We start from the raw sequence: 115343 nt of genomic DNA on the forward strand, positions 1-115343 counted from the left end.
CACCTGCATGTAGCGGGCCAGGACCACAAGGTCCGCGTCGTACTCCTCCACGAGTTCCAGCAGCCGTGCCTCGGCCTCGGGCTTGGTTGCGGCGGTCACCGGGACGTGGATGAAGGTCAGTCCTGCAGCCTCGGCCATGGGACGAAGGGTTTCGTGGTTGGAAACGACGACGGCGATTTCCGCACCCAGGCTGCCGGCCTGCCACCGGAAGATCAGGTCGTTGAGGCAGTGGCCGAACTTCGAGACCATCACCAGCAGCCGCTGGGGCCTGCCGTCATGAATGGTGAAGTTCATCCCGAAGTCCTCGCCGATGGGCTGGAACGCTTCCGTCAGGACCTCCACGGTGTCCTCGACGTCGGACTCTGCCGGCGTTCCCGCTGTGAAGGCGGTGCGGAGGTAGAGGTTACCGCTGACGTTGTCGTCGAACTGCTGGTGCTCCACGATGTCAAAGCCGCGGTCGGCCAGGAACGTGGTCACGGCCCTGACGATGCCCGGCTTATCCGGGCAGGACAGGGTCAGGACGAACTGGGCATTGCGGGTTGCGGCAGTTGCGGATGCGGTGCCCGCTGCGGCAGTGGCACTGCCGGGCGGGACGCTCTCAAGAAGAATAGTCACGGTGTGCTCCTAAGGTGCAGGTGTGGTTTTCGTGGCGTGGGAAGTTGAATCGGTGGACGTGGGAGTGGCCGTGGCGGAACCACCCGGGCAAGGGCTGTCCTCTGAACAGCGGTCACCACATTCGTGTTTGGTCACCAGGTCGAACTGCGCCCCGCCGTGCTGGTCCACACCAGCGCGGATGGCCCGTTCAACAACAGAGGTGGCCAACCGCCGACGCAGGGACAGCGGGTCCCGGCGCAGGTCCTTGACCAGTGCGAAGCACAGCAGCAGCATGACCAGGACAAATGGCAGTGCCGCCACGATGGTGATGCGCTGCAGGCCTGCCAATGCTTCCGAGGGTTTATCGCCCCCGGCCAGCAGCAGGACAGCTGCGACCGCGCCGGTGAGGAGACCCCAGAAGATCACCAGGCCGCGCTTTGGATCTGACGAACCGTTGGAGCTCAGTGATGACATCACCAAGGAGGCCGAATCCGCACCGGTGACGAAGAAAATCGCCACCAGGACCATGGCCAGGACGATGACCGCTGCGGTGAGCCAGTCCGGCATGGACAGGTTCTTGACGAGGTCAAAAAGCGCGCCGTCGAAGTCGATGCTCGGGCTGCCGTCCGTCATGGTCACCAGTCCAGGCCGGCCTGCAGCGTCCGCTTCCTCCTGAACCTTGAAGGCGGATCCGCCGAAGATCCCGAACCAGAGCACACTGACGATGCTGGGCACCAGCAGGACGCCGGTAACGAACTGGCGGATGGTGCGGCCGCGGCTGATCCGGGCGATGAACATTCCCACGAACGGAGTCCAGGAGACCCACCAGGCCCAGTAGAAGATGGTCCAGCCTGACAGCCATGCCCGCAGTGACTCGTCGCCGACAGCCTCGGTGCGGGACGACATCTCTGCAACGTCACGTGCGTAGTCACCGACGGCCGCAGGGATGAGGTTGAGGATGAACAGGGTGGGCCCGGCAATAAAGACGATGAGCGCAAGGACCACCGCCAGGACCATGTTGATATTGGACAACCACTGGATGCCGCGGCTGATGCCGGACACTGCGGAGGCCACGAAACAGGCCGTCAGGATGGCGACGATGGCCACCAGGACCGGGGTGCCCAGCTGGCCCACCCAGCCGTTGGAGGTGAGTCCGCTGCCAATCTGGAGGGCGCCGAGGCCAAGGGAGGCTGCCGTTCCGAACAGGGTGGCAAAGATGGCGAGGATGTTGATGAACTTACCTACCGGCCCTTCCACTGTCCTGATGCCGAAGAGGGACGTGAAGGCGGCGGAGATCAGCTGCTTGCGGCCCAGGCGGTACGTACCGTAAGCCATGGCGATACCGACAACGGCGTACATGGCCCAGGGGTGCAGCGTCCAGTGGAAGATAGAGGTGGCCATAGCCGTCTGGATGGCCTGTGGCGTTTGGCCGTCCACGGTTCCCGGCGGCGGCGAGATGTAGTGGTACAGCGGCTCGGCCACACCGTAGAACATCAGCCCGATGCCCATGCCGGCGGCGAACATCATGGAAACCCAGGAGATGGTCCGGAATTCGGGCTTCTCACCGTCTTTGCCAAGGGGAATGTTGCCGAACTTGCCCAAGGCCAGCCAGAGGACAAAGATGACGAACAACGAGGCCAGAACCATAAAGAGCCAGCCGGTGTACTCCATCACCCAGTCGAGGGCCAGAGTTGAGGTGGCAGAAAGGCTGTCCCTGCCCAGGAAGCCCCAGGCCACGAATGCCAGCGCCAGAACGCCGGTGATCCCGAAGGTGGCCTTGTCGAGGGTGAGCCTGCGGTTGCGCCGCTCAGAGACGGCCTGCTCGGCCCGGCCCTGGCGCAGTTCCTGCATAATCTGCTCGGTGTCCTCTGCATCCGCCTCCGGTCCGTGGGAGCCGGTCTGGGCGTCGGGTTGAACGTGTACGTCCTCGCCCGGACGGGTGTCACTGTTTAATGCCATGTCAATTCCTTAGTTCGGATTCATGGGCTGGTGCTGTTGAGGGGATCCGGCGCGCCTTGACGGTGGCCGGAACGTGGGTCAGGCATCGATCATCAGGTCCGTCTGCGGGGTGGAGCAGCAGGGCAGGAACTTGCCGGCAGAGATTTCCCGTGCCCGGATCCCGCCCTGGTGGTTCATCTCGACCTCCCCGGAAAGCTTGACGACCTTACAGGAGCCGCACATGCCTTCCTTGCAGTTCGCGCCAATCCTGACGCCTGCCCGTTGGGCAACCTCGAGGATGCGCTCGGTGGGATCGATCCGCACATTGATGCCGGTACGCATGAAGGACATGGTGAGGCTGCCTGTTCCCACAGTGTCGAAGCTCGAGGCATCAGGAGTTCCGGCTTCCGGCTCTCCGCCCGGGCTGTTGACGGAGGGCTCGGAGCCGGGTGTGTCCGGTTGGCTGATTTCCAGCGGCAGCCCCGAGGCCTGCAGAGTTCCGTCGGCGTCGTAGCCAGGCTCGTAGAGCCCGAACGCGGCGGGTTGGCTTTCGAAGTAGTCCTCGGCAGATTCGGCGATCTCCTCGGCGATCTCCTCGGCCACGTCGGCTGCAAGTGCCACCTCTGCCTGGTATTCAAGAAGCGTCTGGCGGTCTCCCGAGAAAAACTCCATGTGTATGGAAGTGTCGTCGACACCGACTTTTTGCAGTAGTTCGGTGGCGGTGTTCAGGTAACCCTCAGGACCACAGGCGTACACCTGCCGGCCGTTGGCGTCGGGGGCCACCTCCTCGAGCATGGCCGCCGTCAGCCTTCCGCTGAGCCCTTCCCACCCCTCCGGTACGCTACGGCTGCCCAGGGAGTAGTAAACCTTGATGCGTGAGTCCACGGAGGCGATGTAGGCCAATTCCCGGTGGAAGGCAAAGCCTCCGGCATCGGAGCCGTGGTAAAGCATCACAACGTCGGCGCGTCCGGGCAGGGAGTGGATGGTCCGCACCATGGACATGATGGGAGTGATGCCAGCGCCGGCAGCGAGCAGGAGGTACCGTGCCCGCCGGTCGACGTCGGGCAGGTGGAATGCTCCCACCGGTCCCAGCATCTCAAGAACAGCGCCGGGTTTGACGTTCTCATGCACCCAGGGCGAGACCAATCCGGTGGGGTCGCATTTGACGGTGATGTTGAAGGTCCACGGCTCCGTGGGCGAGCTGGACAGCGAGTAACTGCGGTCCACCGGTTCCCGGTCCGCGCCATTCACCGGGAAGGCGACGTTCACGTACTGGCCGGCACGGAACGCCAGCGGCGCACCATCACAGCGGCGGAACACGCAGGTCATCATGCCGCCGGCCTCGGGAACGGTTTCGACGCACTCGGCCATGAACTCCTGCGGACGCCACGGGCCCAACGCACGGGCTGCCCGGGCAGGTGTCTCGGTGCTTCCCATCACCCTGTTCCACGGCATCTCCAGACCACGAATACGCTGTGGTTCCTGGATTGCCGTTTCAGCAAGGAGCTCAATCATGCCAAGTGCTCCTGCACGCGCTGCACGTACCAGTTGATGAATGCCTCCACCTGGTATTCGCTCTTCATGTAGGGACCGGGCTCGTACGCGGGGCTGCCGGCGCCCTGCTGGCACAGCTCCACGAACGCCTTGTCCTGCAGGTTGGTCTGCTTCCAGGTGTAGGTAAGCTTCTCCAGGTCGTAGTCGACACCTTCCACGGCGTCGTCGGCCACCAGCCAGGTGGTGCGCACGAGGCTCTGGTGTTCGTTGATGGGGAAGACACCGAACGTGATGACGTGGTCGCCGAGGAAATGGAACCAGCTGTTGGGCTGCAGGTGCATTGAGCAGCGGCCAAGGCGGAAGTCGGGCAAGTCGCCGAGCAGCTTCTTGGACAGCCTGCGCCCGTCGGCGGAGAACGATTCGCCCTCTCCATCGAGTGATTCCCGTGAGATGCGGATTCCCGCGATGCGCGTGTCGAGCTGCTCGACCACTTCGTAGGGAAGGCCATAGCGGCGGCAGCGCTCCTCGAGGGAGGACTGGGCCTCTTTGTTCCGGTCCCACACTTCCTCAAGATGGGTCGGGACCAGGCCCTCGGTCAGGCCCCAGGTGGGGAAGAGGGAGCAGGCGAGCTCAGGGTGGCCGTCGCAGTGGTAGCACTCACGGTTGTTCTCCATGACGAGCTTCCAGTTGCCCTCCTCGATGATGTTTTGCTGGTAGGCGATTTTCGTCGTCGCCAGATCGTGGGGTGCCAGGTAGGGTTCGAAGATTTTGGCGGTCTCGTCGAAGTCCGTCGGCGGTTCATCCGCAATGCAGACGAAGATGAGTCCGGCGACCTCGCGGCCGTGGGCGCGCTTGAGGGCGAAGCAGTTTTTGTCGAACTTCGTTTCCCCTGGGGAGGAGGCGTGGATCAGGTTGCCTTCCGGAGAGTAGGTCCAGGAGTGGTAGCCGCACACCAGGTTTCCGGTGGATCCGGCAGCTTCGGTCAGGACGCGGGCGCCGCGGTGGCGGCATACGTTGTGCAGGACGTTCACGCCGCCGTCGTCGTTGCGCAGCACAATCAGCGAGTAGGGCCCGTAGTCGACGGTGACGTAGTCGCCCGGCTCCGGCAGTTCGGCGGTGCTGGCGGCAAAGATCCAGTGCTGGCCGAAGATGGCCTCCATGTCGATGGTGAAGATCGAACGATCCGTGTAGAAGGGGGCATCGAGGGAGTAGCCGGCGCGCCGGAACTCAAACAGCGCGGTGATTTCTGCCAGCTGCTCGGCAGGCAAAGATGCAGTGAGTTTTCCGCGTGAATTGAGGGGCACGTTCACTGAAGCAGTCATGGGTTTCCTCCCGGGAGGCAGGGTAAGTGGGTGTTGCGTGTCAACCACGGGGCGGCGGTGGGACCGGCACGGTGAAAGAACTAGTAATGATGAGATTAGAGTCACAATAGCCGCAAGAAAAGCGCAAGTTATTGAGCATAATCATGCAGAATAGGTGCATGATCGATGCGAGGCTCATCACTCTTCGCGTGTTTGCCCGGTGCGGTACCATCGGCGCGACTGCGGAACTCACGGGATATTCCGCCTCTGCCGTCTCCGCGCAACTGCGGGAGCTCCAGCGCGTGCTTGGCATGGAGCTGCTGACGAAAGACGGCCGGGGGGTGCGGCTTACCGCCACGGGCCGCTTCATTGTGGCTGGCCTGGATCCCCTCATAGACCAATGGGAAAGCCTGCGCGCGGCAGCTATGGAGGCCGGGGACCAGGTGCAGCCCCGTTTTGGTCTCGGCGGATTCTCCACGGCAGCCGCCCAGTTGCTCGCGCCGCTGGCGGCCACCCTGCGCTCAACACGCCCCCTCCTTGAGGTGCAGGTTCTTGAGGCCGATCCGGCCCGCTGCTTCGACTTGTTGATCGCGGAACGAATTGACCTTGCGGTGATTGTTGCCATGCAGTCCGACTCGTATGGCGAGGATGATCCGCGCTTCGAGCAGACAGTTCTACTCGATGATCCGCTGGACGTAATCATTCCCGGTGACCATCCGCTGGCATCACGGGGAACAGCGACGCTTGAAGAGCTGGCATCGGAACCGTGGATCACGGAGGCCGCTGGTTCCACCTACCACTCGCTCTTCGCCGCGGCCTTCACAGCAGTCGGGGTGACACCCCGGATCGCCCACGAGGCCGTTGAATGGGAAACCCAGATCGCGTTCGTGGGTGCGGGGCTGGGCGTCGGCCTGCTGCCCCGGTTGGCGCCTCTGCATGGCGCCGAGAACGTGGTCCGGCTTCGTATCACCGGAAAGGCTAAACCCACGCGGCGCATTGTCGCCGCGGTGCGCAGGGGCAGCATCTCCTCTCCCCTGATTCAGGAGTCGCTCCGCATCCTGCACTTCAACGCCAATCGGATTCTCACGGCCCGCCTCGAGGAAGAAGACCTCTGAGCTGCCGGCGCGGGGTGTCCCGGTGTTCGGCAGCCTCCTTATCTCCAGATGGACGCTGGCATATCAGTGCCGGGCGTAGCCCAGCCGCTCGCTGATTTTCAGCCCGGCTTCCTTCAGTCCGCTGAGGAGCCCGGGTTCGTTTTCCGGATCGAAGCGGAAGGCGGGTCCGGAGATGCTGACGGCCCCTATTACGGCGCCCATGTGGTTGTGGACCGGCACCGAGATCGAGTTGAGCCCGATCTCGAATTCCTCCCGCACTACGGCGTAACCCTGGCGGGCGACGTCAAGTAACTGGGTTTCGAGTTCTTTCCTGTTCGTGATGGTGCGCGGCGTGCGGGCCGGCAGCCCGGTGTCCTTCAGGATTCGTGCACGGTCGTCCGCCGGCAGCCCCGCAAGCAGGATCTTGCCGCTGCTGGTCGCATGCAACGGCGTCAAACTGCCCACCCAGTCATAGGTGGCGAGGGTGGAAGGGCCCATGGCCTGGTCCACGTTCACGGCAAAGTTGGATCGTAGCACCGCCAGGTTGACGGTTTCCTTAAACTCCTCCGCCAAGGCCTCGAGCACCGGCCGTGCTTCCCGCACCAGGCTGAGCCTGCCGGGGATGGAACTGGCCAGGCGCAGGACCCCGAAGCCCAACTGGTACTTGCCGCGGTCACTGTTCTGATGGACCATCTCCCTGTTCACCAGCGATCCCAGGAGCCGCGACACCGTGGACTTGTGAATGCCCATCTCCTCGGCGATTTCACTCACTCCGGCATGGCCGTCCCGGGCCAGGATCTCAAGGACCGTCAGTGCCCGGTCCACAGACTGGACACCGCCGGGCTGGCCGGACTCTGCATCGACCTCGGATTCACGATCATTAGTTGTTGCCATGACTAATACTCTCAAGTCGTCAGTGGCGGGTGAAAATCAGTACAGGCCCTTGCTGGGCGAGCGCAGTCGCTTCCGTCCGCGACGATGCGCCGATCTTCCGGGTAACTTTTCCACCATTGAGGCTACCCTGCGCGCCGGCGAAGAGGTCACCGTCGTCGGCGGAGCCATCTACAGCGCCGGAACCCCCAGGAGTGGAGGTTTCTTGTGATCAATGACGGGCGGTTTCTAGCCAAAATCAGTGCCCGCTTACTGCGGCAGCCGACGGTCTTCAAGGCATTCAGTTGAAGCGCGACATCCGTGGACCCTATCGAAAACCCGGGCGTAGTTCAGCCGCAGGCGCCGCCCTGGACTTCAGCGATCCTGGTGCAGGTCCTCCTTTAACCATAGTGTGGCCCTCGACTCGATCGAGCTCATCCGACACAACGTAGGCGTGGCCTGCCAGCAAACCGGATTTGTTTCGGATTTCAAAGCTGTCGTGTGGGAGCTGATGCCTTCCAGGCCTGACCCAACAAGATGGTGAGTTCATCGCCGAAGAGCTCGTAGTGCAAGTCTTTACCCAGGCTGAGGGTTAAAACACCTCCTACTCTTGCTTCCTGGTCCGCTCACGAAAAACCCGTGAGAAGGACGGCCACGCCTACTGCATTGCCTAGGATGGCTTCTTCTGCCCCCAAAACTGCGGGGAAGCTCGAGTGAAAGAAAGCCCCGTCAGGGTTTCCTGACGGGGCTTTCTTTCACTCGCCGTTGCTGGTTATGGGCGGCTGCCTGCGCTGTCTGTGACGCTGAAGCCGAAGCTGCTGCACGTATCCCACAGTGATGACCCCGGTCAGCCAGATCTGCCACAAGGGACCAGAACCAAGGTCACTCCATGGGATCGTGCCCAGGCACAGGCCTGTGACCAAGCCCAGGCCGAGCCACAGAACCGCTTGGACGGCCTTTGTGTTGGTTTGAAGTGCCGGTGCTGCGGCAGCGCCGGCCAACATGAGGCCGCACGCCGCCCAGCCGATCAAAAACACTCTTAACTGCTGTTCTGCCGGCACACTGCCGCTGGGCCACAGGATCAGTGTGACCGCAACCGTGGCCAAAACGAAGGCCGCACCGAGAACGACATCGTTGCGCTTGGCCGGCTGTGTTGCCTGTTGGGCTGACAGTGACATGATCACTCCTTAGTAGGGGCCGCACCTGACGATCGGGTAGCAGGAAGAACGGTTGCAGCAGTTCAGGCTGACACACCACGGGCAACCCACTGTTGCACAGGCAATGCAGGTAGCTAGAAGGCCGCAAGCGAATGCACACCCGTAGCAGCACGATTGAACACATCCCCAGTTCTGCTCATCACACCTCCGGTACATGCAGTCGGGGCACCCGTTAGTCTCATGCGTGAATCTTTCACTGTTCCCCCAATTCACTGTCAGGACCGCGCCAGTGCGGACCTGTTTTCAACACCATTTCGAATTATTACTAACTTGTCAAACGTCTTGACTGCCGACGCCTATTAGATGCCAATCTGACACCGGGCCGTAGACAGGCGGCGCGATCATCTGAGGCTCCACCCGGTGATTGAGCCTGTCGAAACCAGCCCGAAGGGATCTCGACAAGCTCGATCACCGGGGTTTCCGGCTGCCTACAGCACCGTGCGGATCGTTTCCTCGAACCCCGTGACGTGGTGCAGGGCCAGCTCACCGGCTTTATCGGCGTCGCCGGCCGCAACCGCCCGAAGCAAGTCCACGTGCTCGGTGATGTGGCCGGTAACCGAAGGGACTTTATCCAGGACGAGGCACCAGATGCGCGTAGCCAGGTTGTCGTACCGGATCAGGGTGTCTTCAAGGTGCGGATTGGCGGCGGCCTTGTAGATCAGCCGGTGCACCATGAGGTCGTAACGCATAAGCTCCCGCGACTCCCCCGCGCCGGGATCCAGCGCAGCAATGGCATCTGCCACCTGCAGCAGCTCCTGGCGGATGGCGTCACTTGCCCGGGTGGCGGCCCGGCGGGCAGCCAGCGGTTCCAGCAATTCCCGGATTTCCGAAACGTCAGCCAGTTCCGTGAAGTCAACATTGGTGGCAAAGGTTCCACGGCGTGGATAAGAGATCACCAGGTGGTCCACCTCGAGCCGCTTGATCGCTTCCCGCACGGGTGTCCTGCCGAAGCCGAACTCCGCAGCCAGCTGACCGTCGTTGATGGGCTCACCCGGCCGGATGTCCAGCATGATCAGCTTGTCCCGAAGCTGCCGGTAGGCGGCCTCGGCCTGGGACGGGGCAGGGGCTGCCTGCTCCGCTTGGGGCAGGGCAAGAAGTGCATTCACGGCGCGGCTCCGTTCTTTGCTACACCTTCCGGCCCACAACCGAGAGCCGGGTAGCAGTTTCACATATCTATTGACTCCATGTGATCTCAATCATAGCATTGACTCCACACTGATATATCAGTCATAGAACAAGTGGTATTTCAAAAGGAGCATCCGTGGTTGAGCAGCTGAACGAGCAACTTTCCGTCGTCGATCCCGAGGTCAAGCAAGCCATAGCCCGGGAACTCGGCCGCCAGCAGTCCACGCTGGAAATGATCGCCTCGGAAAACTTCGCTCCGTCGGCCGTGATGGAGGCCCAGGGATCCGTGCTGACCAACAAGTACGCGGAGGGTTACCCGGGAAAGCGCTACTACGGCGGTTGTGAACACGTTGACGTCGTCGAGCAGCTCGCTATCGACCGCGTCAAGGCCCTGTTCGGTGCAGAGTTCGCCAACGTCCAGCCGCACTCCGGTGCCCAGGCCAACGCCGCCGCCATGTTCGCCCTGCTGAACCCGGGCGACACCATCATGGGCCTGGACTTGGCTCACGGCGGTCACCTCACCCACGGCATGCGCATCAACTTCTCCGGAAAGCTCTACAACGTCATTCCGTACCATGTGCGTGAATCCGACCTCCGGGTGGACATGGCCGAGGTCGAGGCTTTAGCCCTGGAGCACCGTCCCAAACTGATCGTGGCCGGCTGGTCCGCCTATTCGCGGCAGCTGGACTTCGCCGAATTCCGCCGTATCGCCGACCTGGTGGATGCCTACCTCATGGTGGACATGGCACACTTCGCCGGCCTGGTGGCTGCCGGGCTGCACCCCAACCCGGTGCCGTACGCGGACGTCGTCACCACCACCACGCACAAGACCCTAGGCGGCCCGCGCGGCGGTGTGATCCTCGCCAAGGAACAGTACGGCAAGAAGATCAACAGCGCCGTGTTCCCCGGCCAGCAGGGCGGACCGTTGGAACACGTCATTGCGGCCAAGGCTGTGGCGTTCAAGCTCGCCGCCACCCCGGAATTCAAGGAGCGCCAGCAACGCGTCCTCGAAGGATCGAAGCTTCTGGCCGAACGCCTCCTCCGGGAGGACGTGGCCGCCGCCGGCATCTCCGTGGTCAACGGCGGCACGGACGTCCACCTGGTCCTGGTGGACCTGCGCAACTCTGAACTGGACGGGCAGCAGGCCGAAGACGCCCTGCACCGGATCGGCATCACCGTGAACCGCAACGCCGTCCCCTTCGATCCCCGCCCGCCCATGGTTTCTTCCGGCCTTCGCATCGGCACCCCCGCCCTTGCCACCCGCGGGTTCGGCGCCGCCGACTTCGCAGAGGTCGCAGACATCATCGCGACGGCGTTGATCGCTGCCGCTGGCAGTGGCACCGCAGACGGCGCCAACAACAGCAGTGCCACCAACGGCACCGGCTCCCTCGACGGCGACACCGCCGTCGAACTCCGGGCCCGGGTCACCGCCCTGGCTGACCGGTTCCCCCTGTACTCCCACCTCTCCCGGGACCTCGACGACGATGATGACGTTGCCGCCTTCGGGGACCTCAACGACGCAATGATCGGAGCAGCCCAGTGAGCACCGAACAGCTTCCGGAGCACCCGGACTTCCTCTGGCGCAACCCGGAGCCCAAGTCCTCCTACGACGCCGTGATCGTCGGCGGCGGCGGGCACGGCCTGGCCACCGCCTACTTCCTGGCCAAGAACCACGGGATGACCAACATCGCGGTCCTGGAAAAAGGCTGGCTGGCCGGCGGCAACATGGCCCGGAACACCACCATCATCCGCTCCAACTACCTCTGGGACGAGAGCGCCGCAATATACGAGCACGCCCTCAAGCTCTGGGAAATCCTGCCCGAGGAACTCGAATACGACTTCCTGTTCAGCCAGCGCGGCGTGATGAACCTGGCCCACACCCTGGGCGACGTCCGCGAAAGCATGCGGCGGGTAGGCGCCAACAAGCTCAACGGCGTGGACGCGGAATGGCTGGACCCCCAGCAGGTCAAGGAACTCTGCCCCATCCTGAACATCAGCGACAACATCCGCTACCCCGTGATGGGGGCGACGTACCAGCCTCGCGCGGGAATCGCCAAGCACGACCACGTGGCCTGGGCCTTCGCCCGCAAGTGCGACGAACTGGGCGTGGACATCATCCAGAACTGCGAAGTCACCGGCTTCGTCAAGGACGGCAACAAGGTGGTGGGCGTCAAGACCAACCAGGGCACCATCAACACCGAGAAGGTGGGCCTTTGCGCCGCCGGGCACAGCTCGGTACTGGCTGAAATGGCCGGTTTCCGGCTTCCCATCCAGTCCCACCCGCTCCAGGCCCTGGTTTCAGAACTCCACGAACCCGTGCACCCAACTGTGGTGATGTCCAACCACGTGCACGTCTACGTTTCCCAGGCCCATAAAGGGGAACTGGTGATGGGCGCCGGCGTGGATTCCTACAACGGCTACGGCCAGCGCGGGTCTTTCCACGTCATCGAGCACCAGATGGCCGCCGCCGTCGAACTTTTCCCGATCTTTGCCAGGGCGCACGTGCTCCGGACCTGGGGCGGGATCGTGGACACCACCCTGGATGCCAGCCCCATTGTGGGCACCACCCCGGTGGAAAACATGTTCGTCAACTGCGGCTGGGGCACCGGCGGCTTCAAGGGCACCCCGGCAGCCGGCCTTACCTTCGCCCACACGATCGCCACCGGCGCCCCGCACAAGCTGAACGCGCCCTTCGCGCTGGAACGGTTCGAAACCGGCGCCCTGATCGACGAACACGGCGCCGCCGCTGTGGCCCACTGACGGCCTGCGCAAGATACAGAAAGAAGACGGACATGCTGCTCATTTCCTGCCCCAACTGCGGCTCGCGCGACGAGACCGAATTCCATTACGGCGGCCAGGCCCACGTCCCGTACCCGGAAAACCCGAACGAACTGAACGACGCCGAATGGGCCCAGTACCTGTTCTACCGGGACAACACCAAGGGTGCCTTCGCTGAACGATGGTTGCACAGCACCGGCTGCCGGCAGTGGTTCAACATGCTCCGCGACACCGTCACCTACGACATCCAGGCGGTCTACCCGATGGGCGCCCCCCGCCCGGACGCCGCAGGGACTGTCACTGCCGAATCCGGTACCGCCAGCACCGCCCCGGACAGCACCACCACCGGCACCGCCGCGCCCAGCGTTTCGGGTACGAGCATCTCCGCAACCAGCACCAGCGCCAGCGCCACTGCCCCGGAAGGAGCAACCAAGTGACTTCCCAGAACGCCCGCCTCGCCGCCGGCGGCCGCATCGACCGCACCATCTCGTGGCGGTTCACCGTGGACGGCCAGGAGTTCACCGGCCACCCGGGCGACACCCTCGCCTCGGCCCTGCTGGCCAACGGCAGCATCGCCGCAGGAAATTCGCTCTACGAGGACCGCCCGCGTGGCATCATGTCCGCCGGTGTGGAGGAAGCCAACGCCCTGGTCCGGGTGGAGCCCCGGTTCCCCGGACACGTGGCCGAATCCATGCTCCCCGCCACAACTGTCACCTTGGTGGACGGCCTCAAGGCAGAGTGGCTCAACGGCCTGGGCCGCCTTGACCCGGAAGATGACAGGGCTGAGTACGACAAGAAGTACGTCCACACCGACGTCCTGGTCATCGGTGGCGGCCCGGCCGGCCTGGCTGCCGCCCGCGAAGCCGTCCGCACCGGAGCCCGCGTCATGCTGCTGGACGACCAGCCCGAACTGGGCGGTTCGCTGCTGTCCGGATCTACGGCCCCGGATCTGGCAGAGCAGATCGAAGGCAAGCCTGCCCTGGAATGGGTAGCCGATGTGGAAGCTGAACTGGTCTCCGGAGCAGAGTCCGCCGTCCTGAACCGGACCACGGCCTTCGGTGCCTACGACGCCAATTACGTCATCGCCGTCCAGAACCGCACCGACCACCTCTCCTCCCCCGCTGCCCCGGGAGTATCCCGCCAGCGCATCTGGCACATCCGGGCCAACCAGGTGGTCCTGGCACCCGGCGCCCACGAACGCCCACTGGTGTTCGAGAACAACGACCGTCCGGGCATCATGCTCGCGTCCGCCGTCCGCAGCTACCTCAACCGGTACGCCGTGGCGGCGGGCCGGCGCGTCGTCATCGCCACCACCAACGATAGTGCCTACGCGGTGGCCGCAGACCTGAGGTCCGCGGGAGTCAAGGTCGCCGCCGTCGTGGACGCCCGGCCGCAGCTCACCGCTGCAGCTGCTGCCGCCGTCGAATATGGAATCCGGGTACTGATCGGCAGTGCCGTGGCCAACACGTCAGCTAGCTCGGCCGGAACAAGCACAGGCCGGCTGGACGGCGTGACCGTCCGCAGTATTAACGACGCCGGCGAACTCACCTCCGGCATCGAGGACATCGCCTGCGACCTGCTGGCGGTCTCCGGGGGCTGGAGCCCGCTGGTTCACCTGCACTCCCAGCGGCAGGGCAAGCTGCGCTGGGATGACGAGCTGGCCGCATTTGTACCCAGCACCGTGGTGCCAAACCAGCAGATTGTGGGTTCCGGCCGCGGAAGCTTCGAGCTCCAGGACTGCCTCGCCGAAGGTACCTCTGCCGGGGCCCGGGCAGCCATCGCCGCCGGGTTCGACTGCGGCACGCAACCGACCCCGCTGGATGCGCCTAAAGCCTCTGCCCCGACCCGCCAGCTCTGGCTGGTCCCGGGTGAGTCCGGCACGCCCGATGACTGGCATCACCACTTCGTGGACTTCCAGCGCGACCAGTCCGTGGCGGACGTCCTGAGGTCCACCGGTGCCGGCATGCGCTCCGTGGAACACATCAAGCGCTACACCTCCATCAGCACGGCCAATGACCAGGGCAAGACCTCCGGCGTCAACGCAATCGGCGTCATCGCCGCTGCACTGCGCCAGGCCGGTGAAGCCTCCCGCGGCATCGGCGAGATCGGCACCACCACCTACCGCGCACCGTTCACCCCGGTGGCTTTCGCGGCACTGGCCGGACGCCAGCGCGGCGAACTGTTCGACCCCGCCCGCGTCACATCGATCCACCCCTGGCACGTTGCCAAGGGCGCCCTGTTCGAGGACGTCGGGCAGTGGAAGCGGCCCTGGTACTACCCGCAAAACGGGGAGGACATGGATGCAGCCGTACTCCGGGAATGCGCCGCGGTGCGCGAATCCGTGGGCTTCATGGACGCCACCACCCTGGGCAAGATCGAAATCCGGGGCAAGGACGCCGGCGAGTTCCTCAACCGGATCTACACCAACGCCTTCAAGAAGCTCGCCCCGGGTTCCGCGCGCTACGGCGTGATGTGCACCCCTGACGGCATGATTTTCGACGACGGCGTGACCCTGCGCCTGGACGAGGACCGCTTCTTCATGACCACCACCACGGGCGGCGCCGCCAAGGTGCTGGACTGGCTGGAGGAGTGGCTGCAGACCGAGTGGCCGGACCTTGACGTTCACTGCACCTCGGTGACCGAGCAGTGGACCACCATCGCCGTCGTCGGGCCGAAGTCCCGTGACGTCGTCGCGAAAGTGGCGCCGGAACTGGCAGCGGACGGCGGGCTGGATCCCGAGGTCTTCCCGTTCATGACCTTCCGCGAAACCACGCTGGCCTCCGGAGTCCGGGCCCGGGTCTGCCGGATCTCCTTTTCCGGCGAGCTGGCGTACGAAATCAACGTGCCGGCCTGGTACGGGCTGAACACCTGGGAAGCGGTGGCCGCAGCGGGCGCAGAGTTCAACATCACCCCTTACGGCACCGAGACCATGCATGTGCTCCGCGCCGAAAAGGGTTACCCGATTGTGGGCCAGGATACCGACGGTACCGTCACCCCGCAGGACGCCGGCATGGAATGGGTGGTTTCCAAGGCCAAGGAGTTCATCGGCAAGCGCTCCTACGCACGGGCCGACGCCCGGCGCGAGGACCGCAAGCATCTGGTGAGCGTGCTGCCGGTGGACCGCACCATGCGGTTGCCGGAAGGCACCCAGCTGGTGGAAAAGGGCCGCTCCACCAACCCTGCTTACGGACCGGTGCCCATGGAAGGCTTCGTGACCTCCAGCTACCACAGCGCAGCCATGGGCAGGTCGTTCGGCCTGGCGCTGATCAAGAACGGCAGAAACCGCATCGGTGAGACCCTGGTGGCCGCTGCCGGAAACCAGCTGGTGGATGTGGTTGTCGGAGAAACCGTACTTCTTGACCCCGAAGGGACCCGCAAAGATGGCTGAAACAGCAGCTCCAGCAACCACCTATGACAAGAACCTCCTGCTTCGTACCAGTCCGGCGGCAGCCTTGAAGGACGCTTTTCACACCGGCTCAGTCAGGGACGTCGTGGAACTGTCCGAGGTCCCGTACCTGACCATGGTGGGCATCCGGGTAGGGGCCGGCACCGAGGCCGGACAGCGCGTAGCGTCCGTCACGGGAGGGCTTCCTTCCCGGTGCGGCGGCGTAGCCGGGACCGGCGAAGTGTCCGTGCTGTGGCTGGGGCCGGAGGAATTCCTCGTGGTGGCACCCATGGAAGCCCACGAGTCCCTTGGCGGGGACCTCATTCAGGCCCTTATCGAAGCACTCGGGGACGGCGCGGGCCAGGTGGTGGATCTCTCCGCCAACCGGACCACGTTTGAACTGACCGGACCAAAATCTGTTGCAGTGCTGGAAAAGGGCTGCTCGCTGGACCTGCACCCGAGGAGTTTCGCCACGGGAACGGCACTGTCCACGGAGGTCGGAAACATCCCGGTGATGCTGTGGAAGACCGGCGACGCAAGCTTCCGGCTCTTCCCCCGCGCGTCGTTCGCCGATTTCCTGGGCCGCTGGCTCCTGGATGCCATGCGTGAGTACGCCTCCCCGGAAGTCCCCTAAATGGCACTCAGTGTCCTGGATCTGTTTTCCGTGGGCATCGGGCCGTCGTCATCACACACCGTGGGACCCATGCGGGCAGCCAAGCTGTTCGTTGACGGGCTCAAAGGCGACGGCCTCCTGAGTTCCACCAGGCGGGTCCAGGCCGAGCTGTTCGGTTCACTGGGCGCCACCGGGCGCGGGCATGGCTCAGACAAGGCCGTGGTGCTTGGCTTTACCGGCCTGGATCCCGAAACGGTGAACACCTTTTCCGCCGACGACCAGGTGGCTGCGGCCGCCCTCGACGCTGAACTGTGGCTGGGCGGGGATCACAGGGTTGACTTCAACTGGGACGAAGACGTGGTGCTGCACCGCCGCAAGTCCCTGCCGGCCCACCCTAACGGCATGACTTTCCGGGCTCTGGATTACGGCGGGGCGGTGCTGAGCGAACGAAGCTTTTATTCCATTGGGGGCGGCTTCGTTGTGGACGGGGACGCCGACGCCGAGGACCGGATCGTGGCCGATTCCACCGTCCTTCCCTACCCCTTCACAACTGCGGACCAGCTCCTGGAGATCTGCCGAACGGAGGGGATGTCCATCTCCGACGTCATGCTGGCTAACGAACTTTCCTGGCGAAGCGAAGCCGAGCTCAGGGAGAAGCTTCTGGCGCTGTGGGCGGTGATGCAAAAATGCGTGGACAACGGCTGCGCGGCGGAAGGAATCCTTCCCGGCGGGCTCAACGTCAGGCGCCGGGCGCCGTCGTTGTTCCAGACCCTGACCGCGGACACCGGCATCACCGATCCACTGCGGGCCATGGAGTGGGTCAACCTTTTCGCGCTGGCAGTCAACGAGGAAAACGCTGCCGGCGGGCGCATCGTCACGGCGCCTACCAACGGCGCCGCAGGGATCGTTCCTGCCGTCCTGCATTACTACGTGAAGTTCGTCCCGGGTGCCAACGACGACGGGGTGGTCCGCTTCCTGCTGGCCGCTGCCGCCGTCGGGATTCTGTTCAAGATCAACGCCTCGATCTCCGGTGCCGAGGTGGGCTGCCAGGGTGAAGTGGGCTCCGCGTGCTCCATGGCTGCCGCCGGGCTGTGCGAGGTCCTGGGTGGAACGCCCGCCCAGGTGGAAAATGCGGCCGAAGTGGGCATTGAACACAACCTCGGCCTGACCTGCGATCCCGTGGGCGGGCTGGTGCAGATTCCCTGCATTGAACGCAACGCCATCGCCAGCGTCAAGGCAATTAATGCTGCCCGGCTCGCCCTGCACGGGGACGGCAGCCACAAGGTGTCCCTGGACAAGGCCATCAAAACGATGCGCGAGACAGGCGCGGACATGAAGACCAAGTACAAGGAAACCTCCCGTGGAGGCCTGGCTGTCAACGTCATCGAGTGTTGACACCGGAGGGCATTTCCTAATAAGCGATGAACTGACTGTTGTCCGTGGGCGGGCAACAGTCAGTTCTTCGCGTTAAGTAACAAGTCCTGCAGCGGAGTCCGCAGCCAGCCCCAACCCCGCGCCCTGGACGGCGTAGATTTCGGGATCGTCCTGCAGCAAGTTCCCGGTAGCCCAGCGAGTCCAGCACGGGTGGTGGGCGGATTAGTGAGGTCGGTGGTGAGCGGAGCAGCCAGGTCATGGTTGACGCTTCCGGGGAAAGAAGAAACTGCTCCCCGGCAGCCGGCTGATTGTCTCAGTCCAACTTCCTGGGAGCAGTCTCTTCGCGCGTGCGGGAGGCGGCCAAACCGTTTTCCTTACCGGCTGGGGGCTTTCCCCGGAACGGCACCGTGGGCCGCCAGTGCATCGGGAGTCCCACTGTGCGCTTTGGCGGCAGGCGCGCCGGCCATCGCGTGTGCAGGGAGCGGAGCGCCGCTAACTACAGCCGGTGATGCCCCCTGCTCGCCGGACGCAGCCGGCGCTGGATGGCCGGATGCCGCCGTCGGCTGTGCGGGAGACGCCACGGCATGCGTGGCGAGCACGCCTGTCTGGTGCCGGAGCTTCAGCCGGTACAGCAGGGCACCTCCTGCCGTTACGGCGCCCACGAAGAGGACGCCGCCCCACTGGAGGTACCACTCGAACGGCGGCACGGAGTTGTAGATTTCCGGCCGTGGCCAGATGAGGTTCACCGTCATGGCGCCGCCCCACAACACGGCAACGATGTTCACGGGCAGTCCCCACTTGCCCAGGCTGAAGCCCGGTTCTGAGCCGTCGTCGGCAAGCGGCCACTTCTTCTGGAGCCGCCTGCGCAGCAGCGGAACGGTGACCAGCAGGTAGGACAGGTAGATCAGGACGATGCTGATGCTGGAAAGGATGGTGAAAATGGCCGGCTGCATGACGTTGACCAGCAGCGGAACCACGGCCAGGACGCCGATGACGATCGCGGCAACTGTGGGAGTCTTGCGGACCGGGTCCACTTTGCTGAGGTGGTTGCTGAAGGGCAGGTTGTTGTCCCTGGCCATGGCGAACATCATCCGGATGGCGGCCGCGTGAACCGCCAGGGTGCACACCATCACGGCTACGACGATGCAGGCCAGGAAGGCTTTGCCGAAGGGGCCGCCGAGCACGGACAGGACCAGGTACTGCAGACCGCCATCAGCGGATCCCAGCTTGGGGTCGCTGAGGTCCGGTGCGGCGAGGAGGGCGAAGAGCAGGATCAGGCCCCCCAGTACGAAGGACGCCGTGATGGCACGGATGATCGCCCGCGGCGCCGTCCGCTTGGGATCCTTGGTCTCTTCCCCCAGTGAGCTTGCGGTGTCGAAGCCGTACATGACGTAACCGGAGGCCATCGCGCCGATCAGGAACACTCCGAAGAAGCCCAAGGGGTGTTCTGTCCCGAACCCGGCGGTCTCAAGGAGGACCCCGGGGCCACGGACGATATGCCAGCCCAGTGCGAGGATAAGCAGCACGGCCGCAAGCAGCTCCACGAAGACGCCTACGCTGTTGATCCTGGTCATCAGCTTTACGCCATAGGCGTTGATGAGGGTGGAAATGGCGATCATGATGCTGGCCAGCAGGACACCGTTAAGGGCGAAGTCGTAGGTGCCCGTGCCATCACCGATGATCTGGAAGCCGGACCACAGCTGGGGCAGGGTGAGCTGCAGTGCCAGGGCAACGGCGCCGAGCGCCACCATGGAGGAGATCAGCAGCAGCCAGCCCGCCAGCCAGGAGAATGTTCCGGAGGTGAGCCGCTTGGCCCAGTTGTACACCGAACCGGCCACGGGGTAACGCCCGGCGAGTTCAGCGAAACACAGCGCCACCATCAACTGGCCGGCGAAAACGAGGGGCCAGGACCACGCGTAGGCAGGGCCGGCCATGGAAAAACCAAAGTAGAAGAGCTGAAATACGCCTGTGAGGATGGAGATGTAGCTGACCCCTGCCGCGAAGCTGGCAAACTTGCCGATGCTGCGGTCAAGGGTCTGAGCATAGCCGAATTGGTCCATGCCGCTTGCGTCAGCACGTTGTGTGGGTTCTAACATCCGAGCTCCTAGATTGAATAGCACGATGCGAAGCCTGGGCAAAAGGTGCACAGGCGTATCCGTGGCCGGGCGCGCTGGGCGCTGCCCGGCCGGTTCCCCTGGTGATGCGGAAGTACTTTGTGGGTCTCCTAGCCGGCGCTGGAAGGGCCAAACCAGCCACTGGGTGCGGGCCGGGTGTTTTGCCAGATGTGCTTGGTTTCGCGGTACTCGGCCAAGCCCAGCACGCCCAGTTCACGGCCGTTGCCGGACTGGCCGAAGCCGCCCCACTCGGCCTGCGGCACGTAGGGGTGGTAGTCATTGATCCAGATCGTCCCGTGCCGGAGGGCTTGTGCCACCCGCTGCGCCTTGGAACCGTCGCCGGTCCAGACCGCCCCGGCAAGCCCATACACGGTGTCGTTGGCGAGGCGGATGGCCTCCTCCTCGGTGCGGAAGGTTTCCACCGTCAGCACCGGGCCGAAGGACTCCTCCTGCACTACAGCCATGGCGCTGTTGCACCCGTCCAGGATGGTGGGCGGATAGTAGAAGCCCTCAGCCAGGCTGGGACTGGAGGGGATCGCTCCGCCGCAGACCAGTTCCGCGCCCTCGGCTATGCCCGCCTGCACGTAGGCGTGGACCTTTTCCCGGTGGGCGTGCGAGATGAGGGGTCCCGTTTCGGCGTCCTGGTCAAAAGGCCCGCCCATGCGGATCTGTTCCGCCCTGGCAGCCACGGCTGCCACGAACTCATCATGGATGGATTCCTCCACAATCAGCCGGGCTCCGGCCGAGCAGACCTGTCCTGAATGGAGGAACACGGCAGTGAGGGCAAAGTCGACGGCGGCCTCCCGGTCGGCGTCAGCGAAGACGATGTTGGGGTTCTTTCCGCCGAGTTCGAGGGCAACGCGTTTCACGGTGGCGGCGCCGGCTTCCATGATGCGCTTGCCGGTAGCCAGACCGCCGGTAAAGGAAACCATGTCCACTTTGGGGTCCGTGGACAGCACGGCACCCACCTCGGGCCCGGTACCTGTCACCAGGTTCGCGACGCCGGCGGGCACTCCGGCCTCAGCCAGGGTCTCCATGAGCAGGATTGCCGTGGAGGGTGTCAGCTCGCTGGGTTTCAGGACGAACGTATTGCCTGCCAGCAACGCCGGCGCCACCTTCCAGGACACCTGCAACAAGGGGTAGTTCCACGGGGTGATGAGTCCGCACACGCCCACCGGCAGGTGCACCACGCGGCTGATTGCATCCGGGTTCCCGGTGTCGATCACGCGCCCGGCGTCCGTACCGGCGATGCCCGCGTAGTAGCGGAAGCACGAGATCACGTCGTCGATGTCGTACTCGGCTTCGACCAGGCGCTTACCGGTGTCCAGCGCCTCAGCCCGTGCGTACCCGGCCTTGTCGCGTTCCAGGAGGTCCGCGACCTGCTGCAAAACCCTTCCGCGGTCACGTTCGGGCGTCCGCGGCCAGTCGCCGTCGTCGAAAGCCCGGCGGGCGCCGGCCACTGCGGCTTCGGCGTCGGCGGCTGAACCCTCGACGACGACCGCAACCTCCCTGCCATCGGCCGGACAGCTGATGGTGCGGGTGCGCCCCTCTATGGAAGGCACCCACCCGCCGTCGATGTACAAGCCCGGGACTGTCCCCGTTCCGGCATCCGTGGCGGGGGCTTCTGAAGTCATTGCATTGGTTGTCATTTGGTGCGCTCCTAACCCTTGCTGGCCAGGGACTCGGGGAGCTTGCCGTTCCGCTCCAGCGGGCTGACGCCGTGGCGGTAGAACTCCGCATGCACAGGAGCAAGGGGGGCCTTCCCGGCGATGAGGTCAGCGGCCTTCTCGGCAAGCATCATGACCGGTGCATAGATGTTTCCGTTAGTCACGTACGGCATGGCGGAAGCGTCGACAACCCTCAGCCCCTGAACCCCGTGCACTGACATGTCGAGCGGGTTTACTACTGCCATCGGATCGGACTGCGGCCCCATCTTGGCGGTGCACGAGGGGTGCAGTGCGGTTTCGGCGTCCCTGGCCACCCAATCCAGTATCTCGGCGTCGGTACGCACGCCCTGTCCCGGTGAAAGCTCCCCGCCGTTGAAGGGGGACATGGCGGACTGGCCCAGGATGTCACGGGCTACGTGGACCGCCTCGACCCACTCGCGCCGGTCCTGCTCCGTGGAGAGGTAGTTGAAGACCATGGACGGGTGGACGGAGGGGTCGGTGGACTTGATCTTGAGGGAACCGCGGGCATCGGAATACATCGGGCCGATGTGCACCTGGTATCCGTGTTTTGCGTCCGCCTTCTGCCCGTCGTAGCGCACTGCCACGGGCAGGAAGTGGAACATCAGGTTCGGGTAGGCGACGTCGTCGTTGGAGCGGACGAAACCGCCTCCTTCGAAGTGGTTGGTGGCTGCGGGTCCCTTGCGTCCAAGCAGCCACTGCAGGCCGATCAGGGGGTAGCGCCACAGATCCAGGTTTGGCTGCATGGACACGGGCTGGGTGCACGCGTGCTGAATGTAGACCTCAAGGTGGTCCTGCAGGTTTTCCCCTACGCCCGGCAGATTGACCACCGGCTTGATACCCAGTGAGGCCAGATGCGCGGCCTCACCCACGCCGGAGAGTTGCAGGAGCTGCGGGGTGTTGATGGCACCGCCGGACAGGATCACCTCGCCGGCGTTCACAACGTGCGTCTGGCCGTTACGGCGGTAGGTGACGCCAGTGGCCATCGTGCCCTTGAAGTTCACCTTGGTGACCATCGCCCGGGTCAGGACGGTGAGGTTGGTACGGCCTGCGTTGGGGCGGATATGGGCCCGCGAGGCAGAGAGGCGCTGGCCTTTATGGACGTTGCGGTCAAAGGCGGCGAAGCCCTCCTGGCGGTAACCGTTCACGTCGTCCGTACGGGGATAGCCGGCTTCCTGGGCCGCCTTGAAGAATGCCTGGAAGAGCGGGTTGGTGGCAGGCCCGCGCTCGAGGACCAGCGGGCCGTCATGCCCGCGCAGTTCGTCATCCGGATCCGCGGCGAGCGCGTTTTCCATCTTGTTGAAATACGGAAGGCAGTTTGCGAAGTCCCAGCTCTCCATTCCGGGGTCGGCGCCCCACCGCTCGTAGTCGAGGGGGTTGCCACGCTGGAAGATCATGCCGTTGATGGAGCTTGAGCCGCCCAGCACCTTGCCCCGGGCATGGGCCACCCGCCGGCCGCCCATGTGCGGCTCGGGATCGGACTGGTACCGCCAGTCATACAGCGGATTTCCGCTGGGGAAAGTCAACGCGGCGGGCATCTGGATGAAGAGGTCCCAGGGATAGTCGCTGCGACCGGCCTCGAGAACCAGGACGCTGTTCTGGCCTCCTTCGCTCAGCCGGTTGGCGAGCACGGACCCCGCGCTCCCCCCGCCGACAATGACGAAGTCGTAATGGGTTTTTGTCATGCTGCGCACTCTCCTTCTGCCTGGTCCCAATCAGCCAGGAGGGGCCCCGCGGCCCGGTGAGGGAGCGAACTCTTTTGCCGGAGGCTTCCGGGTGTGATGTAGGTCATACATGGAGAGTAGTGCACCTTGAACGCTCGTTCAATAGCTAATCTGAACGTTTGTTCAAAGATTTAGGGGTTCGCGGTGCCGGTTCGGGACGGGTGGCGCGTGCGTTACGAAGCGAAGGCGATCTGTTCGGTGCGGGCGATACTGCGCTCGATGGCAGACTCGTCGATGCCCAGCAGGGCAGTAAGCCACATCCCGTTTTGGACAACGACGATGTCAGCAGCGCGTTCCTTGCACTCAGCGCTGGACAGCCTGGTGTTCGCATTTCCAATCAACACCGCCAGCCCGTCGATATACCTCTTGAAAGCGACCGCGTTCACCAGCGCAAAGTCTTCGTGGGCCTGCGCAAGTGCCCACAGGTGCAGACGCAGGGAGAGGTACTGTGTGGTCAGAAATTCCGGGCCCGCAACGCGCCGAAGCGCCTTCCGCAGCTGCTCTTCAGCGGACAATTCTGGATCGGTCGCCACCAGTTCGAGGTCCCGCTCGTCGATGCGGAGCAAGGCTGCCCGGATCAGGCTCAGCTTGTCTTCGAAGTAGTAGTTGACCAGCCCCAGCGCCACTCCGGCTTCACGGGCCACAGCACGCATGCTCACCCCGGAAATACCGTGGCGGGAGAGCAGGCCCAGCGCCGCTTCGAGGATGCGTGACTGCCTGTCGAGCTGCTCGCCCTGTTCGCCGGACTGCACTGTGTCTGTTTCCACTGGGCCAGACTATGGGGAAAGCCTGTACGGCGCGACACGCTGCTGTCGCACGCCCGCCGTATGCTGGGGGACATGGCTAGCAACTGGGAGCGCCTGGACCCTGCCCTGCGCCCATCCGTCCAAGAAAACGTGGAACTCTATGAGCGGGTCCGCCCTGCCCTGAAGCTGGTTACCCGTGATGTCCTGCTGACCTTGCGGGGCATGCTGAAAGACACCGAGGTGACCCCGCTGTTCGTCACGGGCCGCACCAAAACGGTGGAGTCGTTCCGCGAGAAGATTTCCAGGACTGAAGAGCCCCTGGAGCCAGGCGGCCCTCCGGTGCTGAAGTTTCCGGATCCGTTCCGCACGCTCAATGACATGGTGGGCGTCCGCGTTATCACCAAGCTGCCCACGGAAAACGCCGTGGTGGCCAACCTGATCAAGAGGCAGCGCCAGTTGTTTGACTGCCGCGGTGACCGCGAGAAGGACATCGGCTCCATCGAGTCCGGCACCTACGGCTACTCCAGCCGGCACCTGATCCTGCGTACCATCCAGAACGACACCGTCAAGGCGTACCAGCAGGTTTTCAATCCAGACGTTGCGCCTAACGGCAGCTACTTCTTCGAGTGCCAGATCCGCACGGTGTTTGCGCACGCGTGGAGCGAAATCGAACACGACATCCGCTTCAAAGCGGAGGATCCCCGCGCCTGGACCCCGCACTTCGACCGCCAGTTCACCGCTACCGCCGCCATGCTGGAAACTGTGGAGGGTGCTTTCGCGGACCTTCACGAGCGGTATGAAGAGGTTCGCAGCTACTGGGACATGGAAGGCGAAGGCGCCGCGCAGCTGACGCCCAACCGGATCCGGGATGTCTGGCGCACCCTGTTGCCACACGTGGACCGGAAGGTGGACGACGATTGGGGCTGGGCCGCCGAGCTCCTGGCAGCCCACGGACTCAACCAGACCGTGCAGTTGGCCGGCCTGCTCAGCGCCAACCGCATCACGGAAGTCCGCAAGGCCCTTGACCACCGATACTCCCCCGGGCCGGACCGGCTGTTGGATGACCTGCTGCTGTGGCAGTACGGCACCAGGCACATAGAACTCACCGCGGAAGGGCCCGACGTCGTCCCCCACCCGCGGCGCGACAGCCTCCTGAGGCGGCTGAAGCAGATCGAGCGTTACAGGCTCACCAACGGCTGACTTCCCGCTTCTTGTCGCACAAAAAGGGAAGGCCCCTCGGGAGGGGCCTTCGACGTACGGGTCAGTAGAACCTGGTATCGATCAGCGGTGATGCGCTCCTCCTTTCCGGACGCTCGGTGCGCCCATGCCGGTTGCAGTGTTAAAAGAGGTTAGTAGCAACGAACGCGACCGTCCAGCGCTCCTGGGCAGATTCTGAGTGTGACGCGCACAAGAGTGAAGTCAGCTGTGTGGTGGCTGACCGCCAGCACAGCAGTCACCCTGTCAACGGAACTTACCGGTTGCCGCGCCCGTCATCGTCAATTTCGATCTCTTCCTTGCGGACTTCCTCGTTGACGGTCTGCTCTTCAGTTACGGCCTCCTTGCCCAGACGCACGCGCTCCACTGGAACGGTCTCCTTCTCAACGACGGGCCGTTCCTCGTGGAGGATGACCTCGTGTTCCTCCTCGCTGATGGCAGGTCCGTCCATGGCACGGCCCACGTTGGCATCAGTGATGGGCTCGCGTTCGATCCGGACTTCCTCCCGCTGGACTGGAACGGTCTGGGTGACATTCTCGGTGACCACGTACTTGCGCAGCCGGGCGCGTCCAACCTGCTCCTTGCGGGTTCCTACGTTGAGCCGCTCCTCCGAGCGGGTCATCGCATCATCGGTGGTAGGCCCGGAGGTGTCATGGCCCACCGTGCTACTTGTGCCCGAGTAGTCCTCTGTTACGCCCCGGTCGGTGTCGGCGTAGGAGGTGTCGGCGTACGAGGTGTCAGCATAGGAGGTGCCGCCGGTGAGTCCGTAGTGGGCGTAAAGGCGGTCTTCCTCTTCAGGTTCCAGATGACCGTCCGGTGCAACGTTCGGTGCGTCCTTAACTTTGTCTTTGGTGTAGGGAACGACGATGTCGTTGCCGTCCTGGGTGGCTTCATCCAGCGGGACGAAGGATTCAGAGGATCCGAAAAGCCCGGTTTTCACGGTGACCCACGTCGGTTCCGAGGTCGCGTCATCGGCGTAGATCTGGCCGATGGAGCCGATCTTGCTTCCGTCGGATCCAATGACGTCGCCGCCTGAGTTGCTGAGTGCGGAAAGGTTTTCAGTGTTGATCATGACGTTCTCCTTTGAACTTCGAGCATCACTGGCTGGGAGGTGGGTCAGGCCAGTGCATTTATGTGGTTAACACGGCCACCCGGACGACGATGTCCCCGGGCATGCTCCGTCTTAGTTAGCTGTTAGCTGTTTCTACGCGCTGAGGGCGAGGATAGTGCTTCGGCACTCATCATGGGGCCCAGGCTCCTGGTCTCGAAGCCATGCATAATGCCAATAAAACACGCTGGGACACCGTAAAGCAAGCATGCTTACTAAATATGCTTACTGCCTCGCTCAGCAACACCCTTACGGCATGTGATCCACGCACCGAGGGCAGGCCGTGAGCACGTCGATCTGTTCGCAAATGTCATAGAGCCGTCACGTAACGGCAATGTTGGCAGGGGACACTGTCCATGTTGGGCAATTGAAAGCCAACCTTCTAATGGCTTCAGCAGAACGGTCAACGTCGATCCGCACCCATACGGGCTAACACGAAAAGGCTCTATCAATGGACATGAAAATAGAAGACCACTGGGACCGTCTCAGCCCTGCAACGCAGCAGTGGCTGACCGAGAACCCTGGATGCGTGATGCTGCCGCGCACCATGGCCGAAAAGATCTGCCGGGAAGCCGGCATCAGCGTCGACACCGACCAGCACGGCCAGGTGACGCTCTCCCCGACGGACAGAGACTTCATCCGGGCGAAGCACCGCGTATGAGGGACGCTGCCCTAAGTGTCGTAATGAAACGGACCAACCCCCTGGAGTGACGACAGTTTTGTTACTCTTTTGCCGTCCGGCCGGCTCCGGTTGATCCCCCAAACGCCCGGCGTCGGCTGGACAACCAGCCGTCCTACGTTTGCAACATCGCCAAAGCACGACGGCGGCAGCCTCGAGGCCCTGCCCTCCCGGCGGCAGGTGGGGGAGCCGGACCCCTAGCGCGACGCCTCCCAGTGAGGCTAAAGTTGGAAACCGGTCCGGCCACCAGCCGCAGGAAAGCTGTGAAGTGCCCGGAATGAACCCGGAGAGATCGGAGGTGGTTTTGATGAGTGGAGTTGCCGTGTGCCCCGTGAACAAAACATCAACCACCCCCGTCCCCGGATTCCGCACCGTATAGGGCACTGCCCGCGTACGCCTTGATGTGTCCAAGGCGTCCTGGTGCCAGGGGACTTGCCCCGAGGTATCACAGTGAAAAATTCTTCCGTCCAGCTCTCCTTCAACCCTGCCGGCAACGCTCCCGCGACCGGGCTGGCGCTCTATGGCTACAACGCCGCCGTCGTACGGCTTTTTGACGACAACCCGCCGCCTGCTTGCCGAACCCCCGAGGAAACCGCGCGGTGCGAACCCGGCAGAGTGGTCCGCGTTGACCGCAGCCTGGTGCTGGTAGCGGCGGGCAACGACCTGCTGCACCTTCCCTACCCGCTGGACGCCGAAGTGCCGGTGACCGGTGACTGGGTGTGGCTTGGGCCCAACCGGGCCGGCGAGCGCCAGATCGTTGACGTCCTGCCCCGCCGCTCCCAGCTCACCCGCAAGCGCGCGTACGAGGATTCGTCCGAGGCCCAGGTACTGGCGGCGAACATGGACATGGTGGGAGTGGTGGTCCCGGTGGACCGGCCGCTCACGCATAACCGGCTTGAGCGCACCTTGGTGGCCGCCTGGGATTCGGGCGCCGTTCCGCTGGTGATCATCACCAAAGCGGACCTGGCGGACGTGGCGGATGACGTCGTCGGGAAGGTCATCCTGCAGGCTGCCGGAGTGGACGTGGTGACCACTTCAGCAGAACACGGCGACGGGATCGACGAACTGCTGGCCCACGTACCGGAGCGAGGCACCCTGGTGCTCCTTGGTCCCTCAGGCGCCGGAAAATCCACGCTCATCAACGCCTTGGCGGGTCATGCTGTGCAGGACACGGGCGCAGTGCGCGCCGGCGATTTCAAGGGTAAGCACACCACCACCTCCCGGGAGCTGGTTCCGCTGTCGAACGGCACGGTACTGATGGACACTCCGGGCGTGCGCGGCTTCGGACTGTACGACGCCGAGAACGGGATGGAAGCTATGTTCAGCGATGTGGAGGAACTGTCAGCCCGCTGCCGCTTCTCGGATTGCTCCCATCAGTTCGAGCCGGGTTGCGCGGTGCAGGAAGCCATTGCCGACGGAGTCCTGGAAGAGCGCCGCTGGAACAGCTACCAGAAGATGCAGCGTGAGCTGGCCGCCCTGGCCCGTCGCTCGGATGCCGCAGCCCAACGCGCGTACCAGCGGGAGTGGCATCAGAAGGTGGTTGTTGCGGGAAAGTCGCAGCGTGCAGCGGAACGCGGCAGGGCCGAGCGTATGGAGGACCGGAGGTCCAAACGAAAGCGCCGCTGAGGTGACCTTACATGGGCGAGGAGTCACGGAATTCAGGAAATAGGGCAGGTAAGGCTATCCTAAAGATTCCCCAATCTCCCCTCCCGAGCAGTCGGGTCAGTTCTAGGCGGTTCCCCGTGCTCCCAGTCAAAAGGTCCCGGACCATCCTTGCCGTCGCAGCCCTCTTCACGTTGAGCGGCTGCGGCTTCAGTGGCGGGCAGCCGGCCCAGGAAAGCAGCACCGCGGTCGCTGATACCCATCAGCGCATTGTGGTGGACAACTTCCGGGCGCCGGTGGCTGACTGGGCCGTCGAATCGGACGCGGCCTACATCCTGTCGCTCTCCGGCTGCCTGGAAACCCTGACGAAGTTCGACCAGGCCAAGGGTGAAGTAGTGCCTTCACTGGCCACCGAGTGGAAGCAGGCCAGCGCCCTGGAGTGGGACTTCACCATCCGCGAAGGCGTGGAGTTCCAGGACGGCACCGCGCTGACCGCCGAATCCGTGGCCACGGCGTTGAACCACGTCCTGAAGGCAACCGTCCCCGCGCGCGCCTTCAACAGCAAGATCATCAGCTCGGTCTCCGTACCGCAGGAGGGCACCGTGCGCGTCACCACACCCACGGAAAGCCCCCTGGTTCCATACCGGTTGGCCAGCGTCAATTCCGGGATTCTCTCCCCCGCCGCCTACGAAGGCGAGCGGACCAACCCGTTCGGGCACTGCACGGGGCCTTTCGTTCCTGTCTCCGAAGTTTCGCAGCAGTCCCTGACCCTGGACCGGAACCCTGACTACTGGGGCGGCGACGTGAAGCTTGCCGGCGCGGAAATCCGCTTCATCACCAACGGCGCCACCCGCGCCGCCCAGGTCCAGACCGGCGAGGCGGACATCTCCATGTCCATTCCGGCAGCCAGCCTGTCCTCCCTGGAAAACGCCGACGGCGTCAGCGTCCTGAAGGCCGATTCCCCGCGGACGGCCACCCTCTACATGAACAACGGCGGGGCACCGCTGAATAACGTGAACGTGCGCACCGCGATCCGGGACGCCTTGGACCTGGAATCCCTCGCGGCCAGCGTCTACGAGGGTGCGGCGCTGCCCGCAACAGGAGTGTTCGCTTCCTCGGAACCGTGGGCAGGTACGACGGCCGAGGCCCCGAAGCAGGATCTCGACGGCGCCAAGAAGCTCCTTGCCGACGCCGGTTACACCCCTGACCGTCCCCTCGAAATCATCGCGATCGTGGAGCGCGCCGAGTTCGCGGACGTCGCCGCCGTCATCCAGGACAACCTGAAGGCCGTGGGCATCCCGGTTTCCATCGTCACCAAGGAATACGCCGCAGCCGAGCCTGACGTGCTGGCCGGCAACTATGACATGCTGCTCAGCCAGCGGAACCGCCTGATCGACATCGCCGATCCTGCAGGCTTCCTGACGGCGGACTACACCTGCTCGGGAAGCTACAACCTGAGCCACTTCTGCGACGCCGAGTACGACCAGCTGCTGGCCAAGGCCGCCACCACCGTGAACCCGGAGGAGCGCTACAGCCTCTACGCGCAGGCGGGGAATATCCTGACGGACAAGGCAGTGAACGTGTGGCTGGTCAACGAGCAGGCTACGGACGCGGTCCGCAGCAACGTCCTGGGCTACGCCCAGGATCCGCTGTCCCGCTATGTGCTGACGGCGCAGACCGCGAAGACGGCTTCGTAACTGCCACCTTCCGCCAGTATGTTCCCCTTCATCGCCAAACGAACGGCCACCCTGGTGGCCGCCGTTTTGGCGTCCTCTTTTGCAGTGTTCCTGATTCCGTACTTCACTCCGGGTGACCCGGTGCGGACCATCATCAGGTCACGGGTGTCCGGGAACATCATTGACGACGCGGATGTGCAGGCTTTGAGCCTCAGCCTGGGGCTGCAGGATCCGCTGATCGTGCAGTATTTCCGCTGGCTGGGCAGGATCGGCACGGGAGACATGGGGCTCTCGCATGTGAGCCGGACGCCGGTAGCGGACCGGGTGCTGCCCGCGCTGGGCGTGACGCTCAGCCTGGTGGTCCTGGCCCTTGGCCTGGCTGTCCTGGTCTCGCTGGTGCTGGGGATTGTGGCCGGCCTGCTGAACGGACGGGTTGCTGACAGGGTAATCACCTCCGTCACCCAGTCCTTCATCGCCATGCCTGAATACTGGGTGGCGCCGCTGCTGGTCCTGGTTTTCGCTATCAAGCTTTCCATTTTCCCGACGGCAGGCTGGCAGGGACCGGCCTCCATGGTGCTACCGGCCCTGACCCTGGCGCTTCGGCCCATCAGTTATTTCACCTCGGCGGTCCGGGCGGGAATGATCGACGCAGCCGCCGCCGAGCATGTGGCTGCGGCGCGTGCCCGAGGATTGAGCCAGGCCCAGGCCGTGCTCCGGCACGTGATTCCCAACGGCCTGGTGCCGCTGTCCACGCTCACCGCCGTATGGTTTGCCGGGCTGCTGGGCGGCTCGGTGATTGTTGAGGTGATCTTCGCGGTGCCGGGCATGGGCAGATTGCTGTTCGACGCCGTCGTCAACAGTGATATCCCGCTCGCGCAGGGTGGTGTGGTCTTGGTTGTTGCCCTCGCCGTCGGCGTCACCACCCTTGCCGATTTTGTCCACCGTGCCCTCAGCCCCGCCGTGGAGGACAGTTATGCGTAGCCGGATCAGCACAGCGCACCTTGCCGCGGCTTTGCTGGCCGTGGTGGTTCTGGCCGTCATCCTGGCGCCTTGGCTCTACCCGTACCCGCCGGCGCAGCAGAACCTTTCCGAACGTCTTGCCCCCGCCTCTGCCGGACACTGGCTGGGAACGGATCACCTGGGCAGGGACACCTTGAGCAGGTTGCTGGAGGGTGGCCGGTTCTCCATGACGGTGGCGGCGCTGGCGACCGTACTCACCTGCCTCCTGGGAGTTGGCATCGGCGTGCTCAGTGCGCGGCGGCGGGGCTGGGTGGACGAGTTCCTGACCAGGACCAACGACGTCCTGCTGGCCGTCCCGGAGATGGTGGTGGCGTTGTTTATCGTCGCTACGCTCGGAACCGGCTTCGGTCCGCTCCTTCTCGCGTTGACCGTCACCGGATGGACACCATTTGCCCGGTTGAGCCGGACGCTGGCCTACGACATCTCCAGCCGCGGCTTCGTGGAGGCAGCACGGGTGGTGGGCTGCAGCCCCTGGTTCATCATTTTCCGGCACGTCGTTCCGCATCTTGCCGGTCCCATCCTGGGCCAGGCATCGCTGCGCTTCGGACATCTGCTCATCAGCGTGGGTGCCTTGTCCTACCTGGGCCTGGGGGTGCAGCCGCCACAGTCGGACTGGGGCTCCATGATGGCAGCTGCCCAGCCCTACACGGAGCGGGCGCCGCTGGGAATCCTGGCACCGGGGCTGGCCATCTTTGTGGTGGCGCTCTGCGTGACCCTGCTTGGCCAGCGCGCTGCGCACATGGCTGCGGGCCCGCTCCTCCTGCCGACGGCGGACCGCACATGAAGCCGCTGCTGGAAATCACCGACCTTAATATCCGGAACCTTCGGCCGGCTGCCGAGGACACCGCTCCGTCGTCGCTCATCCACAGCCTGTCCCTGTCCGTGGACGCCGGTGAGTTTGTTGCGCTGGTGGGCGCGTCCGGTTCCGGCAAGACGCTGACGGCCCTCTCCGCCGTCCGGTTGCTGCCCCCGCAGCTCGCCATCACCGCCGGCACCATCCGGCTTGGTTCCCTGGATGTCACCACGGCTACGGAATCCGAACTGAACGCCGTGCGCGGGGGCGAGGCCGGGATGCTGTTCCAACAACCCAAGAGGGTGTTCAACCCGAACAGGACCATCGGAGCGCACCTGCTGGAACCACTGCGGATACATCGGGGCCTTCGCGGCGCAAAAGCCCGGGCTGCCGCAGTGGAGCTGCTCCGGGAGGTTGGCTTTCCAGACGCACCGAAGGGTTTCGAGGCGTACCCGCATCAGCTGTCCGGGGGGATGGCACAACGGGCCATGACCGCCGTCGCACTGGCAGGACAGCCGCGGCTGCTTTTAGCAGATGAGCCGACGTCGGCACTGGACAAGGTGCTGGAGCGGCAGGTCCTGCAACTGCTGGACAGGGAGCGCCGGGACCGCGGCCTCGGGATCCTGTACATCACCCACAACATTGCTTCGGTGGCGCCTTTTGCGGACCGGGTGCTGGTGATGGAATCCGGCCGGATCGTGGATGACGGGCCCACCGGCGCGGTCCTCGCGGCTCCTAAAACGGCCTACACCCGCGAGCTCCTCGCAGCCTCTCAGTTGGCGCCCGATTCCGCCCGGCGGCCGCAGCCGCCGCGACGTGAAGTACTGGGCCTTACAGGCCTGCACAAGCGGTTCGGCAGGGGCCGCCGCGGGCACACCGCGTTGGAGAACGTCACCCTGGACCTCCAGCACGGCGAAATCCTGGGCGTGCTGGGCCAGTCCGGCTCCGGCAAAAGCACTCTTGCCCGCGCCATTGTGGGGCTGGAAAAAATCGACCAGGGCGCCATCACCCGCCAGGCCGGAGCCCCTGCCACCGCCGTTCAGCTGGTTTTCCAGGAACCGCACGGTTCGTTCGACCCCAGGATGACCCTCAGGACAAGTATGGAGGCGCCCCTGCGGCGGCGCAGGGACCTCACCGCAGCCGAACGCGCCCGGCGCATCGCTGAGGCAATGGCGGACGTGGAGCTCGACCCTTCCATGCTTGACAGGCACCCGGGCCAGTGTTCCGGTGGCCAGCTTCAGAGGGCCACGATTGCGCGTGCCCTGCTGCTGGAGCCCACAGTCCTGATCTGCGATGAGGCCACCTCCGCTTTGGATGCGCTGACCCAGCGCACCGTCCTCAATCTCCTGCTGCGCCTGCAACGGGAGCACAGCCTGTCCCTGATCGTCATTTCCCACGACATGGACGTCATCCGGTACATGTGCGACCGGGTTGCCGTCCTCCTGGAAGGCCGGGTGGTGGAAGTTGCAGAAACGCAGGCCTTTTTCGCCGGGCCCGCCCATGAGCACAGCCGCGCACTGGTTGATGCTGCAATTCCCTGCCGTTGGGACCACTTGCGGGCCCTGATGGCGATCGATAAAGACCTGAGGTCTTGACCGTATGAAGGCCGTGTGCTCCGCCCCTGGTCTTCGGAATTCCCGCGACGAACCAGCCGCCGTCGTATAATCCAAGCATGCCGATCACGCGCCTCGACCGAGGCACCCACGCCCAGCAGTCCGCTCCCAAGCAGCACGGAGGCCACCTGTGAGCGGCGGTCTCGTAGCCCTGCTGGACGACGTTGCAGCCCTGGCCCGCATAGCGGCCGCCTCCGTGGACGACATCGCAGCGGGAGCCGCCAAGGCCGGAGTCAAGGCGGCCGGCGTGGTGATCGATGACGCCGCCGTCACCCCGCAGTACGTGTCCGGCGCGGACCCGTCCCGTGAACTGCCCATGATCAAGAAGATCTTCTGGGGCTCCCTCCGGAACAAGCTGCTGGTCATCCTGCCGGCGCTGCTGCTCATCAGCGCCTTCATTCCCGGCGTCATTCCGTTCATCCTTATGCTGGGCGGCACCTACCTCTGCTACGAAGGTGCAGAAAAGGTATGGCACAAGATCCGCGGCCACCACGAGGCAGAGAATGCGCCGGCGGTCGAACGAGGCCCGGGCGCGGAAGCCAAGGTCATCAAGGGTGCCATTACCACCGACTTCATCCTCTCCTGCGAGATCATGGTGATCTCCATGAACGAGGTGGCCAGCGACTCCTTGTTGTCCCGGGCGCTCATCCTGGTCGTCGTGGCTCTCGCGATCACGGTGCTGGTCTACGGTGCTGTCGCGCTCATCGTCAAAATGGACGATATTGGCCTGCACCTGACCACAAAGGACTCTGCGCGCTCCAAACGCGTCGGTGAACTGCTGGTCAAGGGGATGCCCGCCGTGCTGGCCGCAATAACCTTCATCGGAACCATCGCCATGTTGTGGGTTGGTGGTCACATCATGCTGCAGGGTGCCTACGACCTTGGCTGGCACGGTCCCTACGACCTGGTCCATGTCCTCGAGCACCCCTTCGCCGGAATTGCCGTAGTAGGCGGTTTCCTGACGTGGCTGGTCAACACCCTGTGCTCGGCGGTCCTGGGACTGGCCTGGGGCCTTCTCGTGATGGCGGTCGTGCACCCCCTGCTCAAAAAGCTGCCGTTCGGCAAGAATAAGGATGAACACAACGAGGGCGACGTCCGTGCCGCTATCGCCGGGCACCGGCACGCAGCCAAGCCCGACGGCGATCCCACGTCTTAGCCACGGCTGCGCTCCGCCGGGCGCCGCTGGGCGTTCGGCGGAGCGTCGCTGTCCTTCAAATCCGTCAGCGGCTACAAGCCAAGGTGCTGGTTAAGCTCCTGGAGCGACTGCACCGTGGTGTAGTTGTACGCCGTGCACTGCGGGTCGAAGCCGCGGTCCAGCAGGACGGTGTTGGTGAAGCCAAGATCGTGGGCCGGCATCAGGTCATAACGCGTGTGCGATGAGACATGCAGGAACTGTTCCGGGGTGGCATTCAATTGCTGGAGCATGTACTCGAAGGCCTGGTAACGCGGCTTGTAGGATCCGGCCTGCTCGGCACTGTAGACGGCGTGGAAGGGCGCTCCCAGCCGCGGGACGCTGACATCCAGGAAGCGCGTGTCCGCGTTGGAAAGTATCACGAGCTTATAGTTCTCAGCCATGATCTTCAGGGACCCCGGCACGTCCTCATGGGCGGTCCAGCCCAGCACCGCGGCACCAAACTGCGCGCCGGCGTCGGGTGTCAGCTCAAGGTTCCACTTCCGGCAGGTGCGGTCGTAAGCATCCTGCAGCACCTGCTCATAGGCGTAGTACTTCCTGCATACCTGGTCGTAGCGGTAGTTGCGAAAGTCCCGCAGGAACGCCGGCATAAGTTGCTCGGGGACCCTGCCGTCCAGGATCTTCCGCGTGGTGGGGTCCAGTACCCAGTTGATTAGCGTGCCGTAGCAATCGAAGGAGATGTACTCCGGGCGGAAGGTTGTGGTTGCCATGGACTGTCCTTGCCTTACATGAGGGTTTCTGAACTGCATCAATTCTTCCCTACGTCCCAACCACGCCCTTTCACTGTCTCGGGTACACCTGCAGAACAGTTATTTCAAGCCGCCCAGGATACTGACATGCGTTATCTTCTCAGCCTTGACACAGACCGACTCTTCGCGCCATTGGGAAGGGGAGCGGGGATTACGACGGCGGTCCGCAGCTTCTGCGAGGGGCGATTCAACGTTGTAAGGTTTAGCTGAGGGCTGCTTGGCCCGGGTCATCATCAGGGAGAGACATCATGGCAGCGACGCTTCACGACGTGGCGCGCGTCGCGGGTGTGTCGTTTAAGACCGTCTCCAACGTCATCAACAACCATCCGTACGTCCGGGACACCACGCGCGCCAAGGTTGAAGACGCCATCAAGGAGCTAGGGTACCGTCCCAACCTGACGGCACGGAGCCTGCGTTCCGGCCAGACCGGTGCCATCACGCTGGCGCTGCCCCAGCTGAAGCTGCCGTATTTTGCCGAACTGGCCGACGCCGTGATTGAAGCAGCGGCCAAGCATGGCCTGGTGGTGCTGATCGAACAGACCGGCGCAGACCGTGACCGCGAGCTCGAAGTGATGGCCAGCCCGCGCCTGAAGATGTCTGACGGCCTGATCTTCAGTCCACTCGCCCTGGGCCAGGAAGACGTGGACCTGATCAAGGCGGACGTGCCCATTGTCCTGCTGGGCGAGCGCATCTTCGACAGCAATTCAGACCACGTAACCATGCAGAACATCGCCGCCGCCAGCGCAGCCACCGAACACCTGCTGGACCTCGGCCGGAAACGGATCGCCGTGGTGGGCGCGCACGAGGGTGAAGTAATCGGCTCGGCCGGCCTCCGCCTGCGCGGCTACCGTGAGGCCCTTGAGGCCCGCGGCATTCCGTACGACGACGGCATTGTGGCCTATGTGGTGGACTGGCACCGCTCAAACGGTGCTGCCGCCATGCACGAACTCCTGGATAGCGGCGTGGATTTCGACGCCGTCTTCGGACTCAACGACACCCTGGCTCAAGGAGCGGTGCGCGTGCTGCAGGAAGCGGGATTCCGGGTCCCGGACGACGTCGCCGTGATCGGCTTCGACGACCTCGACGAAACCCGCTACAGCCTTCCCACCCTGAGCACGGTTGATCCAGGACGGGTGGAGATCGCAGAGACCGCCATCCGGATGCTGCTGGAGCGCATCAAGAACAACGACGGCGGGCCGCCCCGGGAAATCGAGACGGCCTTCCGCGTGGTGGCCAGAGAGTCAACGCTCGGCTAGAGCCAGCCCGCCCTCACTGAGCGGTCAGGGCAGTGAGAATCTCGCGAACGTTGGCCGGGAGCGGACTCGTGCCGCTTCCCTCGCGGTAGAGCAACCCGCAGCCATCGAGTTCGGCGGTGAGTGTTATCCCCAAATCGTTCCCGTCCTTGGTCGGCCAGAGCACCAGGAACGACGTCGGTAAGGCATCACAGGAGCGCGGCACCGGGTCCGAGGCGGCAGCGTCGGCAACCAACTGAGCGGTTTCGGCGTCGAGCATGCCGCCAGCGACGAATCGGCCGGTTCGAAGAGTGACGGACCCGGGAAGCGGCGGCGCCTCGCTCGGACCGGCGGCCCCCGATGACGCAGGTTCAGCCGCATAGCGGCACCACCGCATTCCGTCGAGGCTAGCCGGCACCGAGACAGTCAGCGGCGCGCTCGGAATTTCTGAAATTCCGTCCGGTCCGGGTAGCAGGCCTTCCGACGGGATTGACAGGCGCGTGCCCTCAGCTAACGGAGCCTTCCACCCAGCAGGGCATCCGCTGTCGAGCGTTGCACGCGGCTCAACCAGTGTTCGTTTGAGTGTCACGGCTTCCAGCACGTTCAGCACGGCGAGGGCATTGCGGACGCCGGGCTTCGTCTTGCCGCATCCGTCCCGAGGGTAGTACGCATTGATTGCCCGCCCGCCTGCGTCCACGAGCCAGAGCGGTGACACAAGCTCGGCGTCGGCCGTACACGGACCGGGCCAGGGCCCATCATCCGGCTCAGACAGGGCTGCAAGCAGTGCTGTCAGATCACCCTCCAGAGTCAAGGCGGTAACGCCGGTCCAGCGTCCCTCGGCGTCGTCGACGCTGGCCATCAGGTCACAGCGCACAGCGGTGGTGGGCGTAAATCCCGCCGGCACCCGGCCCGGTTCCGGCGCGTCAGGGTGCAGCGGATCGGGCGAACTGGACGGACCGGGAGGGAGCATCCAGCCGCCCAGGTTCGGAGCAAGGCAGTCGTAGCCATCGACGATCTCGGCAGTACCAGCCAGGGGGGCGTTGCCGCCGGGAGCCGCGCATCCGCTCAGCAGCACCGCCATCGTTACGATGCCAACCAGTATCCGCCGGAAGGCTGCGAAGCTGACTGTAGTTTCCACAGGGTGCATGGCTCCATCATGGCGGGAGCCGGCAGGCAGGTCGATTGATAGGGCTCAATCGTTATGCGGCGACGGACCCCTGGCGCGTTCTGTTACCTCAGGATGCACCCTCGATAGGGCTGAGCCTGTGAAAGGCCCGGTCCTGATAGACCAGCGGATCTGCTTCCGACGGGTTGGAGAGGACTTCCAGGACACTGGCGGCCAGCAGCACCGAGCCGCCCAGTGCCACCCGGTGGACGATTTCGCAGCGGAGCGCCCACGGCGCGTCGCGGAGATAAGGCTCGCCGGTGGGCAGTAGTTCCCAGTCCATGTCTCCGGTGAACCGGGGCGTGCCGGGAATGGAGAAGATGCGGGCGAGTTCAAGCTGATCAACACTGAGCAGATGGACCACCACAGTCTGCGCGGCCGCCACCTGCGAAGCTGACCGTCCGCCGGAAACCGAGAAGGCGAGAATCGGCGGGACGGCTGACACTGATGCAACCGATGAAGCCGTCAGCCCAACGACTCCTTCCGTGCCCGTCGCAGTGATCACGGCAACGCCGGCGGGATGTGCGCGGAACGCGGCCTTGAAGGGATCGGTGACAGGCATAGACGAAGGAGATGCGGAGAGCGGCATGGTGGACCTTAATTCGATGGATCGACGCTCTTCACCCTAAAAGCTCAACCGAGGTTGAGGTCAAACCGGCTTTCGTGACATGGCGATCGAACTCATGCGCACCCTTTAAGCACGACGACGGAGCATAACGCCGGAGGCAGCGTTTCACGGTGGCGGGCCCTCCTGAGGGATCACGACGTCGGGCGTTTCCATGAAGCGGCGCCAGGAGCATACTGGTGGCATGAGCGATCGCGCCGATTTCCTGGCCTGGGTGAGGACCGAACTGCACGATGCGGAGCTTGCTATCCACAATGGTGATGCCGCACCGCGGAGGGAACTTTGGTCCCGGAACGAACCCGTGAGTGTCCTGGGCGCCTGGCGCAATGCCTTCGGACAGCAGGAACTGGACGACTTGTTCACCGGCCTTGCCAAGCAGTTCTCTGACTGCACCTCGTACAGGTTCGAGTTGCTCGCCTGCGACGTCTTGGGTGACATGGCATATACAGCGGGGCTGGAACACACTTCAGCCTCAGTCGACGGCGAACCACGCAGCTACGTGCTCCGGGCAACGCAAGTTTATCGGCGTGAAAACGGGGCCTGGAAGGTCGCCCACCGGCACGGTGACACAGTAACCGGCTGATGGCGGAAAACAGTCTGGCTCAATAGCTCTGGTCACCGCCATGCAGGGCAATAGCGGCAGCCTGAGTATGGGAAGGGCTGCAATCCGGAGTACTTCCCCTCCGGATTGCAGCCCCTGCCGCGCGTGCGCGGCCATCCTCATGCGCGTTCAGTCAGCCAAGCGCGACGGCGGACCAGGACACCGGAGGCAGCGTCACCGTGAGCGTGCCTTCCTGGAGGACGGCGCCGTCGAGCGTTTTCAGCCCTACGCGGTTCTGGTCCTGAAGGGTGTTCTTGGCGTAGACGTCCGCATCGTGCAGGGTGACTGCCTCGGTGACAACCGTGGCGTTAAGGTCCGCAACGTTGATGGTCACGTCGATCGACTCCGTCTGGCTGCGGTTCACCAGGAACAGCGCAGACTCGCCTGTTGCGGCGTCCGTCGTGGCCACGGCATCCACCAGTGGCGCCTCGCCGTACACTGCCGTGGTGTAGGTGCCGGCCTCGATGCGGGGACGGAGCACCTCGCCCTTGGCCAGGCGGGACGTGACGGAGAACGGGAAGAACGTGGTCTGGCGCCAGGTGTCGCCGCCCGGTTCGGTCATGATCGGTGCGATGACGTTGACCAGCTGGGCCAGCGACGCGGCAGCAACCCGGTCGTGGTTCTTGAGCAGGGTGATCAGCAGGTTGCCGAACACCACGGCGTCGGCCACAGAGTAGGTGTCTTCCAGCTGCCGGGGCGCATGGACCCATTCATCGTTGACTTCCTCGGAGGCCTGGTGCTCGTCCAGGTACCAGATGTTCCACTCATCGAAGGAGAGCTGGACGGTCTTTTTGCTCTTCAGCTTGTGCTTGACGTGATCCGCAGTGGCAACCACGGTTTCGATGAAGTACTGCATGTCCAACGAGGAGGCCAGGTAGGAGCCGAGGTCGCCGTTGCGCTCCTGGTAATAGGCGTGGCAGGAGATGTAGTCCACATGCTCGTAGGCGTGCTCCAGGACCACCCGCTCCCATTCGCCGAAAGTGGGCATGGACGAACTCGAGGAGCCGCACACCACCAGCTCCAGGTCCTTGTCCGCCGTCTTCATGGCCGATGCGGTGCGGGCGGCCAGCTTTCCGTAGCTGTCCGCGGACATGTGCCCGATCTGCCACGGGCCGTCCATCTCGTTGCCCAGGCACCACATGCGGATGTTGTAGGGGTCCTTGGTGCCGTTGGCGATGCGCTGCTCGCTGAGGGCGGTGCCGGAGGGGTGGTTGGCGTACTCCAGCAGGTCAAGGGCGGCCTCGATGCCACGGGTACCCAGGTTGACGGCCATCATCAGCTCCGAGCCGGTGAGCTTGCACCAGCGGGCAAACTCATCCAGGCCCACCTGGTTGGACTCCAGCGAGTGCCAGGCCAGGTCCCGGCGGACCGGGCGCTGGTCCCGCGGGCCCACGCCGTCTTCCCACCGGTAGCCTGAGACGAAGTTGCCGCCGGGGTAGCGGATGGTGCTGGAGCCGAGTTCCTTGACGAGCTCGATGACATCCAGCCGGAAGCCGTCCTCGTTGGCGGTGGGGTGGCCCGGCTCGTAGATGCCGTCGTACACGCAGCGGCCCAGGTGCTCCACGAAGGAGCCGAAAATGCGGCGGCTTACGGGTGCCACAACGGCGGAGCGGTCGATGGTGATGACGGTTGGTGCCACAACAGCCAAGGTGGTCTGTTCAGCGGCAGCGGAGGTGGTGGTCACGGTTCTTCCTGTTCTATAACGTTGTAAAAATTGATTGATTTCATGGCGTAATAGGTTGCATGCGTGGTTTAGGCGATGGCGGGCTCCGCAAGGGTCTGGTCCACGGCAACGATTCCGTCCAGCCTGCGGGCTACCAGCCAGCCCGACGCCAGCAGCGGTACCGACACCCCCACCAACGGGACCAGGACAGTCAGCCCCGAGGCGATGATGGCGAACGCCACCAGGCTCACCAGCAGCGAAACGCTCATCACCGGGGAGACCAGCGGCAGCAGGAATGCCGTCCGCCACGTCTGGATGATCGAGTCCCGGTACCGGCTGCAGAGGGTCACTGCAGCAAGGGCAGCCAGCAACGTCACTGCCCCGGCAACCGCCGAAAGCATCAGCAGCACGGCGTGCACCGGTGATGCAGAACCGCCGCCCTGCATGCCAAGGACATTCAGGAACAGCACGACGCCGGCAATCCAGAAGATTCCGCCCACCCGGTTGGAGTGCCAAAACTGTAAGCGGTAGACGGTGATGAAGTCCCGCACCAGGTGATCCCCCGCCGCACCGGCTCGAAGCCGTGCCAGCAGGGTGGTTGCTGCCACCGCGGCCGGGAAAAGGCCGAGGAACACGAGCCCGGTTACCGTTCCGGCCGCAAAGAGAACATTGATGAGGACCAGCCTGCTGGCGAAGCCAAGCCACTCCATGACGCGGCCGGCCCAGCCCATCGGTGCGTCATTCATCCCAACGCTCCCTTGGTTCCGGACCAGACGACGCCGTGCTGATCGATGCCGCTGAAGGACAGTGCAGCCTGGCCGCGGGCCCAGTCCCAGGAACCGAAGACCACGGCGTCCAGCTCTACAGCCCGCCCGGAGCCGTCCGGAGCGCCCTTGATGATAAGAGTGGCGGCCGTGGCTGCTCCGTGGGATACCACCTCTTCCGTTCCTCCACAGGAAACTTCAAGATCAATGGCCTTCACCAGCTCGGTGGATTCCGGCGCAAACCTGAGCACCTGCCACGTTCCTGCAACGGGCTCCGGGTTCGGCAAGACCTCGACGGCCTGGCCCGCAAAAGGCTGCGGTGACACCACAGGCCAGCCGGCAGCGTTGAAAAACAGCCGGCGGACCTGGGCCATATGCTGGCTGGGGTCGTCGGCGAAACGCACGTGGTGCACCACAAAGTGTTCACGGGATCCGTCCGGACCGGCCTGGGTGAATACCGAGTTGTGGCCAGGCGCCAGCCAGCCAATGCCGCCATCGAACCGGTAGCTGCCCAGCACCTTCGTTCCGGTCAGGGCCGGCGGAGCATCCACATCAGTCAGCGAAGCGCCGCGGAAGTCGCGGTAGGGGCCGGTGATGGAGTCGGAGACGGCCACCCGGATGTTGTAGCTGTCGAAGAGCGAATCATAGGACGAGAAGAGGACGTACTGCTCCTCCTCCGGCCGGTAGAGGACAAAGGCTCCTTCCACTGCCCCATCCACCGAGGGATGCCGCCGGGCGATCAACGTACCTAGATCGCCCTCCACCAACGGCAACCCGGACTCACGGTCCAACGGCAGCATGTAGATACCGGAGAAGAAGGATCCGTAGGTCAGCCAGGGTGCGCCATCTGTGTCAAGAACGACGGCGGCATCTATGGCGTTCTGGGAATGTTCATCGTGGCGGGTGGCCACCACGAGTCCACGATCCTCCCAAGGCCCGGCGGGTGAGGGTGCTACTGCGAGCCCGATGGCCGAGGTCCTGGAACCGAAGGTGGACGCGGAATAGTACATGTGCCAGCCGTTACCCGGCCAACGCACCACTTCCGGCGCCCAGAGGCCGTGTGCACCGGTCCATTGAGCGGCAGGTGGGGGCACGCCGTCGAGCGCTGTTCCCCAGTACTCCCATTCCACAAGATCCTGCGAGGTCCTGATATGTACTCCGGCGGGAATATCTTTAGTGTTGGCCACGGCGTCGGTGGAGTACATGTAGTAGGTGCCGTCGTCGTCGCGCACCACCGTGGGATCGTGGGCGTGCCGGGCACCCCAGGTGGTGGGATCCGCCGGTGTGGTCTCAGTGTTCAGCACGGTTCAGCCCTTGGATCCGGACAGCGCAATGGATTCGATGATCTGGCGCTGGAAGACGACGAAGACGATCAGTACCGGCAGCAGCGCGATAAACGACGCCGCCATGATCAGCGGGTAATCCGTCTGGATGGCGTACTGGGCGTTGAAGTTGGCGATGACCAGCTGCAGCGTCTGCGTGCCCGGCGAGTTCAGGTAGATGATGGGCGCCAGGTAGTCGTTCCAGACGGCCATGAACCAAAGGATGAACTGTGCGGCCAGCGCAGGGCGGATGGCCGGCAGGATCAGCGTCCAGAAGATCTGCAGGTAGGACGCGCCGTCGATCCTTGCTGCCTCCACGATCGAGTCCGGGATGCTGTTCAGGAACTGGCGCAGGAAGAAGATCATGATGATGTTGCCAAAGAGCCCTGGGACAATCAGCGGCAGGAGGGTATCCACCCAACCGATGCTGGCGAAGATGGTGAACTGCGGAATCATCAGCGTGGGGAACGGGATCATCAGGCCGGACAGAAGCCCCAGGAACATGGCGTTCTTGAAGGGCATCCGCATCTTTGCGAAGGCGAAGGCAGCGAGCGCGGAGGTAAGTGATCCGACGATCGTGACGGACGCCGCCACGATCAGGCTGTTTTGGATGCCGCTCAGCAGCGGACCCGCCGTCCAGATCCGGAGGTAGTTTTCCCAGACGAACGGATCCGGGATCCACTGCGGCGGAAGCTCGAAGACGCCGTCCTTGGTCTTCAGCGACGTGGAGAACGTCCAGGCCAGCGGGGCGATCATGACTATGGCGCCAACGGACAGGATCAGCGTGGTCAGGATGTTACCCAGCCGAAGCCCGTCCTTGGTGGATTTCTCGCCCCGGCCGGCGCCGCGGGAAGCACTGCCGTTCCCGGCTCCGCCCCGCGCGTTCTTGCGATAGGTCGCCGGTATGGCCTCCGTAGGGTCCAGCGGTGGGGTGGTCACAACATTCTGTGTCGACATGGCTGCCTGCCTCAATCGATCGAAAACTGGTTACGGCGGTTAAGCCGGAACTGGATGAAGGTAATGATGAACACCAGCAGGCCCAGGATGACTGACATCGCCGAGGCGTAGCCCATTTGAAGGTTGTCGAAGGCTTTCTGCCAGATGTACCAAACGATGGTTGCCGATTCGAACTCGGGGCCGCCCGTAGGGGTCATAATGTTGATTTCCACGAAGATCTGCGAGCCGCCGATGATGCTGGTGACGATCAGGAAGAACGTGACCGGACGGACCATCGGGACCGTGATGTGGCGGAACTGCTGCCAGGCGGTGGCGCCGTCAAGGGAAGCGGCTTCGTAGAGGTACCGGGGTACGGATTGCAGCGCCGCCAGGTACAGCAGCATTGAGTAGCCCAGACCCTTCCAGATGGCCATGATGATCAGCGCAGGCTTTACCGTGGCCGTGTCCTGCAGCCAGTTGGGGCCGTCGATTCCCAGCAGCCCCAGGCCCTGGTTGATGAGGCCGAAGTCGCCGTTGAAGGCCCACTGCCAGAGGATGGCTACGGCCGCAATGGAGGAGATGACCGGCAGGTAATAAACGGTACGGAAGAACGTGGTGCCACGCATTTTCCGGTTCATGGCCAGGGCCAGGGCCAACGAGATCACCAGGCCGATGGGGATGCCGATCATCATGAACAGCGTGTTCCACAGCGACTTCAGGAAGTACCTGTCGCCGAACATCTTGACGTAGTTGTCCAGACCGTTGAACTTGGGAGCGGAAATTCCGTTCCAGCTCGTGAAGGAGGCGTAGACGGAGAACAGCAACGGGAAAAGCGTGAAGAGGAGGAATCCAAGCACCGGTATGGCAACAAAGAGCAGCGCGGCCTGGTGTTCCTTCCGGTGGAGCCGTGAACGGCGGTTGATGGTGGTGGTCATCGCTGGATCCTCTTTGATCGATGATTTGTGGAGGTGGTACTGGGGGAAGGACAAGTGATCAGGTGCCGCGGCGGTACTCGGGTACTGCCGCGGCACCTTGCTTTACTGCAGAGGACTTACCGCAGGAGGCGCTAGTGTCCGGCCTGCTGGTTGGCTGCGTCCAGGAATTCCTGCATCCTGGGCTGCGCTTCCTTCAGGTAGTCCGCCGCGGTCTGCTTGCCGTCCAGGACGGGCTGGATGTTCGTCCAGAGCTCGTCGTACCACTCGGCGTTGAACGTGTTGCCGCCGGGCAGCGCACGGCCGTAGTCCTTCACGACTTCCAGGAACTCAGCCTTGTTGGCCGGCTTGGTTGTGGTGTCCGCGGCCCAGGTCTCAGCCATGTCCTTAAGGTTGGGAATCTGGATGCCGGCGTCCACCAGGCTCTGCTGCGCTTCCTTGTCGGCCGTGAGGTACTCCACCAGTTTGACGGCCTCTTCCGGGTGCTTGGTGGTCTCCGAGACCGCGATGCCCAGGCTGCCGATCCAGCTGGCCGTCTTCCCGGTTTTACCCGCCGGGTAGGGAATCACATCCCATTCAAAGCCGAGCTTCTGGTAGGTGGAGAGGTCCCACGGGGCGATCGGGAAGAACCCGATCTCACCCTTCATCCAGCGCTGGTAGGTGTCCAGCGTCTGGGCCTCGGCCACCGATGGAGTCACGCCATGGACGTTCTGCAGATCAGCGAACCACTGCAGGGATTCCGCAAATTCCGGGGTGTCCACGGTGACCTTGGTGCGGTCCTCGTTGAGCCAATCGCCACCGTTGGACCAGACGAAAGGCTGCAGGTTCCACTGGACGTTCAGGCCGGTACCCCACTGATCCAGAGTGCCATCGCCGTTGGTGTCCGCCGTGAGCTTCTTGGCGGCATCCACGAACTCATCGAACGTGTAGGGCTTGTCCTTGTCCGGCAGTGGTATCCCGGCCTTTTCAAGCATCGTCTTGTTGTAGCCGAAGGAGAAGGGTCCAACGTCCTTGGGCAGGGCGTAGATGGCGCCTTCCCCGACCAGCTTGCCGTCGTAGCGGTAGCTGTCCACGCCGTACTCCCAGATGTTGTCCAGGTCGATCGTGTCGGAGCCTTCCACGTACTCCGTGATGTCCTTGACGATCCCGTTCTGCACGTAAGCCTGCACATCACCCGGGCCGATGTAGAACACATCGGGGATCTGCTTGCCGGCGATCGCGGCCTTGAGCTTGGTGGCGTACTGGTCAGCGGTGGTGACAATGATGTCCACGTCAACGCCGTTGGCAGCTTCGAACTGCTCGACGGCCTTTTCGTAGGCCTTCTTCTCATCTTCGCCGCCGCGGAACATAAACGTCAGCTTCTTTTCGCCGCTGTCTTCCGCGCTGGGGGCAGCGCAGCCGCCCAGCATCAGGCCTGCTGCGGTGAAGAGCGCCAGGGTGGCGGCTATGGGACGTGACTTCATTATCACGTGTTCCTTCCAAGTTGGGTGGAGCAGTCAGTAGGGGGTGAGGTGGTACTGGCCCCCCACCGTCCGCGGAGGCGAACGGGCATCCGGGGGATTCGTTGCAACGTTGTAAGAAACCTTCACACGGCTGCTGTCGAATCGTCAAGGGTGAACTTCCAGTTAATTTTCAACGGCGGCCCTAACTCTTGACGGCCCGGGCCACCCCATGCCATATTTCCGTTACAACGTTGCAAGTTTTGCAGCCCGGGCGCATCCCCCGCTGCCGACCCTTTTCCGATCCACCTTTCTGGAAGGACCACGTGATGACGAAGTCACGTCCATGGGCAGCGCGCGCCGCGGGTGTGGCGGCTGTTTTCAGCATCGCCCTGACCGCCGCCATACTCCCCACTGTCACGGCACCACCTCCCGGCATTGCCACAGAGTCAGCTGCTGCCACGCAAAAGCTGCAAGCAGATCCCGTTGGCGGCAAAACCGTTGTGGGCGAAACCTCCCCGATCCACGACCCCGCTCTCATCATCGACGACGACGGCACCTGGTACGTCTACTCCACCGGACGCCTGAACCGGGAAGGCGGCGGCACTATCCAGATCTGGTCCTCACACGATCAGGGCACCACCTGGGCATACAGCGGCAATGTGTGGGACCGTATCCCCGCCTGGATTGACCAGCATTTTGCCGACGGCGCGCTCCCGGACAATCTCTGGGCTCCGGAAATCACCGAACATGACGGAACCTACTACCTGTACTACTCGGCGTCGCGCTTTGGCGGAAACAACTCCCTCACCGCGCTGGCCACAAACACCACCCTTGACCCCAACGATCCCGAATACGAGTGGGTGGACCAGGGCATGGTGGTCTCCTCCCCCGCGACCGGCCTGGATCCGAACAATCCCAACAAGACGTTCAACGCGATCGATGCCGGCATCATCGAGGACGCGGACGGAACGCCGTATATGGCCATCGGCTCGTTCTGGTACGGCATTTTCCTGGTGCCGATCGAATGGCCCAGCGGTAAGCCGGTGGCGGACTGGCAGTCCAAGACCGTGAACATTGCTGACCGTTTTATGGCCGGAAACCCGGTCGAAGCGCCGTACATCACCCAACACGATGGCTACTACTACCTGTTTGTGTCCTTCGACCACTGCTGCCGCGGCGGCGATTCCACGTACAAGGTTGCCGTGGGCCGCTCGACGTCCGTGAAGGGGCCGTACCTGGACAAGGACGGCCGTGACATGTTTGGTGGTGGTGGCTCGGTGGTCCTTGATTCACACGGTGCAGTAACGGGGCCAGGTGGCCAGTCAGTGTTTGGCGATTACCTGGCTTTCCACTATTACGACGGCTCCAACCAGGACATCCCCTACTTCCCCACCCTTGGCATCCAGAAGATCAACTGGGTGGATGGCTGGCCGGAGTTTGACCAGACCGTGGAACTGCCGGCGGTGCAGAAACAGCCTAAGGCAGCGGCTTCGAAGGCAGGAAAGAAGGCCTCCTTCACTGCATCAGCCACCGGAACGCCGGGCCCGGTTGCCGTATGGGAAACATCATCCGACGACGGCGGCACCTGGCAGGGTATCGACGCCCAGCCGCTCACCAGACGCACGGACGAAGGGACGTACCGCTCAACGCTGGAGTTCCCCGCGGTGGCAGCCGACCAGGACGGACTGCTGGTCCGCGCGGTGTTCCAGAACGCCCACGGAAAGGTGACCACGGACGCCGTCGAACTTTCAGTGAAGTAGCCCGGCACACTTCGTCCGCCCCGACCGGGTGGGTCCCACCCGGTCGGGGCGGCGCGCCACCGGCCCAACGCCCACGTTAGATTTGGACGTATGGATCGAGTGGGGGCGCTTCTGGAAGTATCCGGCCTGTCTGTTGGCTATGGCGGCGTGGCGGTATGTGGTCCGGTAACGGCCCGGCTGGAGGCGGGAGAAGTCCTGGCCATGGTCGGCTTCAACGGCGCCGGTAAATCCACGGTGGCCAGAACCATTGCCGGCAAACAGGTGCCCCTCGACGGTGAGGTCCGGTTCGATGGGCTGCCCGTCAACGAAGATTCGGTGAACTTCCGCCGGGCCGTGGCCGCGGTTTTCGATGAGGACATCTTTTTCCCGTCGCTCAGCGTCAGGGAGCATCTCCAGCTCGTGGCACGCGGACATTCGGTACCGGACCCGGACGGCGCGGTGGCCCGGGAACTGGAGTTCTTCGGCCTTGGGCACCGCGCAGACGTCGTCCCGGATCTCGTCTCCTCGGGGCAGCGGCGCAGGTTGCTGCTGGCCTCGGCCCTGGTGCGCCCATCCTCACTGCTCATCCTGGATGAACCGGAGCAGCGCCTTGATCCGGTGATGCGGGAGCAGCTGGCAGGGCGGATCCGCACCTACACCGAGGCGGGCGGAGGCGTCCTCCTGGTCACCCACGATCCCGGGCTGTTACTCCGGACAGCAGACCGCGCGCTGCTGATCGACGAGACCGTGCTGGAACTGACTCCCCAGCGCGCCGCGGCGGACATTGCCAGTTCACACTGATGACCACGCCCTTGGGGACGTCCCTGGAAAGCCAACCGTTCGACGTCGTCCGTTTTACCCGGACCGCAGCACGGCAGCGCAGCCGCCGCGAGCGCCGGCACCTTGATGTGCTGCTGGACCTGTACAGCGCCGGGCTGGGTGCCGCTGTCCTCCTGATGATGCTGGGCTCGCTGGTTTTCGCGGTCAGGACGCACCTGATCCTTGAACCTCGCGGAGCCTCCGCCGCGGTGGTAGTCATCCCGCAGGAGCTTTTCCACGCCGCGCTGACGGTCTCAGCCCTGCTGGCGATCGCGTCGTTGAGCCGGAAAGTGGGGCCTGTCAGTGTCACGCGGACGGAGGCCTTTTGGTGGTTGGCCCTTCCAGTAGGGCGACGAAGGATGGTGGAGGGCAGCTTCCTGCGGCGCGTAGTGCTGTTCGCGTTGGCTGCATGCATCGCATACCTCCCCTTCAGCGCCCTGACGGAACTGGATGCGAACCCGGGAGGCCATGTCCTGGGATCCGTGACGTTCGGCCTGGCGACTGCTGCGGTGATGCTGCTGGCAGCGATGCGCCAGTTGCCGAAGTGGCCCCACGGGCCTGTGCCGACTTTCGCGCTGGCATTGGCGGTGTCAGCCCTTCCCGCCATCGCATCAGCCGGGACATCCTGGCCGGTGATACTCCTGGCGGTGGCCGTTGCAGTCCTCTGGCTATTTGTCGCACCCCGGCTGGGCACCATCCCGGGCACCAGCCTGACCCGCGGGGGCGCAGTGGCAGGCCATGCCGGGGCAGCGCTCTTCTTCATCGACTTCAATGAGTTGACGCGCGCCCTCAGCGGCAGCCCGCGCAGCGGGTCGGTCACCACCTTCCGGCGTCTCTACGCGCTCCACGCAAGGGGTCCGTGGACGGCGCTGTTCCTGGCCGATGCCGCGGCCTTCCTGCGGCAGCCCGCACCGGGACGGAAGTTGGCCATGTTCCTGGCGTTCGGCCTCGCGGTGATGATGGCCGACGGCGGACTGGCGCTTCCAGCCCGCCTGGCGGTCCTGCTGGTGGCTGGCTGCGCCGCCGCATCCGCCGCGGGCCACGTCGCCAAACGTACGGCGATCACACCCGGCGTCGATGCCGTCCTCCCGCTCCATCCGGCGGCAGTCCGGCTGAGCAGAATGATGATGCCGGCGCTGGCATTGTCGCTGTGGATGGGGATCCTGACCGGCGGACTGGTTCTTCTGGGCATTGCCGGTCCCGCGCTGGTCCTTCTGGGCGTCCTCTGCGGCCTGGGAATGGGTGCGGGGGCGATCCGGGGGGCATATCGCCGGGCACCGGATTGGTCGACGCCGCTGGTGGAAACGCCCTTCGGCCCGGTGGCAAGCGTTCAGTTGCGCTCATTTACCGCAGGCGTGGATGCGGTGGTGCTGGCGATGGCTCCGGTGCTGCTGGCGTTGTATGCAGGAGAGGTGCCAGGCATCCTGATTGCGGCACAGCTCCTTGCCTCGGTTACCGCAGTCCTGATCGCGGCATTCTCCCGCGGACGTTGAGTCTTCCCTCGGATCACGGCCTGAGGGACTGTCCGCTGGCAGTCCGCTGCCCGCGGCGGTGCAGCAACCAACCGCCAAACAGCAGCGCGAGCCCAAAGGCGAGAAAGCCGATATCCCAGGCCACTGGAGCGCCCAGGTCATCCCGGACGTGGTGAATCTGCAGGAGATGGTGGTTGATCAGGCCCTCCACCAGGTTGAAGATCCCCCAGCCGGCCAGCACCAGGCCAAAATGGAAGCTCCAACTGGGCGCACGCCGTCCACGGCGCCATTCCACCAGCATGACGATCGAGGCGGCGAGAACCAGGAACCAGGTGGCAACGTGGAAGAAACCGTCAGCCAGGGTGTTTACCTGGAGTCCGGCCACGGTGCTCGTGGGGAACTCTTCCACGTGGCTGACCATGTGGTGCCACTGCAGGATCTGGTGCAGGACGATACCGTCGACGAAGCCGCCCAGGCCCAGTCCGAAGAGTATTCCTGCAGTTCTGGAGGGGGCGGCCACCCTCTGTTGCCGGCTATCCGAAACCTTAACCATAGGTTCAGGCTACTGCCGGGCACCCCGGGTGGGACAGCCCCTGCACGAGCAAACCGGGCTTCCCTTCTGCAGGACCAATGCTTAATATGCAAGCAACTACTTGCCTATACTGAACCCATGGCCGATATCTTCCGGGCACTCGACGACGACACCAGGCGCCTGATCCTGGATGATCTGTCAGCGCGGGACGGGCAGACCCTGTTGGAGATCTGCACCATGATGGCCATGCGCCATGGTCTGTCTTTGACACGGCAGGCCATTTCGCAGCACCTCAGCGTACTGGAGTCCGCCGGCCTCGTTGTCACGGAAAAGCGCGGCCGGTCCAAGTTCCACTACTTCAATCCGGCGCCACTCGCAGAGATCACCGAGCGCTGGCCCCACCAGAAAGAGACCTGACCCATGAAAATTTCCCTGACCAGCCTGTTCGTTGACGATCAGCGGGCGGCCCTGGCTTTCTACACGGACGTACTCGGCTTCGAAAAGCGCCATGACATTCCGATTGGCGATGACTTCTGGCTAACCGTCGCCTCCCCGGAAGCCCCTGAAGGACCGGAACTGCTGTTGGAGCCGTCGGGCCACCCTGCCGTTAAGCCTTACCGGGATGCCCTGATGGAGGACGGCATCCCGCTCGCCCAGTTTTCCGTAGAAGACATCAAGGCCGAGCATGCCCGATTGAGCGGACATGGCGTGGTTTTCACTCAGCCGCCGACTGACATTGGCACGGCCCTTGTGGCCGTCTTTGATGACACTTGCGGCAACCTCATTCAGCTCATTGAAATGAAGCCGGGATTCGCCGAAGCGATGTGATGCCTATTGCACGCATGGCAAAGCGGTATGACCGACTTTCACGCGCACAACCTGCCTCAGAGCGGGCGCAGACCTCCTCTTACCAGCAGCAGCCCCGGCTAGCGGGGCAACGGGCTGAAACGGAACAGTTGCACACCGTGCGGAGCGATCCTCAGCTCCAGGGCGCGCCGTCCGTTCTCCAGCTTTATGACGGCGGCATCCCCACTCCACGCCTCCGTCGCTTTCCCTGGGGCGTCGGGAAGCCCCAGGTCGCAGAGCGGGACCACCCGGACCGTATCAACCGCCCCGGTGTTGAAGGCTGCGACAAACTGCTCTGCCGACGTCGTACTCTCTGCAGCCCAAAGCACAAGATCCCCGTCGCGCAGCAGTTCACGGTTGTTGCGGCTCGCGTTCAGGACGTCAAGTACGTCGCGGTTGGTCAGGAATTCCATGATTTCGGGCGGCGAGGTCGGCAGATCACAGCCCAGCATCAGCGGCGAGCGGGAGATGGCCCAGAGCGTCATCATGGTCCGTTGCTCATTTATCGTAAGGCGGCTCAAGCGTGGCTCGCCGCGCTCGGCCCGCAGCGCAATCCGTCCCACCGGCAGCATGTCAGCGTCCGCCCACGCACCCGGGCGTTGGTGCGGAGCCCACCGCGCCATCCTGGTGAACTGCGCCTCCACGTCTTCCCACACGTCCCACAGATCATCAGAAACGCGCCACATCTGGGCATTCCCGCGGAGGTGTTCCAGGCGCGCCAGGGACAGCGCCCGGCCCGGCGACAGGCTCAGTACCATCGGCCTGCCGCACCGCGCGATGGCCTGGTGATAAGCGGCGATTTCGGCGTCGAAGTACGGGCCCAGCATGTCGTCAGCCTTAATGAAGTCCACGCCCCACTCCGCAAAGAGCCGAATCTGGGAATCGTAGTAGGCCTGGGCGGCGGGATGCCCGTGGTTCAACCCGAAGTTGTCAGTATTCCAGTCGCACACTGATTGTTGATCGGCAGCCTGGTCCGCAGTGAACGTGGTTCCTTCGATGGGCAGCCGGTCCCGGACGGCCTGCCGGGGAATGCCGCGCATGATGTGCAGGCCGAACTTGAGGCCCAGAGCATGAACCCTGTCCGCCAGGACCCTGAACCCCGCCCCTCCCGCTGCCGACGGGAAGCGGTTGAGGGCCGGAAGTTGGCGTCCAAAACCATCCAGTTCCAGGGCTGCGCCGTCGTTGTAACCACCGGCGCGGGCCGTGGGTTCGTACCACTGGATGTCCACCACCACGGTGTTCCAGCCGTAAGGCAACAGGGTTTCAGCCATGAAGGAAGCATTGGCCAGCACCTCGTCTTCAGTGACGGTGGTGCCGTAGCAATCCCAGCTGTTCCAGCCCATGGGCGGTGTTGGCGCGAGTGTCATCCGGCAAATTTACAACGATATAGAATTGGCCACCAGCCTCCGTATCCGGCCCCGGTTCTGCTGCAGGCAGCGGCCGGGACCGATGGCTGGAAGTACCTTGACACTGAATTTGTTAGCGCTGACAGTTGACGGAGCGCCATACACGATCGGAAAGTCGGCTTTATGAAGAACTGGGCAGGAAACCTCGAATACTCCTCCGCGGACGTCAAGCGTCCCGGCTCGGTGGCCGAACTGGCCGCTGTAGTGGCCGGCGCAGACCGGATCAAGGCCCTAGGCTCGCGGCACTCCTTCAACCGGGTGGCCGATACCGACGGCGTGCATGTGCTGCTGGATGCGCTGCCGCAGGAGATCGAACTGGACACGCAGAGTCAGACGGTACGGGTCAGTGGCGGTGTCAGCTACGGCGCGCTGTGCCGTGACCTGGAGAGCTCCGGTTTCGCCATCCACAACCTGGCTTCGCTGCCGCACATTTCAGTAGCAGGTGCCATCCAGACGGGCACGCACGGTTCCGGGGTGGACAATCCCTCGCTGGCAGGCGCCATCGAACGTATTGACCTGGTCCGGGCAACCGGTGAGCAGGTATCCCTCTCACGTGCTGACGGCGACGACTTTTTGGGCAGCGTGGTGGGTCTCGGCGCCCTGGGTGTGGTGACCGCCGTCGAACTGTCCGTTCGCCCCAGCTTCCTGATGCGCCAACGGGTCCTGGAAGACCTGCCCTGGGACACCGCCCTCGCGGACTTCCGCGCCTTGGTTTCCAGTGCCTACAGCGTCAGCCTGTTCACGGATTACACCGGCGACTCCATCAACCAGGTGTGGCTTAAGGCGCTCGACTCGGAGCCTGCCCTTGGTGGACTGTTCGGCGCCACTGCGGCCACCCGGCCGCGGCATCCGCTGCCGGACATGTCGGCCGAAAACTGCACGGTGCAACTGGATGAGCCGGGTCCGTGGCTTGACCGGCTCCCGCATTTCCGTCACGAGTTCACGCCGAGCAACGGCGAGGAACTCCAGAGTGAATTTATCCTGCCGCTGGAGCAGGCACCGGCCGCGCTGGAGGCCGTCCGGACTATTTCCGGCAAGCTTTCGCCGTTGCTTTTCGTTTCGGAAATCCGGACCGGGGCCGCGGACGAATACTGGCTCAGCCCCTTCTACCGGCAGCAAAGCGTGGCACTGCACTTCACATGGAAGCCACTGCAGGCCGAGGTTGAGGCAGTACTTCCGGAACTTGAATCGCTGCTCCAGCCTTTCGGCGCCCGCCCGCACTGGGGCAAGCTCTTCACGCCCACCGGCCATGACTGGGAAGCCCTGTACCCCCGGTTCGCCGACTTCCGCGCACTGGCAGCCAGCCATGATCCGGAAGGCAAGTTCCGCAACTCGCTGCTGGACGCAGTTCTGGGCGCGCCCATACCGGCTACCTAGGAAGGAGCTGGGCTGCTCCGAATGAGACGCCAAACTGGACACACCACAGATCCACGGCCTTGTACTTTGTGAGGTCCACTTCGGCGGGAATCGTGTACACCTGGTTGCCCTGGTTGCCTTTGATCAGGCCCAGGTCGTAGTACTCCGCCCCGCCCGCGGTGTACCAGCCGTCGGTTCCTTCCACCACGTCCGCGGCGCTCAGCCACACATGAACGTCGGGCCCGTTGGAAGTGTCGAGGTTCTCCAGGGTCAGGACCCGGGTTCCGTCCGGCTGGGAGACGATCCGGACAGTGCCGCTGGTGGCGTGCTCGTGACTGATCAGCGAGCCGGTTGCCAGTTCCACGGGGCCCGCGGGGAGGACAGGGCCGGACGACGGCGACGGCGAACCGCTGGCGGACTCGCCGGAGGCAACGGGGGACGGTGCCTGGGCTGCCACGGTGGGCAACTGCTCGTCCACGCGGACATCAACGAACAGCAGCCATGGCTTGAAGACCACCAGCCCGACGACGATCGCCACCACGCCCACCAGCGCTCCTAGTGTCAACCATCGCCTGCGGCCGCTGCCGCCAATTCCATTGCCGTCGAGCCGTTTCCGCTCATGCGTCAATCCTGCGCCATCGCCGCTCAACTGGGTAGCAGCAGTTGCCGGTGACGGCCCCCTGAAAGGCAACTAGTGCTACCTGGTTGGGACGGTTACTCGATAAGGTACCGGCATGGACATCATCCTCGTACCCGGATTCTGGCTGGACGCTAGCTCTTGGGAGGAGGTGACCCCTGCCCTCGAAGCGGCGGGCCACACGGTTCACCCACTCACCCTTCCCGGCCTGGAGTCCGCCGACGCTGACCGTTCCGGAATCGGCCTCCGGGACCATGTTGACGCCGTCGTCCGCGTTGTTGATTCCCTGGACGGAAAGCCGGTGTTGGTGGGGCATTCCGGTGGCGGTGCCATTATCTCCGCGGTTGCCGACGCCCGGCCGGAGCGTATTGCCCGCTGCATCTACGTGGATGCCGGCCCGGTCGGCGAGGGCGGCGTGATCAACGATGAACTGCCGGCCGACGGCGACGACATCCCGCTGCCGCCGTGGGAACTGTTTGATGATGAGGACCTGACGGACCTGACTGAAGAGTTGCGGGCACGGTTCCGGGCCCGGGCAATTCCGCAACCCCGAGGAGTTGCCCAGGATCCGCAGCAACTCGGGAACCCCCGCCGCTACGACGTTCCCACCACCATCATCGCGTGCGAGTTTCCGTCGTCCATGCTGAAGGAATTTCTGGCTACCGGGCACCCGTTCACTGCAGAGTTGGCGCAGATGCGCGACGTCGAATACGTGGATCTGCCCACTGGCCACTGGCCGCAGTTCACCCGTCCGTCCGAGCTGGGTCAGGCGATTCTGGCTGCGGTTCAGAAGACTCGGGTTTGAGCCGCATCTCCTCCGACAACAGCCGGAAGGCCCTGGTGGCGAAGGCAACCAGCGCCAGCACCACCATCGCCAACCCGCTGAAGAGGAAAACCAGGGCAATTCCGCGGGCTTCGCCGTCGCCAAGCAGCCACCCCCAGGTGGCCTGTCCCGCGCCGGAGTCCATGTAGGGGATGATCCAGAATTGAGCAATCGGGGCAATCAGGAATGCGGTCACGGGGGCAGCCGCGGATTCGAAGGCCTGCGCGAAGCCAAATACCCTTCCCTGCCGTTTGAACGGCACAACCTTCTGGATGACTGTTTGCTCAGCCGCTTCCACCGCCGGAATCAGCATCATATAGACCCACGTGCCCAGCGCGTAGAGCCACCACCACTCGCGGATGGTGAAGAACGCGCCCAGCAACCCCATGACGGCTACCACCAGGAGCATGGTGCGGATGGGGTTGCTGCCCAGGCCCCACTTCGCTATTGCAAGTCCGCCAATGATGAAGCCTGTGGACGCAACGCCGAACACCACGCCCCACAGTTCCACGGGAAACAGCGTCAGCCCGTACGGGTCCATCAGCGCGATATACACGCCGGCGATGAGATTGTTGAACGTGGCGAAAAGGATCAGGGCAAACAGCCCCGGAACGCCGCGGATCACCTTGATGCTGCCGCGGAGGTCGATAGTGGGCGGGCGGCCACCATCTGCCACTGGCTGATCCTCCGGGATGCGAAGCCAGACCAGGTGCACCAGGGCTACCAGCGTTGCGCCTATGGCGATGGCCAGGGTCCACCCCATGCCAACAAACCCGATCGCCAGCCCGCTGAAGACGCTGGTCACGATGAACGCCATGCCCTGGACAGTGCCCACCATGCCGTTGGCATTGGCGTGCCGTTCCAGCGGGACCAGCAGCGTCACGGTGGTGGACAGGGCAATATTCCGCAGGTTTTCCACCACGGAGCCCAGCAGGATGACGACGGCAAAGAGCCAGAACCACGGCCCGCCCAGGTCCACCAGCTCCGATTCAGGGTGACTCAGGTAAAGGAAGCCGGAAGCAATGAAGGCTATAAGAGTGACAATGCTGGACAACACCATGACGTGGTGCTTGCGGTGCCGGTCCACCACGGCGCCGAACAGGATGCCAAACGCCGCCACCAGCAGCATGTACGCGCCACCGATAATGCCGGTGGCCAGCACCGATCGCGTTTCCAGGTATACCCAGAACGTCAGTGCGAACCACAGGAAACTGGTGGTGACATTGGCGATCATGGTGTTCACGAGCACGTGGACAAACGTCCGCATACCGTCTGCCGGGACTACCGGCTGATCCACCCCCGCGTGGCTTCTATCCGTCACTCACATCAGCGTACTGAGCACCGCGGAGATGCGGAAGACCCCACCGTAACGTTGTTTGGAAAACCACTTGTTACGCTTGTGGCAGTGCTTACTTTGATGATTTCCTGACCTACCTGTCCGATCCCCGGGCATCCCGGTCCACCAGGCTTAACGCTCCGTGCGGAGTGGTGATTCGACGTCCCATGAGCGGGGCCCGACAAGGGCTCCCATCCCTCGGACCACCGCCAGAATCACCCACAAGGAGTACCCCATGTCCGCTTCCCTGCCTTCCCCTGCCCTCCGTCCGGACTGCGCCAACTGCTTCGCCCTGTGCTGCACGGCTTTCGGATTCAGCCGCTCAGCCGATTTCGCCATTGATAAGCCTCCCGCCACGCCTTGCGGCAATCTTGCAGACGACTTCTCCTGCACCATCCACGCATCGCTTCCGGCCCGTGGCTTTCGCGGCTGTACCGTCTTTGACTGTTTTGGCGCGGGCCAGGCCGTTTCCCAGCAGCTGTTCAAGGGCGTCAGCTGGAAAGCCGATCCGTCCAGCCGACCGGGGATGTTTGCGGCCTTCGGAATCGTCCGGCAGTTGCACGAAATGCTGTGGCATCTGGAAGAGGCGGAACGGCTGGCCTTCGACCCTGCCCTCGCGCAGGATGCCCGGCACCTGTCAGATGCCATCCAAACCATCACGAGCGGTCCCGTCGACGCACTGTTGGAGTACGACGTCGGCGCCCTCCACTTCCGTGTCAGGACCGTCCTGGTCGAGGTGAGCGAAGAGCTCCGGGCCGGCTTTGCCGCTATGGGCAACGAGCATTTAGGGGCCGGAATCAAGGCCGGAACGGACCTTGCCGGGCGCAACCTCAGAAACCAGCGGTTGAGCGGGGCGGATCTTCGCAGCGCGCTGCTGATAGGCGCGGACCTGCGGGGCTGTGAACTGTCCGGGGCTGACCTGCTGGGAGCGGACCTGCGGGATGCAAAACTCGAAGGTGCCCAGCTCGAGGCGGCGCTGTACGTGACGCAGCCGCAGCTCAATGCGGCGCGGGGTGATGCCGCCACCACGTTGCCCCACCGCTTGAGCGCCCCGTCGCACTGGCTCACGGGACCCTAGCCGCGGGTATGGATCAGAGGCTGGAAGGTCCGGAAACGTACCGGGCCGCCCAGCGGAACCTGGGCGGCGAGCGCCAGGTCCTCCTCGGCCACCACTGCGATTACCGGGTATCCGCCAGTCACCGGGTGGTCAGCCAGGAACAGAACGGGCAGGCCGTCCGGTGGCACCTGCAATGCGCCGCCCACCATGCCTTCGCTGGCCAGTTCTCCCGTTCGGCTCCTGGTCAGCGGTTCACCGGCCAGCCGCAGCCCCACCCGGTTGGACCGCGTTGTTACCGTCCACACCTGCCCGCACAGCTGCTCCATAGCAGCGGCGTCGAACCAGTCGTCGCGGGGGCCCGGGATGATACGGAGTTCTGTAATACTGCCAGCAGCCGGGTAGTGCGGTTGCAGTTCAGGAGGGCCGACGACGCCGGAAGCGGTGCGCGTGCCAACCGGCAGCAGTTGCCTGGCAGCCAGCGGGGACGGACCGATCCCGGACAGTACGTCGGAGGCCCGGCTACCCAGCCGTGGCTGCGTTTCGATGCCTCCGCGTACGGCTAGATAGCTGCGGAATCCTTCTGGTGACGGGCCCAGTTCAAGCGTTTCGCCGTCCCTCAGCACTAAGGCCTGGGCCACCGGCGCGCTCCGTGAGGCCCCGCCGTCGTCGAACCCTTCGGCGCGGATCGCACCCCTTGCGGCAGGGTTCAGCAGCAGGGACGCAGGGGCTCCGGTAACGGCTACGATCCGGTCACCCACCGCCTGGACGGTCAGCCCAGGACCTGCGGTTTCGATGCAGGCTGCACCGGGTTCGTTACCCACCAGACGGTTGGCCCGGCGGAGGGAGGCCCGGTCCAGGGCGCCCGAGGCGGGCACTCCCAGGCCTTCGTAGCCGGGCCTGCCCAGGTCCTCGATCAGGCTGAGCAGGCCTGCAGACACAACCCGCAGGCCATTCGTGGTGGTGCCGCGGGCCGGAACCGTCCTGGAAACCGCAGTACCGGCAAGCCGCACCAGCTCGCGCACGGGATGGAACCGGACCGAATCTCCCGGCTTCACCAGCGCGGGTTCGGGACGGTCAAGGTCCCACATCACGGCGTCGGTGTGGCCGATCAGCCGCCAGCCGCCGGGTGAACTGCGCGGATACACCGCCGAATAATTGCCGGCCAGCGCCACGGAACCCGACGGTACTGCCGTCCTGGGTGAGTCCAACCGGGGAACGTCCAGGCCGCCGTCGCCCAGCAGATAAATGAAGCCGGGCGCAAACCCGCCAAACGCGGCGGCCCACCGCTGCCCGGAATGCGCCTTGACGACGGCCTCCACACTGCGCCCGGTCAGGGCGGCAACTGTGCTTAGGTCCTCGCCGTCGTACACGGTATTGATGACCACTTCGGCACCAGCAGGCCGTTCGTCCGGCGGTGGCAGTTCCAGTGCCAGCAATGCCTTGCGGAGTTCACGGACAGCCCGGGCGGAATCGGCCATCACCAGCACGGTAACTGCTGCCGGCACTACCTGGTCCTGCCCGGGAAGCGGCGCCTTCCGCAATGCCGCCGTCAGGGCAAGGACCTCGTCGGTACCGGCAAGTTCAGCCAACAAGGCCCGGGACCCTGCGGCGCGCACGGACAGCACACGGATTGCGCTGCTCGGGGCCGTCATGGCGCCTTTCACCCCGTCTCCGTCAGGCATTTTCCAGCCGGGACCCCGGCTTCCACTATTGTGCCGTTGTTAGGCTGGAAGTATGAACCGGACCTTTTCTGCCCTGACCGCCCTGACCGCAACCGTGCCCCTGGCGCTCCTCCTCGCAAGCTGCTCCGTCCAGGAAACGGCAGAAAACGTCGCAAATGATGCCGCCTCGAAGGCTGCGACGGCCGCCGCGGAACAAGTCACGGGCCAGGTCTGCACGCTTGTGGAGGACGGGTTGATCAGCCTCGCCGACCAGGAAGTACTGGGCGGACTGGTGGGTGCCGCAGAAGCGGCGGGCGTCCCGGCAGAAATCACGACGCCGATGCGCCAGATCGCAGACGCCGGAGACCAGGTGCCGGAAGACTCAGTGAACAATTTGAAGGATGCCTGCGCTTAGGCAGGACCTTATTGCCCCGGAGGCCTAGCGCTTCCCCTTCTTCCGTGAGCCCTTGCCCCTGCCCTTGTCCGGGTTGGGAGCATAGCGCTGCGCCACCTTGGGTTTCTTGGCGCCGGAACCGCGGCGGTCCGGCTTTGGCTCCTTCTTTGGCTCTTCCTGCCGGGCAGAGGGCTGCCGGGAACTGTGAGCGGTGCGGCCCCGGACAATGCCAATGAACTCCTCGATGACCTCATCCGTGGAATCGGCAGGCCAGGCAACAGCGATCTGGGTGGTGGGGGCTCCGCTAAGCTTCCGCGCCACGGTGTCCCTCACATTGAAATGCCGGGCTACGGGCTGCGGCAGGATCACCAGCCCGGCGCCCGTTGCAACCACCTGCATGGCCGTCTCCGGGCCTCCCATCCCTGCGACGTCCAGGAAGGACTCCTCCGACAGATCGCCCAGTTCCACTTCCTCGAAGACGGAGAGCTCGTGCCCTTTCGGCGCCACCACGGCCGGCTGTTCTTCATAAAGGGGAATGACGCTGAGGCCCTCGCGCTCCACCGGAAGCCGGACAAAGCTGAGATCTGCGGAGCCGTCACGGAGCACTGACAGCTGCCCGGCGTCGTCGGTCATGAAAGCCTCCACCGGAATCCCCGGCATCCGCTCCTCCCAGCGCCGGATCCACTTGCCCGGAGTTACCCCTGCAACGTAGGCGAAACGGAGCACGCGCGCAGCGGAACCGGCAGCGGGATCCCCTGCCGCAACGTCTTCAACGGCAGCATTAGTGGCAGGCGCTGCGGGACTGTCAGCGGCAGTATCCACAGGCGGATCAACTAGGGGATTCTCGGGGCGGGATTCGTTGGACTCAGGCACCCCTTCACAGTACCGCGCTGCATCCGCGTGCTCCCGGGCCTGTGGCGGGCGGATACCCTAGATGCATGACTTCCGCTAACTCCCAGTCCATGAAGCCGGCCACCGTCGCGAAGAAGCTCGGTATCTACCTGCCGGCAACACCGCAGGAGTTCCAGGATTCGATTATCACCCGCGAGGAATTCGCTGAACTCCAGGCCAACCCGCCGCAATGGCTGGTGGAACTGCGCCGCAACGGCCCGCACCCACGCCCCGTGGTGGCCCAGAAGCTCAACATCTCCATCAGTGGCCTTGCGCGTGGCGGTGTGGAAGAAGCACTCACGACGGCGGAAATCACCGCTCTGCTGCAGGCCCCTCCGGCGTGGTTGGTTACCGAGCGGGCAATCCAGGCCGCGGTCCGCGAAGAGGCTAAGCGCGTTAAAGAAGAGGCTGCCGCGAAGGCCGCCAAGGCGGAGAAGGAAGCCCGGCGCTAAAGGGGCAAACGGCCTTAAAAGCAGACGGCGCGGGCGGCTGGTTACAAGAAGCTGAGCTGGTGGTTACAGGAAGCTGAACAGTCCGTTACGCGGCTGGACAGCGAGTAGAAGCTGGCGTAGATTCAAGGTCACAACGCCGCCTTTACGGGCGGGTCGGATCACTTTCGGTGTTATGCACCATCGGAAGCAGAAAGCTGCTGTAGCAAAACGGCGGCACCAGTTGCATAGACGGAATCGAGCCAAGAAATGGACACCTCGCATTTCCAGACTTTCCTTACGGAAGCAACCATCGCCGATCCTGAGACGGACAGCCCCCTGGGGGCGGATTGCCTTCACGGCCTCTACGTCAGCTGGTGCTTCCTCCAGGGAATCCAGCCCCGCTCAGATGGGGCCTTCCGGGCCGGCATGGCCCAGTGCGGTGTCAAAGTTCACGACTCCCAGCTGAGAATGCAGGGGCCGGCCGCTGCCGACTACATCCTGTCCAGCTACCCCGCGGCAGTGTAGGACCCCACGCACAACCATTGACTACCCGTTCGGACAGGGCTGCAATAGAAGGAGCAGCCTTGACGGTCGGCCAGGCAACGCGCTGGAGGTGCCATGTTCACGGACGTCATTACCCAGGTGGCGCTCTTCTGGCCCGCCCTCGCCTGCGGCCTTGTGCTTTCCGTGACCACGGCTGCCACGTCGCTGGCGGTCCGCCATCACCGGACTGCACCGACGGACGACGTCGGCGATCAACTGTTCTGGGATCTGTTCGCGGGCGCCGCGGTAGCGGTTCCTGCCGTCGTGCTGCCTTCACTCACCTCGCCGATGGCAGGCCTGGCGGTAGCCACCGCCGGTGCGGCTGCCGGTATCGGTGCCTACCGTAAGTACCCGCAGCTCGCCGCACTTCAGCAGGAACGGCGGCGGCGGAACAGGGCACTTAGCGGGCTTGGCACCGCCGTCGAACGCCATCAGCGGACCATAGAGAGCTGGCGGCGGTATGAATTGGACCCCGCTTTGGCCATCGACTTTCCGGCCATGTCCGACGTCCGCCAGCCCGAGACAGCCCAGCTGATCAGGGCCATGAGGTCTGCGGAAACCGTGAGCCCTGCGGACGAGCCGGAAAACTACGCACGGGCCGTGGAGCGTCTGGAGCACGCCCTGCAGCAGGCCGAAGCCGCCGCAGGGGCACGCCCGGCAACCGAGGCGCACTAATCCCGACGCGAATCCTGCTAGTGCCGGAGGACCTTACGCCACCGGGACGGTGACGCGGGCGGCCTCGAGGATCCGTTCGGCCGTCTTCCGTCCCATCCGGATGGCGCCATCCACGTGCTGGTAGCCTTCAGCTGCCAGGTCCGAGGAGCACCAGTAGATCGGACCCACAGGCGTGTGCTGATCCTTGCCATAACGGTGCAGTCCACCAAGATCGTAGCTGGAGGCGTACGCGCCCCGGGTCCATTCCTCAGAGCCCCAGTCGGACTCGTAGTAAACCTCAGGAGTCAGGGCCTTGTCGCCCAGGAACCCGGCAATCGATTCAAGGATGGCCCGTTTGCGATCATCCGGACTAAGTTCGAACACGGCGTCCGCCTTTTCGTCGGAGATGAAGCCCACCAGGGTGCCCCGGGCATCTCCGTAGTTGGTGTTGTCGTAGACCTCCTGCACCAGCGAGCCGGCGCCGAAGCCTGTGCCGGAGAGGCCGTCCTCCCGCCAGAACGGGGTGTCGTAGACAGCGTGCACCTTGATAACCAGGCCGAGCGACTGGTGCTGGTGCATCTGGTGCTGGCGACGCGGCAGGGGCGGATCGAAGGAGACCCGTGAATACAGGTTAGGCGGCACGGCCATGACCACAAATCCCGCCTGCACTGTTGCCCCGTCCGCGGTGACGGTCACCTGGCGGCGCGTACCGCCGTCGCTCGCTTCCTCCCAGCGGATGGTGCGCACCGGGCTGTTCAGGATGACGTCGTTGCCCAGTTCGGCTGCCTGCAGGAGCGAGACCTGCTGCATCCCGCCCACAACGCGGCGGTCGAGGATGAAGTCTTCGTCGGTGAGGTGACTGAAGGAGCCGGCAGAGGCCGCCATCAGGACTGCCTGCAGCGCTGAGAATGCGTGGGCCGGCTTGGTGAGCATGCCTCCGGCGATGAACAGGCCGATGTTCCTGCAGGCTTCTTCGTCAGTGGAATGTGCACGCAACCAGTGGTGGAAGGAGATGGTGTCCAGCTCGCGGGCCTTCGGGTGGGCCCAGGGTTCCGTGGCACCAATCTCAGCGGCGAGGCCGTCCAGGATCGCGATGAGCTTTTCCATCTCAGCTTTGGTTTCCGCTCCTACCGGGAAGGTGTCCCCCGTGTACCGGATGGGCTGGCCGTCCTGACCCACATAAACCGATTCGCCGTCCCGGTAGCGTGGGTAGGTCTCCAGGCCCAGGTCGTCCAGTAAAGCCAGAAGCTCGGTCTGGTCGGGCGAGACCCACTGGCCGCCGATTTCCAGCATTGCACCGTCGATAGTGTCGGTCCAGGTGCGCCCGCCCACACGGTCACGTGCCTCGAGCACAGCCACCGTCAGGCCGGCCTTCTTCAGTTGCCGCGCGGCGGTGAGGCCGGACGGACCGGCTCCGACAATTACGACGTCGCGTTCCAGGTTCTGCATGATGTCCTCTCTCTGCGACCCTCCGTTGCGGTGTTCCGGGTCACTAAATGAATGCCATTCATTTATAGTCACTATAGCCGCGTCCGACCGGCTGCGGAAGAGGCGGCTGCACGGCCAGTGGAATAATGCTGGGGAACCGATCGAAAGGCCAGCAATGCCGGCAGTACACTCCACCGCAGGTAATGGGACGGCAGCAGGAAAACGGAAAGCCGGCACAGCGGACGACGCCGGCACGCCTCCGGGTGCCGTCCGTCGCCGCGCCGGGCGGCCGGCAGCTGCAGTCCTGGACCTCTCGGGGATTACCCGGGCTGCACTGGACCTCATCGGCAGCAAGGGCTATGACGGCCTCACCATGGCCGCCCTCGCCCGCAAGCTGGACGTGGCGCCGTCGGCCCTCTATAACCATGTCGAATCAAAACATGACGTGCTGGTCCTGGTGGAGGACCACCTGATGTCCCTGGTGGACGTCTCCGGTTTTGGCTCCGGTCCATGGGAAGACGCGGTGCGCACCTGGGCCTGGAGCTACCGGGATGCGTTTGCCGCCCACACGCCCCTCATTCCCGTCATTGCGGTGCTGCCGGTGACCGACGCGCCACGGACCCTGGCGATGTACGAGGTAGTCAGCACCGGCTTCCGTGACGCCGGCATTCCCGAAGCCAGGATTGTGCCTGCCATTGTGGCACTGGAATCCTTCATCTTCGGCTCGGCGTATGACGTCACTGCGCCGCCGGACATCTTCGATCCGGGAACCATGTCCGGGTCCACCCCGGGATTCACGGCAGCTGTCCAGAGTTTTGCGGCGGAAGGGGAGGAACGCCCAGCGGACGTCGCGTTCGGCCTCGGCCTGGAGGCCCTGATCACCGGCCTTGGCTCGCTCCGGCGGTAGCTACCGGGCCCTCGCCCACTCCTGAAGCTCGGGGCTGAGGGGCCCTATACAACGAAAAACACCCCGGTCCGAAGACCGGGGTGTTTTGATTGCGTGCGCGAGGGGGGATTTGAACCCCCACGCCCTTTCGGACACTGGCACCTGAAGCCAGCGCGTCTGCCGTTCCGCCACTCGCGCGCAAATGCATACTGCTTGTTCTTTTGCCTAACCACAGCCCCGGATCCCGGAACCGCATCCCTGCAAAAGCAGCGAGATCAAGCATAACGGACACCTGCGCGAAAACACCAATTGAGCCACCTCCATGCTGTCAGTGAAGACAGGGCGGCCTGTGCACAACCACTCCAGTTCCCGGTTCCGCAGCCCGTAACGCCGGGCATAAGTCCTTACCTGCCGAACTTTTCCGGCGTCCGGCACGTTGGGGATTAAGGTCATTACGGGGGTCGGCAAGTAGTATCAGATATAAGAGCGCCTGCTTCCGGCAGGCCGGACAGTGACTTAACCGTAGGGCAAGGACCGTCGCACGCGGCAGGTTCTGGACACGGCTGCCAGGCAGCCGGAAGGAAAGGAGAAGGGCCATGGGTTTGCTGGACAAAGTCGAGCGCGGCATCGAAAAAGCCGTCCGCGGCGTCTTCTCCACCGGCTCCAAAGCCCACGTGGAGCCCGTCGAAATCGCCAGCCGGCTTCGCCGCGAGGTGGACCACAAGGCGTTGACTGTTGCCGCCGGCCGTACCCTGGCACCCAACGTTTTTGATGTCCGGCTCAGCGACGAGGACTTCGAGCGTGCCCAGGAATGGGGAACGCCGCTGGCTGAAGAACTGTGCGACGTTGTTATCAACCACGTGCGCAGCCAGGGATACACCCTGCAGGGTCCCGTACGCATCTCCTTCCTCCGGGACGAAGCTCAGCGTACCGGTGACTTCGAGATCACCACCAGGACGGAGAAGTCCTCCGGTTCTGCAAGTCCTGCTCCGCACCGTCCCCATGTCCCCGCCGCGCCTTCCCGGCAGCCCGTCCGGCTGCAGCCCGTCCTGGATATTGACGGCCAGCGCTACTCGCTGAATGCAGCCTCCGTCATCCTTGGCCGTTCCTCGGAAGCCGACATCCTGGTGGACGATACCGGCGTGTCCCGTAAGCACCTGGAGATCCGGACTGAAAACGGCTCCAGCACGGCTGTGGACCTTGGGTCCACCAACGGCAGCTACGTCAACGGCCATAAGGTTGCGGGCACCATGGAACTCTCCGACGGTTCCACCATCACCATGGGCCGCACCAGGATTATCTTCCGCCTGCTCCCGGCGGGCAACGGGAGCCGTGCATGAATGAGATCAGCGACCTCACCGTAACGGCGCTCCGCTTCGGATTCCTCATCCTCCTCTGGATCCTGATTTTCAGCATCGTTTCTGCCATGCGCCGGGACCTGATGATCGGGCGTAAGGCCGCCGCGGGAACACCCACTGCCCGCGAGGTCCGCAGAAATCCGGAACTGGCCGTCCCCACCCCGCCTCCCCCGCGCCAGCAGCCCCGGCAGCTGGTAGTGGTTGAAGGCCCGCTGAAGGGCACCACCATCCCGCTGGCCGCGAGCCCTATCCTGCTGGGACGGGCACAGGAAGCCACCTTGGTCCTGGAGGACGATTACGCCTCCGGCCGTCACGCCCGGCTCTTTCCGCAGGGCAGCCGCTGGTTCATCGAGGACCTCGGTTCCACCAACGGAACCTACCTTGCAGACCAGCAACTCACCCGCGCCCAGCCCATGGAGCCCGGTGTTCCCGTGAGGATCGGCAAGACGGTCATCGAATTGAGGCCATAAGCGATGGCCTCCCAGGACCATCCCGCCGAGGGCCATCCCGTCCCCGCGCGGCCACTGATCATGCGGTTTGCTGCCCGTTCCGACGTCGGCCGGATCCGGGCTAAAAACGACGATTCCGCCTATGTCGGCCGGAACCTTGCAGTGGTTGCCGATGGCATGGGCGGCCACGCCGGCGGCGATGTCGCTTCGGCCGCCACAGTCCTGGACATGATCCATCTGGACCATGACGACTACAACGGCGAGGCCACCACGGTCCTGGCGGACGAGATCCAGACAGCCAATTCCCTGCTGTCCGAACTGGTCCACATCAACCCCAAGCTCGCCGGAATGGGAACCACCGTCACCGCCCTGCTGCTGGCGGACGGCAAGCTGCACTTCGCCCACATCGGTGATTCCCGCGCCTACCGCTTGCGCAATGGCGTTTTTGAGCAGGTCAGCGTTGACCACACCTTCGTCCAGCGGCTCATCGACGAAGGCAGGCTCCGCCCGGACGAAGCTGAGACGCACCCGCACAAGAACGTCCTGATGCGCGTGCTGGGTGACGTCGACGCGAGTCCGGAACTCGATCTGGACGAGTTGGACGTCGAGCCAGGCGAACGCTGGCTGCTCTGCTCCGACGGGCTGAACTACGTGGCCGGCCACGTGATTGAGCGGACAGTCCGTGAAACAAAGGACCTCCGCGAATGCGTGGAAGCGCTCGTTGACCTCACGCTTGAGGCGGGCTCCCCGGACAACGTCACCGTCGTGATGGTGGAGATTGCCGAGGAAACGTCCGACGACGTCAGTACAGCGGCGGTGGACATAGTTCCGGCGGTGACGGCCTCCAAAGAGGATCCTGCGGCCGCAGAACCTCCCACCGCCGCCGGTCCCGTTGCCCAGGACAATTCCCAAGACGAAACACCCGACGACGGCATCACCGCGGGCGGCCCCGGTTCCGTACGCGCCACATCGGCTCAGGTCGCCGCTGCCGATCCTGCCTCAGACGAGGCGGCCCGTGGCACCCCAACGGCAGAGAACGAACGCACAGAAACTGCAGACAACGCAGAAAGCACCAGCACGGATCCGCATCTTGGTGAACACCTCTCCGCCGAGGTGCTGCGCGAGGAGTTGGAATCCCGTCCCCATGACCTCGTCGGCGCTGCGGCCAGCGCCGCGGAAACCGGCTCCATCCCCACCATTGCCGGCCGCACCGTAGCGCGCAGGGCCGCCACCGTGCTCACGCATAAAGCAGAGCCATCCGCACGCCTGGATCAAGAGGATGACATCGTGCTCAACCGGCCGCGGCGCTGGGTCACCATCAGCATCGCGGCGGCCCTGCTGCTGATCCTCACCACGGGCCTGTGGCTGGGCTATGCCTGGACCCAGACCCGGTACTACATTGGCGAACACGACTCGAAGGTGGCCATCTTCAACGGCGTTTCACAGCGGCTTGGCCCCTTCCAGCTGTCCACGCTCGAGACCGTGACGGAGATCTCCATGGATTCGCTTCCGGCGTTTTCGCAGCAGCGGGTTCGCCAGACAGTACCTGCCAGCGACCTCTACGATGCCCAGCGCATTGTCCAGAACCTCAAGACCACAGGCGTGACATCGCCCGAAGATGAGTGCCTGCCGCCGTCGCCCAGCCCATCGGCAACCACCGGCACGCCGGTGGCCACCGAGACCGCTGCTGCGGCGCCGACGGCGGCCGCTCCGTCACCAACCGCTACTCCAAGCTGTGTGGGGGCACCATGACGCAGATTACCTCCGTACCCAAGCCACGCCGCAATGTTGAACTGGTCCTGCTGATCCTGGCCCTAGCAGTCGGCATCGGTGCCAGTGCCATGGTGGGCATTGACGATCCTTCCTCGTTCGACAGCGATTTCTGGTTTCAGTCCAGCCTGCTGGCGGTGGCTTCGCTGGTCTTCCACGTGGTGTTGAGGATCCGCGCAAAATATGCCGATCCGGTAATACTTCCGTTGGTTGTGGCGCTTAATGGCTTGGGCCTGGCTATGATCCATCGTCTGGATGGGCCCAACGATGACACCGGTAACAATCAGCTGCGCTGGACGCTACTGGCAATGGCAGTCGCCATCGCAGTGATTTGGTTCCTCAAGGACCACCGCGTGTTGCGGCGCTTCACCTATATTTCATTGGCAGTCAGCGCCGTGCTCCTGATCCTGCCTCTGGTTCCGGGCATCACCGCCGGTGAGATCCTCGGCGCCCGGGTCTGGATCAGCGTGGGCGGCATGACCTTCCAGCCCGGCGAAGTAGCCAAAATTACCCTCGCAATATTTTTTGCGGGGTACCTGTCGTCCAACCGGGACCTGATCCTGCTGGCCGGGCGCAAGGTTGGCCCGCTTCAGTTCCCGCGGTTCAAGGACATGGGCCCCATGATCACCGCCTGGTTGGTCAGCATCGGCGTCCTGATTTTCCAGCGCGACCTCGGCTCTTCGGTCCTCTTCTTCGGTCTCTTCATCGTCATGATTTACGTGGCTACCAGCCGAATCAGCTGGGTGCTGATCGGCGTAGGGCTGCTGGTGGGCGGCGGACTGGTTGCCGCGCAGGTCTTCTCGCACGTGGCGCTCCGAATCGACGGCTGGCTCAACGCCTTCGAACCCGAGGTTTACGATCGCAGCGAGCAGGTTGTTCAGGGCCTCTTTGGAATGGCCAACGGTGGCCTGATGGGCACCGGACTGGGCCAGGGCCGGCCATGGCTGGTGCCGTTCGCCAATAGCGACATGATCATCGCCTCCTTCGCCGAGGAATTGGGCCTGGTGGGCATTTTCGCCATCGTGCTGATGTTCCTGCTGCTGTTCACGCGCGGATTCCGGGCAGCGCTTGGCACCAGGGACGCCTTCGGGAAACTCCTTGCCTGCGGATTGTCCTTCGCCTTGGCCCTGCAGTGCTTCGTAGTGATTGGCGGTGTAACCCGGTTGATCCCCCTGACGGGTTTGACCACGCCGTTTATGGCGGCCGGCGGATCCTCGCTGCTGGCGAACTGGATCATCGTCGGCCTGCTGCTGATGATCTCCAATACCGCCCGCGGGCCTGTTGACACCACGCCTCTGCCGCCGTCGCAGGACGCTACAGGCAGCCAACAGTCAGTATCTACCCAGGCGGTGAAGCAACAGTGAACCAGGCTATCCGCAACTCCTGGATTGCCGCGATCGCCATGTTCGCGCTTATTTTCGGCGCCTTGAGCTATGTCCAGGTGATCGGCGCCGAAGACCTCAACACCAATCCGTTGAACAAGCGGGCGCTGCTCCAGAATTATTGCAACGACCGCGGTTCCATCATCGTGGCGGGAACACCCATCGCCGAATCCGTTGAAGGCACCGCCTCCTGCGGCTTCCAGCGGACCTACCACCAGCCCGAACTGTACGCAGGGCTCACCGGGTATTTTTCACGCAGCTTCGGCGCCACAGGACTTGAATTCGCCATGAATGACGTCCTGACCGGCAACTCGGACCAGCTCTTCCTGGACCGGATCGGCCAGCTCTTCCTTGGCAACCAGCCACAGGGTGCCTCCGTGGAGCTCACCGTTGATCCCGCCATCCAGCAGCTGGCTTACGACCTCATTCCTGAGGGCCAACGCGGCTCCATTGTGGTCAGCAACCCCAGGACAGGCGACATTCTGGCCATGGTGTCAAAGCCGTCCTACGATCCCAACCTGATTGCCACACAGGACAGGGACGCAGAGACTGCCAACATTGATGCCCTGAACAAGGTCCCGGGCATCAACTTGAACCAGTCCGTCAGCGGCCCGACGGGTGGCCTGCTGGCCCCGGGCTCGGTGTTCAAGCTGGTGGACGTAGCCGCGGCGCTGAGCTCCGGCAAGTACAACGCGGACAGCGTGCTGGAAAACCCTGCCCAGATGACGTTCCCTGGCATCGAGTACACACTTCCCAACTATGCCGGCGGGAACTGCTATACCCGGGACACGGCGTCGTTTGCCTTTGCGCTCCAACAGTCATGCAATACACCCTTCGCGGCGATCGCCCGGGACCTCGGGCAGAACGCTATTGCCGAGCAGGCCCGCAAATTCGGCTTTGGCGAAGGCATGGGCGATCAGCTGAAGCTGCCGTATGAGACCAGCTTCTTCCCCGAAGAGGCGTTGGATGCTCCTGGCCTTGCCCAATCCGTCATCGGCCAGCGGGACGTTCGAGCCACTCCGCTGCAGATAAACCAGATGACCTCTGCCATCGCCAACGGCGGTGTGCAGATGAGCCCAAACCTCGTCAAAGCGGTCCGGTCACCCGATCTGCGGGTACTGGACGAGCCGCAGCCCAGCCAGCTCCGTACTTCCACCACGCCGGAGATCGCCCGGCAGATCACCGAGTGGATGGCCAGTGCCGTCAGTGAGGGCATAGCCAACGGCGCCGCCGTCAGCGGTGTCCAGGTCGCTGGCAAAACAGGAACCGCGGAGCGGGCCGACGGCAGCAACAACTCATGGTTTACCGGGTTTGCCCCCGCAAATGATCCCCAGGTGGCTGTGACTATCGTCATGGAAGGCGTAGACATCACCACCGGGGCACAGCTAACCAGTCCGAACGCGAAGAAGATTTTTGAGGCGGTGTTGAATAAGTGAGGCCTACATCGGGAATCACCCTCGGCGGCAGGTTCCAGTTGACCACCAGGATCGCGATCGGCGGAATGGGCGAGGTCTGGAAGGCCAAGGACCTCATTTTGGGCCGCATTGTGGCCATCAAGGTGTTGAAAGAGGAGTACACGGGCGACCCTGGCTTCCTGCAGCGTTTCCGCGCCGAAGCCCGGCACACCGCCCTGCTGAACCACCCCGGCATTGCCAATGTCTTTGACTACGGCGAAGAGGAGGGATCGGCTTACCTCGTCATGGAGCTGGTGCCCGGCCAGCCGCTGAGCAGCATCATCGAGCACGAACAGGTGCTGTCACCGGACCGGACGTTGTCCTTTATTGCCCAGACCGCCCGTGCGCTTTCCGCCGCCCACGAACAGGGACTGGTCCACCGCGACATCAAACCCGGGAACCTGCTGATTACCCCTGATTCCAAGGTCAAGGTAACGGACTTTGGCATCGCGCGCCTGGCGGACCAGGTCCCGCTCACGCAGACCGGCCAGGTCATGGGAACCGCCCAGTACCTTGCGCCTGAACAGGCCACAGGCCAGACCGCCACCGGTTCCTCGGACATCTACTCGCTTGGCGTCATTGGTTACGAATGCCTTACCGGGCACCGGCCGTTCTCCGGCGAGTCACAGATCGCGATCGCGCTGGCCCAGGTGAACGATGCGCCGCCGCCGCTCCCCGAAACATTGCCGCGGCCGGTTCGGGCGCTGCTGATGTCCATGCTGGCCAAGGATCCCAAGAACCGGCCGGCCAACGCCATCAAACTGGCGGAAGCTGCCGAGGCCATCCGCCACGGCGACGTCGACGCCGCCCATGCCGCCGTTCCCGGGATGCTCCTCTTCGAGGCAGCCACCGGCCCCATCACCGCCCCCGTGGACATCCCAACCGCCCCCACCGGCGTGATCGGCCCGGACCAGGAACGGACCACGACGGCGACCTCCGCTTTGCCGGTGCTCGGCGCCGCCGGTGCCGGCGTCGCGGCGGCAGGAGCAGCCGCCGCTGCGGCTACCCCTGAGGGCCTGGCCCGAAGCAGCACGCTCTCCCATGCGGACGCTTTGGCTGCGGAACGCGAATGGGAAGCAGACGACCAGCCTGACGAGCCCGCTGATGAGCCCGAAAAACGCGGCCGCAGCCCGTGGACGTGGCCGCTGATCGCCTTGATCCTGCTGATCCTGTTCGCGCTCATAGGTTACTTCCTGAGCCAGTCCAACCTGTTCCCGTCCGGGGGCACCACGACGAGCGAAACAACCACCACCAGCCGGCCCAGCACGGCCACGACGCGGGCTACCACGGCGCCACCTACACAAACCCAGGCGCCCACCCCGACGCAGCCGCCCGCACCAACCGTTGCCAAGGTCAACATCATTCCAGCGGCCTACCTGGGCCGTGACTACCAGGTTGTCCAGAATGAACTCGCGTTGATGAATCTGGAAGTCCGCGCTATACCTCTGGAAGACGGTTCCGCCATACCTGGGACTGTCACTGCCATAGATCCAGTCGGTCAGGTGGATGTAGGAACAATCGTCACCATCACCTACGCGACTGCCCCGCCCGTCATCACTCCCGAACCCACCGAAGAACAACCCACACCAGTGCAGACGACCACGTCTGCGGCAGCCCCTGGTACCACCCCCACCCGCGACTGCAACGTTGGTGAGCAGCCCGGCTCTCCGCCTGTTTGCAAGCCGATTCTCAGCCAGTAGCTCCCAGGAAACCCGATGAACGACTCACCCCTTACTCCGTCGCACCGCGAGGACCAAGTCCCGGTGGTCAGCCGGCGTGTCCTGAGCGACCGCTACGAACTCGGTGAGCTGCTGGGGCGCGGCGGTATGGCAGACGTCTATCGCGGAGTCGACACTCGTTTGGGCCGCACGGTAGCGGTGAAACTCCTCCGGCCGGATCTCGCACGGGATCCGCAGTTCCAGGCCCGGTTCAAACGCGAAGCCCAGGCAGTCGCCGCCCTGAACCACCCCTCCATCGTGTCCATCTACGACACCGGGGAGCACGCCGAGGACCCTCAGGCGGAGGACTCTGTCCGGGTGCCATACATCGTGATGGAATACGTCCCGGGACAGACACTGCGAGACCTCATCCGGGCGGGCGAAGTTTCCATGGACCAGGCCATCGATTTCACCCTGGGTGTGCTTTCCGCGCTCGAGTACAGCCACAAGGCAGGGATCGTCCACCGGGACATCAAGCCTGCCAATGTGATGGTCTGCGGCGTGGACAACGATGTTAAAGTCATGGACTTTGGAATTGCCCGGGCCATCGCCGACTCCGCAGCGACCATGACGCAGACCCAGGCCGTGGTGGGTACAGCCCAGTACCTTTCGCCGGAACAGGCGCTGGGAGAATCTGTTGACGCCCGCAGCGACCTCTACTCTGCTGGTTGCCTGCTCTATGAACTGCTCACCGGAAGGCCGCCCTTCGTCGGCGACAGTCCTGTCTCCGTTGCGTACCAGCACGTCCGTGAACTCCCCGAGCCGGCCGCAAACCACAATCCCGAGGTCACAGCTGCCGTGGACAGCGTCCTGGTGAAGGCCCTGCAGAAAAAGCGGACCGATCGTTTCGCCGATGCCGCAGCATTCCAGCGTGCCCTCCGCGCTGCCCGCAATGGCATCGCGGTGCCTGCGACGTCTGCGGCCGAGGCAGCTACGGACCCCCATCACCACGTTGCAGCCGCCGATCCGGGGCCCCCTACGGAAGCCTACGCCCTCACCGGTGCGAGCTTCCTGGACGACGAGCCTGCGGTCAGCCGCCGACAACGCAACGCCTGGGATGACCAAGACGACGGCAACACAGCTCTCGCTCCGCTCGCGGCCGCCTACAACGCCGTCGATCCGGACGAAATGCCCCTTGGCCTCCCGCCGGAGCAGGAGCGCACGCAGCCGCAGAAGTCCCGCCGTCGCACGTGGATTGCCACCCTGGTGATCTTCACCCTGCTGATTCTTGGCGGTGCCGGGCTGTGGCTGTACAACGTCGTCAACGCTTCGCCGCCTGCGGTGACGACGGTTGCAGTGCCGTCGGTAGCCTCGCTGAGCGAGGTGGAGGCGTTGGACACGCTGTACAAGGCCGACCTCAGCCCCACCGTGAAAAGGATGCAGCACCCCACCGTCGCCAAGGGCATCGCCATTGGTACCGAACCCCCGGCCGGCGCGGTTTTGGAGCGGGAAGCTGAAGTGGTGCTGAACATTTCCGACGGCCCCAGTTCCGTCGCAGTGCCGGACGGTTTGGTGGGCATGACCGAAGCCGCTGCCCGCGACCTGCTGCGCCAGCATCAGCTGTCCGGGGCCGACGGGACCAAACGGGCCCACAGTCCTACGGTCCCCGCAGGCGTCGTTATTTCCACAAACCCGGGTGCCGGGCAACTCGTAGCCGTGGGGACCAAGGTGGAGATGGTTGTCTCCACGGGCAAAGTGGCTGTGCCGGAGTTGCGCAGCCTGCCCTTGGCCGAAGCGCAGGAGTCTCTGAAGAATCTCAATCTCATAGCGAACATTGTCGAAGTGGAGAACGGCCAGGTAGAGCCAGGCACGGTAACTGCCCAGAGTGAATCCCTTAATGCCGAGGTGGAACCGGGCAGGACCATCACCCTCACTGTGGCCAAAGCTCCTGCCCCGCCGACCATCCCGGTGGAAACGCCTGAACCGAAGGATCCGCCGGCAAACTCGAACGGAAATCCTAAGCCGAAGAAGTCGGACGACTAGCGCGCAGAGACCTTGCGGTTAGTGCTGGATAAGGGGACTGAGTTTCGCTGCCCGTTCGGCTGCGCCTGCCATACCCAGCGACTCAAGCCAGTTGCCAAGCATCTGGTAGCCGCCTTCAGTAAGCACGGACTCCGGGTGGAACTGCACCCCGCACAGCGGAGCTGCACGGTGCCGAAGGCCCATGACCACGCCGGAGGAAGTCTCAGCGGTGATCTCCAGGATGTCCGGAATGGTGCTGCGGACGGCAGCCAACGAATGGTAGCGGGTGGCCGTGATGGGGGAGGGCAGCCCCTCGAAGACGCCCGTGCCGTGGTGTTCCACCGGCGAGGTTTTGCCGTGCATCAGTTCCTCTGCGTGGGTGACCGTGCCGCCATAAGCCTCGGCCAGGGCCTGGTGCCCCAGGCAGACGCCGAACATCGGCTTGCTGGATTCGCCGCACCATTTGATCAGGTCAATGCAGACGCCGGCTTCCGCAGGGGTACCCGGCCCGGGGGAAACCAGGATGCCGTCACGCGAGCCGGCAAGCTCGATTACTTCCGCGAGCGTGACGTCATCGTTGCGGACCACAGTGGTTTCAGCACCGAGTTCCTGCAGGTATCCCACAAGGGTGTAGACGAAGCTGTCGTAGTTATCAATCACCAGGATTTTTGTAGTGGTCATGGCTGGTGCGGTGAACCAATCGTTGAGTCGGTGAACGGAGTGAGCTGGGACATCCACGGGAACAGGAACTGAACCATCAGGACCAGTGCGGCCGCAATGAGAACCACCGCCATGAGAATGCGTACCCACAGCGGGCCCGGCAGGTGCCGGAAAATCCATCCGTACATGATTATCCCATCCCCAGCGCTGTGCTGACTTGTTTGGCAATTTCGGGGGGAACTCCGGCGGAGAGTGGCTGCCAGCTCTCCAGCACGGAGTAGGCGATGATCCGCTCCTGGGCGCCGAACCTCGGATTACAACTGGTCATGGTGAGAATGCGCTCCGACGGCGGTACACCAGGCTGGGTGGGAACCGGCAACAGCACATCAAGGCGCGAAGGCAGGACGATCTCTGCGTTCCTGTAGACGTAGACGTAGAAACCATCCCTTGTCTGCACGTAGATCCTGTCACCGGGCACCAGGGTGTGGATGTTATCCAGCACCGCACCGTGCGTTTGCCGATGGCCGGCCACAGCGAAATTGCCCACCGCACCGGGCATCGAGGTAGAGCTGTAGTGGCCCAGCCCGAGTGTGTCCAGGACGGCCTGACTGGTCCCTTCCACGATAGGCCGGGTGTAATTTTCGCCGAACCTCGGGATATACATGATGCCGATCGTCCCGGCCTCGATCGGTGCCGACGCCACTACTGGTTCGCCGTAGTCCATCGACTCGCCGGTTTCCGTTGCCGGAGGCAGACTGCCGCCTAACTCCTGCGCGAACTGCCCAATGACCTCGTTCTGCCGGGCATCAGACTCAATGTTGGTCCACCACAGTTGCCAGGCAACGAAGAGCAGGAGGATGATTCCGGCAGTGATAAGCAGCTCACCGAACACCTGGGTCATGCTGCGCAGGATTCCGGCTCCGGAAGCAGCCTCCACCGGCTCGCGGCCTTCCGCTTGCTGCAGCTCCACTATTACTCCTCCATGGCGGTCCGCCGCGGACCGGCGGCACTGGAAGTCCAGCTAGAATTGGCAGCTAGAAGAGTACAAACCTGACCAGCGCGGACAACCGGCAATGTTCCTTGTTGCAGGATACCAATGCGGTCAGCCTTATTCATTCCGTCCGCCAGGAGAGCCCGTGCCCGAATCCAAGCCGCGCAAGAAGTCCACCGCTTCAACCCAGGCTAGCCCCGCCGCCAGCACCTATAAGCCGAACCCCATCTGGTTCAAACCGGTAATGTTCGGCCTGATGATCCTGGGCCTCCTCTGGATCATCACGTACTACATCAGCGAAGGCCTCCTGCCGGTTCAGGCCTGGGGCTCGTGGAACATCGTGGCCGGCTTCGGTATTGCCATCATCGGCTTCATGATGACAACTCGCTGGCGGTCCTAGCTCCGGCCCGTTCATTGCCCGCAGGTTCCCTCCCGGTCACAGAATCCAGGAACACCAGCGACTCCTCAAATGCCTGGTGTGCTTCGGCGTACTGCAGGTGGAACTGATACTCATGAGGCAGGGCAGGAACGTGTTCGGCGGCCCAAAACAGCCCTGACACTGGAACACCCAGGCTTGTAAGGCGGGCCACCAGGACCTTTGATTGTTCATCAGTCAGGGAATCGCCGTTCCCCCCGGAAATGAAGGCGGGTGGGAACTCCGCCGTCACGTGGTTCACTGTGGACATATCTTTCGCGGCGGCCGTTGTGGACCAGCTCCTCTTCCCGGCGTAGGCCCAGAGCGCCGTTTTGAATCCCCAGCCAACAAGTCCGGTGGTCCGTGAGAGTGCCTCAAGGTCGTAGACGCCGCAATGCAGCAGGACTCCGCGCAGCTGCTGCGCTTCGATGCCGGGTTCAAAGCCTACCTGGCGGGCATATCCGGGATTTGTTGCCATGACCGCAAGCTGGCTGGCCAGTTGGGCGCCGGCGGAATCTCCCGCCAGGATGAACTGCCCCGGGTCCAGCCCGTAGTCCCCGGCATGGGCGTTGAGATAGGCCAGTGCGTTGTTCAACTGGGCTACTGCCGTTGGGTAGCGGCTGCCAGGGGCAACAGAGTAGCCAAGCCCGACGGCGGCGTACCCGCGGTTGGCCAGCATCCTCAGGTAGGGTGCCACGTCTTTGCTGCTGCCGGACAACCATGCTCCGCCATGAATCCAGATCACCGTAGGCAGCGCTTTGTCGTCGCTGGTCCCGGCGGCGCCCACCTCCGGCAGGAAGATGTCCATCACCGGCGGGCATCCGTAACGTCCGGGGATCCGGTTTCCTGCCAGGTCGCGATGGTGGCTGAGGTAGGGGAGGCCGCGATGTTCGATCAAGCCCTCCGCCGGTGCGAACAGATCCATTTCTGCCACGGTCTTCCGGGCACCCTTGGCGAATATGCTCCTGATGGTGAGGGCGGCCGGCCACGGACTGTAGAAACCTGCTGCGCCAGCGGCGGCAAGGATCCCTGCCATTCCAAGCCAAGCCAGGTACCGTGAATTCCGGTGGACGATGCCGGTGTCAGTGGTGCGCTGTAGGTTCCCCATGACTGAATGGTACAGACAGAGTTTTTCCCTGCCCCTGACCACTTCAACGCCAGTATTGACCGAATATCTTCAGGAACGGGAACCATGCCTGCAGCCAACAACCTTGTGATCGGAGACGATGGCCTGGCAAGACCGCCGTGGGCAGCTGTCGATCCGCTGCTGCGGGAGTACTACGACACCGAATGGGGAATGCCCGTTCGTGATGAGCGCGGCGTATATGAGCGCATTTCGCTTGAGGGATTCCAGGCAGGCCTTTCCTGGGCCACCATTCTGCGCAAGCGCCCTGCTTTCCGGGGGGCCTTTGCCGGCTTTGATCCGGAAGCGGTGGCCCGGTTCACTGAAGACGACATCCAACGTCTCCTCCAGGATGCGGGCATTGTCCGAAACCAGCTGAAGATCCGGGCCGCCGTTACCAACGCCCAGGCAACCCTCCGGCTCCGGGACGAAGGCGGGCTCGCGGAATTCGTCTGGGGATTCCAGCCCGAATCAACGCCCACGCCCTTGAGCCATGCGGACATCCCTACCCAGTCACCAGAGTCCATTGCTTTATCCAAGGCACTGCGGAAGAAAGGTTTTGCTTTCGTCGGGCCCACCACCATGTTTGCCTTGATGGAAGCTATCGGGATGGTGGATACCCATGTGGTGGGCAGCCACCGGCGGGGGAGCTCCGGAATCTGGCCCACGGCCCCGGGCAAGTGATCAGTCCACAGCCGGGGGCAACACTTATCCACAGGAGTGGACAACTCCTCCGCGCCGCGGGACTAAAGTCCCGGGATCCAGTGGTTGCCGCCACCACGGTCGCCGGTACTACATCGCTGTAAGTTATTAACATTGTGGACAATGCTGTGCAAAACCCAGCAGGACGGCTCAGTCTTCCGGCGGCCGCACCGGGTGGTGGCTGGTAATGGACACCCTGTTAAAGCCATTGATGGTAATCGCGAGCCAGGCAGCGGCGGAGAACTCCTCGTCGCTGAGGTGGCGCCGGGCATAAGCCTCTTCATGTTCCCGCACCGCAGCATGGGGCAGGCCGGTGATGCTCTCGGCAAGCGCCAGTACCGCCCGCTCCTTGTCCGTGAACAGGTCGGTTTCCCGCCAGGCCGGAAGCACTGCCAGCTGCCGGGCGCTGACGCCTTGCTTAAGGGCATCCCTGACGTGGACATCAAGGCAGTATGCGCAGGCGTTGATCTGGGAAATACGAACGCTAAGCAGTTCCACGAGCATGGGAGTAAAGCCCACCTCGGCTGCGGCTTCCTTAACCCTTAACCCGAGTCCGTTCATGGCCCGCCAGATGGCAGGGTGCTGCTTATCCATAAACACGTGTTCCTTGGCAGTCGCCATAGCTGGTCCCCTTAGTTGTCCACTTATGCACATCACGCTACCCACAACTTATCCACAGATGGGGATAAACCCAGACCAGACTACCCAGTGGGAACCCTCTTCCGTCTAGAGACGGCTGCCAAATTCCTTCGGGTTACACCCCTGTAGTTATTAACAATGTGAACAACTCTGTTGAAATCTTCTCGCTTTCCGGGCAATCTCACCGCAAAATGGCCGAAGTGCCAAGATTATCCACAGATGAACAATCGGGGCCGGAGTTTTCCACATACACACAGGGTGGGCAGATTCGTTTGTCCACTCCTGTGGATACTCGAACGCAGAACACGGAGGAGATAGCCAGAAACCCCGGACATGGTGGACTTACCGGCTCTTCATAGGGTGAACTACAGACGTGTAAGTTACCAACACTGTGGATAAAGTCTGTGGAAAAGTCCACGCTGCGGCCGAAGGCTGTGGCGAGCAGAGCGCATCAACAGCACCGTTGGGGGCCGGGAACGCACAGCGGCTGCTGAGGAAAGCTGTTGGAGACGGGGTCAGCCCGCCGCGACCCGAAGGGTGGCAGCAATCACCAGCACGGCCAAGACCAGAATCAGGCCTGCTGTCTGGAAGAGGGTCCTGCGCGGACCGCGGGGGGCATAAGCGATAACGGCCGCGCACAGTCCGCCCGCCAGCAAGCCGCCGAGGTGGGCCTGCCAGGCTATTTGCGGCACCATAAAGCCGATAACGCCGTTGATGGCTATCAGAACCCAGAGCTGCCGGGTTTCACCGCCCCGGTGCCGCTGCACTACCAGCATGGCGCCGAAGAGTCCGAAAATGGCGCCAGATGCACCAACCACTCCCACGGGACCCCCGGGCGGGAGGATGGGCGTGAGCAGGAGGTAGCCTACTGAGCCGCCGATCGCGGAAATAACATAGAGAGCCAGGAATCGTGCCCGGCCCAGCATTGGTTCGAGCGCCTGGCCGAACATCCACAACATGTACATGTTCAGCACAATGTGCAGGATGAAGCCCTGCGAATGGAGGAAGGCCGACGTCAGCATGCGCCAAGGCTGGAAAGCGCCGAATTCGGTGGTGGCGTAGATGGAGGCGAAGGCGAAATTCCTGAACACGGCGTCCGCCGGAATGATCCACTGCAGGACATACAGGAGTGCGCAGGCCGCGATGATGCCGAACGTCACCAGCGGTTTACCAGCCGTCACGGCACCGCCGTACACGGACCGTACGGCCGGCGTCGTACGTTTTGTTTCGTTAACGCAGTCAACGCATTGGAATCCGACGGCGGCCGCCCGCTGGCACTCGGGGCAAGCCGGCCGCCCGCAGCGCTGGCAACGCACGTACGAGGGCCGGTCCGGGTGACGTGGGCAGACCGGGATCTGGGCAGACGGGTCCGCCGCCGGCATTCCATAGCTCATGCTGGTTGGTTAGAGCTGTTCAATATCGATGCTGGTGATGGTGACATCCTCAACCGGACGGTCGCCCATGCCGGTCTTCACACCTTCAATGGCGTCGACAACCTTTTTGGAAGAGTCGTCAGCAACCTCACCAAAGATGGTGTGCTTTCCCTGCAGCCAGTCGGTGGGAATGGTGGTGATGAAGAACTGTGAACCGTTGGTCCCCTTGCCCATCTGGATGCCGGCGTTGGCCATGGCCAGCTTGTACGGCGCATTGAAAGTCAGTTCCGGGTGGATCTCGTCGTCGAACTTGTAGCCCGGTCCGCCGACGCCGCGGCCCAGGGGATCGCCGGCCTGGATCATGAAGTCCTTGATGATGCGGTGGAAGATGGTGCCGTTGTACAGCGGCGTGCCCGTCTTGTCCTCACCGGTTTCCGGGTGGGTCCAGGCCTGCTCACCAGTGGCGAGGCCTACGAAGTTCTTGACCGTCTTCGGCGCGTGGTTGCCGAAGAGGTTGACGACGATGTCGCCGAGGCTGGTGTGGATGGTTGCTTTGGCAGTTGCGGTTGCAGTCATGCCCTTTATTCTTCCATGTACGGTCAACGCGGTGGCGGCCCGCAGCCCAGTTCCGCGTTGGGTGAAATCCAACCGGAATAAACGGGAAAAATAGCCGGTCACAGCCGATCGACGTAGGCTAACACCAGAACCGTCACATTAATCGGGAGGTAGTTGTGAAGAAAACGGATCGTATTGCGCATGACCTTGAGCAGTCGGTGAGCATCGCAGTTGAGAATGCCAAGGACTGGGCAACCCCCCGCGTTGAGGCCGCTGTCGACTGGGCTGTACCGCGCTTGCAGCAGGGCATCGACACTGCTTCACCGCGAATCCAGGAGGGGTTGAAGTCAGCGGCGCACAACCTTGCCGACGGTGTCGCTACCGTCACTCCCAAGCTCCAAGATGGCCTTGCCCACCTGGCCCCGCGCATCAATGAGGCCGTGGAGGGAGCAACGCCCCGGCTCCACGAAGCCCTGGACAAAGCCACCCCTGTCATCCTGAATGCCCGCGACCGCGTTGTAGTGGAGTACCTGCCCAGGCTGTCCGACGGCATTGGCCAGGCCTCTGATGCCGTGCACCGTACTTTGGAAAGCGCGCCGGCTCGGGTGGATCTGGTAGCGCAGAAGCTCGCCGACTCCGGCGTCGTGCACAGCGTCAAGGAGCAGGCCCAGGCCGCCAGCAAGGTCATCACCACCCAGCTGCAGCCGGAGAAGCCAAAGAAGAACCGCGGCTTCCTGGTCTTCGCCATCATTGCCGCCGCAGCCACCGCCGCGGTAGCAGCCTGGAAAGCCACCCGCCCGGTGGAAGATCCGTGGAAGACGCCGTCTCCTGTCACCCCCACGCCTGCTCCCGTCCCGGCCGGTTCCTCCTCCACCGTCTCAGACGTTGCCACGGCAACCGAGACGGCAACCGAGACCATAGACGTGGACACAGCGGACAAGGCAAAGCATGTTGCGGAGAACGCAAAGGAAGACGCCGCCAAGGTAGCCACCGATGCTAAGACCGCAGTCAGGAACATCGCCGCCAGCATGAACAACGGCGAGGCTGGCAGTACTAACAAGTAGGCCAATGCCGAAAGGCAGTGCCACCTGAGAAGAAACACAAGGAGGAGTCCGCTGGCGGGGACTCCTCCTTTGTTTTGCCGGCCGTTCATCTCAGCGGGCTCATTTGGACGCGCCCGAGTTGGCCCGCGATGCTAGATTGATGGTGATGTCAGCCGATAGATCCGACGAGGATGCCTTGAACGATCAAGCCCAGAACCTGCGAGTGTCCCTCGTCATTCCGGCTTACAACGAGGAATCCGTCATCCGGCAATGCCTCATCGCAGCCATCTACCAGTCCGTTCCGGCCCACGAGATCATCGTGGTGGACAACATGTCCAAGGACCGTACTGCCGCGATTGTCCGGCAGATGCAGGACGAATACCCGGAGAGCCCCATCATCCTGCTCAGCCAGGACCAGGACCAGGGCTTGATCCCCACCAGGAACTTCGGGCTCAACCACGCCACCGGAGATATCCTTGGCCGCATTGATGCGGACTCAGTTGTTGAACCTGATTGGGTGGAGCAGGTGCAGCGCGCGTTCGAGGACCCCGTTGTCCAGGCAGCCACCGGTCCTGTGGTCTATTACGACATGCCCATGCGCCGCTTTGGCCTCAAGGCAGACGACAAAATGCGTCAGTTGATGCTGAAACTGGCCAAGCACCAGTATCACTTCCTTTTCGGGTCCAACATGGCACTGCGCCGCTCAGCCTGGGAGACCATCCGGGATGAGACCTGCCTGGACAAAAGGGACGAGATGCATGAGGACATCGATTTGTCCTTGCACCTCGCCGAGCACGAGCTCAAGGTCCAGTACTGGCCCGCCATGGTTTCCGGGATGTCGGCCCGCCGACTGGAGGACTCGCCGCGGGACTACCGCTACTACGTCACGCGCTTTGACCGGACGTACAAGGCCCACAACGTCAAAAAGATGGCGTTAAAAGCGCCCATGGTGGTGTTCTTCTCGGTGTATTTCCCGGCGAAACTGCTTCGCGCCATCCACACCGTGAACACAGCGCAGACTGCCCGTCGCGGCGGGCAGTAGTCAGTCTGTCCCCAGTTCGGCGAGCGGCTTCTTCGACTCCGGTCCACCGTCGTCGGTTCCAGGTTTTCCGTCCTTACCCGGGCCAAGGCGCCGCTTCTGGCCGAGAACCACGACGGCGAGCCCCACCAGAATCAACCCTAGGCCGGCGTAGGTGCCGGCCGGCAGTTTCTCGTCCAGGAAGACCGCAGCCAGCAGGGCAGCGCCAGGAATCTCCAACAGGATAATCATGGACACCAGCAGTGGGCTCATGGTGGCGAGCAAGTGGTTGAACGCGGTGTGCCCCACCAGCTGGGCACACACGGTAATAGCAATAATTCCCACCCAGCCTGAGGCTTCGAATCCCACCAGCGGCTGGCCAAAGAGCAATGCCAGGACGGCAACCAGGGCGGCACACATCCCGTAGCACAACGCCGTGTAGGTGCCGGTGGTCATGGTCTGCCGGGCCTTCCCGCCCGCCAGCGTGTACAGCCCCGCCAAAGCCCCGCCGGCTACGGCCAGAAGATCACCCAGGAGTGCATCGGGCGAGGTTCCCATGTCGAACCCCGTGATCGCCACGACGCCGCCGAAGGCGATGCCAAGCCCCGCCGGCACCTGCCACCGGAATCTCGTCCCACGGAGGAGCTGGAAGACGGCAATCCACGCGGACTGCAAACAGACCAGCGCTGTGGCAGCTGCTACGGAAGTCAGCTGCAGGGAGGTGATAAAGCAGGCAAAGTGCAGGGCAAGCGCGACGGCGGCAATCGCCGACCAGCGGAACTCCTGGGCCGTGACGGCTCCAAATCTCCGTGGTTCCCGGATAGCTGTAGGGGCGGCCATCACGACTGCGCCGATCGCGTTGCGCCAGAAGGCTATAGCGAGGGCACTGACTGTGGTGGCACTGAGCGTGGCTGCAATCAGCGGGCCCGAGGATGCCACACCGAGGACTCCGATGGCAGCGAAGAAGAAGTTCACAGTCCAACAGTAGTGCCCGGCTTAAAACAAAAGTCCCGGACAGTTTTCACTGTCCGGGACTTCCTTATGGTGGAGGCACGGGGACTCGAACCCCGAACCCCCTGCTTGCAAAGCAGGTGCGCTACCAATTGCGCCATGCCCCCATAAGAAGCAACCCGTCAATCATACACTGGCAATCGGGTGGCTATTGCCACTATTCCTACCAGCTGGCCTGGTCAGTCAACCTTGTCGGTTGCCTGGCTCCACGCCGTTTTCCGGGCTTCGGATTCCTGTGCTTTCCTGTAAACCAGGACGCCTGCGATGGCAGCTGCGATAACCAGCAACTTCTTCACACGCACCTCATCTTCCATCCTCTGGCACCGAGATGCCGGGGATTTCCACTTGAAACTGCACAGTTCCGTGGGCGTACCAGGACTTGAACCTGGGACCTCTTCGTTATCAGCGAAGCGCTCTAACCGCCTGAGCTATACGCCCCCAATGCCCCTTCGGGCCGAGATATGACTTTACAGCACATCCCGGCCCGATCTCAAATCGGGGCAAAACCGCTGAAATCAGTCGTCAGTCAGGGTGACACCGATGCCGCCCACCAGGGTGGCGGAGATGTTGTACAACACTGCCGAAAGCATGGACAGGGCAGTCAGCAACACCACATTGACGACGGCAATGATGGTGGCAAAGGAAGCCACCTGGCCCAAGGATGCGAACTTCTTCAACTCGAAGCCGCCGCCTTCAGTGCCGGACAAGGTACCCAGGAGGCTGTCCACCTGGTCGAAGATGCCGGTGAGGTCCAGCACGGTCCAGAGCACGATCGCGGCCACCACAGTCACGATGCCGAGGGCAACCGACAGCAGGAAGGACATCTTCAGCACAGACCAGGGATCGACCCTGCTCACCAGCAGGCGGGCGCGGCGGACCTTGGCTTTCGGTGCGGGCTTTACCAGTCCGGGCGCTCCCTGGCTTCCCTGCTGGGGACGCTGGGCCGGGTTCGATTGGCCCGGACGCTGGCCAGGTGCCGGACGCGTCACCGGACGGGCGCCTGTGCCTTGGTTTCCCTGCACCGGCCGTTGGCCTGCGGGCGGGCGCTGCTGGCCTGCTGCGGACGGGCGCTGCTGGCCTGAGCCGGTACCCGTGCGGGTGGCGGCAGGCTGCTGGGGCGGGCGGGCCGGTGCGTTTACCCGGGGGGCCTGGGCCGGTTGTCCGGCAGGCCCTGGAGTAATGCGGCCGGTTTTGGGAAATGAGTCGGAATTACTCACTCGTTACCTCCGGTGTTGTCTTCGTTCGGCTCAGCATCCTCCGATGCCTCCGGGGACTCGTCCCCGGCAGCTGATGGTGCCGGTGATGCTGATTCTGCGGATCCTTCGGAGGAACCGGCTTCTGCAGCCAACGTTACGTCATCGTCGGTGGATTCTTCGCTCTCGAGTCCACGTTCGCTGTTCCGTGCCACTTCGATGATGCGGTCGTTCTTGTCAGGTTTGGCGAATATTACGCCCATGGTGTCGCGTCCCTTGGCGGGTACGCCGGTCACGGAGGAACGAACTACCTTGCCGCCTTCCATGACCACCAGGACTTCGTCTTCCTCGTTCACGATCAGGGCGCCCACCAGGTTGCCACGCTCTTCCTGGTACTTGCCCACCTTGATGCCCAGTCCGCCACGGCCCTGGAGGCGGTATTCCTCCACGGCGGTGCGCTTGGCGTAGCCGCCTTCAGTGACGATGAAGACGAACGAGCCGTCCTTCACCACGTCAGCCGCCAGCAGTTCATCGTCCTCGCGGAACTTCATGCCGGTAACGCCTGAGGTTGCGCGTCCCATGGGGCGCAAGGCCTCATCCGTGGCCTTAAACCTGATGGATTGACCCTTTCGGGACACCAGCATCAAGTCATCCTCCTCGGAGACCAGCTGCGCGGAAACAAGTTCGTCGCCATCGCGCAGGTTGATGGCAATGACGCCGGCGGAACGGTTGGTGTCGTAATCTTCCAGGCGGGTCTTTTTGACCAGACCGCGCTTCGTGGCCAGGACCAGGTAAGGAGACTGCTGGTAGTCCTTCAAATCCAGTACCTGGGCAATGTGTTCGTCCGGCTGGAAGGCCAGCAGGTTGGCCACATGCTGGCCCTTTGCGTCACGGCCGGCCTCGACCAGCTCGTACGCTTTGGCCCGGTAGACCCGGCCCAGGTTGGTGAAGAACAGCAGCCAGTGGTGGGTGGTGGTGACAAAGAAGTGCTCGACGACGTCGTCGCCGCGCAGTTGTGCGCCCTTGATTCCCTTGCCGCCGCGCTGCTGGGTGCGGTAGTTGTCACTGCGGGTGCGCTTGACGTAGCCACCACGGGTGATGGTGACCACCATTTCCTCTTCAGGAATGAGGTCCTCGACGGACATGTCGCCGTCGTAGCCCATGAGGATCCGGGTACGGCGGTCGTCGCCGTGCTTTGCCACGATCTCACCCAGTTCGGTGGAGATGATTTCGCGCTGGCGCTGCTCTGAGGCGAGGATCGCGTTGAATTCCTCAATCATGGACTCGAGCTCGGCGAACCGGGCCTGGATCTTCTGGCGTTCCAGGGCTGCCAGGCGGCGGAGCTGCATGTCCAGGATGGCGCGCGACTGCAGTTCGTCGATGTCCAGTAGTTCCATCAGGCCATCTCGGGCCGCTTCGGTGGTATTGGAAGCGCGGATAAGGGCAATGACCTCGTCCAGCATGTCCAGTGCCTTGAGCAGGGCGCGGAGAATATGTGCTTCTTCCTCGGCCTTGCGCAGGCGGTACCGGGTGCGGCGGGCGATGACGTCCATCTGGTGTGTGACCCAGTGCCGGATGAAAGCGTCCAGGCTGAGTGTGCGGGGCACGCCGTCAACGATCGCCAGCATGTTGGCGGAGAAGTTGCTTTGCAGTTCGGTGTGCTTGTAAAGGTTGTTCAGCACTACCTTGGCCACGGCATCGCGCTTGAGCACAATCACCAGGCGCTGGCCGGTGCGCCCTGATGTCTCGTCCCGGAGGTCGGCAATGCCCTGGATCTTGGCATCCTTGACCAGTTCGGCGATCTTCACTGCCAGGTTGTCCGGATTTGCCTGGTACGGCAGCTCGGTGACCACCAGGCAGGTACGGCCCTGGAGTTCCTCCACGTTGACCACGGCGCGCATGGTGACGGAACCACGGCCGGTGCGGTAGGCATCCTCGATGCCTCTGTGGCCCAGTATGGTGGCGCCGGTGGGGAAATCCGGTCCCTTGATGCGGAGCAGCAGCTCCTCGAGGAGTTCCTCACGCGATGCTGTGGGGTTCTGCAGGTACCACTGAACCCCATCGGCCACCTCACGGAGGTTGTGCGGCGGAATGTTGGTGGCCATGCCGACGGCGATGCCGGAGGAACCATTGACCAGCAGGTTGGGGAACCGTGCCGGCAGGATGGTGGGTTCCTGGTTCTTGCCGTCGTAGTTGTCCTGGAAATCGACGGTCTCCTCGTCGATGTCCCGCACCATTTCCATGGCCAGCGGAGCCATTTTGGTTTCGGTGTAACGAGGTGCGGCAGCGCCGTCGTTTCCGGGAGAACCGAAATTGCCCTGGCCGAGGGCCAGCGGGTAGCGCATGGTCCAGTCCTGGATCAGGCGGACCAGTGCATCGTAGATGGCAGTGTCGCCGTGGGGGTGGTACTGGCCCATGACTTCACCGACGACGCGTGCACACTTGTTGAACGAACGGTCCGGACGGTAGCCGCCGTCGAACATCGCGTACAGGACCCGGCGGTGTACCGGCTTCAGGCCGTCCCGGACGTCCGGCAGGGCGCGGCCAACAATCACGGCCATGGCGTAGTCCAGGTAGGACCGTTGCATCTCCGTCTGCAGGTCAACCTGCTCCACACGGTCGATCAACACATCGCCCTCCAGGACGATGTCGGGAATACCGGCAGACTCATCCGGAGTCTCGGGAGTTTCGTCGCTCATGTTCTATATGTTCCGTTTCAGGTATATGTCGTTCGTGGAATATCAAGAGCCGTTAGGAGGCTTTAGATATCCAGGAAACGGACGTCCTTGGCGTTCTGCTGAATGAAGTTCCTGCGGGACTCGACGTCCTCGCCCATCAGCACCGAGAAAATCTGGTCAGCCGCCAGGGCATCATCCATGGTGACCTGCAGAAGCGTGCGGTGGTCCGGGTCCATGGTGGTGTCCCAGAGTTCGGTGTAGTCCATCTCACCCAGGCCCTTGTAGCGCTGAATGCCGTTGTCCTTGGGAATCCGGTGGCCAGCGGCCTGGCCGGCCAGCAGGCGGGCATCGCGTTCACGGTCGCTGTAGACGTAGTCGTGCGGCGCATTGGACCACTTGATGCGGTACAGCGGGGGCTGCGCGAGATAGACGTACCCGTTTTCGATCAGCGGGCGCATGTAGCGGAACAGCAACGTCATCAGCAGGGTAGTGATGTGCTGGCCATCGACGTCGGCATCGGCCATCAGCACGATCTTGTGGTACCGGAGCTTACTGATGTCGAAGTCCTCACCAATGCCGGTGCCGAATGCCGTGATCATGGACTGGACCTCGGCATTGCCCAGGGCTTTGTCCAGACGGGCACGCTCCACGTTCAGGATCTTGCCACGCAGCGGCAGGATGGCCTGGGTTTCGGGGTTACGGCCGCGCTTGGCTGACCCACCGGCCGAGTCACCCTCCACGATGTACACCTCACAACGGGCGGCGTCCTTGGAGGAGCAATCAGAGAGCTTGCCCGGCATGCCGAACGATTCCAACGGGCTCTTCCGGCGGGCATTATCGCGGGCCTTGCGTGCAGCCATGCGCGCCTGCGCGGCAGAGATTGCCTTGCGGATCACGTCACGGGCAGGGCCGGGATTGCGCTCCAGCCAGTCGCCCAATTGGTCGGTGACCACACGCTGCACAAATCCCTTGACCTCGGAGTTGCCCAGTTTGGTCTTGGTCTGGCCCTCAAACTGCGGCTCGGCCAGCTTCACCGAAATTACCGCGGTAAGGCCTTCGCGGATGTCGTCACCGGTGAGGTTGTCTTCCTTTTCCTTGATGATGTTTTTCTCCCGGGCGTACCGGTTCATCAAGGAGGTCAGGGCTGCGCGGAAACCCTCTTCATGGGTTCCGCCCTCGTGGGTATTGATGGTGTTTGCGTAGGTGTGCACGCTTTCGGAGTACGCGCTGGTCCACTGCATGGCCATCTCGACGGCTATCTTGCGGTCGGTGTCCTCGGTTTCGAAGGCGATGACGTCCTCGTGGACCACCTCCACCTTCTTGCCCGAGTTCAGGTGCTTGACGTAGTCCAGCAAACCGTCGTCGTACTGGTACACGACTGTACGGTGGCCTGCTTCCACCTCTCCCTCGGTGGGAATGGCATCGAGGTCAAGGTCTTCGTCGTCGCCCGCGGTGTTGGCGAGGCGTTCGTCGGTGAGTGTGATGCGCAGGCCCTTGTTCAGGAAGGCCATCTGCTGGAAACGCGCCCGCAGCGTCTCAAAGTCGAATTCGGTGGATTCGAAAATGGTGGGGTCCGGGTAGAACGTCTGCGTGGTGCCGGTGGTGTCTGATTCTTCACCCTTGACCAGCCCGCCCTGGGGCTTGCCGCCGTCGGCAAACTGCATCCGCCAAACATGGCCTTGCCTGCGGATCTCGGTATCGACCCGGCTGGAGAGCGCGTTCACTACCGAGATGCCCACACCGTGCAGGCCGCCGGAAACGGCGTAGCCGCCGCCGCCGAACTTACCGCCGGCATGGAGGATGGTCATAACGACCTCTACGGTGGGCTTGTGTTCGGTGGGGTGCATGTCCACGGGGATGCCGCGGCCGTCATCGACCACCTTCACGCCGCCGTCAGCCTGCAGAACGATCTCGATGTGGGTGCAGTAACCTGCCAGCGCTTCATCGACAGAGTTGTCCACTACTTCGTAGACAAGGTGGTGCAGGCCACGGGCGCCCGTGGAACCGATGTACATGCCGGGACGCTTCCGGACAGCCTCGAGACCTTCCAGGACCGTGATATCGCTGGCCCCGTATTCACGGGGAGTCGTTTCAGTTTTTACTGGTGTATCCGGCTTCGCCGTTGCAGCATCGGGGGTATCCGGCGTCCGCTCCGTCCCGTCTCCGGGCTCCACTGCCTGAGTTTCTGCATTGTCGTTAGCCACAGGCGCTTTCGACTCCTCTGTATTCGATGATGGCCGGCAGAACCAGCTCCAGAGGAGGGATCGGCCGACGGGCATAAACCACCGGCGCAGGCCAACCGTTACGCAGGCCCGATTTCCGTCTGCGTGCAGCAGCCGGAAAAACGGACTCGTCAACGTTTTACCGGCGCCCAGTTTTCTCTATTGATTCTATCGTGAAACGGCCGGGATCCTTGCATTCAGGGGACGATCAGCGGGCTAAGGTGCCCATACAAGGCCAGAGATCGCACCTAGAGCGCCCGCGGGGTACCGGCTTTGGGTTCCTATACGCCCTTAGGTCCCCTGAAGCGCCTACACGCCGTTTGGCGAATATACAAGAGTTTCCACCTTGCCTGGTTACCCGTAGGTATCGCGCGGGCCGCGCCCGTTGACACTGCGGCCACCTTTTCGCCACGTGGGAGCGGACGGGCCAAGGACCTGAATGCTGGTAACGACGCCGTCTCCGAGTTCGGTACGGAACTTTTCCAACAGGCTGTGACTGAGCAACCGCAGCTGCGTGGCCCAGGCCGTTGAATCGCAACGGACATGGAGCGTGGTGTCGTTGAAGCTCTCGGGTGTGCAATGGGCTGAAATCTCAGGCCCCACCAGTGCAGGCCATTGTGCCATCACGGAACCTACTGCCACAGGCGACGTCCAGCCACGTTCCGCTATCAGCCTGCCTACTACTTTTCCGAGACCAAGGGGATCACGGCCGGTGCTGTGGAACTGGCTGAAGCCACGGGTTCCTGAACCTCGGTTACCGGGCTGCTTGGCCGCGCCGCTTTTGCGTGGAATCGCCCGCCGGATCTCGCCACGCGCGGCGGCAGCCTCACGCATCCGGTTCAGAGCAGCCTGCGGGGCATCAATATCGTCCGGATCACGGCCCGGCTGCAGGCCTTTATCCTTGCTCATCGATTCCTCCCGGAATGACCGCCACCCGACGCCCGGCCAGTTCTTCCGGGATATCGGCGTCGACGGCGGCCGTCACCAGGACCTGCTCGGCACCGGCAACTATGGCGGCCAGTTTACGCCGCCGTTGCACGTCAAGCTCGGCAAAAACGTCATCCAGGATCAGGATAGGGGCCGAACCGGCCGTCCGGGTATCGTCCATCATCACGTAGTAGGAAGCAAGGCGCAGCGACAGGCACATGGACCAGGTCTCCCCGTGAGATGCATAGCCCTTCGCAGGAGCCTGGCCGAGGACCAGTTCCAGTTCGTCGCGGTGCGGACCGACCAACGAGATCCCGCGTTCACGTTCGCGGTGACGGGCGGCAGCAAATGCAGCAACGTAGCGTTCGGTTAATTGATCCACTGTCAGGCCGCGCAGGTCATCGGGTTCAGCCGCATCATCGCCCGCACCGGCAGTTTCGGAAGCCGCAAGGACCGGAGCGTCGTCGTCGTCCATCATGTTTTGAAGCGAGGACCGGTAGATGGCATCAGCCGGTTTGGAGGCATCCGTCAGTTGTTCGTACGCGCGAGCCAGGTGTGGCCGCAACCGGTCAACCAACTCCAGCCGCGCATGAAGCAGCTCAGCACCCGCCCTGGCCATGTGCTGGTCCCAGACGTCCAGCGTCGCCTCGTGTGCAGGGGTGAAGCGGCCGGCTCGCGCCGATTTAAGCAAAGCATTACGCTGTTTCAACACTCGGTCATAATCACTGCGCGTAGCAGCGTGCCGCGGGAGCAGACTGACCAGCAGTTCATCGAGGAACCGGCGCCTGTTGGACGGGTCACCTTTGACCAGGGCGAGGTCTTCCGGCGCGAAAAGTACTGTCTGGCAGATGCCCAGAATGTCCCGCGCCCGGACTGGATTGCTGCGGTTGATACGCGCACGGTTGGCCCGGCCGGCATTGATTTCCAGCTCCAGCACCGTGGACTGTTCGCTGCGAACCAACTTGGCCCGCACCAATGCGCGTTCCGTGCCGAAGCGCAAAAGGGGCCCGTCCGAACTCACGCGGTGCGAACTTAGCGTGGCCAGGTATCCCAGCGCCTCCACCAGGTTGGTTTTTCCAATCCCGTTGGAACCCACCAGCACTGTTACGCCCGGGCCGAGCTTAAGGTCCACCTGGGCATAGCTGCGGAAGTCAGTCAACGAAAGATGCTCTACGTACACGATGGCTTCAAAATTCCCGGAAGCGAGGTTCCGTGGCTGGGTTTGTGAAGTACTGGTCTTATTTGGCGGGGCGGGTGGCGTGGCCGCCGAATTGATGCCGCAACGCGGAAACCATCTTCATGGCAGGCGAATTGTCTTCCCGAGAGGAGAACCTCGCAAACAAGGCCGCCGTGATGGCAGGAGCTGGGACCGCGTTGGCAATCGCTTCCTCAACTGTCCACCGTCCTTCGCCCGAATCCTCCACATAATCATCGATGGATTCCAGGCCGGGATCTTCATCCAGGGCTTTCACCATCAGATCCAAGAGCCAGGACCTGACCACTGTCCCCTTCTGCCAGGCGCGGAACGTCCCGGGCAGATCCTTAACGATGTCCTTGGCAGCAAGCAATTCGTAGCCTTCGGCGTATGCCTGCATGAGGCCGTATTCAATGCCATTGTGAACCATCTTCGCGTAATGCCCTGCGCCGATGCCGCCCACATGGACAAAGCTGTCGGCGCGTTCGCCCTCCGGGCGCAGGGCATCAAATACCGGCATGGCACGCTCGATATCAGCCTCATCACCGCCAGCCATCAGTCCGTAACCGTTCTGCAGGCCCCAGACACCGCCGGAAACACCGCAATCGGCAAAACGGATTCCCTTGGCAGCCAGCGCGGCACCATGTTTCTGGTCCTCGGTGAAACGCGAGTTGCCGCCGTCGATCACCAGGTCTCCGGAGGTGAGTTTCTCGCCGAGCTCGGTGATCACGGCATCAGTGATCGCACCGGACGGAACCATCACCCAGATCAGCCTTGGCGAGGGGATTGCTGCCAGGAGCTCATCCAGGGAAGCAACATCGGTGACCTCCGGGTTCCTGTCGAAGCCAGTGACCTCGATCCCACCCTTGCGCAGCCGCTCGCGCATGTTAAAGCCCATTTTGCCAAGGCCGATCAGTCCGATATGCACGGTGTGAGCTCTTTTCTGCGTTGGTGGGACGGTGGTTTTCCCAACTGTCTTGGCCCCCGCCGCCAGGGTTCCCTGCCTCGCTTGCGAGGCGAGGGTGGCGGTGGGACTAGTTGGGGAGGCGGACTGGCATCACGAGGTAGCGGTAGTCGCCCTGGTCATCACCGTCGGCATCAGCCTGGGCTGTGATCATGGCTGGCTTGGGTGCCGTGGTGAAGGAGAAGCGAACGAACTTGGTCTCGATGACGCTCAGGCCCTCAATCAGGTAGTGAGGATTGAAGGCAACAGTGATGTCCTCACCCGAAAGCTGGGCTTCCAGTTCTTCGGAAGCCTGGGCGTCTTCACCTGTTCCGGCATCAAGGTGCAGTTGGCCCTCGGTGAAAGCGAGTCGAACCGGGGTATTGCGCTCAGCAACCAGGGAAACACGGCGCACGGCTTCGACAAGTTCCTGGGTCTGGACAGTGGCGTGGATAGGAGTCGAATCGGGAAACAGGGAACGAATTTTTGGGTAATCGCCGTCAACAAGCAGCGAAGTTGTGGTCCGGCCGCCGCTTTCAAAGCCAATGAGCCTGCTGTCGTCGTTGGAGATGGCGAGGTTGATGTCACCGCTGTTACCCAGTGTTTTAGCAACCTCGTTAAGCGTCTTGGCTTTAACCAGTGCGCTGGTGGAGATGCCCGGAGTGACAGGCTTCCACGGAAGTTCGCGCATGGCCAGCCTGTAACGGTCAGTTGCCAGCAGTGTGATGAGGTCGTCTTCGATTTCCATCCGGACGCCGGTGAGGATGGGCAGCGTGTCATCCCGGCTGGCGGCGATGATCACCTGGGAAACGGCCTGGGCGAAGGAATCGCCGGCGACCGTACCGCTCAAGGTTGGCAGGGACGGCAAAGCCGGGTATTCAGCTTCGGGCATGGTGGCCAGGTGGAAGCTGCTTCGGCGGCAGGTGAGCGTCACCTTGTTGCCATCGGTTTGTACGTCCACCGGGGCTGACGGCAGGCTGCGGCAGATGTCGGCGAGGAGGCGTCCCGAAACCAGGATGGTGCCTTCGGTGCTGATGTCTGCAGGGATCTCAAGCCGCGCGGAGGTTTCGTAGTCAAAGCTGGAGAGGCTGACCGTGCCGGATTCGGCCTTGAGGAGAAGCCCGGACAAAACGGGCACGGGCGGCCGGGGAGACAGCGACCGGGCTGTCCAGGTGACGGCTTCTGCCAGGACGTCCCGTTCGACTCTGAACTTCACGGAAGGGTGCCGCCTTTCATTGCTGCTGTCATCTGAACTGCTGACAGCTTAGCCCGAAGACTTGGGATTCTCCCATCCCTGCCCGGCGGCCTGAGGGTGGCAGGCAGCGGGGCTGACCGTTTGGTGGAGCACTGTCCAAACCGCCGGAGCAGCCTGGAAACCTGGTTGTTGTTTGAGGGATTTCATTTTCTTGGGATTAGTAGTGTTAATAACCGCTGTGGAAACTGTGGATAACTCGATCTCGCGGTAGGAATCCGGGGTTAAGCCCTGTTCACCTACTGTGGGTGGGCTGTGTTTTAAACAGGCTGTGGATGGGGACAACATTTTCGGCCGATCCGACGATCCACAGGTGGCTTAAGGGTTTTAAGCCCATTAACCCCGGTTGTCCCCTTAAGAATCCACAGCCTTATCCACATGTACCTGTTAATAAGGCAAGAGTGCAGCAGCTCAGGAGTCGCGCTGCTGCTGTTTGATCCGGTTTGTGAGCTCAGTGACCTGGTTGTAGATCACACGGCGCTCGGCCATGAGTTCGCGAATTTTCCGGTCCGCATGGATCACCGTGGTGTGATCGCGTCCGCCCAGCTCCTGGCCGATCTTGGGCAGAGACATGTCGGTCAGTTCCCGGCAGAGGTACATGGCAATCTGACGAGCTGTCACCAGGGTCCGGGTGCGGGACTTGCTGCAAAGCTCTTCCATACTGAGCTTGAAGTAGTCGGCCGTCTGAGTGAGGATCTGGGCGGAAGTGATTTCCTGGGCACCGTCATCAGTAATCAGGTCCTTCAGGACCATTTCGGCCAGCGCCACGTCCACCGCCTGGCGGTTCAGGCTGGCGAATGCCGTTACCCGGATCAGTGCACCTTCGAGCTCGCGGATGTTGCTGGAAATTTTCGAGGCAATGTACTCCAGGGCGTCGTCAGGGGCCGACAATCCTTCGCTGAGAGCCTTTTTCCGCAGGATCGCGATGCGGGTTTCCAGTTCGGGCGGCTGGATATCGGTCAGGAGGCCCCACTCGAAGCGGGATTTCATGCGGTCCTCGAACCCCGCCAGCAGCTTGGGGGGCTGGTCAGAGGTGATGACTACTTGCTTGTTGTTGTTGTGCAGCGAGTTGAACGTGTGAAAGAACTCCTCCAGCGTCCGGTCCTTGCCGGCGAGGAACTGGATGTCGTCGATCAGCAGGACGTCCACGTTGCGGTACGTGGTCTTGAAGCTGGCGCCCTCGTCGTCCCGAATGGAGTTGATGAAGTCGTTGGTGAACTCTTCGGAGTTGACGTAGCGGACGCGGATGCCGCTGTAGAGCCGGCGGGCATAGTGTCCGATTGCGTGCAGCAGGTGGGTTTTGCCCAGCCCGGAGTCGCCATAGATGAATAGCGGGTTGTAGGCCTTGGCGGGCGCTTCCGCTACGGCAACCGCTGCGGCATGTGCGAAGCGGTTGGAGGAACCAATGACGAAGGTGTCAAAGACGTACTTCGGGTTCAGCCGGCCAAACTCATGTGAAGTGCTGGGCAGCATAGGCTGCGGCTTCTGTTCAATCAGCTGATCAGGTGAGAAGGAAGGTTCGACGGCGGGTTCCGGCTCTGCATGGATGGGAACCAGATCAGTGTCCACGTCGATCGCGCAGCGGATGTCCTCCGAGAAGACGTTATGCAGTGCATCGTCAAGGGCGTCTTTGACCTGCGTCTGGAGGACTTCGCGGGTGAGTTCGTTGGGCACGGCCACCAGCAGGGTTGAGCCGATGAGGCCTTGGGCCTGGGCCAGGATGACAAAGCCGCGCTGCCGGGGAGTAACCCGATCGTCCTGTTCCAGGAGGCTGACCACCCGCCGCCACGAACTTCCAACAGTATTGGCGTGGTTGGCTTCGTCAACGGTCATAAATCAGTTTCCTCAAACTTGCGGGCCTGCATTTTGTGCAGCCAGCAGGTCCGGAACCACTAGGTTGGCCCAGCCTTCTCCACAGGGTTATGCACAGACCGTGGATAATCGGCTACTGGGACACTCTAGGGGATGAAAAGCCTAGAAGATAGCTGGGGACTTGCTTGTGGATAATTACAACGGTGTGGTTCCAAAACAGGTCCTGTGAGGCACTTCATCCACAGGCTGAAAGGCCTACTTAGCCACAGTTGGGGATATCCGCTCCGCACTGCCCCGGTTTGACTGGGACCCGGTATTTGCCCTAACGTTGTGAAGTCCTTTGTGTCCGCTTTTTGGCCCCATCTGCATCCCTCTAACGCCAGGCGTTGGAGCAGCCGGGGGAAGTGGCACATACAAAACTTAGCGTCGGCCAGTTCTTCCCCAATTACTGATCGGGTGGGCGCACCTTTGATCCACTGGAGTAACTAACGTGAGCAAGCGGACTTTTCAGCCGAATAACCGCCGTCGAGCCAAGAAGCACGGCTTCCGCCTTCGTATGCGTACCCGCGCCGGCCGTGCCATTCTGGCAGCCCGTCGTGGCAAGGGCCGCACCGAGCTGTCGGCCTAAATTAACTGACTCGTCGGTTCAATAGTCTTTTGCGAGTTTGAAGGTGCTGGCCACCCGTAACCGCCTTAGGACATCAACCGATTTTTCGACAACTGTACGTTCCGGCGTCCGCAATGGACGCCGGAACGTAGTGTTATATGCGGCAACCCTTCCAGACGACCAACCCAGCAGAATCGGGTTCATCGTTTCCAAAAGTGTCGGGAACGCCGTGACCAGGAACCTCGTTAAGAGGAGACTGAGAGAAGCTGGCGCCGCGTCCTTGAAAAGGTACGGCACCGGCTATGCAATTGTTGTCCGGGCTTTGCCCGCGTCAGCCGCTGCAAGCTGGCAGCAGCTGCTCTCGGACTACAACGAATCGTTGGAGTCCACCATCAGGCGCCTGGGAAATCGTGGCGCGGCGCGGTCCGGTTCCCTGGACCAGGCCGCGGATGGATCACCAGCCGTCAACGGAACCACACAGGAAGGGACAGCGCGTGCGTGACACTAGTGCCGCCGTCGTCCGCTTCCTTCCTACCGTTGTTACCGCCTTGGGCAGAGTTATCTGGAACCTGCCGCGGAACATTCTAATTCTTCTCCTCAAGGCCTACCGCAAGGTGATTTCGCCCTTGTACGGCCAGGTCTGCCGATTTTTTCCGTCGTGCTCTGCTTACGCCCTTGAAGCGGTGACAGTGCATGGAGCCGTTAAAGGCACTTGGCTGGCCGCGCGCCGGCTGGTACGTTGCCATCCCTGGAATGCAGGCGGAGTGGACCATGTCCCCGCCGGACACAGGGAATGGCCTGTCGGACAGACCCCAACAATTGTTGTGTTGAACAACCCGGACAAGTTCCTGGCTGCTCGCACTGATGAAGAAGGCCGCTCGGCGGCCTGACGAATAGGGATAAAGTATGGACTTCTTTGAAACAATCATGTTTCCGTTCAAGTGGCTGGTGTCCGTCATTATGGTGGGCTTCCACGAGGGCCTGACCTTCATTGGCCTGCCTGAGGCTTCCGGCTGGACCTGGACACTGTCCATCATCGGGCTGGTCCTGGTGATCCGGGCAGCTCTCATCCCCGTCTTCGTCAAGCAGATCAAGGCCCAGCGTGGCATGCAGCTCCTGCAGCCTGACCTGAAGAAGTTGCAGGACAAGTACAAAGGCAAGACCGACCAGCTCTCCCGCCAGGCCATGGCGCAGGAACAGATGGCCATGTACAAGAAGCACGGCACCAACCCGTTCTCCGCCTGCTTGCCCATGCTGATCCAGATGCCGTTCTTCTTTGCGCTGTTCCAGGTTCTTTCCGGCATCAGCACGGCGCGCGATCAAAATAAGGGCATCGGCGCGATGAGCCATGGACAGGTGGAGCAGTTCGACGATTCCACTATTTTCGGGGCTACGCTTTCCGCCTCCCTGTTGCACGGCGGTGAGGGGAACCTCACGGCAGTATGGATCCTTTCGATCATCATGATCCTGGCCATGACGGCCTCGCAGTTCATCACGCAGAAGCAGATCATGGCGAAGAACATGTCCGAAGAGGCCATGGCCAGTCCGTTCATGCGCCAGCAGAAGATGATGCTCTACATCCTGCCCGTTGTCTTCGGCGTGGGTGGCATCAACTTCCCCATCGGCGTCCTGATCTACTGGACCACCACCAACATTTGGACCATGGCGCAGCAGTTCTTCGTGATCCGACGCATGCCGACGCCGGGATCCCCTGCTGCCAAGGCCCTGGCCGAGCGCCGTGCCGCCAAGGGCCTCCCCCCGCTGTCAATCCTCACCGGCAAGAAGGATGAAGAGGCCGACGCCGCTGCTGCCGTCGCTGCCCAGGCAAAGGGCCAGCGCGTCCAGCCACAACGCAAAAACAGGAAGAAGAAGTAATGTCTGTTGAAAGCACCGAGCAGTTTCCTTCCGTAGAAGCTGAAAATGATTCCGTACCGGCGGACCTCGTGGAAGAGGCCGCAGCAGAGGCCGGCACTCCCGGTGCTGCCGCTGGCCGGCTCGAGGAAGAGGGCGACGTCGCCGCTGATTACCTCGAAGAGCTGCTGGACATTGCTGATATCGACGGAGACATCGACATCGAGGTCCGCAACGGGCGCACCTACATCTCGATAGTTACTGACGAAGAATCGGACGCGCTGGATGCCTTGGTAGGCGAAGATGGCGAAGTCCTGGAAGCCCTTCAGGAACTGACCCGACTGTCAGTGCTCTCCGCAACCGAAAACCGCTCACGCCTGGTGCTGGACATCAACGGTTACCGCAAGGAACGTGCCGGCCACCTGCAGAAGATCGCTGAAGATGCTGTGACTACGGCGAAGTCAACGGGGGAACCTGTGGCCCTGGAGCCCATGAGCGCTTACGAACGCAAGATCGTCCACGACGCCGTGGCCGACCTTGGCTTCATCAGCGAGTCTGAGGGCGAAGGCGCCGGCCGTCACATTGTTGTTTCCGCCGAATAGTGGAACGCAGGAGCCGGTAACCATGGTTGACATCACCCCAGCAGAGCTGGCGGCGGCCGAGAAGATTTTTGGCAGCAGGCTGGACCTTGCCAAGCGCTATGTGGAGCACCTGGCTACTTCGGGTACCGAACGCGGACTTATTGGTCCTCGTGAGATCCCCCGCCTCTGGAGCCGGCATGTGCTCAACTGCGCTGTGATCGAAAGCGAGATTGCGCACGGAAGCCACGTGGCCGACGTCGGAAGCGGTGCTGGCCTGCCCGGGCTCTGCTTGGCGATTGCCCGTCCTGACCTTGAGTTGACACTCATCGAGCCGCTGGAGCGCCGCGTCATCTGGCTGCAGGAAGTGGTGGATGATCTGGAGCTGGGCAATGTGACGGTCATGCGGTCCCGTGCGGAGCTCGCCGTCGGCACCGTTGTGGCGGATGTTGTGACTGCCCGGGCTGTTTCTGCGCTGACTAATTTGGCTGGACTGACCATTCCCCTTCTGGGAGGGAAGGGGTTGGTGGTGGCCATCAAGGGACGCAGTGCCGGTGAAGAGATTGAGAAGGCAGCCAAAGTCATCCGGCGAATGGGCGGCCGGGAAACCTCGGTCGTTACGGTGGGAGCGGATCTTCTGGAGGAGCCCACCACGGTGGTCAGGATCGTTGTCGACAAGTCGCGAAAATCCGCCTGACCGGGGATGGCACCCCTCCGGATTATGGTGAAGCAGATAGGCTAGATAACGGCAGCAAGGCCAACGAGAGTGAGAGTGTGAAGTGAGTAGCAGTGAACCGGCCACGCAGCGGATCCCTCCGTTTGTGTCCCTGGGCTCAGCACGAGCGTTCTCTGCTCCGCCGGTTCCCTCCTCGAAACCACAATCAGTTGCAGGGAGCCAAAATATGCCTTCCGTTTCACGTGAACCGGTAAACGGTAAGAGCAACGTGATGGACGCGATGGATGATTCCAGCCCCATCGCCCGCGAACTGGCTCATGAGAACAAGCGCCGCGAACGCCTGGCCGGGCGCCGGCTGCCCAAGCCGGCCAAGACCAGGGTCTTTACGGTTTCCAACCAAAAAGGCGGAGTCGGCAAGACCACCACCACCGTCAACATCGCGGCAGCGCTGGCCAGCGCCGGGCTGAACGTGCTGGTAATTGATATTGATCCCCAGGGCAATGCCTCTACTGCACTGGGCGTGGAGCACCACGCGGACGTGGACAGCATTTATGACGTCCTCATCAACGATTTCCCCCTCGCCGATGTTGTGGCGCCGTGTCCGGACATCGCCAATCTGATCTGTGCTCCGGCGACCATCCACCTGGCCGGTGCCGAGATTGAGTTGGTCTCCCTCGTTGCACGCGAGCAGCGGTTACGCAGGGCCATTGACGTGTATGCAAAAACACGGGAGGCCAACGGCGAACCGGCGCTGGACTATATCTTTATCGACTGCCCGCCCAGCCTGGGGTTGCTCACCGTCAATGCCTTCTGTGCCGCCGGCGAAGTGCTGATCCCGATTCAGTGCGAGTACTACGCCCTTGAGGGACTTAGCCAGTTGTTGAAGAACATCGAGATGATCCAGAAGCACCTGAACGCAGACCTGGTGGTCTCCACTATTCTGCTCACCATGTACGATGGCCGCACCAACCTGGCCGCCCAAGTGGCAGCTGAGGTTCGCGAGCACTTTCCCGAACAGGTGTTGGGCGCTGTGGTTCCACGCTCCGTTCGTATCTCAGAGGCGCCCAGCTACCAGCAGACGGTTATGACCTACGACCCTTCGTCGAGCGGTGCCCTCTCCTACCTCGAAGCTGCTGCTGAAATTGCCGAACGTTAGAATCGAAAGACTCGCATCAACTGAGGCCGGGCCACGCCGGGCTGATCCACTGGAGGGAATTATCCATGAGTGAAAAGCGACGTGGTCTGGGCCGCGGCCTGGGAGCACTCATTCCGAGTTCCGCTGCAGCGGGGAGCGCAAGCAATGGTGCATCGCCATCGCGTCCAGTGGATCTGTTCTTTCCGGAGAGCCGGCAGCGCACCGCCACCACTGCACCGGTGGAGGACCTCAATGAGGCTCCCGCCGAAGACGTAAAAGTGACGGCGGCCCCGGCCGTTTCCCCCGGTTCTGCCGGTTCTGCCGGTGGAGGCAGGAAGACTCCCGCGAAGAAGACCCCTGCGAAGAAGACCACGTCCAAGGATGACTCAGCGGACGCCACCGTCCCTGCCGGGGATTCTGTGTCCGCCGTTGCGGCAGAGCCCAGCCCCGCGCCTTCACCTGGCGGTCCCGAACTGGTGGAGGTTCCCGGCGCCAGGTTCGCAGAAATCTCTGTCACCGATATTCATCCCAACCGCAAACAGCCCCGTTCGGTCTTCGATGAGGACGACATGGCAGAACTGGTGCACTCGGTTCGCGAAATTGGGGTCCTCCAGCCAATTGTTGTTCGTACTTCAACCGAAGACGATGGAGAACCCTATGAGCTGGTCATGGGTGAGCGTAGGTGGAGGGCTGTACAAGCGGCTGGTCTCGCAACCATCCCCGCCATCATCCGGGACACAACGGATGATGACCTTCTCCGCGATGCGCTTCTGGAAAACCTGCACCGCAGCCAGCTGAATCCTCTCGAAGAGGCGGCTGCGTACCAGCAACTTCTCGAAGACTTCGGAACCACCCACGAACAGTTGGCGGACAAGTTGGGCCGTTCCCGGCCTCAGGTGTCCAACACCCTCCGGCTGCTCAGGCTCCCTGCCCTGGTGCAGCGCCGGGTTGCAGCCGGCGTCCTGTCTGCGGGTCATGCGCGAGCCCTGCTGTCTCTTCCGGACGCTGCTGCGATGGAACGCTTGGCACAGCGCATTGTCGCCGAGGGAATGTCTGTTCGGGCCACCGAAGAAGCTGTCTCCATGTATCAGGATCCAGCCAAGCCCGCGAAAAACAACGTTCCTCGCCCAGGTGCTCGGCATGAGCGCTTGGACTACCTGGCTTCCTCGCTGTCTGATCGTTTAGATACCAACGTAAAAATTTCACTTGGTGTCCGAAAAGGGCGTGTCAGTATCGAGTTCGCGAGTGTTGAAGACCTAAACCGTATTATGGACGTCCTTGCACCCGGGGCGGACACTTAGACCCTCCTTGTTAAGAGGCACTGTTTCACGTGAAACAGTGCCTCTTTTTTGTCTATGCGGATCGCCGGGTCCCTCCGTCCGTGGTCCGTCTGAGGACGCGGACGCACCTGAAGAGCACTGGATCGGGCCCACCCGCTCTTCGGCGTGAATTGCTGGCATTTACCGCTGACGGCTGGGCCTCCTCCTGAATTAATACTGGCCAAGTTCGATTCCGTGTGGCTTGGGGTTCAGTGCGAGCTCAGAGCTGCAGTCGGGCCGCGTGCCTAGGGTGCCCAATGTCTTCTAAGAACCTGGTTAAATCCGGGATGGACGGACCCGCTCCCTCGTGTCCGCAATGACGTTCTGATGACCCGTGTGCCGAGGTAAACCGCGCAGTTAGCCAAACGCACTCCCGTCGCAGGGACCGGTCTCCTGCCTCCTGTGGAGGGTTGAAGCCAATGTGCAGGGTTCAATGAAGAGGTGGTTCGTCGTCGTGGGACCAAGGCGACACATCCAGGAACTTCTCCCTGTGCCATCGCATCCAAGCGTTATCACGGAGGTCGGGTTCTTCTTTTCGTATTGTTGTGTTCAGGCGGGATGGCCCAGTCACCGATGGTGCTGCTGGGTTGCCGTCTTGAAGCCCTTCCTGTCCATCAACGTGATGCCCGGGTTGCCTGGTCGTCGCAACTCCCACGTCGACAGCCCAGGCCACCGACATGTGTGAAGACGTGACGAAGTGAATCCGACAACCAGCGCCCCCTTCCGGCAGGGACCTGTATATCCAACATTCCGCTATATGGGCTGGAACGAGGTCGGGGGTCGAGGGAGGGTCGGATCAGCGTACAGAGATAAGGAGCGTCGCTTTCCGCTGGAAAACGAGGCAGACCTCGGTCCTGTCGGGGACAGGTGCTGCATGTTTCACGTGAAACATGCAGTGCTACTCGCTTCCCAGAGATCAGAGATCAGAGGGCGAGGGTAGGTCCCTTTTAACACATCGTATGCCCGATGGCCCAACGCTGTTGCTCTAGAGAACCACTGGTCGGGGCACGGTTTCGTTGTTCGGTACCGGACCCTGAGCGGCCCTTCCGGGTTTTTCGTGCGTCCAGTCCTAGATCTTAGAGAACCCACGCGCACCCCGGCCTTCGGATTGGAAGCCGGACACTGGTCGACCTCCAAGGGCACGTGGCGTGAGATCGATTGCCCTGACCTACAGTAGGTGTGCGGAAGGCATACTGATGCAGAACTTCCGTCTGGCGCAGTCCCTGTGGTACCCCCGGCTCTCCCGATCACCGTCGCGGAGAACTCCGTCCTGCTGGTTGGGGTTAGGGGCCATCGGCGATGTGGTCGGTCAGGGAGCAGAGTACGCAGTAGCATCGATGCCTCCAGGAAAACGCAATGAACCGCTCACGTGATCCCTCAGCCTCGCGAGTCCCACCGAACTGTAGCTAATGCACGGTGAGTGGTGGGCTGGAACCAGCGTCCTAAAAGAGCACCCGACGTCCGGCGTCCTGACAAGCCCACAGTTGAAGTCCGGGGCCCCGCCCAGTCTGTGGCCTGCGTCGACAGCTCGCGGTCGCGCGAGGCTGTGACCCTGAAGCTTCGCAATGGTCCTGGGGCGGAGGGAAACCACGAGAGTAGCCGCGTATTAGCCTGTGGATAACGATGTGGATGACTGTTCGGAGGTGACCACTGTTATCCACAGCCGGCGCCGCCCGAAGCGCCAAATATTGTGCGGTCACGTCGTCGGATCCGCCTAGCGCCCAATGCTGTTTCACGTGAAACATCCCTGTCCGTCAATCGGTAGGAGCCTGGGCGGTGGCGAGTTGCGCCTTGGAACCCCATCCTGGGCGAAAAACCGGTCAACAACGCCTGTTATCGGTGCGCCCGGGCGAAACAATGCGATGTTTCACAAGGTGACGGATACAGCGGAATTGGGGATCAGGATAGGCGAACCCTTTCGGCTCGGCCCAAATGACCGCTTCCTGGCCGCTTGTTTTCCACAGCAATCCACAAGCCTGTGGGTATCTACTGTGGAAAACAGTGTGGATATCCGCAGCGTATGGTGGGCAGAGAGTTGAGCCCAGCCGCCCTGAATTGTGGCTGGATTCGCGGTGTTGCAGTTCTACCTCCGATCAAAAAGCATGACAATCGCTCCCCATGTCCTTCGAACGGATCACGGACTGTCGCAGCGCAGGGTCAGTGCCGGCGTTCCATCCCCAGGCTTGGACGATACTTAGTCGTTCCCGGGAGCGGGCGGACGAACCGGCATTTATTGCTTTGGTTGTCAGGTCACGGACACGTCCAAGACGTCGGGGGCTAATGCCCTGACGTGAACGTGAAGTTGCACTGCATGGTGATCGGGAGTTTCGGCAGACCGCCATGCTGTTCATGACGTGCCTGCACCTGAGGCGGATCTGCTTCCGTCTGCTATCGCGGCCAGGCCAGCGGCGTCTCTAGGGTCATTGCGACTAAGGGACCCGATGCTGGGGTTCGGGCCGCTGGGGTGCAGGCTGCTGAGCGGAACCTGATCTCCCAAGCAAGGTCTACATGCGGGCATCGGGCATGATGGGCAGCAATTCAACTCCCCTGCTCCCATGGAAGGGAAGCCAGGCCGGCAAGGGAAACGCACTCGGTGGTGTAAGTCATGGAGGGATTTGTGTGCGGGACCTGGGCCGGCGTACAGGCCGACGACGGAGGGCCGCCGAAACCAGCGACGGTCCGCGGGCCTGTTCTACAGGTGACATGGCTGAGCACCTGCACGTTGGTTGACGCGGTGGTGCCAGGTGGGGTGGCCGAGGTCTTGCACCGGCTAGGTTGCTTTGCCGCAGGGGGTGCACCGGGTGAGCTGCTGCCCGAACAGTCTGGCTGCCAGCGTGATAGAGGGATGCGGCAGCGTGGTCGTACAGCGGCCGCAGGTCTGCACTGCCCGGGAATGTGAGCACCTTTGTGGTGAGCCGCTGGTTAGGTGAGCACCTTTGTGGTGAGCCGCTGGCCTCGTAGGCTCGGATGGTTCGGCTCGTGCCCGTCTTGCGCGTGTGGCCTTGTGAGCCTTCGTGGAACGTCAGCCACCTCGGAGGCACCGTGGGAGTGTGAAATGACCGGGAAGTGCACCCGTGCTTCGGATTCTGCGCAGGACGGCGGCCAGGGGTCTGCGCCCTAACGGGTTAGGACGGTTCGTCTGCACTGCTGGGGCAAGGGCTGTCGCGCCGGGCTGCCTTGAGGCGATGAGCGGATCCCGATCGCGGTGATCACCTCTGCCGGCTCCTCTTGAACTGCTGTCTTTCAAGACCTCCTGGATTCTTTTTCGGATAAAGCCAAGGGATACTAACGCTACGCATCCGGTTTACGACCGACTAATGCCAGGACGGTACCCTTCGTAAGGGACCATTGCTGTCTCCCGCTAACTGGGACATCCCCAACCAAGCCTGCGAGGAGCAGGTGTTTCACGTGAAACACCTGCATGCCGCAGGGGTAGAAGAAGCGCCGGCGGCAGTTCCAGAATCAGCAGGACAATAGCCCCGCGTTCTGAAGGTGCTAAGGAATGAATCCCCGTGCCGTATGCGCATACTGTTTGGGCAACAGGGACAGTTCTACGACGGGCTTTGGACTTTCAGCGGAGCGGCTTCAAGACTCCAATAGCTAAACTCATAACCGCATGTTCAGTAATTCGGTTCCCATTTCGTGGGAGCTCGCAGATCGGAGCTGGGACCTAGCCCCGTGTACCATCATCGATCGCCGTTTTCCCATTGAAGGTACGCTCCGCGGAACCTGTGTTTCACGTGAAACCTCGACGCTAATGCCAGTTGTACGTCACGATAACTGAGCCGGCATGGGCTGTCGGGTTCGGCTCGTCTCTGGGTGGAGAATCTATTCCGCTGACCACGTTGTCCCCATCTAGCTGTGATGGGATCTCATGGAGATCCCATGTTGGGTGTAAAGTACATGAGCCCGGACTACGCCGGGAGCCCGGCTGAACCATCTGATCGCGCCAAACGAGGTCCCGGCGATGGACCCGACCGAAGATAAACACTGGAGTCGCAAGAGCGTCCGGGCTGCAGGTACGCTTCCCCGTCGCATACCGCGTTGCCGCGCGGCCGAAAGTCCACGGAGCATCGTTTTACAGCCCACAACGCGACTCCCTCAGGCCGTGCCAGCAACTCGCTAGGCAACCAACAGGTTTTTCGGAGGACGATAACAGCTGCTCGAACGCCGATGTTTCACGTGAAACACTCCATTCGGAACTCGGTTCGGACAGCCGCCTCTGCAGGCCCCGTTCACGATCACGCTCTTCCGGTTTCTCCACGCAAGAAAAGTCGGTCAGCCTCAACTAGAAACGGCTGGCTAGGCAACGAAAAAGCAGGTTACCCTCCGAGGGGGTAACCTGCTTAGTCGATGGACAAGAGCTAGGACAGAACGTCTGCAAATTCCTTTTCGAAGAACTGCTTAGGCTTGGCGCCGATTACGGTGTTCTTCACTTCGCCGCCTTCAAAGAGGTACACCGCAGGAATCGAGGTGATCCCGTACTGGGCAGCGATAGCCGGATTGTCGTCAACGTTAACCTTGACGACGTTGACCTTCTCGCTGTACTCCACGGAGATCTCGTCCAGAATGGGACCCAGCTTGCGGCACGGACCGCACCATTCTGCCCAGAAGTCTACGATGACCGGTTTGTCGGCCGAAAGGACATCGGCCCCAAAGCTGGCGTCAGTTACTTCTTTTGCATTGCTCATGTGCATTCTCGCTTTCTAGGTGGTGTGTACGGCTGTTCAGGAGTGGAGGCTGGCCAGGTAGTGTTCGACGTCGATCGCCGCAACACAGCCGGAACCTGAGGCAGTGATGGCCTGGCGGTACGTGGGGTCCACGACATCGCCGGCTGCGAAGACACCCGGAAGGCTGGTCCGCGAGCTGCGGCCTTCCACAGCGATGGTGCCTTCCGGGGTCAGGTCCAGGACGCCCTTGATGAGGTCAGTGCGGGGATCGTTGCCGATTGCCACGAACACTCCGCTCACGGCCAGTTCTGATTCGGTTCCATCAACCAGGTTCTTGAGTTTCAGGGCGGTGACCTTGTCTGCGCCGATGATGTCTTCGACTGCACTGTTCCAGAGAAAATTGATCTTCTCGTGGGCAAGTGCGCGGTCTGCCATGATCTTGGATGCACGCAGCGTATCGCGACGGTGCACTACTGTGACGGACTTCGCGAATTTGGTGAGGAACAGGGCCTCTTCCATGGCGGAGTCACCGCCACCAATGACCGCAATGTCCTGGTCCTTGAAAAAGAAACCGTCGCAGGTTGCACACCAGCTAACGCCGTGGCCGGAAAGACGCTTCTCGTTGGGAAGGCCCAACTCACGGTAAGCGGATCCGGTAGAAAGAATAACTGCGCGGGCGCGGAAGGATTCACCGGTGGCGATGGTGACAGTCTTGATGTCGCCGTCGAGATCCAAAGAGGTTACGTCCTCAAACTGGATTTCCGTCCCGAAGCGGGAGGCCTGCTTTTCGAAGTTCTCCATGAGGTCCGGGCCCATGATGCCGTCTGGGAAGCCAGGGTAGTTCTCGACATCGGTAGTGTTCATCAACTCACCGCCCGCGGTCACGGATCCAGCCAGGAGCAGCGGCCTGAGGTTGGCTCGCGCGGTATAAACTGCTGCCGTGTAACCTGCCGGGCCAGAACCGACGATGATGACATCACGTACGTCTGACGCGGTGTTTTCTGCGTTGCTCACTTAACGGTGAACCTCTTCCTTGGTTGATGCGCCCGCGTATCACTGCCGGCTCATTGCACAACTGATTCCATTTGCTGAATATTCCAGCAGTGGTAGTGACGCGCCATACTTCGGAAGTGTCCGTCGCCGGACGCCGGGAAAAACCGGGGTGCCGGCCGCAGGACGCCTTAACAGGGTACCGTCTGGCGGACGGCACCCAGCGGCCCCGCTACCTGAGGTTGAGACCCGCAGCCCTACTGAACCCTGACCTCGGCCAGACGCAGGCCGTAGTTGTACATCGTCTTGGGCACCGCGAGGCGCGGCAGGGTATCAAGTTGCACGATCACGTACTGAGCAGTCACCGGCTCGGTCAGCGGCATCGTGAGATCGGTGGAGGTGAAGCTGTTGGTGCCCACCTGCTTGGCCCCCTCCAGTGACGGCCGATCGTTGGTGAGGACGCTGATCCGGCCTCCTGACGCGCCGAGCTGGCTGAGAGTAATTGAAGACACGGTGGACGGTTCCTGGAGCTTGATAACCAATGGAACGCCGCCGGAAACCAATCCTCCCCAGTTTTCCGTGGCGAACTCCATGTTCGACCAGAAGCTGGCAGGGTTACCGTCGTATGCCTTCACCAGGTCAGCGTCGTAGGTCGAGGCAAAGTCGAATGCGCCCTGGCGGGTGATACTTTCAATCACCGGCGTCACGGGGGCCGGCGCAGCATCAGTAGGACTCGGTTCTGCTGTGGAAGTTTCAGGGGCAGTGGTGGCTTGGGTGGGTTGGTTTGCCGCCGGAGTCGACGGGAACAGCGACCCGAGGTTGGTCAGGGCAAACACCAGGCCCGCAATCAGCACGGCGGCGAGCAAACCGCCGACGAGCCAGCGCAGGGAGCGTGGCTCCTTGCCGTTATCGTCAGCGTCGTCGTCATATTCGGCGACGATCGGTCCTGCGGAGGCGCCTCCGGCACCAGTTCCCGCTCCCGCGCCTGCGGTGTGGGCGAGGACCGGGGATGCGCCGCCCCGGCGATCGTCCCGATCAGGTTCGCCCGCATAATCCTCATCGGCCTGGTCGTAGGAGTAGTCATCCTCGGACCACAGTGAGACCTTGGGGGCAGGCTCCTCGCGCCCGGAAGATGAAGAGGAGGCTGCAGCAGCGCCGGCAGCAGCAACGCCAAAAGCAGGAGTTCCAGGAGTGGGAGCCACATTCTCCCTGGCATCCGAGGAAGCGGGCGAGGGAATGGGCGAGGCCGGCCGGGTTGCCGGACGCGGCGGCACGGACGCCCCCGCTGTCTGGTACGGGCTCACTTGGCTGGGGTGGGAGTCGTCGTACCGGATGTAGCCGGCAGGTTCGGCCTCGGCGTCGTGGTCCTCTTCCGGTTCGTTGGAACGCGGCTGGCCGAAAATCTCGCTGCCCAAGGTGTCCGTGAAGAACGGCTCAACGTAGGGCGGGTTGGGGGCAACCAGGAGATCCAGCAGTTCAGCAGCGGAGGTGTGGTTGGTGATCAGGTAGGTAGCTTCTTCGCTGACGCCAAGGTCAAGCACTTGAACGCCGCCAGGACGCTCGCCGGTGGCTACTTCGCGCGCACTTGAGGCCACTTGGTCGCCGTTGGAGGGTCCCGCAACGAGGATGCTGACAGGCCGGTTGAGCACCTGGTCGACTCCATCGAGCACCAGATCCTGGTCGTGCGAGGTCAATACCGTGGCTGTGACCTTGTAACGGCCACCAAGTACTGATCCAACATCGATCGGCTGGGACACGTGTTCCTCCTAGACTGTCCGGGAATTGCCGGCGCGGATCATTCCGCCGCCGTGCAAAGGCCCTTCGGCAGGCCGACAATCATTCGTCTGCAGCTACCTTTTACCCCTTCGATCCTAGCTGAAAGGCTGGCAACAGGCCTGAATCGACGGGACAACCGGCGTTGTATCGGTTATTCTTCCCGCTCAAAGGAAGGGAAGTGCGGGTTCGTCCCGGCAGGGCCCTGGTAGGTCCTGCGTCCAGGAAGGGGATGCTCGCCAAGCCCAGTGTCGTACCGCTGGCCAGCAGATTCTCCCTCCCCTTCTTCCAGAGGCTGGTGAAGACCGACGGCGTCATCCGCGGCATCGGGGCCATGCTGGACCGACTGGTCGGGCTGCTGCGGAATATGCACGCGGGCAGCCCGGAACGAACCGGTATCGAACTCACCGGAAATACGGGGAATCAGTCCGGTGTCAGCGGAGACGGTGGTGTGTTCCGGCGTCGGACCCTGCCGTCCGTCATCAGCGGGAGCGTCCCCGCCGCGTCCCATCCTGCCCAGCAGCGGCCGGAGCAGGTCACTGAGTTCAGATACCCGGAGGAGCTTCAGGAGGAAGAGGTATGCCATGAGCATGACAGGCCCGGCGACGGCGAGCGTCACCAACGCGGCCAGGCTTGAGCTCCAAGCAAAACCGTTGGGGTCGTAGGTGCCCAGCAGCCACAGTACCGGGATGCCCACCACAGCCGAGCCGAGGGCCGCATAGCCCATCCGGATATAGGAGTTGCCGATCCGGGGGCCGTCCAAGTGGCCCAGCAACCTGCGAAGGAAGACGGCGCTGATGACCACGGACATGATGTTTCCGACGGTGTACAGGCCGGCAAGGGCATAGATGATCTGTTCCGGGGGCAGGAACTGGATGGCGAACGCGCCCACCAGGTACAGAACGGCCAGCAGCAGCTGCACGTAGAACGGAGTCTTGGCGTCCTCGTGGGCGTAAAAGACCCGGGACATCATGAAGTTGGCGCTGAGGAACGGAGTACTGAGCGCCAGGATGGTCAGGGTCTGGGCGAGCATTACGCCGTCGCCCCTGACCCCGCCGGAGAAGAACATCCCCAGCGGGCCCGCCAGGGCAAAGAGCGCCATGGCACCAAAGACGGTAGCAACGGCCATGGTCCGCAGGCCGTGTGACAATGCTTCCCGAAGCCGGTTCCGGCTGCCTTCCTGGGCGGCGTGGGTCATGCGGTTGAAGAGTACGGTTGCCAGGGACAGTGCGATGACTGAGTGCGGCAGCAGGTAAAGCTGGCTGGCGACCTCCAACACAGCGTTGCCGGGAATCCTGGGCTGGGCCTCCCCTGCGTTATCCAGACGAACTCGTTCTGCGCCGGGAATGGTGGCTATCCGCATGACATACAGGAAAGCGGCTTGGCCAACAACAGTGGACAGCAGCGTCCAGACGCCCAATCGCGCCGCCTGTCCCAGACCTACCCCGCGCCAGCCGAACCGCGGGCGCAGGTGCAGCTTCAGCCGGATAACCGGAATGAGCAGGATGGCCGTTTGCGCTACGACGCCGATGGTGGAGAAGCCCGCCACCATGAAGGTCTGGCTGGGACCCCAGTTGTCCAAGGTATGGGGGTTGGCAACGTTGGATCCAAAAATCCAGATGAACATGCCCAGCCCGGAGATCGCCACCAGGTTGTTCAGAATGGGCGCCCACATCGCAGGGCCAAAGGCGCCGTTGGCATTAAGGATCTGGGTCAGCAGCGCGTAGAGGCCGTAGAAGAAAATCTGCGGGAGGCACCAGAAGGCAAAGGTAACCGCCAGGGCCTTCTGCTGCGGTGAGTATCCCTGCGTCGTGGCGTCAATGACGTAGGGCGCCAGGAGCGTCACCAGAGCCGTCAGTGCCAACAACACCAGGACGGCAAGCGTCAGCAGGCGGCTGATGTAGTCCGCGCCCTTGTCCGGTGCCCTGCTGGCCTTGATGATCTGCGGAACCAGGACGGCATTGAAGGCACCGCCGGCCACCAGCAGGAAGATCAGGTTAGGCAGGTTGTTGGCGTTGATGAAGGTGTCATTGACTGTGGAACCCAGGCCCAGGGCGGCGGCCAGCATCCATGTCTTCGCGAAACCAAGCAGCCTGGATACGAGCGTTCCAGCGGCCATGATGGCGCTGGAACGTGTTTCGCTGGACTGCGTGGGCAGCGCGTTGGCCAGCTGATCGTCCGGTTGCTGATCGGCTGGTACTGGTTCCTGGGCCCCGGAATTGCGGGCGGCAAAGTTGCTTGGCATCTGCTTTATCGTCTCACCCGAAAGCGTGAATCTTCGCACCGCGGCTGCGAGAGCCGTATTTGAGGACATCCTCTTCCAGCAGGGAATCCCGGCTAGAGGTGCTCCGGCAGGACATCCTTGGCAAGGTCTGCAATGCGGCGCTCATTGGGGAAAGAAAGTTTCCGGGCAAGTTCGGCAATGGGCACCCAAGCGACGTCCACGGCCTCGTGATCGGGATCGTTTTCAATGGTCAGCTCGCCACCGGTGGCCTGCAGCAGATAATGGTGGACCGTCTTGTGGACGCGGTGGCCGCTGACCGTGAACCAGTAATCGATGCTCCCGAGCGGGGCAAGGATGCGGCCGTTAATACCGGTTTCCTCGGCGATCTCACGGACTGCCGCCTCTTCGTTGTTCTCCCGGCCTTCTGGATGGCCCTTCGGCAGGCACCACTCGAGGCGGCCACCCCGGTTAAGGCGCGCAATGATCGCAACCCGCAGGACGTCGTCGGAAGTATCCACAACGACGCCGCCGGCGGAAACTTCCTCAACCGTTGGCAGCTGAGCCGCGGCCGAGGGCTGGGCAGGCGCAACGTGGGCACCAATTGCCGACGGCAATGGTGGATTTGTCCTCCTGCCGGGAGCGCTCGGTACGGGATGTGCCATGAAGTCCACTCTAACTACTCTTGCCCGGTGATGATGACCGGAACATGACCTCCAGATGGACGGCGAGCGACGCCGTCAACCCCCGGCTTCCAGGTCCTTCCCCGGATCCGCGGGCAATCCTGGCGTTCATGGCCCGTTCTTTCTGCCAAGCTTAAGTAACTATGGCGCATGCACATCACAAGTCAGATCAACAGACCGTTGCCTTCCAGGTGGACCCGGTGGTCCTGGAACTCGGGCAGCGCTTTGTCGACGCCGGCCACGAACTCTCTTTGGTAGGCGGGCCCGTCCGCGATCTGTTCCTGGGCCGCGCTTCGCCGGATCTTGACTTCACCACGGATGCGACGCCGGACCAGACCCTAGCGCTTATCAAGAAGTGGGCGGACGCCTACTGGGAGATCGGCCGGGCCTTTGGAACCATCGGCATGCGCAAGGCCGGGTTCCAGATCGAAATCACCACATACCGGGCCGAAGCCTACGACCCCGAATCGCGCAAACCCGTGGTGGCGTTCGGCTCTTCGCTGCAGGACGATCTGCAGCGCCGCGACTTCACCATCAACGCCATGGCCCTTCGGCTGCCGTCCCTGGAGTTGGTGGATCCGTACGGCGGTGTCCGCGACCTCCATGCATCGTTGCTGTCCACACCGGGCGCGCCTGAGGATTCTTTCTCCGATGACCCGCTGCGCATGATGCGGGCCGCCCGCTTCGCCTCCCAGCTTGGCGTTTCAGTACGTGAGGACGTCAAGCAGGCTATGACGGACATGGCCGGCCGGATCAGCATCATTTCCGCCGAGCGCGTCCGCGACGAAATGACCAAGCTGATCTGCGGAGCCCAGCCAAAGATCGGCGTTGACCTCCTGGTCGAGACCGGGCTGGCAGATATTGTGCTGCCCGAGGTTTCCGCGTTGCGCCTCGAATCCGATGAGCACCACCGGCACAAGGACGTCTACCAGCATTCCCTCCAGGTCCTCGAGCAGGCTGCCGCTTTGGAAACGGATGCAGAAGGTGCCGTGCCCCGCCCGGACTTCGTGCTGCGCTTCGCCGCACTGATGCACGACGTCGGAAAGCCGGCTACGCGCCGCTATGAACCGGGCGGTGCGGTGTCCTTCCGTCATCACGACATGGTGGGATCAAAACTCACCGCAAAGCGGATGAAGGCCCTTCGCTTCGACAACGACACCATCAAGGCTGTGGCGCGACTGGTGGAGCTCCATATGCGCTTCTACGGCTACGGGGAGGCCGGCTGGAGTGACTCTGCCGTCCGACGCTACGTAACGGATGCAGGCCCGTTGCTGGAGCGACTGCACCGGCTCACCAGATCAGACGTGACCACCCGCAACCAGAAAAAGGCGGAGCGCTTATCCTTTGCCTATGACGACCTTGAGGCGCGCATCGCTGAACTCCGCGAACGGGAGTCCCTGGAGGCCGTGCGCCCGGATCTGGACGGCGGCCGGATCATGGCGCTGCTGGGGCTGAAGCCCGGTCCTGTGGTGGGCCGTGCCTATAAGTACTTGTTGGAGCTCCGGATGGAACACGGGCCGCTCCATCCCGAAGACGCCGAGTCCCGGCTTCTGGCATGGTGGCAGGAACAACCCGAGTCTGCTGATCCGTCCGCCGTCGAACATTCCGCTGAGAAGGAGTCAAAGTGACAGATCCGGCCAGCATCGCCCGTCCCCAGCTGTGGATCCTGCGCCACGGCGAGACTGAATGGTCCAAGAGCGGCC

102 protein-coding genes and 3 tRNA genes (2 of these 105 only partly in view) are annotated in these 115343 nt (G+C 63.0%); 52 read left to right on the top strand and 53 right to left on the bottom strand.

Features of this window, described 5'->3' with window-relative positions:
* From purU to AC50X5_RS09105, 4 genes are all read right to left on the bottom strand, one after another.
* Nucleotides 1–615 carry the 5' portion of a formyltetrahydrofolate deformylase gene (gene purU, locus AC50X5_RS09090; protein WP_494975757.1) on the bottom strand. The gene continues 330 nt to the left of window position 1, outside the view, so the window shows 615 of its 945 coding nt (coding positions 1–615); its start codon is at nt 613–615; its stop codon lies off the left edge, out of view.
* A 9-nt stretch (nt 616–624) separates the two neighbouring features.
* Nucleotides 625–2553 (bottom strand): BCCT family transporter, encoded by a 1929-nt coding sequence (locus AC50X5_RS09095; protein ID WP_494975758.1) that lies wholly within the window; start codon nt 2551–2553, stop codon nt 625–627.
* A gap of 78 nt (nt 2554–2631) precedes the next feature.
* Nucleotides 2632–4047 carry a ferredoxin reductase gene (locus AC50X5_RS09100; RefSeq protein ID WP_494975759.1) on the bottom strand — a complete coding sequence of 472 codons (1416 nt, stop codon included), beginning with the start codon at nt 4045–4047 and terminating at the stop codon, nt 2632–2634.
* A complete protein-coding gene (locus AC50X5_RS09105; protein WP_494975760.1) occupies nt 4044–5348 on the bottom strand; it encodes an aromatic ring-hydroxylating oxygenase subunit alpha in 1305 nt (434 codons plus the stop codon). Before AC50X5_RS09105 ends, AC50X5_RS09100 begins: the two co-directional genes overlap by 4 nt.
* A gap of 158 nt (nt 5349–5506) precedes the next feature.
* On the opposite strand from AC50X5_RS09105, the gene AC50X5_RS09110 reads away from it, so the two are divergent.
* Nucleotides 5507–6442 carry a LysR family transcriptional regulator gene (locus AC50X5_RS09110; RefSeq protein WP_494975761.1) on the top strand — a complete coding sequence of 312 codons (936 nt, stop codon included), beginning with the start codon at nt 5507–5509 and terminating at the stop codon, nt 6440–6442.
* A gap of 63 nt (nt 6443–6505) precedes the next feature.
* Here AC50X5_RS09110 and AC50X5_RS09115 read toward each other — a convergent pair whose 3' ends face one another.
* Nucleotides 6506–7315, bottom strand: a complete 810-nt coding sequence (locus AC50X5_RS09115) for an IclR family transcriptional regulator (RefSeq protein WP_494975762.1) — start codon at nt 7313–7315, stop codon at nt 6506–6508.
* On the opposite strand from AC50X5_RS09115, the gene AC50X5_RS09120 reads away from it, so the two are divergent.
* On the top strand, nt 7314–7523 hold the full coding sequence (locus tag AC50X5_RS09120; protein WP_494975763.1) for a hypothetical protein: 210 nt from the start codon (nt 7314–7316) through the stop codon (nt 7521–7523). The two genes, AC50X5_RS09115 and AC50X5_RS09120, sit on opposite strands and share 2 nt — an antisense overlap.
* A 523-nt stretch (nt 7524–8046) precedes the next feature.
* On the opposite strand, the gene AC50X5_RS09125 is transcribed toward AC50X5_RS09120, so the two are convergent.
* Together AC50X5_RS09125 and AC50X5_RS09130 are read right to left on the bottom strand one after the other, a co-directional pair.
* Entirely contained in the window at nt 8047–8469 is a 423-nt protein-coding gene (locus tag AC50X5_RS09125) for a hypothetical protein (RefSeq protein WP_494975764.1), read from the bottom strand.
* Between the two features lie 467 nt (nt 8470–8936).
* The gene (locus AC50X5_RS09130) at nt 8937–9614 is read right to left on the bottom strand and encodes a GntR family transcriptional regulator (RefSeq protein ID WP_494975765.1); all 678 of its coding nucleotides are present in this window, start codon (nt 9612–9614) and stop codon (nt 8937–8939) included.
* A gap of 155 nt (nt 9615–9769) precedes the next feature.
* On the opposite strand from AC50X5_RS09130, the gene glyA reads away from it, so the two are divergent.
* From glyA to AC50X5_RS09160, 6 genes are read left to right on the top strand one after another with little or no spacing between them, the layout of a single operon-like run.
* A complete protein-coding gene (gene glyA, locus AC50X5_RS09135; RefSeq protein ID WP_494975766.1) occupies nt 9770–11176 on the top strand; it encodes a serine hydroxymethyltransferase in 1407 nt (468 codons plus the stop codon).
* Nucleotides 11173–12393 carry a sarcosine oxidase subunit beta family protein gene (locus tag AC50X5_RS09140; protein ID WP_463935990.1) on the top strand — a complete coding sequence of 407 codons (1221 nt, stop codon included), beginning with the start codon at nt 11173–11175 and terminating at the stop codon, nt 12391–12393. Before glyA ends, AC50X5_RS09140 begins: the two co-directional genes overlap by 4 nt.
* A 32-nt stretch (nt 12394–12425) precedes the next feature.
* Nucleotides 12426–12848 (top strand): sarcosine oxidase subunit delta, encoded by a 423-nt coding sequence (locus tag AC50X5_RS09145; protein WP_494975767.1) that lies wholly within the window; start codon nt 12426–12428, stop codon nt 12846–12848.
* The gene (locus AC50X5_RS09150) at nt 12845–15799 is read left to right on the top strand and encodes a sarcosine oxidase subunit alpha family protein (RefSeq protein ID WP_494975768.1); all 2955 of its coding nucleotides are present in this window, start codon (nt 12845–12847) and stop codon (nt 15797–15799) included. Before AC50X5_RS09145 ends, AC50X5_RS09150 begins: the two co-directional genes overlap by 4 nt.
* Entirely contained in the window at nt 15792–16430 is a 639-nt protein-coding gene (locus AC50X5_RS09155) for a sarcosine oxidase subunit gamma (RefSeq protein WP_494975769.1), read from the top strand. The genes AC50X5_RS09150 and AC50X5_RS09155 overlap by 8 nt, the downstream gene beginning before the upstream one ends.
* The gene (locus tag AC50X5_RS09160; protein ID WP_494975770.1) at nt 16431–17804 is read left to right on the top strand and encodes an L-serine ammonia-lyase; all 1374 of its coding nucleotides are present in this window, start codon (nt 16431–16433) and stop codon (nt 17802–17804) included.
* Nucleotides 17805–18157: 353 nt separating this feature from the next.
* Here the strand turns inward: AC50X5_RS09160 and AC50X5_RS09165 are convergent, their stop codons facing one another.
* The 4 genes from AC50X5_RS09165 to AC50X5_RS09180 all read right to left on the bottom strand — a co-directional run bounded on the left by AC50X5_RS09165 (nt 18158) and on the right by AC50X5_RS09180 (nt 24073).
* Nucleotides 18158–19879, bottom strand: coding sequence for an APC family permease (locus AC50X5_RS09165; protein ID WP_494975771.1), 1722 nt, complete (start codon nt 19877–19879; stop codon nt 18158–18160).
* Between the two features lie 128 nt (nt 19880–20007).
* On the bottom strand, nt 20008–21531 hold the full coding sequence (locus AC50X5_RS09170; protein WP_494976083.1) for an aldehyde dehydrogenase family protein: 1524 nt from the start codon (nt 21529–21531) through the stop codon (nt 20008–20010).
* A gap of 26 nt (nt 21532–21557) precedes the next feature.
* Nucleotides 21558–23267: a choline dehydrogenase gene (betA, locus tag AC50X5_RS09175; protein WP_494975772.1), complete on the bottom strand. Its 1710-nt coding sequence runs from the start codon at nt 23265–23267 to the stop codon at nt 21558–21560.
* Nucleotides 23268–23479: 212 nt separating this feature from the next.
* Nucleotides 23480–24073, bottom strand: coding sequence for a TetR/AcrR family transcriptional regulator (locus AC50X5_RS09180; protein ID WP_494975773.1), 594 nt, complete (start codon nt 24071–24073; stop codon nt 23480–23482).
* A 72-nt stretch (nt 24074–24145) separates the two neighbouring features.
* Between AC50X5_RS09180 and AC50X5_RS09185 the strand changes: the two genes are divergently transcribed.
* Nucleotides 24146–25252 carry a GTP pyrophosphokinase gene (locus AC50X5_RS09185; RefSeq protein ID WP_493983440.1) on the top strand — a complete coding sequence of 369 codons (1107 nt, stop codon included), beginning with the start codon at nt 24146–24148 and terminating at the stop codon, nt 25250–25252.
* A gap of 271 nt (nt 25253–25523) precedes the next feature.
* Here the strand turns inward: AC50X5_RS09185 and AC50X5_RS09190 are convergent, their stop codons facing one another.
* Nucleotides 25524–26339: a DUF2382 domain-containing protein gene (locus AC50X5_RS09190; RefSeq protein WP_494975774.1), complete on the bottom strand. Its 816-nt coding sequence runs from the start codon at nt 26337–26339 to the stop codon at nt 25524–25526.
* Between the two features lie 487 nt (nt 26340–26826).
* Here AC50X5_RS09190 and AC50X5_RS09195 point away from each other — a divergent pair, with 487 nt between their 5' ends.
* The 7 genes from AC50X5_RS09195 to AC50X5_RS09225 all read left to right on the top strand — a co-directional run bounded on the left by AC50X5_RS09195 (nt 26827) and on the right by AC50X5_RS09225 (nt 34914).
* Entirely contained in the window at nt 26827–27036 is a 210-nt protein-coding gene (locus tag AC50X5_RS09195) for a hypothetical protein (protein WP_494975775.1), read from the top strand.
* Nucleotides 27037–27504: 468 nt separating this feature from the next.
* Nucleotides 27505–28680 carry a ribosome small subunit-dependent GTPase A gene (rsgA, locus tag AC50X5_RS09200; RefSeq protein WP_494975776.1) on the top strand — a complete coding sequence of 392 codons (1176 nt, stop codon included), beginning with the start codon at nt 27505–27507 and terminating at the stop codon, nt 28678–28680.
* Nucleotides 28681–28796: 116 nt separating this feature from the next.
* Nucleotides 28797–30353, top strand: coding sequence for an ABC transporter substrate-binding protein (locus AC50X5_RS09205; protein WP_494975777.1), 1557 nt, complete (start codon nt 28797–28799; stop codon nt 30351–30353).
* A gap of 18 nt (nt 30354–30371) precedes the next feature.
* Nucleotides 30372–31313 carry an ABC transporter permease gene (locus AC50X5_RS09210; protein ID WP_494975778.1) on the top strand — a complete coding sequence of 314 codons (942 nt, stop codon included), beginning with the start codon at nt 30372–30374 and terminating at the stop codon, nt 31311–31313.
* The gene (locus AC50X5_RS09215) at nt 31306–32136 is read left to right on the top strand and encodes an ABC transporter permease (RefSeq protein WP_494975779.1); all 831 of its coding nucleotides are present in this window, start codon (nt 31306–31308) and stop codon (nt 32134–32136) included. Before AC50X5_RS09210 ends, AC50X5_RS09215 begins: the two co-directional genes overlap by 8 nt.
* The gene (locus AC50X5_RS09220) at nt 32133–33740 is read left to right on the top strand and encodes an ATP-binding cassette domain-containing protein (protein ID WP_494975780.1); all 1608 of its coding nucleotides are present in this window, start codon (nt 32133–32135) and stop codon (nt 33738–33740) included. The genes AC50X5_RS09215 and AC50X5_RS09220 overlap by 4 nt, the downstream gene beginning before the upstream one ends.
* Before the next feature lie 148 nt (nt 33741–33888).
* Nucleotides 33889–34914, top strand: coding sequence for a DUF808 domain-containing protein (locus AC50X5_RS09225; RefSeq protein ID WP_494975781.1), 1026 nt, complete (start codon nt 33889–33891; stop codon nt 34912–34914).
* A gap of 71 nt (nt 34915–34985) precedes the next feature.
* Here AC50X5_RS09225 and AC50X5_RS09230 read toward each other — a convergent pair whose 3' ends face one another.
* Nucleotides 34986–35660: a haloacid dehalogenase type II gene (locus AC50X5_RS09230; protein ID WP_494975782.1), complete on the bottom strand. Its 675-nt coding sequence runs from the start codon at nt 35658–35660 to the stop codon at nt 34986–34988.
* 287 nt (nt 35661–35947) lie between these two features.
* Here AC50X5_RS09230 and AC50X5_RS09235 point away from each other — a divergent pair, with 287 nt between their 5' ends.
* On the top strand, nt 35948–36955 hold the full coding sequence (locus AC50X5_RS09235) for a LacI family DNA-binding transcriptional regulator (protein ID WP_494975783.1): 1008 nt from the start codon (nt 35948–35950) through the stop codon (nt 36953–36955).
* A 13-nt stretch (nt 36956–36968) separates the two neighbouring features.
* Here AC50X5_RS09235 and AC50X5_RS09240 read toward each other — a convergent pair whose 3' ends face one another.
* A complete protein-coding gene (locus AC50X5_RS09240; protein ID WP_494975784.1) occupies nt 36969–38078 on the bottom strand; it encodes a hypothetical protein in 1110 nt (369 codons plus the stop codon).
* Nucleotides 38079–38166: 88 nt separating this feature from the next.
* The gene (locus AC50X5_RS09245) at nt 38167–38658 is read right to left on the bottom strand and encodes a flavin reductase family protein (protein ID WP_494975785.1); all 492 of its coding nucleotides are present in this window, start codon (nt 38656–38658) and stop codon (nt 38167–38169) included.
* Nucleotides 38659–38905: 247 nt separating this feature from the next.
* Between AC50X5_RS09245 and AC50X5_RS09250 the strand changes: the two genes are divergently transcribed.
* Nucleotides 38906–39304 (top strand): nuclear transport factor 2 family protein, encoded by a 399-nt coding sequence (locus AC50X5_RS09250; RefSeq protein ID WP_494975786.1) that lies wholly within the window; start codon nt 38906–38908, stop codon nt 39302–39304.
* A gap of 151 nt (nt 39305–39455) precedes the next feature.
* Here the strand turns inward: AC50X5_RS09250 and arfA are convergent, their stop codons facing one another.
* The 6 genes from arfA to AC50X5_RS09280 form a co-directional block, all read right to left on the bottom strand.
* Entirely contained in the window at nt 39456–41006 is a 1551-nt protein-coding gene (gene arfA / locus AC50X5_RS09255) for an arabinosylfuranosidase ArfA (RefSeq protein WP_494975787.1), read from the bottom strand.
* Between the two features lie 68 nt (nt 41007–41074).
* Entirely contained in the window at nt 41075–41731 is a 657-nt protein-coding gene (locus AC50X5_RS09260; RefSeq protein ID WP_494975788.1) for a YesL family protein, read from the bottom strand.
* The gene (locus AC50X5_RS09265; protein WP_494975789.1) at nt 41728–43053 is read right to left on the bottom strand and encodes an arabinan endo-1,5-alpha-L-arabinosidase; all 1326 of its coding nucleotides are present in this window, start codon (nt 43051–43053) and stop codon (nt 41728–41730) included. The genes AC50X5_RS09260 and AC50X5_RS09265 overlap by 4 nt, the downstream gene beginning before the upstream one ends.
* Nucleotides 43054–43056: 3 nt before the next feature.
* A complete protein-coding gene (locus tag AC50X5_RS09270; RefSeq protein ID WP_494975790.1) occupies nt 43057–44028 on the bottom strand; it encodes a carbohydrate ABC transporter permease in 972 nt (323 codons plus the stop codon).
* Nucleotides 44029–44039: 11 nt separating this feature from the next.
* Complete coding sequence (locus AC50X5_RS09275; protein ID WP_494975791.1) at nt 44040–44942, bottom strand: carbohydrate ABC transporter permease; 903 nt, start codon at nt 44940–44942, stop codon at nt 44040–44042.
* Between the two features lie 131 nt (nt 44943–45073).
* Nucleotides 45074–46402, bottom strand: coding sequence for an ABC transporter substrate-binding protein (locus AC50X5_RS09280; protein ID WP_494975792.1), 1329 nt, complete (start codon nt 46400–46402; stop codon nt 45074–45076).
* 305 nt (nt 46403–46707) lie between these two features.
* Here AC50X5_RS09280 and AC50X5_RS09285 point away from each other — a divergent pair, with 305 nt between their 5' ends.
* The 3 genes from AC50X5_RS09285 (at nt 46708) to AC50X5_RS09295 (ending at nt 50432) form a co-directional block, all read left to right on the top strand.
* Nucleotides 46708–48141, top strand: a complete 1434-nt coding sequence (locus AC50X5_RS09285; protein ID WP_494975793.1) for an arabinan endo-1,5-alpha-L-arabinosidase — start codon at nt 46708–46710, stop codon at nt 48139–48141.
* A gap of 90 nt (nt 48142–48231) precedes the next feature.
* Nucleotides 48232–48921, top strand: coding sequence for an ABC transporter ATP-binding protein (locus AC50X5_RS09290; RefSeq protein ID WP_494975794.1), 690 nt, complete (start codon nt 48232–48234; stop codon nt 48919–48921).
* The gene (locus AC50X5_RS09295; RefSeq protein ID WP_494975795.1) at nt 48921–50432 is read left to right on the top strand and encodes a DUF6297 family protein; all 1512 of its coding nucleotides are present in this window, start codon (nt 48921–48923) and stop codon (nt 50430–50432) included. The genes AC50X5_RS09290 and AC50X5_RS09295 overlap by 1 nt, the downstream gene beginning before the upstream one ends.
* A 13-nt stretch (nt 50433–50445) precedes the next feature.
* On the opposite strand, the gene AC50X5_RS09300 is transcribed toward AC50X5_RS09295, so the two are convergent.
* Entirely contained in the window at nt 50446–50964 is a 519-nt protein-coding gene (locus AC50X5_RS09300; RefSeq protein ID WP_494975796.1) for a DUF2243 domain-containing protein, read from the bottom strand.
* Between the two features lie 117 nt (nt 50965–51081).
* On the opposite strand from AC50X5_RS09300, the gene AC50X5_RS09305 reads away from it, so the two are divergent.
* Complete coding sequence (locus AC50X5_RS09305; RefSeq protein ID WP_494975797.1) at nt 51082–51360, top strand: ArsR/SmtB family transcription factor; 279 nt, start codon at nt 51082–51084, stop codon at nt 51358–51360.
* A gap of 3 nt (nt 51361–51363) precedes the next feature.
* On the top strand, nt 51364–51771 hold the full coding sequence (locus AC50X5_RS09310) for a VOC family protein (RefSeq protein WP_494975798.1): 408 nt from the start codon (nt 51364–51366) through the stop codon (nt 51769–51771).
* A gap of 98 nt (nt 51772–51869) precedes the next feature.
* Here the strand turns inward: AC50X5_RS09310 and AC50X5_RS09315 are convergent, their stop codons facing one another.
* Nucleotides 51870–53156, bottom strand: coding sequence for a glycoside hydrolase family 27 protein (locus AC50X5_RS09315; protein ID WP_494975799.1), 1287 nt, complete (start codon nt 53154–53156; stop codon nt 51870–51872).
* A 162-nt stretch (nt 53157–53318) separates the two neighbouring features.
* Here AC50X5_RS09315 and AC50X5_RS09320 point away from each other — a divergent pair, with 162 nt between their 5' ends.
* Nucleotides 53319–54572, top strand: coding sequence for a D-arabinono-1,4-lactone oxidase (locus AC50X5_RS09320; protein ID WP_494975800.1), 1254 nt, complete (start codon nt 53319–53321; stop codon nt 54570–54572).
* On the opposite strand, the gene AC50X5_RS09325 is transcribed toward AC50X5_RS09320, so the two are convergent.
* Complete coding sequence (locus AC50X5_RS09325) at nt 54565–55116, bottom strand: DM13 domain-containing protein (RefSeq protein ID WP_494975801.1); 552 nt, start codon at nt 55114–55116, stop codon at nt 54565–54567. The genes AC50X5_RS09320 and AC50X5_RS09325 overlap by 8 nt on opposite strands.
* A gap of 169 nt (nt 55117–55285) precedes the next feature.
* Between AC50X5_RS09325 and AC50X5_RS09330 the strand changes: the two genes are divergently transcribed.
* Entirely contained in the window at nt 55286–55993 is a 708-nt protein-coding gene (locus tag AC50X5_RS09330) for an alpha/beta fold hydrolase (RefSeq protein WP_494975802.1), read from the top strand.
* On the opposite strand, the gene AC50X5_RS09335 is transcribed toward AC50X5_RS09330, so the two are convergent.
* On the bottom strand, nt 55932–57278 hold the full coding sequence (locus AC50X5_RS09335) for an MFS transporter (protein WP_494976084.1): 1347 nt from the start codon (nt 57276–57278) through the stop codon (nt 55932–55934). The two genes, AC50X5_RS09330 and AC50X5_RS09335, sit on opposite strands and share 62 nt — an antisense overlap.
* 304 nt (nt 57279–57582) lie before the next feature.
* On the opposite strand from AC50X5_RS09335, the gene AC50X5_RS09340 reads away from it, so the two are divergent.
* On the top strand, nt 57583–58425 hold the full coding sequence (locus AC50X5_RS09340; RefSeq protein ID WP_494975803.1) for a pentapeptide repeat-containing protein: 843 nt from the start codon (nt 57583–57585) through the stop codon (nt 58423–58425).
* On the opposite strand, the gene AC50X5_RS09345 is transcribed toward AC50X5_RS09340, so the two are convergent.
* Complete coding sequence (locus AC50X5_RS09345; RefSeq protein ID WP_494975804.1) at nt 58422–60056, bottom strand: 5-oxoprolinase subunit B/C family protein; 1635 nt, start codon at nt 60054–60056, stop codon at nt 58422–58424. The two genes, AC50X5_RS09340 and AC50X5_RS09345, sit on opposite strands and share 4 nt — an antisense overlap.
* An 82-nt stretch (nt 60057–60138) precedes the next feature.
* On the opposite strand from AC50X5_RS09345, the gene AC50X5_RS09350 reads away from it, so the two are divergent.
* Complete coding sequence (locus AC50X5_RS09350) at nt 60139–60480, top strand: hypothetical protein (RefSeq protein ID WP_494975805.1); 342 nt, start codon at nt 60139–60141, stop codon at nt 60478–60480.
* Between the two features lie 24 nt (nt 60481–60504).
* Here the strand turns inward: AC50X5_RS09350 and AC50X5_RS09355 are convergent, their stop codons facing one another.
* Nucleotides 60505–61185 (bottom strand): LysR substrate-binding domain-containing protein, encoded by a 681-nt coding sequence (locus tag AC50X5_RS09355; RefSeq protein ID WP_494976085.1) that lies wholly within the window; start codon nt 61183–61185, stop codon nt 60505–60507.
* A gap of 212 nt (nt 61186–61397) precedes the next feature.
* On the opposite strand from AC50X5_RS09355, the gene AC50X5_RS09360 reads away from it, so the two are divergent.
* The 3 genes from AC50X5_RS09360 to AC50X5_RS09370 all read left to right on the top strand — a co-directional run bounded on the left by AC50X5_RS09360 (nt 61398) and on the right by AC50X5_RS09370 (nt 62999).
* A complete protein-coding gene (locus tag AC50X5_RS09360; RefSeq protein ID WP_494975806.1) occupies nt 61398–61802 on the top strand; it encodes a DUF5997 family protein in 405 nt (134 codons plus the stop codon).
* A gap of 246 nt (nt 61803–62048) precedes the next feature.
* Nucleotides 62049–62306 (top strand): hypothetical protein, encoded by a 258-nt coding sequence (locus AC50X5_RS09365; protein ID WP_494975807.1) that lies wholly within the window; start codon nt 62049–62051, stop codon nt 62304–62306.
* A 93-nt stretch (nt 62307–62399) separates the two neighbouring features.
* Complete coding sequence (locus AC50X5_RS09370; RefSeq protein WP_494975808.1) at nt 62400–62999, top strand: hypothetical protein; 600 nt, start codon at nt 62400–62402, stop codon at nt 62997–62999.
* A 33-nt stretch (nt 63000–63032) separates the two neighbouring features.
* On the opposite strand, the gene AC50X5_RS09375 is transcribed toward AC50X5_RS09370, so the two are convergent.
* Nucleotides 63033–64427, bottom strand: coding sequence for a flavin monoamine oxidase family protein (locus AC50X5_RS09375; protein WP_494975809.1), 1395 nt, complete (start codon nt 64425–64427; stop codon nt 63033–63035).
* Between the two features lie 154 nt (nt 64428–64581).
* On the opposite strand from AC50X5_RS09375, the gene AC50X5_RS09380 reads away from it, so the two are divergent.
* Nucleotides 64582–65313 carry a TetR/AcrR family transcriptional regulator gene (locus AC50X5_RS09380; RefSeq protein WP_494975810.1) on the top strand — a complete coding sequence of 244 codons (732 nt, stop codon included), beginning with the start codon at nt 64582–64584 and terminating at the stop codon, nt 65311–65313.
* Nucleotides 65314–65407: 94 nt separating this feature from the next.
* Here the strand turns inward: AC50X5_RS09380 and AC50X5_RS09385 are convergent.
* Nucleotides 65408–65490 (bottom strand) — tRNA-Leu (locus AC50X5_RS09385).
* Nucleotides 65491–65888: 398 nt separating this feature from the next.
* On the opposite strand from AC50X5_RS09385, the gene AC50X5_RS09390 reads away from it, so the two are divergent.
* The 7 genes from AC50X5_RS09390 to pknB are packed head-to-tail and all read left to right on the top strand — an operon-like array spanning nt 65889 to nt 75406.
* Complete coding sequence (locus AC50X5_RS09390; RefSeq protein WP_494975811.1) at nt 65889–66632, top strand: FHA domain-containing protein; 744 nt, start codon at nt 65889–65891, stop codon at nt 66630–66632.
* 5 nt (nt 66633–66637) lie between these two features.
* Nucleotides 66638–67120 (top strand): FHA domain-containing protein FhaB/FipA, encoded by a 483-nt coding sequence (locus AC50X5_RS09395; protein WP_494976086.1) that lies wholly within the window; start codon nt 66638–66640, stop codon nt 67118–67120.
* Nucleotides 67121–67123: 3 nt separating this feature from the next.
* Nucleotides 67124–68851, top strand: a complete 1728-nt coding sequence (locus AC50X5_RS09400) for a PP2C family protein-serine/threonine phosphatase (protein WP_494975812.1) — start codon at nt 67124–67126, stop codon at nt 68849–68851.
* Nucleotides 68848–70233 (top strand): FtsW/RodA/SpoVE family cell cycle protein, encoded by a 1386-nt coding sequence (locus AC50X5_RS09405; RefSeq protein ID WP_494975813.1) that lies wholly within the window; start codon nt 68848–68850, stop codon nt 70231–70233. The genes AC50X5_RS09400 and AC50X5_RS09405 overlap by 4 nt, the downstream gene beginning before the upstream one ends.
* A complete protein-coding gene (locus tag AC50X5_RS09410) occupies nt 70230–71687 on the top strand; it encodes a peptidoglycan D,D-transpeptidase FtsI family protein (protein ID WP_494975814.1) in 1458 nt (485 codons plus the stop codon). Before AC50X5_RS09405 ends, AC50X5_RS09410 begins: the two co-directional genes overlap by 4 nt.
* On the top strand, nt 71684–73405 hold the full coding sequence (locus AC50X5_RS09415) for a serine/threonine-protein kinase (RefSeq protein ID WP_494975815.1): 1722 nt from the start codon (nt 71684–71686) through the stop codon (nt 73403–73405). The genes AC50X5_RS09410 and AC50X5_RS09415 overlap by 4 nt, the downstream gene beginning before the upstream one ends.
* A gap of 15 nt (nt 73406–73420) precedes the next feature.
* Nucleotides 73421–75406: a Stk1 family PASTA domain-containing Ser/Thr kinase gene (gene pknB / locus AC50X5_RS09420; protein WP_494975816.1), complete on the top strand. Its 1986-nt coding sequence runs from the start codon at nt 73421–73423 to the stop codon at nt 75404–75406.
* Between the two features lie 18 nt (nt 75407–75424).
* Here pknB and AC50X5_RS09425 read toward each other — a convergent pair whose 3' ends face one another.
* From AC50X5_RS09425 to AC50X5_RS09435, 3 genes are read right to left on the bottom strand one after another with little or no spacing between them, the layout of a single operon-like run.
* Nucleotides 75425–76066, bottom strand: a complete 642-nt coding sequence (locus AC50X5_RS09425; protein ID WP_494975817.1) for an aminodeoxychorismate/anthranilate synthase component II — start codon at nt 76064–76066, stop codon at nt 75425–75427.
* On the bottom strand, nt 76063–76233 hold the full coding sequence (locus AC50X5_RS09430; RefSeq protein WP_494975818.1) for a hypothetical protein: 171 nt from the start codon (nt 76231–76233) through the stop codon (nt 76063–76065). Before AC50X5_RS09430 ends, AC50X5_RS09425 begins: the two co-directional genes overlap by 4 nt.
* Nucleotides 76234–76235: 2 nt before the next feature.
* Nucleotides 76236–76946 carry a class E sortase gene (locus tag AC50X5_RS09435; RefSeq protein WP_494976087.1) on the bottom strand — a complete coding sequence of 237 codons (711 nt, stop codon included), beginning with the start codon at nt 76944–76946 and terminating at the stop codon, nt 76236–76238.
* A 235-nt stretch (nt 76947–77181) separates the two neighbouring features.
* Here AC50X5_RS09435 and AC50X5_RS09440 point away from each other — a divergent pair, with 235 nt between their 5' ends.
* Nucleotides 77182–77436, top strand: coding sequence for a cell division protein CrgA (locus AC50X5_RS09440; RefSeq protein WP_494975819.1), 255 nt, complete (start codon nt 77182–77184; stop codon nt 77434–77436).
* Here AC50X5_RS09440 and AC50X5_RS09445 read toward each other — a convergent pair.
* A complete protein-coding gene (locus AC50X5_RS09445) occupies nt 77408–78559 on the bottom strand; it encodes an alpha/beta hydrolase (protein WP_494975820.1) in 1152 nt (383 codons plus the stop codon). The two genes, AC50X5_RS09440 and AC50X5_RS09445, sit on opposite strands and share 29 nt — an antisense overlap.
* 84 nt (nt 78560–78643) lie before the next feature.
* Here AC50X5_RS09445 and AC50X5_RS09450 point away from each other — a divergent pair, with 84 nt between their 5' ends.
* Nucleotides 78644–79258, top strand: coding sequence for a DNA-3-methyladenine glycosylase I (locus AC50X5_RS09450; protein WP_494975821.1), 615 nt, complete (start codon nt 78644–78646; stop codon nt 79256–79258).
* Nucleotides 79259–79426: 168 nt separating this feature from the next.
* Here the strand turns inward: AC50X5_RS09450 and AC50X5_RS09455 are convergent, their stop codons facing one another.
* The 3 genes from AC50X5_RS09455 to AC50X5_RS09465 form a co-directional block, all read right to left on the bottom strand.
* The gene (locus AC50X5_RS09455; RefSeq protein ID WP_494975822.1) at nt 79427–79897 is read right to left on the bottom strand and encodes a carboxymuconolactone decarboxylase family protein; all 471 of its coding nucleotides are present in this window, start codon (nt 79895–79897) and stop codon (nt 79427–79429) included.
* Nucleotides 79898–80430: 533 nt separating this feature from the next.
* Nucleotides 80431–81309, bottom strand: coding sequence for a rhomboid family intramembrane serine protease (locus tag AC50X5_RS09460; RefSeq protein WP_494975823.1), 879 nt, complete (start codon nt 81307–81309; stop codon nt 80431–80433).
* Nucleotides 81310–81318: 9 nt separating this feature from the next.
* A complete protein-coding gene (locus AC50X5_RS09465; RefSeq protein ID WP_494975824.1) occupies nt 81319–81864 on the bottom strand; it encodes a peptidylprolyl isomerase in 546 nt (181 codons plus the stop codon).
* Nucleotides 81865–82019: 155 nt separating this feature from the next.
* Here AC50X5_RS09465 and AC50X5_RS09470 point away from each other — a divergent pair, with 155 nt between their 5' ends.
* Together AC50X5_RS09470 and AC50X5_RS09475 are read left to right on the top strand one after the other, a co-directional pair.
* Nucleotides 82020–82907, top strand: coding sequence for a hypothetical protein (locus tag AC50X5_RS09470; RefSeq protein WP_494975825.1), 888 nt, complete (start codon nt 82020–82022; stop codon nt 82905–82907).
* A gap of 145 nt (nt 82908–83052) precedes the next feature.
* Nucleotides 83053–83928, top strand: a complete 876-nt coding sequence (locus AC50X5_RS09475) for a glycosyltransferase family 2 protein (RefSeq protein ID WP_494975826.1) — start codon at nt 83053–83055, stop codon at nt 83926–83928.
* On the opposite strand, the gene AC50X5_RS09480 is transcribed toward AC50X5_RS09475, so the two are convergent.
* The 12 genes from AC50X5_RS09480 to dnaA all read right to left on the bottom strand — a co-directional run bounded on the left by AC50X5_RS09480 (nt 83929) and on the right by dnaA (nt 97158).
* Nucleotides 83929–84879 carry a DMT family transporter gene (locus AC50X5_RS09480; protein ID WP_494975827.1) on the bottom strand — a complete coding sequence of 317 codons (951 nt, stop codon included), beginning with the start codon at nt 84877–84879 and terminating at the stop codon, nt 83929–83931. It abuts the gene before it with no gap.
* 67 nt (nt 84880–84946) lie between these two features.
* Nucleotides 84947–85022 (bottom strand) — tRNA-Ala (locus AC50X5_RS09485).
* Nucleotides 85023–85094: 72 nt separating this feature from the next.
* Complete coding sequence (locus AC50X5_RS09490; protein ID WP_463935896.1) at nt 85095–85217, bottom strand: DLW-39 family protein; 123 nt, start codon at nt 85215–85217, stop codon at nt 85095–85097.
* A gap of 62 nt (nt 85218–85279) precedes the next feature.
* Nucleotides 85280–85353 (bottom strand) — tRNA-Ile (locus tag AC50X5_RS09495).
* A 77-nt stretch (nt 85354–85430) separates the two neighbouring features.
* The gene (locus AC50X5_RS09500) at nt 85431–86132 is read right to left on the bottom strand and encodes a DUF3566 domain-containing protein (protein WP_494975828.1); all 702 of its coding nucleotides are present in this window, start codon (nt 86130–86132) and stop codon (nt 85431–85433) included.
* Nucleotides 86129–88807 carry a DNA gyrase subunit A gene (gyrA, locus tag AC50X5_RS09505; protein WP_493983378.1) on the bottom strand — a complete coding sequence of 893 codons (2679 nt, stop codon included), beginning with the start codon at nt 88805–88807 and terminating at the stop codon, nt 86129–86131. Before gyrA ends, AC50X5_RS09500 begins: the two co-directional genes overlap by 4 nt.
* Nucleotides 88808–88869: 62 nt before the next feature.
* Complete coding sequence (gyrB, locus tag AC50X5_RS09510) at nt 88870–90990, bottom strand: DNA topoisomerase (ATP-hydrolyzing) subunit B (protein ID WP_494975829.1); 2121 nt, start codon at nt 90988–90990, stop codon at nt 88870–88872.
* Nucleotides 90991–91362: 372 nt separating this feature from the next.
* Nucleotides 91363–91917 (bottom strand): DciA family protein, encoded by a 555-nt coding sequence (locus AC50X5_RS09515; protein ID WP_494975830.1) that lies wholly within the window; start codon nt 91915–91917, stop codon nt 91363–91365.
* Nucleotides 91904–93115 carry a DNA replication/repair protein RecF gene (gene recF / locus AC50X5_RS09520; RefSeq protein WP_494975831.1) on the bottom strand — a complete coding sequence of 404 codons (1212 nt, stop codon included), beginning with the start codon at nt 93113–93115 and terminating at the stop codon, nt 91904–91906. The genes AC50X5_RS09515 and recF overlap by 14 nt, the downstream gene beginning before the upstream one ends.
* 58 nt (nt 93116–93173) lie before the next feature.
* Nucleotides 93174–94058 carry a phosphogluconate dehydrogenase (NAD(+)-dependent, decarboxylating) gene (gene gnd, locus AC50X5_RS09525; protein ID WP_494975832.1) on the bottom strand — a complete coding sequence of 295 codons (885 nt, stop codon included), beginning with the start codon at nt 94056–94058 and terminating at the stop codon, nt 93174–93176.
* A gap of 106 nt (nt 94059–94164) precedes the next feature.
* Nucleotides 94165–95289, bottom strand: a complete 1125-nt coding sequence (gene dnaN, locus AC50X5_RS09530) for a DNA polymerase III subunit beta (protein ID WP_494975833.1) — start codon at nt 95287–95289, stop codon at nt 94165–94167.
* A gap of 447 nt (nt 95290–95736) precedes the next feature.
* Nucleotides 95737–97158, bottom strand: coding sequence for a chromosomal replication initiator protein DnaA (gene dnaA, locus AC50X5_RS09535; RefSeq protein ID WP_493983372.1), 1422 nt, complete (start codon nt 97156–97158; stop codon nt 95737–95739).
* A gap of 469 nt (nt 97159–97627) precedes the next feature.
* Between dnaA and rpmH the strand changes: the two genes are divergently transcribed.
* The 8 genes from rpmH to AC50X5_RS09575 all read left to right on the top strand — a co-directional run bounded on the left by rpmH (nt 97628) and on the right by AC50X5_RS09575 (nt 103285).
* Nucleotides 97628–97765, top strand: coding sequence for a 50S ribosomal protein L34 (rpmH, locus tag AC50X5_RS09540; RefSeq protein ID WP_003800212.1), 138 nt, complete (start codon nt 97628–97630; stop codon nt 97763–97765).
* 43 nt (nt 97766–97808) lie between these two features.
* Nucleotides 97809–98246, top strand: a complete 438-nt coding sequence (rnpA, locus tag AC50X5_RS09545) for a ribonuclease P protein component (protein WP_494975834.1) — start codon at nt 97809–97811, stop codon at nt 98244–98246.
* Complete coding sequence (gene yidD / locus AC50X5_RS09550; protein ID WP_494975835.1) at nt 98194–98634, top strand: membrane protein insertion efficiency factor YidD; 441 nt, start codon at nt 98194–98196, stop codon at nt 98632–98634. Before rnpA ends, yidD begins: the two co-directional genes overlap by 53 nt.
* A 16-nt stretch (nt 98635–98650) precedes the next feature.
* Complete coding sequence (gene yidC / locus AC50X5_RS09555; protein ID WP_494975836.1) at nt 98651–99619, top strand: membrane protein insertase YidC; 969 nt, start codon at nt 98651–98653, stop codon at nt 99617–99619.
* The gene (locus AC50X5_RS09560) at nt 99619–100197 is read left to right on the top strand and encodes a Jag family protein (RefSeq protein WP_494975837.1); all 579 of its coding nucleotides are present in this window, start codon (nt 99619–99621) and stop codon (nt 100195–100197) included. Before yidC ends, AC50X5_RS09560 begins: the two co-directional genes overlap by 1 nt.
* A gap of 22 nt (nt 100198–100219) precedes the next feature.
* Nucleotides 100220–100870: a 16S rRNA (guanine(527)-N(7))-methyltransferase RsmG gene (gene rsmG, locus AC50X5_RS09565; protein WP_494975838.1), complete on the top strand. Its 651-nt coding sequence runs from the start codon at nt 100220–100222 to the stop codon at nt 100868–100870.
* Between the two features lie 82 nt (nt 100871–100952).
* Nucleotides 100953–102005: a ParA family protein gene (locus AC50X5_RS09570; protein WP_494975839.1), complete on the top strand. Its 1053-nt coding sequence runs from the start codon at nt 100953–100955 to the stop codon at nt 102003–102005.
* A gap of 65 nt (nt 102006–102070) precedes the next feature.
* Nucleotides 102071–103285 carry a ParB/RepB/Spo0J family partition protein gene (locus AC50X5_RS09575; RefSeq protein WP_494975840.1) on the top strand — a complete coding sequence of 405 codons (1215 nt, stop codon included), beginning with the start codon at nt 102071–102073 and terminating at the stop codon, nt 103283–103285.
* 4382 nt (nt 103286–107667) lie between these two features.
* On the opposite strand, the gene trxA is transcribed toward AC50X5_RS09575, so the two are convergent.
* The 5 genes from trxA to AC50X5_RS09600 form a co-directional block, all read right to left on the bottom strand.
* Nucleotides 107668–107994, bottom strand: a complete 327-nt coding sequence (gene trxA, locus AC50X5_RS09580) for a thioredoxin (RefSeq protein ID WP_463935875.1) — start codon at nt 107992–107994, stop codon at nt 107668–107670.
* 36 nt (nt 107995–108030) lie between these two features.
* On the bottom strand, nt 108031–108987 hold the full coding sequence (gene trxB, locus AC50X5_RS09585; RefSeq protein WP_494975841.1) for a thioredoxin-disulfide reductase: 957 nt from the start codon (nt 108985–108987) through the stop codon (nt 108031–108033).
* A gap of 233 nt (nt 108988–109220) precedes the next feature.
* Nucleotides 109221–110720 carry an ABC transporter substrate-binding protein gene (locus AC50X5_RS09590; RefSeq protein WP_494975842.1) on the bottom strand — a complete coding sequence of 500 codons (1500 nt, stop codon included), beginning with the start codon at nt 110718–110720 and terminating at the stop codon, nt 109221–109223.
* A 170-nt stretch (nt 110721–110890) separates the two neighbouring features.
* On the bottom strand, nt 110891–112981 hold the full coding sequence (gene murJ / locus AC50X5_RS09595; protein WP_494975843.1) for a murein biosynthesis integral membrane protein MurJ: 2091 nt from the start codon (nt 112979–112981) through the stop codon (nt 110891–110893).
* Nucleotides 112982–113073: 92 nt separating this feature from the next.
* Nucleotides 113074–113622, bottom strand: a complete 549-nt coding sequence (locus tag AC50X5_RS09600; protein ID WP_494975844.1) for an NUDIX hydrolase — start codon at nt 113620–113622, stop codon at nt 113074–113076.
* Nucleotides 113623–113783: 161 nt separating this feature from the next.
* On the opposite strand from AC50X5_RS09600, the gene AC50X5_RS09605 reads away from it, so the two are divergent.
* Entirely contained in the window at nt 113784–115268 is a 1485-nt protein-coding gene (locus AC50X5_RS09605) for a CCA tRNA nucleotidyltransferase (RefSeq protein WP_494975845.1), read from the top strand.
* Nucleotides 115265–115343, top strand: partial view of a histidine phosphatase family protein gene (locus AC50X5_RS09610; RefSeq protein ID WP_494975846.1) — the 5' end (the start) only. 506 nt of this gene lie beyond the right edge of the window; the window shows 79 of its 585 coding nt (coding positions 1–79); its start codon is at nt 115265–115267; its stop codon lies off the right edge, out of view. Before AC50X5_RS09605 ends, AC50X5_RS09610 begins: the two co-directional genes overlap by 4 nt.

It is taken from the genome of Pseudarthrobacter sp. MDT1-40-2, from assembly GCF_059383595.1.

What these genes read in the sequence shown, in the direction of transcription:
- AC50X5_RS09435 (WP_494976087.1), bottom strand. Translation starts at nt 76,946, where the DNA reads ATGACCCAGGTGTTCGGTGAGCTGCTTATCACTGCCGGAATCATCCTC.
- AC50X5_RS09350 (WP_494975805.1), top strand. Translation starts at nt 60,139, where the DNA reads ATGAACCGGACCTTTTCTGCCCTGACCGCCCTGACCGCAACCGTGCCC.
- AC50X5_RS09115 (WP_494975762.1), bottom strand. Translation starts at nt 7,315, where the DNA reads ATGGCAACAACTAATGATCGTGAATCCGAGGTCGATGCAGAGTCCGGC.
- AC50X5_RS09450 (WP_494975821.1), top strand. Translation starts at nt 78,644, where the DNA reads ATGCCTGCAGCCAACAACCTTGTGATCGGAGACGATGGCCTGGCAAGA.
- AC50X5_RS09445 (WP_494975820.1), bottom strand. Translation starts at nt 78,559, where the DNA reads ATGGGGAACCTACAGCGCACCACTGACACCGGCATCGTCCACCGGAAT.
- AC50X5_RS09230 (WP_494975782.1), bottom strand. Translation starts at nt 35,660, where the DNA reads ATGGCAACCACAACCTTCCGCCCGGAGTACATCTCCTTCGATTGCTAC.
- AC50X5_RS09245 (WP_494975785.1), bottom strand. Translation starts at nt 38,658, where the DNA reads ATGCCTGTCACCGATCCCTTCAAGGCCGCGTTCCGCGCACATCCCGCC.
- AC50X5_RS09465 (WP_494975824.1), bottom strand. Translation starts at nt 81,864, where the DNA reads ATGACTGCAACCGCAACTGCCAAAGCAACCATCCACACCAGCCTCGGC.
- AC50X5_RS09320 (WP_494975800.1), top strand. Translation starts at nt 53,319, where the DNA reads ATGAAGAACTGGGCAGGAAACCTCGAATACTCCTCCGCGGACGTCAAG.
- gyrA (WP_493983378.1), bottom strand. Translation starts at nt 88,807, where the DNA reads ATGAGCGACGAAACTCCCGAGACTCCGGATGAGTCTGCCGGTATTCCC.
- AC50X5_RS09260 (WP_494975788.1), bottom strand. Translation starts at nt 41,731, where the DNA reads ATGAATGACGCACCGATGGGCTGGGCCGGCCGCGTCATGGAGTGGCTT.
- AC50X5_RS09220 (WP_494975780.1), top strand. Translation starts at nt 32,133, where the DNA reads ATGAAGCCGCTGCTGGAAATCACCGACCTTAATATCCGGAACCTTCGG.
- AC50X5_RS09575 (WP_494975840.1), top strand. Translation starts at nt 102,071, where the DNA reads ATGAGTGAAAAGCGACGTGGTCTGGGCCGCGGCCTGGGAGCACTCATT.
- AC50X5_RS09190 (WP_494975774.1), bottom strand. Translation starts at nt 26,339, where the DNA reads ATGATCAACACTGAAAACCTTTCCGCACTCAGCAACTCAGGCGGCGAC.
- AC50X5_RS09390 (WP_494975811.1), top strand. Translation starts at nt 65,889, where the DNA reads ATGGGTTTGCTGGACAAAGTCGAGCGCGGCATCGAAAAAGCCGTCCGC.
- AC50X5_RS09560 (WP_494975837.1), top strand. Translation starts at nt 99,619, where the DNA reads ATGTCTGTTGAAAGCACCGAGCAGTTTCCTTCCGTAGAAGCTGAAAAT.
- AC50X5_RS09285 (WP_494975793.1), top strand. Translation starts at nt 46,708, where the DNA reads ATGACGAAGTCACGTCCATGGGCAGCGCGCGCCGCGGGTGTGGCGGCT.
- AC50X5_RS09105 (WP_494975760.1), bottom strand. Translation starts at nt 5,348, where the DNA reads ATGACTGCTTCAGTGAACGTGCCCCTCAATTCACGCGGAAAACTCACT.
- AC50X5_RS09380 (WP_494975810.1), top strand. Translation starts at nt 64,582, where the DNA reads ATGCCGGCAGTACACTCCACCGCAGGTAATGGGACGGCAGCAGGAAAA.
- AC50X5_RS09310 (WP_494975798.1), top strand. Translation starts at nt 51,364, where the DNA reads ATGAAAATTTCCCTGACCAGCCTGTTCGTTGACGATCAGCGGGCGGCC.
- rsmG (WP_494975838.1), top strand. Translation starts at nt 100,220, where the DNA reads ATGGTTGACATCACCCCAGCAGAGCTGGCGGCGGCCGAGAAGATTTTT.
- AC50X5_RS09145 (WP_494975767.1), top strand. Translation starts at nt 12,426, where the DNA reads ATGCTGCTCATTTCCTGCCCCAACTGCGGCTCGCGCGACGAGACCGAA.
- AC50X5_RS09405 (WP_494975813.1), top strand. Translation starts at nt 68,848, where the DNA reads ATGACGCAGATTACCTCCGTACCCAAGCCACGCCGCAATGTTGAACTG.
- AC50X5_RS09195 (WP_494975775.1), top strand. Translation starts at nt 26,827, where the DNA reads ATGGACATGAAAATAGAAGACCACTGGGACCGTCTCAGCCCTGCAACG.
- AC50X5_RS09335 (WP_494976084.1), bottom strand. Translation starts at nt 57,278, where the DNA reads ATGCGGACGTTTGTCCACGTGCTCGTGAACACCATGATCGCCAATGTC.
- AC50X5_RS09330 (WP_494975802.1), top strand. Translation starts at nt 55,286, where the DNA reads ATGGACATCATCCTCGTACCCGGATTCTGGCTGGACGCTAGCTCTTGG.
- AC50X5_RS09360 (WP_494975806.1), top strand. Translation starts at nt 61,398, where the DNA reads ATGACTTCCGCTAACTCCCAGTCCATGAAGCCGGCCACCGTCGCGAAG.
- AC50X5_RS09170 (WP_494976083.1), bottom strand. Translation starts at nt 21,531, where the DNA reads ATGACTTCAGAAGCCCCCGCCACGGATGCCGGAACGGGGACAGTCCCG.
- AC50X5_RS09430 (WP_494975818.1), bottom strand. Translation starts at nt 76,233, where the DNA reads ATGTACGGATGGATTTTCCGGCACCTGCCGGGCCCGCTGTGGGTACGC.
- trxA (WP_463935875.1), bottom strand. Translation starts at nt 107,994, where the DNA reads ATGAGCAATGCAAAAGAAGTAACTGACGCCAGCTTTGGGGCCGATGTC.
- AC50X5_RS09370 (WP_494975808.1), top strand. Translation starts at nt 62,400, where the DNA reads ATGTTCACGGACGTCATTACCCAGGTGGCGCTCTTCTGGCCCGCCCTC.
- AC50X5_RS09250 (WP_494975786.1), top strand. Translation starts at nt 38,906, where the DNA reads ATGAGCGATCGCGCCGATTTCCTGGCCTGGGTGAGGACCGAACTGCAC.
- AC50X5_RS09295 (WP_494975795.1), top strand. Translation starts at nt 48,921, where the DNA reads ATGACCACGCCCTTGGGGACGTCCCTGGAAAGCCAACCGTTCGACGTC.
- AC50X5_RS09120 (WP_494975763.1), top strand. Translation starts at nt 7,314, where the DNA reads ATGACTAATACTCTCAAGTCGTCAGTGGCGGGTGAAAATCAGTACAGG.
- AC50X5_RS09160 (WP_494975770.1), top strand. Translation starts at nt 16,431, where the DNA reads ATGGCACTCAGTGTCCTGGATCTGTTTTCCGTGGGCATCGGGCCGTCG.
- AC50X5_RS09340 (WP_494975803.1), top strand. Translation starts at nt 57,583, where the DNA reads ATGTCCGCTTCCCTGCCTTCCCCTGCCCTCCGTCCGGACTGCGCCAAC.
- AC50X5_RS09185 (WP_493983440.1), top strand. Translation starts at nt 24,146, where the DNA reads ATGGCTAGCAACTGGGAGCGCCTGGACCCTGCCCTGCGCCCATCCGTC.
- AC50X5_RS09270 (WP_494975790.1), bottom strand. Translation starts at nt 44,028, where the DNA reads ATGTCGACACAGAATGTTGTGACCACCCCACCGCTGGACCCTACGGAG.
- AC50X5_RS09280 (WP_494975792.1), bottom strand. Translation starts at nt 46,402, where the DNA reads ATGAAGTCACGTCCCATAGCCGCCACCCTGGCGCTCTTCACCGCAGCA.
- murJ (WP_494975843.1), bottom strand. Translation starts at nt 112,981, where the DNA reads ATGCCAAGCAACTTTGCCGCCCGCAATTCCGGGGCCCAGGAACCAGTA.
- AC50X5_RS09600 (WP_494975844.1), bottom strand. Translation starts at nt 113,622, where the DNA reads ATGGCACATCCCGTACCGAGCGCTCCCGGCAGGAGGACAAATCCACCA.
- AC50X5_RS09235 (WP_494975783.1), top strand. Translation starts at nt 35,948, where the DNA reads ATGGCAGCGACGCTTCACGACGTGGCGCGCGTCGCGGGTGTGTCGTTT.
- AC50X5_RS09155 (WP_494975769.1), top strand. Translation starts at nt 15,792, where the DNA reads ATGGCTGAAACAGCAGCTCCAGCAACCACCTATGACAAGAACCTCCTG.
- AC50X5_RS09400 (WP_494975812.1), top strand. Translation starts at nt 67,124, where the DNA reads ATGGCCTCCCAGGACCATCCCGCCGAGGGCCATCCCGTCCCCGCGCGG.
- AC50X5_RS09240 (WP_494975784.1), bottom strand. Translation starts at nt 38,078, where the DNA reads ATGCACCCTGTGGAAACTACAGTCAGCTTCGCAGCCTTCCGGCGGATA.
- AC50X5_RS09425 (WP_494975817.1), bottom strand. Translation starts at nt 76,066, where the DNA reads ATGACCACTACAAAAATCCTGGTGATTGATAACTACGACAGCTTCGTC.
- AC50X5_RS09110 (WP_494975761.1), top strand. Translation starts at nt 5,507, where the DNA reads ATGATCGATGCGAGGCTCATCACTCTTCGCGTGTTTGCCCGGTGCGGT.
- yidD (WP_494975835.1), top strand. Translation starts at nt 98,194, where the DNA reads ATGGATCACCAGCCGTCAACGGAACCACACAGGAAGGGACAGCGCGTG.
- AC50X5_RS09375 (WP_494975809.1), bottom strand. Translation starts at nt 64,427, where the DNA reads ATGCAGAACCTGGAACGCGACGTCGTAATTGTCGGAGCCGGTCCGTCC.
- AC50X5_RS09300 (WP_494975796.1), bottom strand. Translation starts at nt 50,964, where the DNA reads ATGGTTAAGGTTTCGGATAGCCGGCAACAGAGGGTGGCCGCCCCCTCC.
- AC50X5_RS09100 (WP_494975759.1), bottom strand. Translation starts at nt 4,047, where the DNA reads ATGATTGAGCTCCTTGCTGAAACGGCAATCCAGGAACCACAGCGTATT.
- AC50X5_RS09515 (WP_494975830.1), bottom strand. Translation starts at nt 91,917, where the DNA reads ATGAGCAAGGATAAAGGCCTGCAGCCGGGCCGTGATCCGGACGATATT.
- AC50X5_RS09125 (WP_494975764.1), bottom strand. Translation starts at nt 8,469, where the DNA reads ATGTCACTGTCAGCCCAACAGGCAACACAGCCGGCCAAGCGCAACGAT.
- AC50X5_RS09365 (WP_494975807.1), top strand. Translation starts at nt 62,049, where the DNA reads ATGGACACCTCGCATTTCCAGACTTTCCTTACGGAAGCAACCATCGCC.
- AC50X5_RS09475 (WP_494975826.1), top strand. Translation starts at nt 83,053, where the DNA reads ATGTCAGCCGATAGATCCGACGAGGATGCCTTGAACGATCAAGCCCAG.
- AC50X5_RS09215 (WP_494975779.1), top strand. Translation starts at nt 31,306, where the DNA reads ATGCGTAGCCGGATCAGCACAGCGCACCTTGCCGCGGCTTTGCTGGCC.
- betA (WP_494975772.1), bottom strand. Translation starts at nt 23,267, where the DNA reads ATGACAAAAACCCATTACGACTTCGTCATTGTCGGCGGGGGGAGCGCG.
- AC50X5_RS09455 (WP_494975822.1), bottom strand. Translation starts at nt 79,897, where the DNA reads ATGGCGACTGCCAAGGAACACGTGTTTATGGATAAGCAGCACCCTGCC.
- AC50X5_RS09290 (WP_494975794.1), top strand. Translation starts at nt 48,232, where the DNA reads ATGGATCGAGTGGGGGCGCTTCTGGAAGTATCCGGCCTGTCTGTTGGC.
- pknB (WP_494975816.1), top strand. Translation starts at nt 73,421, where the DNA reads ATGAACGACTCACCCCTTACTCCGTCGCACCGCGAGGACCAAGTCCCG.
- AC50X5_RS09315 (WP_494975799.1), bottom strand. Translation starts at nt 53,156, where the DNA reads ATGACACTCGCGCCAACACCGCCCATGGGCTGGAACAGCTGGGATTGC.
- AC50X5_RS09605 (WP_494975845.1), top strand. Translation starts at nt 113,784, where the DNA reads ATGGCGCATGCACATCACAAGTCAGATCAACAGACCGTTGCCTTCCAG.
- AC50X5_RS09345 (WP_494975804.1), bottom strand. Translation starts at nt 60,056, where the DNA reads ATGACGGCCCCGAGCAGCGCAATCCGTGTGCTGTCCGTGCGCGCCGCA.
- yidC (WP_494975836.1), top strand. Translation starts at nt 98,651, where the DNA reads ATGGACTTCTTTGAAACAATCATGTTTCCGTTCAAGTGGCTGGTGTCC.
- AC50X5_RS09165 (WP_494975771.1), bottom strand. Translation starts at nt 19,879, where the DNA reads ATGTTAGAACCCACACAACGTGCTGACGCAAGCGGCATGGACCAATTC.
- AC50X5_RS09460 (WP_494975823.1), bottom strand. Translation starts at nt 81,309, where the DNA reads ATGAGCTATGGAATGCCGGCGGCGGACCCGTCTGCCCAGATCCCGGTC.
- AC50X5_RS09275 (WP_494975791.1), bottom strand. Translation starts at nt 44,942, where the DNA reads ATGACCACCACCATCAACCGCCGTTCACGGCTCCACCGGAAGGAACAC.
- AC50X5_RS09095 (WP_494975758.1), bottom strand. Translation starts at nt 2,553, where the DNA reads ATGGCATTAAACAGTGACACCCGTCCGGGCGAGGACGTACACGTTCAA.
- dnaA (WP_493983372.1), bottom strand. Translation starts at nt 97,158, where the DNA reads ATGACCGTTGACGAAGCCAACCACGCCAATACTGTTGGAAGTTCGTGG.
- AC50X5_RS09210 (WP_494975778.1), top strand. Translation starts at nt 30,372, where the DNA reads ATGTTCCCCTTCATCGCCAAACGAACGGCCACCCTGGTGGCCGCCGTT.
- AC50X5_RS09305 (WP_494975797.1), top strand. Translation starts at nt 51,082, where the DNA reads ATGGCCGATATCTTCCGGGCACTCGACGACGACACCAGGCGCCTGATC.